We start from the raw sequence: 115,343 nt of genomic DNA on the forward strand, positions 1-115,343 counted from the left end.
TAGTAGGTGTTGATTGTGATGAGGGTACACCCGTTCCCATTCCGAACACGGTAGTTAAGCTCATTTACGCTGAAAATACTTGGCTGGTGACGGCCCGGGAAGATAGGTCGATGCCTACACAAATATGCCGGAATTCTTTATGAATTCCGGTTTTTTGTTTTTCATAAAGGAGTGACAAATTATGTCAGATACACAAACTTATTTTGAAACGCGGACAGAATTGACGCTGGAAGAATACAAACGTTTTGACAAATGGATGCATAAAAATTTGACCGGTATGAATCGGATTTTTACCATTGCCAAGATCATACTGATTGCGTTATGTATTGTGCTTGCCGTATTCAGTTGGAAAAACGGTGATATGATCCGCACGATTGGAGAATTGATTCTTGCAGTGCTTATCTTTCCTGTCTTTTCCTTGGTTCATACCATTTCTGCTCAGCGCACCTATCAGATGATTCACAAGCAGCAAGATGGTGCGGTGCAGATATATCGATTGTACCCAGATCATATGGAGCAGGTGCGAAAGCAGGGAAACACACAGATTGCGTATGACAAATTGTACCGAGTTGCAGAGACAGATACCAATTTTTACCTGATGCTGAGCAAAATGCAAGGCGTCATTCTGGTCAAAACCAATTGCGATGACAAGACGATCGCGTTTTTACATACATTGGTACAGAAATAAAAGAATGGCACGATGTTCTGATTTTCAGAATATCGTGCCGTTTTGCTTTATTTACTCATTTCCTGCGATTTTTTTACGCAGGTATCAATTGCATCTATAACAGCGGACCGCAAGCCGCTGGCCTCCAGAGAAGCGACTGCTTCAATGGTCGTTCCGCCGGGAGAGCAGACGTTGTCTTTGAGTTCGCCTGGGTGCATACCGGTTTCCAATACCATTTTGGCAGAACCGAGGACAGATTGAGCGGCGAACGTATAGGCTTGTTTGCGCGGCATACCGTGCAGAACAGCCGCATCAGCCATGGCTTCGATAAACATGTATACATACGCCGGAGAGGAGCCGCTGACGCCGGTTACAGCATCCATCAATTTTTCCGGAACTTCCTCTGCTTTGCCAAAACTGTTGAGCATGGCCATCACGATGGTTCGATCTTCAGGCGTGATATTGGCATTGAAACAAACGGCAGACATTGCCTCGCCGACAAGTGCTGGGGTATTGGGCATCACACGAACCAACTTTACCGGCTTGCCGAATCGCGTTTCATTGGCAGACAGCGTTTGTCCTGCCGCAATCATGACAACAATGGTTTCCGGTTTTACGACATCGCGGATTTCCGCAATCACCGTCTCATACAAATATGGCTTGACGGAGAGCACCAAAACGTCCGCTTGTGCTGCTGCTTTCGCGTTACCCTGCTGTATGGTGCGGATGCCAAATTCTTCTTTCAGTGCGTCCAGCTTGGGGGCAGAAGGATTGCTTGCGGTGACACAGTCCGGTGCAGCAAGACCAGACGAAAGAATGCCGCCGATCATGGCTTTCGCCATGTTTCCGGCACCGATAAATGCATAATTTGTACTCATATGTGTTCCTCCGTATTTGTTATTGTATGCGCGATATGCTGGCACAAATCCTGTGTTGCATGCGGCTTTGCGATGGTCTCTATGCTCGCCTTTAAGCGATCCATGCGCCCTGGGCATTGAAACAGCAAATGGATGGCGTCAGAAATCTGCCATGTTTTGGTGATGTAAATTGCTGCGCCGTTGGCTTGCAGAAATTCCACATTGCGGTCTTCAACGCCAGGAAGCGGATGAATCATTAACATCGGTAAGCCCTTTGCCAGAGATTCGCTGGTCGTGATTCCGCCCGGTTTGCTGAGCAGACAATCTGCAGCGTCCATGATTTCATCAACATTGTTGACATATTCAAACACTTTGATGGGATTGCGTGTTTGAATCGCACACACTTTTTCAAAAAGCTTTTCATTTTTGCCGCAGATGACAAGAATTTGTACAGGGAACGGCAGTTGTTCAATGGATGCAATGTATTCCGGCACATCGCCAAATCCCATGCCGCCGCTCATAATTAAAATGGTTGGCAGCGTTTCATCCAGATTAAATTTTTTGCGCATTTCTAATTTGTCATGCTTGATTTGAAATTGCTTGCGAATCGGAATGCCAAACGGCAAAACGCGAGAAAAATCTATGCCGCGCCGTGTAAACTGCGGCTGTAGATATTCGCTCGGCGCAACAATGTATTCAAAATATTCGACATCCTCCCAGTAGTTTTGTACGGTGAAATCCGTAATGATGCCGTAGCAGGGACAAGTAATCGCGCCATGTCCCTTGAGCAAATCTACAGCCTGTGCGGCATAAACCATTGTGCATACGATGCAATCCGGTGCGTACTCGTCAATGGCGCGGCGCAGACGGGAGGCAAGAAACGCATCTGCCAGCCGAGATGGCGTGTATTCGTTAAAATCCTTTTCATCCTGCCGCGTGTAGACAGTAGACGCCATGTCATGAAAATGCGACAGCGTTTTCATAGACAAAAAATATCCGCTCGCCGTTGCCTTTTTCAAATGCGGGCTGATATATTCATACATGTCCAAAATCTCACACGAAGCGTCGGGATATAATGCAGTAAAGCAATCGGAGATTGCTCCGGCAACGGCATTGTGTCCGTTGCCAAGCGGTGCTGTAATAATCAGTAATTTCATGGCAGTCTCCCTATACACAAAATCTTCTATCTATAAGTATACGGCAGAGGGAGAGAATTGCAAGCATATGAAACAAAAAAAGAGACGTATCCTACCTTGGTTTGGATACGCCTCTTTGCGCAAAACGATTATAACATAGGCTGCATAGTTTGTGCAACATCGCTGCAGGTCATAAGACCGGACATAATGCAGGCACCTGCCGCGCCTGTTTGCAGGACAGCAGGATAACGCTCGGCGTTGATGCCGCCGATACCAAATACTGGCAAATCAGTCGCCTGACAGACCGCACGCAAGAATGACAAACCGCGCGGCGGAACGCCTGCCTTGCAGTCGGTCGGAAACACGTGCCCTGCCTGCACATACGTCGCCGGAGTATCTGCGAGCTGCGCCGCTTCTTCCGGAGAATGCAGGGAGACACCTACGCGGGAAAAATCATCCAACTCGTTTTTGTGCTGCAGAAGCAGATGAAACGGCAGATGAATGCCATCACAGCCGATGCGCCGTGCCACAGCAATTTGAGAATTCAAATTGAGGGGAACAGCATGCTTTTGACAAATGCGCAGGCAATCACGTGCTAAGGCTTCGTATTCACTCTCTGATAAATCCTTTTCACGAAGCACAATGGCATAGGGATGCTGTGCGGCAATGCGATCCAATCGCTCCAAAAAATCATCCGGACACAGCAGCCGGTGCGTCACACAAATTACCATCAGCCTGCGTAAATGTAGTCAGAGAATACCGGCTGTAAGCCCTCGTCGATGATTGCCTGACGCACGGCATGGACATCTCTGTCGTCAGAGATGATGAACTGCGGATCACCCTTGGAATCCTCATCTTCGATGTGGTCGCCGATACCGGTGGAAACACCGGCGGAAATCTTGGTTGCGGCAATGTTGATGATGCCGTTTCGATAACCGGCGCGTTCACGGGTAGAAATCGTAATGCTGGCAAACGGCATAAACAGACGATATGCACAGATAATTTGCGTCAGCTGTGTCTCGTGAACATCCTTTGGATTGATTTTATCATTGTTGATAATCGGACGCAGACGCGGGCAGGAGAAGGCAATTTCTGCGTGCGGATACTTTTTCTGAATCAGGTATGCGTGCATACCGGTTGCAAATGCATCCTTGCGGAAATCGTCCAGACCGAGCAGTGCGGCAAAACCGACGCCGCGCATGCCGCCCATCAGCGCGCGTTCCTGTGCGTTGACACGATACGGGAAAATGCGCTTGTGGCCGCCCAGATGCAGCGTTTCGTACTTATCCGGATTATATGTCTCTTGGAATACCGTGACGTAATCGACGCCGCATTCGTGCAGATGGCGATACTCGTCCGAGTTGAGCGGATAAATTTCTACGCCGATGACCGTGAAATATTTGCGGGCAATCTTACATGCTTCGCCGATGTATTCAACCGGAGACATGGTGCGGCTCTCGCCGGTCAGAATCAAAATTTCTTTCAGACCGGATGCAGCGATAGCAGCCATTTCCTTGTCGACTTCTTCCATGTTCAGCTTGCCGCGGCGAATCTTGTTGTGGCAGTTAAAGCCGCAGTAAATGCAGTAGTTTTCGCAGTAATTGGCAATGTAGCACGGTGTAAACATCATGATGGAATTGCCAAAATGCTTGCGGGTCTCCTGCTGTGCACGCTTTGCCATCAGTTCGACATATGGCTGAGCTGCCGGAGAGAGCAGTGCGGCAAAATCCTCCGGTGTCAGCACGTCCTTGGACAGGGCGCGGATGACATCGGCAGCGGTATATTTGGTTTCATCATAGCCTTCGCGCGCTTCGAGCACCTGCTCCATGATGTTGCCCGGCACAATTTCCATGCCCGGCTGATATTCCATGTGATTGGTCTCACGGGTGATATATTTTGCGTTGATAACTTCGCTCATGTCTGTTCCTCCTTAGTCTGCCAGAAAACCGGTCAGCGGGGAAGAAGCAGATGCCTTTTCCAGAATGCGGCCCATGCCGGACAGATAAGCGGTGCGGCCTGCCTCAATGGCCTGCTTGAATGCGCCAGCCATTGCCGGAATATCACCTGCCGTTGCAATGGCGGTGTTGGACATGACAGCAGCGCAGCCCATTTCCATTGCCTCACATGCCTGACTCGGCTTGCCGATGCCTGCGTCTACAATAATCGGCAGATCAATCTCGTCTACGAGAATCTGAATGAATTCCTTGGTGACAAGACCCTTGTTGGTGCCAATCGGTGCGCCGAGCGGCATAACAGCAGCGGCTCCGGCATTGACGAGATCACGCGCTGCGTTGAGATCCGGATACATGTACGGCAGAACGACAAAGCCTTCCTTTGCCAAAATTTCGGTTGCCTTGATGGTCTCATAGTTGTCCGGCAGCAGATACTTGGACTCGTGAATACATTCAATTTTAATAAAATTGCCGCAGCCGACTTCGCGAGCCAGACGAGCAATGCGGACAGCTTCTTCTGCATTGCGGGCACCGGAGGTGTTCGGCAGAAGGGTGACGCCTTCCGGAATGTAATCCAGAATGTTGTCAATGCTGCCGAGCGTTGCACGGCGCAGTGCCAGCGTGACAATCTGCGCACCGGCGTATTCTACAGCTGCCTTGATGAGATCCAGAGAGTATTTGCCGGAACCGAGAATAAAGCGGGAAGTAAATTCGTGTCCGCCAAGGGTAAATGTATCAGCCATGATAAAAAGTTCTCCTTTGTTTCAATAAAAAATATAAAAAATCAATGAGCTTACGGTTCTTCGATGCCGAGCAGCAGACGAAGAACCATATTTGCCTCATGTCCGGCGCAGACGGTGACGCGCGGGGACATCAGACCGATGCCGTTTGCGGCGGCAGTTTCGCCATCGCCGCAGACATATAAGCGAGACATGCGCTTGCGGGTGACGATGGTGTTGGACGAGCCGTAGCCCGCCATGCCGGAGCCGGATACAATGCGAATGGTTTCAGACTCGCTGAGCAAGGTGGAAACCAGTTCCGCCTTGCAAACCGGATTGTCAAACGCTTCGCATACCACATCACAGTCTGCAAACAGATCCATCGCGTTTTCCGCAGTGATGCGGACAGTATGTGTTTCTACCGAGATGAACGGATTGATCTGATGAATCAGAGAGGCGGTCGCCTCGGTTTTGTACTGACCAAGATGGGAGACAAAATAATTTTGCCGGTTGAGATTGCTCGGCTCGACAATGTCGAAATCTGCGAGCACGAGCTGACCGACACCGGTACGCGCGAGCATAGCGGCGATATTGGAGCCAAGTCCGCCGAGACCGGCGATGCCGACGCGGGCGCGGCGCACGGTTTCGTGCACTTTTGGCGAATGCCGCGCCGCCATCATGTGTTCCAGTACATCGCGCGGCGGCAGCACGCCTTTTTCAATCAGGGTGATGCTGTCGCCGTCCGCTAAGATACAGTTTTCACTGGTCTGAAATCCATTGCGAATGGTGACGGAGGCGGTCGGCTGCAGCTGGTTTGCTGCGTCCTGCAGACCGATGCCGTCGGGCAATTGTACCGGCTTTCCGTTGCAAATGATGTGAAGCATATCAGCCGCCTCCTACAAAGCATACGATTTCCACTGCGTCTGCGTCGTGCAGTGCAAAGGTGTCGTACTGTGCTTTCGGGACAATGGCGCCGTTTACTTCAACCGCAATACGGGTGAGCGGGTAGCCCTCTTGTTCCAGAAGGGTGCGAACTGTCATACCCTCGGTCGCAGAAACCGTGTTGCCGTTTACTTTCATGGGGTTATTCCTCCTTTTGCTGCAAGATAGACATGAAAAAAGACCATCGACTTTGGAAGTCGTGGTCTTACAGGTGCTGATCTTGTTCAAAACTAGTAAATAACCTCGAAACTCCCTACGTCGGTACTAACCGGACAGGTTCAATGAGTAAGGAGGCAATATCTCCACTCTCAACCGCTTCGCGCGGGTCCCCAGTTCGAACAAAGTCTTCAATTGTCTTTTCGTGAGCATTATACGACAGAGAAACCAACTTGTCAATCATTTTTTTTCACAGCGGTTCACAAAGACATCTGGGCATCGGTTGACGAATATGCGCAAAAATGTTAAACTGAACCTAGGAAAATGGGTATTTTTTGTGGAAAAGGAGAAACTATGACGTACACGATTGAAAATGAAAAATTTTCCGTCAGCATCGACAGCAAGGGCGCCGAGCTGTGCTCGATGCGTTCGAAAAAGACCGGCATAGAATATGTCTGGCAGGCAGACCCGCATGTTTGGGCGCGGCACGCGCCGGTGCTGTTTCCGATTGTCGGCCGTCTCAAAGACAAAACGTATACAGTCGGCGGAAAAGAATATCACATCACCCAGCACGGCTTTGGCAGAGATTTGGAATTTGCCTGCACCGAGCAGACAGATACCACGCTGGCATTTACGCTGATGCCAAATGAATATACCAAACCGATGTATCCATTTGATTTTGCGTTTACCGTTCGGTATGTGCTGGAGGGAAATACGCTGCAAAAACAGCACATCACGGCCAATCATGGCGATACCGAGATGTACTATGAAGTCGGCGGGCACGATGCGTATAACGTTGCGTTGGAACCTGACGAAATCATGGAAGATTATTACCTGGATTTTGGCTCCGGTGATGCGATTTATCCGCTCATCAATGATGAGAGCCTTATGATTACCAAGAACAAGCGCACGGTACCGCTGCAGGACGGCAAGCTGTTTTTGTCCGGCGGGCTGTTTGAGCTGGATGCGCTGATTTTGGATGACTGCGTTCGGCGCGAGGTCAGCATCCGCAGCAAAAAATCAAACCATGTCATTTCTATGAAATTTGATGATTTCCCATATTTGGGCATTTGGAGCAAATATACCGGCTCTGACACAAACTACGTCTGCATCGAGCCGTGGAGCACGCTGCCGGATGCAAATTATCTGGATCATGCGTTGGAAAATAAGGTCGGCGTGCGCAAGCTCGCACCAAAGAGCAGCGAAACGCTGACGTTTGAAACCACGATTGAGGAATAAAAAAGCAGGAACTGCACGGGCAGTTCCTGCTGAACAATCAAAACGGTTTACTTGGCGCGATACATGGCGGACAGGCGGGTGTGCGACAGCACATGGCCGCGCAGACCGTGGATCAGTTCGTTGAGATAGAAGCCTGGCTTCAGATTCAACTTGCAGTCCAGCGCGTAGACGGACAGATCGTACTGATGCTCCTTGTCCGGAGGCGCCATGCCGCCGTAGCGCGACGCTTCTTCGATGGACTCGTCGGATGCCACGCTGTGGAAGCTGGTGCAGCCCTGAATCAAAGAAGGATCGTGCCGGCTGGCGTCTTCCGGCAGCTCGGTGACGGTCAGATCGCACAGTGCCCAGTGAATCCATGTAAAGCCGCATACCGGAATGGCATCCACATCGTCCAGAACGACAGCAAAGCTGACCGTGCCTTCTGGCGCGTCCTCGATTTTGAATGGAATCGAACGCAGCGGCGTGCCCTCTGCGGAAAGCTCCGTGCCGAACTTGCCGAAGCGATCCTCCCAGTAGCCGTTTGCGATACCCGTACTTGTTACTTTCATAGGAAAAGACCTCCTGTTCCTTAGGTTTCACTTTTATTATACCAGCATTCCAGGCTGGCTGTAAACAAATCTTATGGGAATAAGGGAAAAATGCTTGTATTTTCTCTTTCGATTGGGTATAATTGTAGTATTGTATTTCGATGGGAGGTGTAATCCTATGAACTTTTTACTGGATACAGCAATGCCGAGTGCAGGTGCGTATGCATCTGTGCTTCCGATTGTCCTGCTGATTGTCCTGTTCTATTTCCTGCTGATTCGTCCGCAGAAGAAACAGGAGAAGAAGGATAAGGCCATGCGTGACAGCCTGGTAGTCGGCGATCATATCTGCACCATTGGCGGTATCGTCGGTAAGGTCGTAAAGATCGATGAAGATGAGCTGGTACTGGAAACCAGCGGTGGCACTCGTATGCGCTTCAAGAAGTGGGCGATTCGTGCCGTTACCACCGAACAGGAGGAGCAGAAGGCGTAAGTATGCATGATGGATGCTCTCTCCGCGTAGCATAGTGCAAACAGCTGCGCGAGGAGGAACATACATGAAACATACAGAATCGACAGACAACGCGGTTTTCTGGGCGGCACCTGTGCTGCTTGGATTGCTGATGACCTTTGGCGGACTGCTGGCGGGCGCGTGCCTGCTGTCGGCCGGAACCATAGGGCTGCAGATGAAGCCGCTGGCGGTTTGTCTCCCGTTTGCCGCGGGGACGATGCTCACCGCAGGCTGGAGCGCGCGGCGTGCGCCCGCAAACCGGTTTGTGCTGGGAATGCTGACAGGGCTTTCTCTGCTGGGCTGTCTGTTTCTTCTGAGTCTGACGCTGCGTGAGGCGGCGTTTCAGGCAGTGGCAGCCGGAATGATTTCCGGCATTGCCGTCGCAAGCTCGCTGACCGGAGCGATTCTGGGAGCGGCTGCAAAAACGAAAAAACGGCGCAGATAACTGCGCCTAATATTTTAACATGAAAGGAGCAATTGATTATGTCTCACATTAAGACTCTGAACACCTGCACATTTAAGGAGACTGCTGCAAAGGGCGGCTGTGGCGAATGCCAGACCTCCTGCCAGTCTGCATGCAAGACTTCCTGCACCGTTGCAAACCAGAAGTGCGAGCACGAGAAGTAAGTCGGATTTGACAGAATACACAGGCTCGGGACTGACACGCGTCAGTCCCGAAATTTTTTCATAGGAGTTATTTGATTATGATACATCGTTTTTCCATGAAGGGTGTCAATATCCTGATGGATATTAACAGTGGATCGGTTCACGTGGTGGATGATGCGGCATATGCGCTGTCTGCTGTTGTTGCGCCGGGCATGACGGAAACATGTCCGGAGGATATTTTGCGCAGTCTGTCCGACCGATTTACCGAGGAGCAGCTGCAGGAAGCGTATCACGAGCTGTATGAGCTGGAGCAGAGCGGTTATCTGTTTGCGGATGATGATTATATCAACATTGCGGCAGCGATTCCGACCGGTGCACCGATCAAGGCACTGTGTCTGCATGTGTCGCATGACTGCAATCTGCGCTGTAAGTACTGCTTTGCAGAGACCGGCGATTTTGGCATGGGCAAGCGCATGACCATGGATTTTGATGTGGCAAAGAAGGCGATTGACTTTGTCATTGAGAAGTCCCGCGGACGCCGAAATATCGAGGTGGATTTCTTCGGCGGCGAGCCGCTCATGGCTTGGGATACCGTGAAAAAGACGGTGGCATATGCGCGTTCTCTGGAAGAAGAAAAGAACAAGAAATTCCGCTTCACCATCACGACCAACGGCCTGATGCTGGATGACGAAAAGATTGATTATATCAACGAGAACATGGACAACTGCGTGCTGTCTTTGGACGGCAGAAAGTGCATCAACGATGAGATGCGCCCGACCGCAGGCGGCTGCGGCAGCTATGATGTCATTGTTCCAAAGTTCAAGAAGCTGGTTTCTCAGCGCAGCAAGGACAAGGATTATTATGTCCGCGGCACATTTACCAGCAAAAATCTGGACTTTACCAATGACGTGTTGGCCATCGCGGACGAAGGCTTTGACCAGCTGTCGGTTGAGCCGGTAACCAGTGAGCCGGGAACCGGATACGACATCAGCGAGAAGGATCTGCCGCGCATCGGCGAGGAGTACGAAAAGCTGGTTGACATCATGCAGCAGCGCCGCAAGGAAGGCAAAAGCTTCAATTTCTTCCACTTCATGGTAGATCTGCAGCAGGGCCCGTGTGTCATCAAGCGCCTGCGCGGCTGCGGTGCCGGTTATGAGTACGTTGCCGTGACACCGGACGGAGAGATTTATCCGTGCCATCAGTTTGTCGGTCATCCGGAATTCCTGCTCGGCACACTGGACAACGGCAAGTTTGATATGGATATCTCCAATCACTTCTCCGGTCTGAATGTATGTACCAGACCGAAGTGCAAGGACTGCTGGGCAAAGTTCTATTGTTCCGGCGGCTGTGCAGCAGCGAACTTCAACATGAACGGTGACATTGAAACGCCGTATGAAATGGGTTGTGAGTTGCAGAAAAAGCGTTTGGAGTGTGCAATCTACCTCAAAGCCGCACAGATGATGGAAGAATAATCCGTCAACACGACAAAAAAATGAAGGCTTTACAAAAATGCTGTTGAAATTTAACGGAATCGCTTTATAATGATGTTATAAATAATAGATTCTGCTCACAGGGATCTATCTCCAGTTCGCTGTTTTCCCCTTATCTTGCGAATGGAAGAATGAAAAAATGAGGTGATTTTTATGCCGCATAGTATTGGACTTGGTATGATCGGCAGCAGCGAGCTCTCCGATCGCCTTCTGAAAGGAATTTTACGGGATCATGTCGTAGACGGCAGCCGTATTTATATTGCAGAACAGGATGAGCGCCGCCGCAATTATTTCGTCGGCTTGGGCGTAAACTGCATGCCGGATGTCTCGGCATCCATGCTCCGCTCGGAAATTATGATCCTGTCCGGTGAAAAACGGGAGTTTTCGACATTGTTGTCCTCGGTCTGCGGAACGACCCGCGGCCGTATCTTGGTATCGACAATCCCAGGGCGGGACTGTGCCTATATTCAGGACCGCGTGGCAAAGGCAACCAACGTTGTCACAGTGGAGAGCGAAGATACAGAAGATGGAACGCATATCAGCCATCTGACCTATTCTCCGCGCTTTCCGAACCACATGAAGTCTGCGGTAGAGGACATGTTCCGAACCATCGGTGAAGTTGAGACCGAGCAGCTTACATAATAGAAGCATAACATACATAAGCCAAGAATATCTTACTAGCAGGGAACCGGAAAGGGGACGGCTATGAAACGGGATATTCTTGGCTTTTTGCTTGTCCGGCGGCTGCGGCAGTCACCGGCATTTACATTTTTAATTGCAGCGCTGTTGTGCGGGGTGTTCGCGGGCGGGCTTACCGGTATGTATATTCCGCAGGCGAATGGAAGCTATGTGCAGGAGTTGGCAAAGCTCGTAGCAAGCAATGCTGCCGGACGCATGCCGTCTGTCCGCACCGTGTGCGCGGGTGCAGCGGGAACTTTTGGCTGGATTGCAGCGGCGGGAGTTCTCGGCGCCGTTCCGGGACGGGCGCTGTGGATTGCACTGCTCACAGCTGTGCGCGGCTTTTTGCTGTCCTTTGCGGCGGCCGCGGCGCTTGCACAGTCGGGGCTGTGGGGCATATATATTGCGTTTGTTTCCATCGGCGTTTCCGCCGTGTTTTGGCTGCCCGCCATGCTGCTTGTCGGTACAGCGGCATTGGAAATCGGGGCGCAGCAGAGCAGGTATTTCCGCGCATGGAAACAATATGGCGGATTGTGCCTGCTGTGCGCGCTGCTGTTGCTGCTGTCGCTGGCATGGCGGCTTCTGGCGGTTCCGGTTCTACTGGGGCTGTTTTGAATAGAAAAGCTGTGTGTGCGCCAAAACGGTGGCATATGCAGCTTTTGTATTTGTAGCAGGTATACGGCGCAATTGAAACCATACTTTCTGTATGGTATAATAAAAACAAGATACAAGACGAAAATGAAATGCTTGGATATAGAGAAGAAAGGATGGGGAGGACTATGCTGATTTGCCCGCATTGTGGTGCACCGCTGGTGCGAAAGGACAAGACGTTTTGCTGTGAATCGGGGCACAGCTATGATATCGCAAGGGCCGGCTATTGCAATCTCCTGCAAACCAATAAGCCCGGAGATCATACCGGAGACAGCAAAGAGATGGTTGAAGCGCGCCGCCGCTTTTTGGATCAGGGATATTATGAAGGATTGGCAATGGCGATGTGCCAGCAGATGAAAAATCTGACCAAAGACAAAGCAGACATCAATTTTGTTGATGCCGGATGCGGCGAAGGCTATTACACACGGCAGATGGCTGCTGTGCTGCACGAAAACGGAAAGCTCAAGGAGAGCATCGGCGTGGATATTTCCAAATCTGCCACACAGTACGCGGCGAAGCGAGATCTGCACACCCAGTATGTTACCGGCAGTGCGTTTCACATGCCGCTGGCGGATCACTGCGCGGATATCATTTGTTCGCTGTTTGCACCGACACCAGAAGACGAATTTTTGCGCGTGCTCAAGCCGGATGGCGTAGTGGTGTGCGCCGTGCCGGGAGAGGATCATCTATGGGAGCTGAAATGTGCAGTTTATGACAAGCCGTATCAGAACCGCGAGGAAAAATATCAGCTGCGCGGATTCCGCCGCATTGGCAGACAGAAGTTTACGTATCGCGTGCATTTGGAATGTCCGGAGGATATTCAGACCTTGTTTGCGATGACACCGTATTCGCACCGCACGCCAAAAATCGGGCTGGCGCGTCTGCAGGCACTCAAAGAGCTGGATGTCACGCTGTCATTTGTTATTCTGGTGTTCTCCGCAGAAGAAACCGAGTAAATCGCTTTTTTCACAAGGGAAAGTGTGGTATACTATATCGCATGCTTTGTAACAGGGGCTTGAAAAGAGCGAGAGGGGAGGGACACTTCTGTCAACAAATAGAAAGTCTGAATCTGTGCGGAAAAAACAAATCAAGCAAATTTCCGGCGCGATGGTGCGTAGTTATTTTACGGACAGCATTCCGAAGGCGTCGGCGGAGCTGTCGTATTATCTGCTGTTTTCCATCTTTCCGCTGCTGCTGGTTATCAGCACGCTGATGTCGGCAATGAAAATTTCACAGGTGACGATATTAAATATTTTGAGTTTGCTTCCGGGTGATATTCAGCGCGTGATTTCCCCAATTATCACACGGTATATCGGTTCGATGTCGCCATTTACCTTTATCGGTCGGATTTTTGTGTTCACGATTTTAGGCATTTATTTTATGAGCCGCACGATGAGTTCGCTCATGCATACGGTGAATCGGATTTATAAGATACCGAATCGGCGCGGCGGCATCGGTCAGTTGATTTTTGAGGTTTTGACAGCGGCAGGTTTGATTTTTGCGATTGTCTTTACCTTTATTCTGTGGATTTTTGGTCGTTCGATTCGCCTGCTGGTGCTTAAATATCTCAGCATCAGCCTGCCGGAACAGCTGGCATGGCTTTGGGGATGGGGGCGATTTCTCATTGCCATCGGCCTCATGTTCCTGTTTATCTTGATTCTGTGTTATTTGTGCCCGAACTGCATCATGAAGCTCAGAGATGCGTTGCCGGGCGCGTTGTTCACGTTGGTGGCGTGGATTATCTGCACAGTCATTTTTACCTTTTATATCACGAACATCAGTCAGTACGATGCGTTGTATGGTTCGATCAGTGCCATTATGATTTTGATGCTGTGGCTGTATTTGACCGGTATCGTCTTGATTTTGGGTTTTGAACTCAATCTGATTTTGATGAAGTGCAAACACAAAGATTTTGTTTGTAAACAAAAGCCGTGGTACGTCAAAGCCATTGATGGGGAAAACACGCATACACATAAAAAAAGACGTAGAAAAATTAGGAGGAAACGAAGATGAAAGTAGTTGCATTCAACGGCAGTCCGCGCAAAGGCGGCAATACGGAGATTTGTCTGAATCTCATCGGCGAGGAGCTCAGCAAGCAGGGCATTGAGCTGGAGATCATTCAGGTAGGCACGCGTGCGAAGCCGTGTACGGCTTGCTATCAGTGCTTGGAGCGCGGTGACGGTCATTGTATTCAAAACGATGAAGTGAACGGTTGGATTGACAAGATGGTAGAGGCTGACGGTATTATTTTGGCGTCTCCGGTTTATTACGGCGGCATTGCGGGCGGCATGAAATGCTTCCTTGACCGTGCTTTTTTGGCGGCAGGTCCGAAGCTGCATCATAAGGTTGGTGCGGCAGTTGTCACGCTGCGCCGTTCCGGCGGTCTGGAGACCTATCAGCAGCTCAATGCGTATATGAATACGATGGAAATGGTTATGGCAACTTCGGATTATTGGCAGGCAGCACATGGTCTGGAAAAGGGCGAAGTCTGTCAGGACACCGAGGGCGTAGAAGTTATGCGCAAGCTGGGCAGAAATATCGCATGGCTGGTTCAGCTGATTGAGCACGGCAAGGGAACCGTAGACGCGCCGGAGACAGGTGCGCGCACCATGACCAATTTCGTTCGCTGATGCAGAATGCAACAAAAGTTGCGGTGAAAAATTGGGCAATTTGTGGAAATTCTGCCGTGGCGTGCCGGAACCGAGAAATTCATCTTTCAAAAGAACCGGCGGTATGCTATAATAAGGCTATTGGAAAATGGATTTGCGGTGCTGTCACCCGTATGGGCACGCAAAAAATGTAAGATTCTCAGGAGGTTTTCACTATGACCAAGGCAATTCGCGTAAAGAATACCGAAGATATTCAGAAGATCAACAAGATTGTTACCCAGTTCCCGTTTGACGTATGGATTCATGGCAAGTCCGGTATGGTAGACGCCAAGTCCCTGCTGGGTATGTTCCTGCTCAGCCTGAACGAGCCGCTCAAGCTGGTTATCGAGGACGACATTGAGCCGAATCAGGTAAAGAAGCTGTTCCATGAGCTGGAAGACTATCTGGACATCGACGACGACGAATAATTCGCAGCATAACACAAACAGCGGAGTGCCAAGCGCTCCGCTGTTTTTTTATCTTGCTTCCGAATTATGCCGCAGGTCGTGCCGTGCGCGAAGATATGCGATGAGCGCAGGCGTTCTGTGTGCGATGTCATCCTGAGAAACGCCGCGCATGGCAAGAATTTCATCGCGCAGCGATTCCGAACCGGTCACGAGGCAATAGCCGGAACTGGTTTCCGCGCAGATACGCACCGGCATGCGGCGCCAAACTTGTCCGGAACCGGCAGTGCGCTGTTCGTACTGGATGCGCTGCTGCTCATATAAAGTGTGACCCGCACCTTCGTCTCTGATTTCCGCACAGAATAATTGCATGTGCAGCGTGCCGGTTAAACCGAGCGCCTGTTCCAGCCGATCTTCCCAATCGTGCGGAAGATAATCCGCGTCTTCCGGAAAATCCGACTCAATGACAGCGAGCGCAGTTTGTGCATAGTGCGTGCTCTCTCGGGGGAGAACCGTGAGCGGGTATTTGTCTGCAAGCTGCCTGAGCACGGTTTCCAGCGGACAATCACAGGGCTGCAGCGACGGGAGTGCCTGTTCCAGCAGTGCATCGACCAAATCCGCAGTTTCGCTGTCAATGCGCTGTTCCGTCAGCATATCAAAATAATCCATGAAAATCCCTCCTGTTTGCTGTCTTTTAGTATAGCAGAAAAATAAGCGGAGGAAAAGCCGCGTTGACATTCTGGGAGCGGTGTGCTATGATTTTTTAGAATTATAAACAAGTCAGCTGTTTGGGTGAGAAAAACAGCTGTTTGGATACGTTTGGCATCTTGCCAAAGGAGTACGAATGAAACATACGCACAAAAAGGAAGAACGCAGAGGTGCTGTGATCTGCGGTGCATATGGTCGGGGAAATGCCGGTGATGATGCCATCTTGCGTGCCATCATGCAGGAGATGCGGCAGCTGGACGAAACCATGCCCATGCGGGTGATTTCGAGAAATCCGACCGAAACAAGCCGGCGGTTTGGCGTGTCAGCATGTCATACCTTCCATTTTAAAGAAATCTGGCAAGCCGTGGGAAAAGCCGAGCTGTTTGTCAGCGGCGGCGGCAGTCTGATTCAGAATGCGACATCCAGCCGTTCGCTGTATTATTATTTGATGACACTGCTGATGGCAAAGCTGCGCGGCTGTAAAGTTATGATGTACGGCAGCGGCATCGGACCGGTGTACGGCAAATTTCACCGCTGGGCTGCGGGTAAAATTATTGACCGCTGCGTTGATGTGGCAACGCTGCGCGACGAAGATTCACGCAGAGAATTGGGGTATATGGGTGTCAGAAAGCCCAAAATGCTGTGTACGGCAGACCCAACCATCAGCATTCACCAATTGGATCGGGAGCAGGGAAACAAGCTGCTCGAATATTTGGGCATTCCGGCGGACGGAGAATATCTCGGTCTCGGTTTGCGGCAGTGGAAGGGCTTTGATGAGGCAGTAGAAAATATCGCGGAGGCACTGGAATATGCATACAAAGCCTATGGCTTGATTCCGGTGTTCGTGCCGATTGAATATCCCAATGATTGTCAGGCGGCGAAGAAGGTCATTGATAAGCTTAACTGTCCGTATTATCTGATTTCGGAGCAGCTGGAAATCAGTGAAACCGTATCGGTGCTGGCGCACATGAAAGCAATGATCGGTATGCGGCTGCATTCGCTGATTTTTGCCGTGGAAAACGGCGTGCCGAGTGTTGGCGTCTCATATGATATGAAGGTAGATGGATTTTTGAAATCCATCGGATGCGCAGACGCGCTGCTGCACATCGAATCGGTGACGGCACGGCAGCTGCAAAAACAAATAGACCGCTGTATGCAGGCACAGGAACGCAGCAAATGGCAGCAGGCAGCGCAAGTGCTGACCAACGAAGAAAGCAAGAATCTCTATGAAGCACGCAAGCTGCTGCACGGCGCGTGTACACATCAATCCAATCAAGCAAGTGGGGGGCAGAAGACAATGAGACAGCAGAAAAAGCGAATCGCAATTTTCCAGAGCGATCTGCATGTCGGCGGCATACAGAAATCGTTGGTCAACCTGATGAGTCTGGAAGCAATGGACAAGTATGACGTGGATGTCTATCTGTTCGATCGGGATGTATTTTTTGATCTTTCGGACATTCGGCCGCATATTCAAATTCATTACCTCAAGGCGTTTCCGTATTATTTCCGTATCGTTCCGTTTGGCGCGATTATGAAGCTGATGCCGCGGTTCAAATTTGCCACAACCGAACCGTATGACGTGGCGATTGATTTCAGCAATTATCAGCAGGACTGCGCATTCGGCGCACTGACGGTTCCGGCGAAAAAGCGCGTCATGTGGATTCACAACGATATGGAAATCAAGTACCGAGAGGAAAAAAAGTACCGTATTCTGTGGACGTTTTTCCACTCCAAGTTCCATCGCTTTTCAGAATTTGTTGCGGTATCTGACGGCATCATTCAGCCGTTCAAAAACAAAACCGGATTAAAAAATGCAAAAGTGACGGCCATTCCGAATTTGATTGATACGCACGAAATTTTTGAAAAGTGCGATAAGCCGATTGATTTTGACGTTGATCCCAATAAGTTTAATATTGCATCCATGGGTCATCTGTATCATCAGAAGGGCTATGATATTATGCTGGATCAGCTCAAGGAAGTGTGTGAAAAGCGCAAGGATCTCGCCGTGTATATCTTCGGTGACGGCCCGGATCATCAGGCACTTGTCGAGCAGGCGAAGCGCAACGGACTGGAACATGTCGTGCATTTCATGGGCTATCAGTCCAATCCGTACCCGTATCTCAATAAAATGGATGCCTTTTATTTGGAGTCCCGCTATGAGGGACAGGGAATGGTTCTGTGGGAGGCGAAGGCGCTTGGCCTGCCGCTCATCTTCCCGAAGCGATTGGAAAAATACAACATTTCTCTCAAGGGAACCGAGGACATTCAGGATGCTCTGCTGCATATGCAGCGGACGCAAAAGACAAAAGACGACCTGCACGAATACAATGATGAAATCTGCAGACGGCTGATCCATCTGATTGAGTCGGATTGATCCGCACTGTCAAGTCGGTGCGGCGGGGAAAACAGTATAAAAAAATGACGAACTTCCTCGAAAAAGGTTGGTCATTCTAACAAGATTTTTACATAAATCAAACTTCCTATTGAACTTGCAGGGAGTCTGTAATACAATAAAGGTGAGATAGCGATCCCTTTTCCATAATGGGCAGAAAGGAGCCGGTGACATGTTCGCAGCAAGCCTGAACCACAGTGCAAGAGGAGCATCCTGCGCACAGCAGGGTTTTCGTCGCGGACTTTCTGCGTCTGTATGGCTGGGGATCACTGGAGAATAAAGCAATGATTAAACAGGACATCGTATACGCAAAATACGGTGTCCTGTTGTTTTTGTCGAATCTCAGTTTGGATCAGTATCATAAAGGAGCATGATTATGAAAAAAGTATGCATTGTTATGGGTTCTGACAGCGATCTGAAGGTAATGGAGGGCTGCGTCAACAAGCTGGATGCCTTCGGCGTGCCGTATGATGTTCGCATCGTATCCGCACACCGTACACCGGCAGCTGCAGAGGCTCTGTCCAAGAACGCAGCAGCAGACGGCTACGGTGTCATCATCGCGGCAGCCGGCAAGGCAGCGCATCTGGGCGGTGTGCTGGCTGCACAGACAACCCTTCCGGTTATCGGTGTTCCGATCAAGTCCTCGTTCATGGACGGTTTGGACAGCCTGCTCTCCATTGTTCAGATGCCGTCCGGTATTCCGGTTGCCACTGTTGGTGTAAATGGTGCGGAGAACGCCGCAATCCTCGCTGTTCAGATGCTGGCTCTGAGTGAGCCGGAGCTGGCTTCCAAGCTGGACGCATTCAAGGCTGAGATGGCGCAGAAGGTTGAGGCAAAGGACGCGAAGATTCGCGCGCAATTCGCGAAGTAAACAAAAAGCACCGATTGTTTGAGGCAGGAGGGACCGCATGGAAAAACAAGATTTGCTGTACGAGGGAAAATCCAAAAAAGTATATGCGACCAACGATCCGGCGCGTCTCATCGTTGCCTATAAAGATGAAAAAGGTGCGGTCAACAATCATATCTCCAATGCGGTCATGCGGATGCTCGAACGCGAAGGCGTTCCGACGCATCTGGTGCGGCAGATGTCCGAACGGGAAACTGTCGTCCGAAGGGTGCGCATGATTCCGCTGGAGATTATCGTTCGCAATGTCGTTGCCGGCAAGCTGTCTACGTTGATTGGACAGCCGGAGGGCACACGTCTCCGTTCTCCGGTGCTGGAATACCGCTATAAGGCGGCGCTGCTCGGCAATCCGATGATTAACCGATTTCATGTATTTGCGCTGGAGCTGTGCACACCGGAAATGCTGGACGAAATAGACCGGCTGGCGTTCCGCATCAACAAAATCTTAAAGCAGCAGCTGCTTCGGGCGGGAATTCGCCTGATCGACTGCAAGCTGGAATTTGGCTGTCTGCCGGACGGCTCGATTGTGCTGGCGGATGAAATCTCTCCGGATACCAGCCGCTTGTGGGATGCCGAGACTGGCAGAAAGCTGGGAAAAGACCGCTTTCGCCGCGATTTGAGCAATACCATAGATGCCTATCAGGAAATTCTGGATCGGCTGGAACGCATCCATTGCAGTTAATTTACAACAAAGTATCCATCGCTTGGCTTTTGAATGAAGGATTTTATGAAGTATAAAATGAGAAAAGTGGCCTGCACGCCGTTTGACGGACAGGCAAAGCTGCATGAAGAATGCGGCGTGTTTGGCGTTTACGTCAACAAAGAAGATATTGGCAAGATCAGTCCGGCACATGATGCCTACACCGCTCTGTTTGCATTGCAGCACAGAGGACAGGAGGCATGCGGCATCGCTGTCAACAACAACGGTGTTATCAAGTGTCATAAGGACATTGGACTGGTCAACGAAGTGTTCAATCAGAAGATTTTGGACGGCATGCCGGGCACCATTGCGGTAGGACATGTCCGTTACTCCACAACCGGTCATCCGTCGCGCGAAAACGCACAGCCGGTATGTATTACTCACTGCAAGGGCAACCTTGCCATCACGCACAACGGCAACCTCGTCAACGCGGGCAAGCTGCGCAGACAAATCGAGCTGGACGGCGGTATTTTCCGTTCTTCCAGTGATACCGAGGTGCTGGCATACACCATCGTGCGCGAGCGTCTCAAGTGCGGCAGCATTGAGCAGGCAGTGCTTCATGCGATGGGCAAGATTGAGGGCGCGTATTCCCTTGCCATCATGTCTCCGCGCAAGCTGATTGCAGCGCGTGATCCGCACGGATTCCGTCCGCTGTGCATCGGCAAGCTGATGCATTCCTATGTGGTTGCATCGGAGTCCTGTGCGCTGGATGCACTGGGTGCAACCTTTATTCGTGACATTGAGCCGGGCGAGCTGATCGTTATCGAAGATGGCGAGTTGCGCTCGATGAAATGCGATATCAAATGTGATCATACGACCTGTGTCTTTGAATATATCTATTTTGCCCGTCCGGATTCCGTCGTAGACGGCGCGTCCGTTGCCTTTGCCCGTCAGGAAGCTGGTCGGTATCTGGCAGAGGAATATCCGGTGGATGCAGATGTCGTCGTTGGTGTGCCGGACAGCGGCATTCCGGCAGCGATTGGTTATTCCAAGGCGTCAGGTATTCCATATGATGTAGGCCTGATTAAAAACAAATATATCGGCCGAACCTTTATTCAGCCTGGTCAGGACAAGCGCGAGCGCTCTGTTCGCATCAAGCTGAATGCTCTCCGGAACAATCTGGAGGGAAAGCGCGTCATCCTCGTGGATGACTCCATCGTTCGCGGCACGACCTGTGCGCGTCTGGTAAAAATCCTCAAGGATGCCGGCGCAAAGGAAGTGCATATGCGCATCTCGTCTCCTCCGTTCCTGCATCCGTGCTTCTTCGGCACAGACGTACCGGATCGGGAGTACCTGATTGCGTATGGCAGAACGGTAGAGGAAATCCGTGAGCTGATCGGCGTGGACTCTCTGGGTTATCTGTCTCTGGAGGCAACAAACAAAATTGCAGTGGGCGCAACGTGCGGCTTCTGCAACGGATGCTTCAGCGGAGAATATCCGATCGAAGTTCCGGACACCGTTGAAAAGAATATTTTTGAAAGTGGGATTGGTGAAAATGGTTAATAGTCGTTCTGAAAGTTACAAGGCAGCAGGTGTAGATGTTACTGCAGGTTATGAAGCTGTCAAAAAGATGAAGCCGTTTGTCGAAAGCACTTATATTCCTGGCGTACTCGGTTCGATCGGCGGCTTCGGCGGCATGTTTGAACCGCCGGTACAGGGAATGGAGCACCCGATTCTGGTCTCCGGCACCGATGGCGTCGGCACCAAGCTGAAGCTGGCGTTCCTGATGGACAAGCATGACACGGTTGGTATTGACTGTGTCGCTATGTGTGTCAACGACATCGCATGCTGCGGCGCAAAGCCGCTGTTCTTCCTCGACTACATTGCAGTCGGCAAGAACTATCCGGAGCGCATCGCTGAGCTGGTAAAGGGTATCGCAGACGGCTGCCGTCAGGCAGGCTGCGCACTGATCGGCGGCGAGACCGCTGAGATGCCGGGCTTCTATCCGGTAGATGAGTATGACATGGCAGGCTTCTCTGTTGGTTTGATTGACCGCGATAAGATGATCGACGGCACCAAGCTGGCAGCCGGCGACGTTCTCATCGGCGTTGCTTCTTCCGGCGTTCATTCCAACGGTTATTCTCTGGTGCGTAAGACGCTGGGCATCAATGAGAAGTCGGTACAGCGCTACATCTCCGAGTTTGGCAAGACGCTGGGCGAAGAGCTGCTGACTCCGACCAAGATCTATGTCAAGACCATTCAGTCTCTGATCGCATCCGTAGATGTCAAGGCAATGAGCCACATCACCGGCGGCGGTTTCTATGAGAACATTCCGCGTATGCTGCCGGACAACATCAGCGTTTCCATCGAGAAGGCTGCTCTGCCGACCCCGGGCATCTTCAAGATGATTCAGGAAGTTGGCAAGATTCCGGAGCATGACATGTACAACACCTTTAACATGGGCGCAGGTCTGGTTGTCGCTGTTCCGAAGGAGCAGGCAGACAAGGCACTGGAAGCAATCGCTGCAGCAGGCGAGACCGGCTACATCATCGGCGAGTGCAAGACCGGCGCAAAGGAAGTTGAGTTATGGTAAATATCGCTGTTCTGGTCTCCGGCGGCGGAACCAATTTACAGGCGATTCTCGATGCACAGGCACGCGGGGATATTCACAACGGCAGAGTTTCTGTCGTTGTGTCCTCCAATGACAAGGCATACGCGCTGGAGCGCGCCAAGCAGGCGGGCGTTCCCGGCGTGGTGCGCCGCAAGAAGGACTATGCCTCCGGCGCAGAATACTGCCGCGCATTGGCGCAGTTTTTGCAGGAACAGGACATTGGACTGATTGTTCTGGCTGGTTTTATGACCGTGCTGGACGAGGAGTTCTGCAAGAACTTTGAGAACCGCATCATCAATGTACATCCGTCACTCATTCCGTCGTTCTGCGGCGATGGCTTCTATGGACTGCATGTTCATGAGGCGGCGCTCGAGAAGGGCGTAAAGGTAACCGGTGCTACGGTGCACTTTGTCAATGCCATCACAGACGGCGGCCCGATTATCGCACAAAAAGCGGTAGCGGTTGAGCCGGATGACACGCCGGAGATTTTGCAAAAGCGCGTCATGGCGCAGGCAGAGCATATCCTGCTCCCGCGTGCAGTTTCTCTGTTTTGCGAGGGCAAGCTGTCTGTATCCGACAGCGGGATTGTTTCGATTTCTGAATAACACGCAACGGTATAAAGGAAGATTTTATCATGGAAATTTTTGATCTTGGCGCACTGCTGCGCGAAAACAGCTATCCGGGCCGCGGCATCGTTCTGGGCCGCAGCGCAGATGACAAAAACGCAGTGATTGCATATTTTATCATGGGCCGCAGCGAAAACAGCCGCAATCGCATTTTCGCTGAGACCGAGGACGGCATCCGCACAGAGGCGTTTGATCCGTCTAAGATGGTGGACCCGTCCCTGATTATTTATCATCCGGTTCGCGCATTCAACGGCGCAACCATCGTCACAAACGGCGATCAGACCGATACGGTTCGTGACGGTCTGGCAGCAGGCAAGAGCTATATTGAAGCGCTGCGCACCCGTCAGTTTGAGCCGGACGGCCCGAACTACACCCCGCGCATTTCCGGCGTTGTCGAGCCGAACGGCGCTTACGAGCTGTCGATTCTCAAGAGCTTTGACGGCGATCCGGCTTGCAACAAGCGCTTTTTCTTTGAATACGATGCACCGCGTGCAGGTCTGGGTCATTTCATCCATACCTACAAGACCGATGGCAATCCGCTGCCGTCCTTTGAGGGCGAGCCGGAGACCGTTCGCATCGAAGGCGATCTGAACACCTTTGCCGATATGGTATGGGATAACCTGAACGAAGAAAACAAGGTTTCCCTGTACGTGAGCTTTATTGATCTGGAGACCGGCAAGGCTTCCAGCATCATCCGCAATAAGCACTGCTGAGAGGAGTTTCCAATGACTGAGCTTGAATTGAAATATGGCTGCAACCCAAACCAGAAGCCATCCCGCATTTACATGGAGGAAGGCGAACTGCCGATCAAGGTACTCAACGGCAGACCGGGTTACATCAACTTTATGGACGCATTCAACAGCTGGCAGCTGGTACGTGAGCTGAAGGCTGCAACGGGCATGGCTTCTGCTGCTTCCTTTAAGCACGTTAGCCCGGCAGGCGCTGCCATCGGCAATCCGCTGTCCGACGTCGAGAAGCAGATTTACTTCACCGACACGCTGCCGGATGAGGAGCTGTCTCCGATTGCCTGCGCATATATCCGTGCACGCGGCGCAGACCGCCTGTGCTCGTACGGCGACTGGGTTGCTCTGTCCGATGAGTGCGATGCCCAGACCGCTACATACCTGAAGTATGAGGTATCCGACGGCATCATTGCACCGTCTTACTCTGACGAAGCACTGGAGATTCTCAAGACCAAGCGCAAGGGCGGCTACACTGTCATCCAGATCGATCCGACCTATGAGCCGGCTCCGATTGAGCGCCGCAACATCTTCGGCATTACGTTTGAGCAGGGTCACAACAACCTGAAGATTGATGAGAACATGCTCACCAATATCGTAACCGAGAACAAGGAGCTGCCGAAGCAGGCAAAGCTGGACATGATTGTCTCTCTGATTACGCTGAAGTACACCCAGTCCAACTCGGTTTGCTATGTCAAGAACGGTCAGACCATCGGTGTCGGCGCTGGTCAGCAGAGCCGTATTCACTGCACCCGTCTGGCAGGCAATAAGGCAGACAACTGGATGCTGCGTCAGCATCCGAAGGTTCTGGGTCTCCAGTTCGTAGACGGCATCCGCCGTCCGGATCGCGACAATGCCATTGATGTCTTTATTTCGGATGAGTACGAGGATGTATTGGCAGATGGCGTATGGCAGACCAAGTTTAAGGTCAAGCCGGAGCCGCTGACCCGCGAGGAAAAGAAGGCTTGGATTGCAACGCAGTCCGGTGTGACGGTTGGTTCCGATGCATTCTTCCCGTTCGGAGACAACGTAGAGCGCGCAAAGAAGTCCGGTGTGGCATACATCGCACAGCCGGGCGGCTCGATTCGTGATGACCATGTAATTGATACCTGTAACAAGTACGGTATCGTGATGTCGTTTACCGGCATTCGTCTGTTCCATCACTAAGAAGCAAAAGATAATAAAAGTCAGGTGCGTCGTTGGGCGTGCCTGACTTTTGGCAGTTATAGAAGGAGGATTTCCAATATGAAAGTACTGGTAATCGGCAGCGGCGGACGTGAGCATGCTGTCTGCATGACACTGGCAAAGAGCCCGAAGGTAGACACCATCTGGTGCGCACCGGGCAACGGCGGCATTGCAGATGTTGCCACGTGCGTAGACATCAAGGCAACCGATATTGATGGCGTTGTTGCGTTTTCCAAGGAAAACAAGCCGGATCTCGTTGTTGTCACACCGGATGATCCGCTCGCACTGGGCATGGTAGATGCACTGGAAGCTGTCGGCATCCGTGCATTTGGCCCGCATAAGAATGCGGCAGTTATCGAAGGCTCGAAGTCCTTTGCCAAGGATTTGATGCAGAAGTACAACATTCCGACCGCAGGCTATGCTGTATTTGAAAACAGCGCGGACGCGATTGCATATATCAAGGAAAACGGTGCGCCGATTGTCATCAAGGCGGACGGTCTGGCTCTGGGCAAGGGCGTTACGGTTGCCATGACAGAGGAAGAAGCCATCGCAGCTGTACATGATGCGATTGATGACGGCAAGTTTGGCGGCGCCGGCGCGCGCGTTGTCATTGAGGAATTCCTGACCGGTCCGGAGGTTTCGGTTTTGGCATTTGTAGACGGCAAGAACCTGTCTACCATGCCGTCTGCGCAGGATCACAAGCGTGCGTATGACCATGACGAAGGCCCGAACACCGGCGGCATGGGTGCGTTCTCTCCGTCCCGCTTCTATACCGAGGACATTGCGCAGACCTGCATGGAGACGATTTTCCGCCCGACTGTCGACGCCATGGCAGCAGAAGGCCGTCCGTTCAGCGGCGTGCTGTATTTTGGTCTGATGCTGACGCCGAAGGGACCGAAGGTTATCGAGTACAATGCCCGCTTCGGTGATCCGGAGACACAGGCTGTTCTGTCCCGTCTGGACAGCGATCTGTTTGATATTATGAACGCAGTGATTGACGGCAAGCTGGATGAAATGGATATCAAGTGGGCAGATAATGCTGCTTGCTGCGTCGTTATGGCTTCCGGCGGCTATCCGCTTGCTTATGAAAAGGGCAAGGAAATTCATGGTCTCGATGCCGTGACAGAATCCGTTGTCTTCCATGCCGGCACCGCCAAGAAGGACGGCAAGATTGTGACCAACGGAGGCCGTGTGCTCGGCGTCACAGCAACCGCTCCGACGCTGGATGAGGCCATTCAGAAGGCATATGCTGATGTCAAGAAGATTTCGTTTGACAAGGCACATTATCGTCTGGATATTGGCATCAAAAAAGGCTAAGAGGTAGAGACAGATGGAAGATTTGAAGAAGAAAATTCTCTCCTGCATGGCGGATGTCATCAAACAGAATGGATTCCGCACGGAATTCTTCGAGGCTGAAAACGGCCAGCAGCCGATGACCCGTGTGGAGCTGAGCCGTTTGGGCAAGGTCAAGCAGGACGTGATTGTGGATATGTGGTTCCCGCCGGCAAAAATGGCGCGGGAAGAAACTGCACTGTTCCAGATGCATGCGACCATGCTGCAGGTGGATTCGGACGCCGTTTCCCGCAATCTGCCGGAGCTCAAGCGTGCGCTGTTTATCATCAACAATTTCTGCACGATTGGCCAGTTTGGCCTGTTTGAGCAGGATGGTGTGGTGTATATGCGCCATAACATCGTGGTAAACATGAAGGACGATCCGGAGCGCATTATCACGGACATTTGTGATTACTTCTCGCTGATGCTCAGCAGCATCCAGCGCTTTGTCGATGCGATTGCACAGATTGCTGTCGGTGCGGTCAACATTGAAGTGGCAAAGGAAATGGATTTGATTCCGAATATTTAATCGGAAACTATCGTATCTTAAGAGCGTGGCTTTGTGCCGCGCTCTTTTTTCATCCATTTGGACAAACTTGGCTCCAATCGGACAAATCTGTGAGATGGTATTGACAGATACCCATAGCGGGTATACAATCAAGGTACCCCTAGGGGGTATATAAGCTCTGTGAGGTAAGACAAATGGAAAACAAAAATTGCTGCTATAAAAAAACAAAACAGCGTTCCGAGGAAGAATACAAAAGCCTCATTCATCGGCTCAACCGCATCGAAGGACAGATTCGCGGCATCCGCGGTATGGTGGAGCGAAGCGCCTATTGTCCGGATATTTTGATACAGTCCGCGGCGGTTACAGCGGCGATGAATGCGTTCAATCGGGAACTGCTGTCCAATCACATCCGAACCTGTGTCGTCAAAGATATTCAGGCGGGAAATGAAGAAGTGATTGACGAGCTGGTAACGACTTTGCAGAAGCTCATGAAATAAAGGAGGTTTATGTTTATGGGAACAATCATTATTGTTGCGATTCTGGTTGTTGTCGCTGTTGTTGCGGCGCGCTCCGGTATGAAGCACATGAAGGGCGAAGGCGGCTGCTGCGGCGGTGGCGGGGATGCTGTTCCGGAACAGCATAAGACGCTGGAGGGCGCAAAAATCGGTGAAAAAACCGTATATATTGAGGGCATGATGTGCGACAACTGCCGCAAGCATGTGGAAAAGCAGCTGGATAAAATCGACGGCGCAGTCGCGCATGCGGATTGGAAAAAGGGCATTGCCATCGTGTCATATGACCGTGCAGTGAGCGATGATGCGATTCGGCAAGCGCTCGCGTGGACGGACTACAAGGTCACAAGCATTGAGGAGAACAAATAACATGAAACAGTATACAGTGACCGGCATGAGTTGCGCCGCATGCAGTGCGCGCGTGGAAAAGGCTGTGTCTCAGGTTTCCGGCGTGACCAGCTGTTCTGTCAGCCTGCTGACCAATTCCATGGGTGTAGAGGGCACGGCATCACCGCAGGAGATTATTCGAGCGGTGACGGATGCGGGTTATGGTGCTTCACTCAAGGGCGCACAGAGCGGGACATCGCAAGCGTCTATGGATATGGATGCGCTGGCAGACCGCGACACGCCGGTACTCAAGCGCCGGTTGATTGCATCGGTTGGATTTTTGCTCGTGCTGATGTATTTTTCCATGGGACATATGATGTGGGGCTGGCCGCTGCCCAAGTGGTTTGAAGGCAATCATGTGGCGATGGGCTTGGTGCAATTGCTGTTGGCAGGCATTGTCATGGTCATCAACCAGAAATTCTTTGTCAGCGGCTTCAAAGGGCTGATTCATCGGGCGCCGAACATGGACACGCTGGTAGCGCTCGGCTCGATGGCATCGTTTGTGTGGAGCGTGTACGCGCTGTTCATGATGACCCATGCGGTTGTCCAGAGAGACGATGCTGCGGTCATGACGTATATGAACGAGTTTTATTTTGAGTCTGCGGCGATGATTCTGACGCTGATTACCGTGGGAAAGATGCTGGAGGCGCGTTCTAAGGGCAAAACCACCAATGCGCTCAAGGGACTGATGAAGCTCGCACCGAAAACAGCTGTCATCATGAAAGACGGCAAAGAAGTAGAGGTTTCCATTGAGCAGGTTCAAAAAGGCGATATTTTTGTCGTGCGTCCGGGAGAGACCATTCCGGTTGACGGCGTGGTGCTGTCCGGCAGCAGTGCAGTCAATGAAGCTGCACTGACCGGTGAGAGCATTCCGGTAGATAAGATCGAAGGCGATTTGGTGTCGGCAGCGACGCTCAATCAGTCCGGCTATTTGCAATGTGAGGCATTGCGTGTTGGCGAGGATACGACGCTGTCGCAAATCATTCAGATGGTCAGTGACGCGGCGGCGACAAAGGCACCGATTGCAAAAATTGCGGATAAAGTGTCCGGTGTGTTTGTTCCGACGGTTATCACGATTGCCGTGATGACCTGCATTGTCTGGCTGCTTGTCGGACAGACCTTCGGTTTTGCATTGGCGCGCGGCATTTCGGTTTTGGTTATCAGTTGTCCGTGTGCGCTGGGCTTGGCAACGCCGGTTGCCATCATGGTCGGCAACGGCAAGGGTGCAAAAAACGGCATTCTGTTTAAGACCGCTGTTTCGCTCGAAGAAACCGGAAAGGTTGCCGTTGTTGCGCTGGATAAAACCGGTACCATTACATCCGGACAGCCCAAAGTTACCGATTTGGTTCCGGCAGACGGGTACTCCGAACGCGATGTTATGACGCTGGCATATGCTCTGGAAAAAAAGAGCGAACATCCGCTGGCACGTGCGATTGTAGAACGGGCGCAGCACGATGCGGTATCTGCACCGGATGTGCAGGAATTTCAAGCACTGCCGGGACATGGACTGTCTGCCGCATTGGATGGAGTTCCCCTGCACGGCGGCAGCGGAACATTTATGCAGACTATTTGTGAGATTCCGGCATCTCTGCAAAAACAGGCGCAGCAGCTCGCAGAGCAGGGAAAAACGCCGCTGTTTTTCAGCAGGGGCAATCAGCTGGTCGGCATTGTCGCAGTCGCAGATGTCATCAAACCGGACAGCGCACAGGCGGTGCGTGAGCTGCGCAATATGGGAATGCATGTCGTCATGCTGACCGGTGACAACGCACGCACAGCCAAAGCGATTGGCGCGCAGGCAGGTGTGGATGAAGTTGTTGCCGATGTGCTGCCGGACGGAAAAGAAGCTGTGATTCGACAGCTGCGCAGCCGCGGCAAGGTGGCAATGGTGGGTGACGGCATCAACGATGCACCGGCGCTTGCGCGTGCGGATATTGGCATTGCGATTGGTGCGGGCGCAGATGTTGCCGTGGATGCGGCGGATGTTGTGCTTATGAACAGCAGATTGCTTGATGTATCAGCAGCCATTCGCCTGAGCCGCGCAACGCTGCGCAATATTCACGAAAATCTGTTCTGGGCATTTGCGTATAATGTGTGCGGCATCCCGCTGGCGGCGGGCGTGTTTATCTCGCTGCTGGGCTGGGAGCTCAATCCAATGTTCGGCGCGGCGGCAATGAGCTTGTCCAGTTTTTGTGTCGTATCCAATGCATTGCGGCTCAATTGGTTAGATATCCGCAATGCTGCGAAAGATAAAAAAATCAAACATACAAGAAAGGAACAAAAGACAATGACCAAGACATTGAAAATTGAGGGCATGATGTGCCCGCACTGTGAGGCAACCGTCAAAAAGGCACTGGAGGCCATTGACGGCGTGACCGAAGCAACCGCAGACCACAACACGGATACCGCAGTGGTTACATTGAGCAAGGACGTTTCCAACGATGTTCTGCGCAAGGCGGTAGAGGATAAGGATTATCCGGTCAAAGACATTCAGTAACAGCAAAAAAACAAACGACAGCAGGTGTTCATCACTTGCTGTCGTTTGTTATCTCTGTATATCCGACAATTTCTCCGGACTGAACTTCAATGACCTCCGCAAATTCGCGGCCGTCGCGTGTGTGATAATTGGGTCGCCCGTCATCATAAATGACACAGCCGTTTTCCAGCTCCAGCGCCCGCAAATCTCCGTTAAAAACGCCCTCCAATATTGATTTTTCGGACAATGGACGCAATCCTGTGCGGGCATCTGCGATTTTATATTTTGCCATGCAAAACACCTCCTGTCAGATATCTTAGTATAGCATTGAAGCGGTGCGCTGTCCAGAAAAAAGGCGCACGGACATGCGATACAGCATAAGATGGAATGAGGGAACACAGGGTTCCCGTTTGACCGGCAAGGAGGGGTAAGAGATGGCACAGTTTACCAATCAGGCAACGTTATCATACAATGGCTCAGTGGTCAATTCCAATGTTGCGGTCGGTGAGATTTTGGAGGCATTGTCCGCACAGAAAACGGCGGTGCGGGAGACATATGTGGCGGGAGATACCATCACGTATGTCATCAGTCTGCGCAATGCCGGTGCGGCTGCGTGGACGGGACTCACGGTTTCGGACGATCTGGGGGCATATGCATTCGGCACGCCGGCGGAAACCGTATATCCGTTAGAGTATATCGCGCCTTCCATTCAATATTACAGCAACGGCATTTTACAGGCGAAACCGACAGTCACCGCCGGACCGCCGCTGGTGATTTCCGGCATTTCGGTTCCGGCGGGCGGAGATGCCGTTCTCATCTATGAGACAAAAACCACACCGTATGCGCCGCCGGGCGTGGAAGCATCCATTACCAACACGGCGACGATTACCGGCGACACCATCACACCGGTGACGGCACAGGAAACCGTTGCTGCACAGGTGACACCGATTCTTTCGATTGCCAAGGCTGTGGCACCGGTACCGGTTGCAGAGAATGGACGATTGACGTATACGTTTGACATTCAGAACACGGGAAATGCGCCGGTTACGGCAGCGGACGCAGCGATTATTTCCGATGTATTTGCTCCGATTCTCAGAGATTTGACGGTGACATATAACGGTGCGGCTTGGGCACAGGGCACTGATTACACCTATGATGCGGCGGGAAATTTTGCAACGGTGGCAGGAAAACTGCTCGTCCCTGCGGCAGCGTACACGCAGGATGCACAGACCGGCGCGTGGATTGTCACGCCGAGCACCAGTACACTGACCGTGTCCGGAACCATCGCATAGACAAAAAAAGAAAGCTGTCTCATCGACAGCTTTCGGTACATATACGATTATACAGCAAACAGTGCACACAGACTCAGCATGACCGGCATCGTGACCGCAGAGAGCAGGGTGGAAAAAGCAATCAGACGGCTGGAATAGCGGTAGTTGGTGCCGTACAGCTGGGCAAACATGGAGGATGCCACGGCGCACGGTGTCGCAATGCTGATAATCAAGACATTGGCAATATCGCTGTTCACCCGCAATATCCACATCAATGCGATGGTGATGAGCGGAATGACCAAAAGACGGAGCAGGCAGACCAAATACACCGAGCGGTCTTTAATGATGTCGAGCAGATTGCTTTGTGCGAGATAGACGCCGAGAACAATCATGGCAAGCGGCGTATTCAAGTTGCCCAAAAAAGTAATCGGTTCATCCAAAACGGCAGGGAGATTTGTCGATGTCAGGAAAATTGCCAATCCGATGAAAAAGCCAATGGTTCCGGGATTCAACAGGATTTTTTGCCAGCTCAGACGAACTTTGCCGCGATTGCCCGCGCGCGTCAGCAGCCAGACGCCAAACGTCCAAATGACGATGTTGGTGGCAACGATATTGATGGAACCGATAAATACGCCGTCATCTCCGTATAACGCCTGCAATAAGGGCAATGCCATAAAACCATTGTTGGAGAAAATGACGCACATGCGTTTGTCGGCGTAATCTGCGGTATCTTTGTGAAAGACAAGCGCAGCAATGCCGATGCTGATGCCGAGCAGCACCAGAGAAAGCACAAACGAAATGATGAGTTTGCCGAGCATGGCTCGATCAAAGGCACGGCAAAAAGAATGGATGATAATGGCGGGAGCAGCGAAATTGATGAGAAGCGCAGACATCTGTCCGGAGCCGGTATCTGTCACGAGCTTATATTTGTAACAGACTGCACCGACACCGATGAGCAGAAACATGACGGCAATCTGCGTGTATAATGCGGAAATATCCATATGTATAGAAAACCTTTCTGTGAAACGATTGATTCTATGATACCACTGGGCAGAATCCTTGTCAAAGTATTTGACAGACAGTGACAGACAGCGATATACTAAGACTTGTTCTATGTTTTCATCATCAAATAGAAAAGGAAATTGATATATGTTTGAAGAAATTTTGCAAAACGTGCGACTGAAAAAGCCGCTGACACACTGCATCACCAATTACATTACCACCAATGACTGTGCCAATATTGTGCTGGCATGCGGCGCGTCTCCGACGATGGCGGAGGCTGAGCAGGAGGCAGCAGAAATTGCGTCTCAGGCGGATGGCTTAGATATCAATATCGGAAATTTAAACAGTCACACCGTTCTCGCCATGCATCGCGCCATTGCGGCGGCCAACCAAGCGGAGATTCCGGTTGTTCTCGATCCGGTCGGCGCAGGCGCCTCGACGTACCGCATGGAAACGCTGCGCGACTTTTTTGCGCAGTATCGGTTTTCCGTCGTGCGCGGCAACGTGTCGGAGCTGCTTGCCGTCGGCGGTGCAGCGTCTAACACCAAAGGCGTTGATGCCGGCGCGGCAGATGCGGTGACAGAGGAAAACCTGCAGGAACGTGTAGAATTTTTCAAGCAGCTCAGTGCCAAGCTCGGTGCAGTTGTGTCTGTGAGCGGCGCCATTGACATCATTGCATCGCCGGAGCGGGCGTACATTTGCCGCAATGGTCATCCGATGATGTCTTGTGTCACGGGAACCGGCTGCATGCTGTCCGCGCTGACAGCGGCGTATTGCGGCGGCAATCCGGACAACATTCTCGAGGCGGCAGCGGCGGCAACCGCCGCGATGGGCGTCGCCGGAGACATTGCGTATCAAAAAACAAAGGAGCAGGGATTGGGAACCGGCTCGTTCCGCGTCTATCTGATGGATGCCATCAGCTTGATGGATGCAGAGACATTACAGGGAGGAATGAACGTTGAAATTCGATAACAGAAAACAGGCAGTCAAAGATGCCATGCTGCTGTATGCAGTGACAGATCGCGCATGGGTCGGCGCGCGCACCTTGTATGAACAGGTGGAGGAGTGCCTGAAGGGCGGCGCAACCATCGTGCAGATTCGTGAAAAGGGTCTGAATCATGAAGATTTTGTCGCAGAAGCAAAGGAAATTGTCAAGCTGTGTCACAGATACGGCGTAATGTGCATCATCAACGATGACGTGCAGGCGTGTTTGGAGAGCGGCGCAGACGGCGTTCATGTCGGTCAGGACGATATGGAGGCGGGAGATGTGCGTGCTTTGCTCGGCGAAGATAAGATCATCGGTGTTTCCGCTCACAATGTCGAAGAAGCGCTGCTCGCGCAAAAGCGCGGTGCCGATTATCTTGGTGTCGGTGCGGTTCATGCGACGGGCACCAAGTCCGAAGCAAAGCCGCTGACTTGGCAGGACATCAAGGACATTTGCGACAGCGTGACCATTCCGATTACAGCCATTGGCGGCGTCAAGCTGGATAATATGCTGGAGCTGCGCGGCACCGGTGTAGATGGCGTTGCCATTGTCTCGGGCATCTTTGCAGCGCCGAACATTGAACAGGCAACGGCACAGCTGCTTGCGCAGGCGCGAAAGCTGGTGGAAGCGTGAAACTGACCGGCGCAATTTTTGATTTGGACGGCACGCTGCTCGACTCCATGCCGTATTGGGCGTCGGTCGGCACGCGGTATCTGGAACAACAGCACATTGCCGTGCCGGATGTAGAGCAGTTGGCGCTGCGCATCAAAACGATGACTTTGCCGGAGGCGGCGGACTATTTTCGCAGCGACTATGGCGTGCAGCAATCGCAAGAGGAGATTTGTACACGCATCAATCACATGATTGAGGACGATTATCGCCTGCGTGCGCCGCTCAAAGAGGGAACGCGGGATATGCTGGAGCAGATGAAGCAGCGCGGCGTACACATGTGCGTGGCGAGCGCGACGGATCACGCCTTGGTCGAGGCGGCTTTGCGCCGCGTCGGTGTGTTGGATTACTTTTCGTTTATCCTGACCTGCGGCGATTTGCAAACGAGCAAAAATTTGCCGTATATCTTTGACACCTGCACTCAGAGGCTGGGCACGGATAAGCGCACGACGGCGGTGTTTGAGGACAGCCTGCATTGTGTCGTGACGGCATCCGGTGCGGGTTATCCGGTTGTCGGTGTGTACGACGATTCGGCAAAGACGGAAACAGAGGAAATTTGTCGGCTCAGCCGTTGTTTCGTGTATAGCTGGAAGGAACTGGATATTGCTCATTTGGAGCAGAGTCTGTGACCGGCTCTGACACCACAACATGTAGTGGTGTCAGAGCGAGCGGATAATAAAATTGAAATTTTTTTTCTCGCTGAATTTCAAACGTTTTGCAAGAAATGAACGGATGTGGAAAACTGGGTATCCGAGCGAAAATAAAGTTGTGAGATTCCCGGATCTCTCAGTGATTCTGCGCTTAACCATTGGGAATTCTGCGGGGCGGCATGGGAAATTCTGTGGAAAACTATTTCTCATGCCGCCGCTGCAATGCAGGAGAAAAGCAAAAAATAGGAATGATTCCTGCATATTCCTGCCCACCACAAGAGCCGTGCAGGCTATTGACATCTGCCGGTTGCCGTATTACAATATGAGACAGTTCCAGTTGAATGGAACACAAGATATAGTGTGCAAAAGAACAGCTGCGTGTATATTTTGTGTTTTTTTCGGCGAAACAATATGAAGAAATCAGAGGTACGGCGGCGATGATAAAGCAGATTGAAAAAAGAGATGGCAGATGTGTGTTCTTTGATGTGACGAAGATTGCGAATGCCATCTATAAAGCTGCGGAGACATCCGGAGGACACGACTACCAGATGTCGATGCGTCTGGCGCTGGATGCAGCGGATTATATCGAGGCACACAGCCCGACAGAGACGCCGACCGTAGAGTATGTACAGGATGCGGTGGAAAAAATCCTGATTGAGCAGGGACACGCCAAAACGGCGAAGGCGTATATTTTGTATCGCAAGGAGCGCTCGCGGCAGCGTGAGATGAACACCGGACTCATGAAAATCTATGAGGATTTGACATTCCAGTCCGCAGTGGAAAATGATATCAAGCGCGAAAACGCCAACATTGACGGCGATACCGCGATGGGAACCATGCTGAAATACGGCTCAGAGGGCGCAAAGCGCTTCAATGAGATGTTTCTGCTGGAACCGCGGATTGCAAAGGCGCATCGTGAGGGTGACATTCACATCCATGACTTTGATTTTTACACGCTGACGACGACCTGCACGCAGATTGATTTGCTCAAACTGTTTCAGGGCGGATTTTCGACCGGACACGGTTTCCTGCGCGAGCCAAACGACATTCGCAGTTATTCGGCGCTCGCGTGCATTGCCATTCAGTCCAACCAGAATGACCAGCACGGCGGTCAGAGCGTACCGAACTTTGATTACAGCATGGCGCCGGGTGTCAAAAAGACATATTGGCACAACTATCGCGACAATCTTGCCAAGGCACTCGAGGCATTTGACATTGAGGCGGACGGTTTAGAACCGGCAAAGGCATTGATTGCTTCGTGCGGCAAAAAGCCGGTACTGGCAGACGACAACGGCGTGACACAGGCCATTCGCGCACAACTGCTTGCGCGCGGTGTTGCACCGCAGACGGCGGATCGTGTGCTGGCGTTCGCTGTAAAGTATGCGCGCAAAGAGACCGAGCGCGGCACGTATCAGGCAATGGAAGCACTGGTGCACAATCTCAATACCATGCATTCGCGTGCCGGTGCGCAGATTCCGTTTTCCTCGCTCAATTACGGCACGGATACCTCACCGGAAGGCCGCTTGGTTATGAAAAGTCTGTTGCTGGCAACCGAAGCGGGATTGGGAAATGGCGAGACCTCCATTTTCCCCATTCATATCTTTAAAGTCAAAGAGGGCGTCAATTACAATCCGGGTGACCCGAACTATGATTTGTTCAAGCTGGCTATGCGCGTTTCTGCCAAGCGGCTGTTCCCGAATTTCTCGTTTATCGACGCACCGTTTAATGTCAAGTATTACAAGCCGGGACATCCGGAGACCGAGGCGGCGTATATGGGCTGCCGTACCCGTGTGATTGGCAATGTCTATGACCCGTCCCGCGAGATTGTAAATGGCCGCGGAAACCTGAGCTTTACGTCCATCAACCTGCCGCGTCTTGCCATCAAGGCAAAGGGAAACGCCGATGTGTTTTTCCGTTCGCTGGATGACATGCTGGATCTTGTTGTCGAGCAGCTGCTGGCGCGCTTTCAGATTCAGGCGGATAAGCGCGTGCGCAACTATCCGTTCCTGATGGGACAGGGCATCTGGATGGATTCCGATAAGCTGGGTCCGGACGATAAAGTGGGAGAAGTGCTCAAGCATGGCACCCTGACCGTCGGATTTATCGGTCTGGCAGAGTGCCTCAAGGCGCTGATGGGTGTACACCACGGAGAATCGGAACAGGCACAGCGCATGGGTCTGACCATTGTTTCCCGCATGCGGGAGCGCATGGACGAAGAAAGCCGCAAGACCGGACTCAATTTCTCGGTCATTGCGACACCGGCAGAGGGACTTTCCGGACGGTTTGTTCGTTTGGATAAAAAACGCTACGGTGTGATTCCGGGCGTGACCGATCGGGATTACTACACCAACTCGTTCCATGTGCCTGTATATTATCCGATCAGTGCCTTCAAGAAAATTCGTCTGGAAGCACCGTATCATGAACTGACCAACGGCGGACATATCAGCTATGTGGAGCTGGACGGTGATCCGACACAAAATCTGGAAGCATTTGAGGCGGTTGTTCGCTATATGAAGGAGTGCGGCATTGGATACGGCTCGATTAACCATCCGGTAGACCGCGATCCGATTTGCGGATATACCGGCATTATCAATGATGTGTGCCCGCGCTGCGGTCGCCGCGAGGGAGAAGCGGTCAGCATTGAAAAGCTGCGTCAGCTCGGCGTATACAAAAACTATAACAGTGATACCATTGGCTATCACGGCGACAGCAACGAGGAAAAAGATCGCAGACCCAACCCGCTGCATGAGATATAAGGAGGACACGAACATGAATGAACTGAACCATGTAACATACAATGAAAACGGTGAAGCAATGGTAGGAGAAGGCGTGGGCTTTGAGCGCATTCGCCGCATCACCGGTTATCTGGTTGGTACGCTCGACCGCTTCAACAACGCCAAGCGTGCAGAAGAACATGACCGTGTCAAGCACGACACCTGCCGCGCGGCATCCGACCGAAAGAGTGCATGAACAAAATGAAGGATGAACTTCTTCGCGTTGCCGGAGTCATTGACGAGTCAATCGTGGATGGCCCCGGCATCCGCTTTGTTATCTTTACGCAGGGATGTCCGCATCACTGTGCCGGATGTCATAATCCGCAGACGCATGATTTCGACGGCGGAGAACAGGTGCCGATATCCCGCTTGTTGGAAGATATTTTGGAAAACCCGCTGATTTCCGGCGTGACACTGTCAGGCGGCGAACCGTTTTGCCAGCCAAAGCCGCTTGCAGAGCTGGCGCAAGAGCTCAAGCGCCATGGCAAGCATGTGATGGCATACACCGGCTATACTTGGGAGCAGCTGCGCGGCAAGCAGGATGCAGACATAGAACGCCTGCTGGCACAGTGTGATGTGCTGGTGGACGGAAAATTTATCGAGTCGCAGAAAGATATGCTGCTGCGCTTTCGCGGAAGCCGCAATCAACGCCTGATTGATGTGCAGAAGTCCTTGCAGGCCGAACAGGTGGTATTGGCTGGTGTGTAAAAAAAACACGGAAAAGTTGAAAAATATTGTGCAGTTTGTCGATAACCTATTGACAAATTCTAGGTGTCTATTATAATGAATATATAAAGTACAATTTCCAGACAACAAACCGGATATGCGCTGTATGCAATAAGGGGAAAGATTGTGTACAGTATCCGGCGCGGTGTATCTAGCGTCCGCTTTGCGTCATGTGGATATTCAGATCCGACATTTTCGCATAACGGGCTGGGTAGGAAATCATGTGAGACGGTACTTTGTTGTAAAAGAAAAGCCTGTTCCGATGGAGAGCGGAACGGGCTTTTCGTTTGCTTGTTTTTCTATGCTTATCTGCGGTTGGAGTTTCTCCAGATCTTGAGCTTTTCCGCTTCCTTGATGAGCTCCTCGCGGAACTGCGGATGTGCAACAGAGATAATTGCCTCTGCGCGCTCCCACGTGGACAGACCCTTCAGGCAAACCTTACCGTACTCGGTAACAAGGTAATGCGTGTTGGTACGGGTGTCTGTAACCGTAGAACCCGGATGCAGCGTCGGCAGAATACGGCTCTTCAGCTCGCCGCTGTGCGTGGTAAAGGTGGAAGAGCAGCAGATAAAGCTCTTGCCGCCGTTGGACAGATAGGCGCCGAGCACGAAGTCCAGCTGACCGCCTGCGCCGCTGATGTGCTTGGTACCGGCGGACTCTGCGTTAATTTGACCGGTCAGGTCGAGGTCAACCGCGTTGTTGATAGAGATAAAGTTGTCAATCTGGGAAATGACGCGTGCATCGTTGGTGTAGCCAACCGGTGCGCTCATCAGAGCCGGATTGTCATCCATGTAGTCATACATCTTCTGGGTGCCGGCGCCAAAAGCGAATACCTGACGGCCCTTGTCGATGTTCTTCTTTGCACAGGACAGCTTGCCGGCAGCAGCCATGTCTACAAAGCCGTCTACATACATCTCGGTGTGCACGCCCAGATCCTTCAGATCCGACTGTGCAATCAGAGAACCTACGGCGTTCGGCATGCCGCCAATGCCCAGCTGCAGGCAAGCGCCGTTCGGGATTTCCTCTACAATCAGCTTGGCTACGGTCTCATCGATTTCGGACGGCGCGCCGCCGCTACCCATCTGACGAATCGGCGGGTTGTTGCCCTCAACGATCATGTCTACATCGGTGATGTGAACGCCTTCTTCAAAGCCGCCCAGACAGCGCGGCATGTTCTTGTTGACTTCTACGATGACCTTTTTGCCGGTTTCGCAAACGGCAGCCAGATGAGAAGCGTTCGGACCAAAGTTGAAATAGCCGTGCTTGTCCATCGGTGCGACCTGAATCATAACAACATCCGGCGGGCAAATGCTCTCTCGATACCAACGCGGCAGCTCGGAATAGCGCAGCGGGGCATAGAACGCGATGCCGTCGTTAATCATGTGGCGCTCAATGCCGCTCATGTGCCAAGAGTTCCAAGAGAAATGCTTGTTTGCGTCCGGAACCTGTGCGATGGCAAGCGGCTCCATCAGGACGCCGCCGCGGATGTTGACGTCTACCAGCTCGTTTGCACGAGCGGCCAGTGCCTTGTCCAGTTCAACCGGCGTGCCAGTGCACCAGCCGTAGTCTACCCAGTCGCCGCTCTTGACGACCTTTGCTGCCTCTGCGGCAGTTGTCAGTTTACTGTTATATAGTGCCTGATAATCCATGTAACAAAATCCTCCGTTTGTCAATGATACTCAGAATGGAACAAAAAATTGTTCAAAACATACAAAAACCACTCATATCTAACCTATTGTATCAGCATCCGCTGTATTCGTCAAGAACTTAACAAAAAAATGCAAACAATCCCCTTGTAATTGCACATGGGGTGGAGTAGGATGGAACACGGACATTTTAATAAAAAGAGGTTGAATCATGAAACAAAAAAATCTCATCGGCTTGACACTGCCGGCGCTGCTTTGCACTCTGCTGTGGGGCAGTGCTTTTCCCGCGGTCAAGTCGGGCTATGCGCTGTTTGGCATCGGGGACGAAGCGGCGTGCAAATTGTTTTTTGCCGGCTGGCGGTTCATGCTGGCGGGCGTTGCGGTGCTTGTGATTTCGGTTATCACGAGCCGCAAGCTGGTTGTTCCGACAAGAGCGCAGTGGCCGGGCATTTTGCTGCTGGGTCTTGTGCAGACGACCGTGCAGTATGTATTTTTCTATATCGGATTGTCGCACACAACCGGCGTCAAGGGCTCGGTTATTTCTGCGATGGCGACGTTTTTCGCCGTGGGCATCTCGCACTGTCTGTTTGCCGATGACCGGCTCAATATGCCGAAGGCAATGGGATGCGTGCTCGGATTTGCCGGCGTGCTGATTATCACGCTGAGTTCGCTGGACGGCTTGAGCGGCGGGGTGTCGCTGACCGGAGAAGGCTTTATGTTCCTCGCCGCGGCGGCGTCCGGCAGCGGCGCAGTCATCAGCAAATTTGCCGCAAAGGGACAATCTCCGATGGTCGTCACGGGCTGGCAGCTGACGATTGGCGGTGCCGTGCTGCTGCTGGCAGGAATTGTCGGCGGCGGACATTTTCAGACGGTTTCTCCGCAGGCATTTTGCCTGCTCGGCTATTTGATTTTTCTCTCTGCCGCGGCATTTACCGTTTGGACGTGGCTGCTCAAGCGCTATCCGGTAGGCAAGGTCTCCGTGTATAATTTTCTGGTGCCGGTGTTTGGTTCGCTGATGTCCGGTGTCGTGCTCGGTGAAACCGTGTTTACGGTTCGAAATATGCTGTCTCTGCTGCTAGTATGCGCCGGAATTGTACTTGTTAACCGCAAAAAAGAACAAAAACAAGGATAAAAAATCCGGAAATCTCTCGGTCGGGAGATTTCCGGATTTTGGCTTATTGGCAGCCGAACTTGTGAGCATAGGCGCGATATTCCTCCGCCGTCATGGCAGGATGAAAATCAGACAGCAAGGCTTGGGCTTGGGCGGCATGGTCGCACAGCAGATGATACAGCGTCAGTGCGGCGAGCTTGGCCGGATACAGATAGGCCTTTTCCTTGTCTGTGATGCGGAAATCCGCCCCGTGCAGCGTGCCGGAAAATCCGCCGTATGTAAAGTTGACAATTGGCATTCGATGCGACAAGTCGCCGACATCGGTGGAGGCAGCGTTGTGTACAGATGGATTTACCGGCTCATAGGTCGCGGGCAGCAGCTTCGCGGCATCTGTCAGTGCCTGACATGGCTGCGCCGGTATGGTCGGCAGATAGCCCATGTCATCTTGTATGGAAATCTCTGCGCCAAACGCATACGCGGCACCGCGATATGCGCGGTTGATTTGTTCATTGACCGTCTGCAAGGCGTCCCACGTTTTTGCGCGCACCTGCAAATCGACAGTGACCTCGTGCGGCACGACATTGATGGCACAGTCTCCCATGCGAACAATTTCTCCGATGCGAATACAGTCTTGGTCGCGGAAGGTGCTGCGCAGCATGCCAATGGCGCTGCGGGCAAGCGTCACGACGTCCAGCGCATTGATGCCGTTTTCCGGCGCAATGGCTGTGTGAGAGGCTCTGCCCTTGATGTGAATGAGCTTGGACAAAAATCCGCTGGTCGAGTTGCAGCCGAGCAGAAAATCCGACTGACAGGGAACCATGTGTGCATGCGTTGTGATAGCGGCGTCGATGTCATCAAACGCGCCGCGCAGCAGCAGCTCCGGCTTTCCGCCGCAGCATGTGGCGATGCCGGAGCTTCGCAGCTGCTCCAAACGGTTCATCGGCACGTGTTCCTCACATGGTACGGCGAAAAATACGGCGCGGCCGGTGAGAGCAGCGGCAACTTCCGGCTGACTGAGTGCCAAGGCAGCACCGGCAAGCGCGGTCAGCTGCATGTGATGCCCGCAGGCGTGCGACATGCCGGTTTTGGGTACGGCGAGCGGATGTTCCGGACTGCGGATGCCGTCCAATTCGCCGATCAGGCAGACGGAGGGAGCGGCGCTGCCGAGCGATGCCTTGACGCCGGTGTTGGCAAGTCCGGTTTGCACGTCCATCCCGCACGATTGCAGCCAATCCGCGACTTTTCCGGCGGTGCGGTGCTCGGTATAGCCAAGCTCCGCGTGGGAATATATATCTTCGGCAAAAGCAATGAGCTGCTGCGCGTGTGCGTCAATGCAGCCGCAAATGCGTTGTTCTGTTTCGTTCATAAAAAATCCTCGCATCTCAATGAAAAAAGTAGGTAAATTCAGTATACCGCAGGACAAAACCAGTTGCAAGGCAAAGAAGAAGGCGTATAATAGGCGTATACTATAGATATGCTGTACAGACAGGAGAAAACAAATGAAGTATTGTTATGAATGCGGTGTGCCGCTGACAGAAAAATATTTGGAACGCGAGGGAATGGTACAGTATTGCCCGCAGTGCAAGCAGTTCCGATTCCCGATTTTTAATACAGCAGTGAGCATGGAGGTGCTCAGTCCGGACAAAACACAGGTGCTGCTCATTCAGCAGTACGGCAAGCAGCGCAATATTTTGGTTGCCGGATATGTCAACCGCGGAGAAGCGGCGGAGAAAACCGTTGCGCGGGAAGTGAAAGAGGAAGTCGGTTTGGACGTATGCGACATTCACTTTAACACCAGCCAGTTTTTTGAGCCGAGCAACACCTTGATGCTGAACTTTTCCTGTGTTGCAACGACACAAGACCTCAGCCACATGACGGATGAAGTGGACAAAGCAAAATGGTTTTCCTTCGCGGACGCGCGGGAAGCCATTGCGCCCAACAGCTTGGCGCAAAAATTCTTGCTGACATTTTTGGAAAAACATGCTGTTAACCAAAACTGTTGACAAGGTTGACAATGCCGTGTATACTATCCTTGTTCGACAAAATAAATGTTAGGTGGTACGACATGGAACAGAAACAAAGTAAGACAAATGTACGAGAAATGGCTCTGATCGCGCTGATGGCGGCAGTTACCTGCATTTTAGGCCCGCTGTCGGTTCCGATTGGCGTCGTTCCGATCTCGCTGACCAATTTTGCCATTTATCTGGCGATTTATGTACTGGGCTGCCGGCGCGGCACGATTAGCTATATTGTGTATCTGCTGCTCGGCTTGGTTGGTCTGCCGGTCTTTTCCGGCTTCAGCAGCGGCGTTGGCAAGCTGTTTGGACCGACCGGAGGATACCTGATCGGCTTTATCTTTATGGCACTGATTTGCGGATTTGCGATTGACCGTTTTGAGGCAAAGCTGATTCCGAGCATGATCGGCATGATTCTTGGCACCATCGTGTGCTATCTGTTTGGCACGGGCTGGCTGGCTTATCAGGCCGGCATGACGTTTTATCAGGCGTTGGCAGCAGGTGTTCTGCCGTTCATCGTCGGTGATCTGGTTAAGATGGTAATTTGCGCGGTGGTTGGCCCGCAGATTCGCCGCAGACTGGAACAGGCGGGACTCGTTCACTGAGCAAGCAACCGATTTTTGATAGATTTTGGCACAGAAAAAGACGGGCTGCATGATGCAGTCCGTCTTTTTTTGGTATTGATATTAAAGAACTTAGTCCTCGGCGCGGCCGAACTCGGACAGCTGGAGACCTTCGTTTTTGTCCAGTGCCCAGTTGAGATTCCACATGCTGGTAAACAGCAGCAGATAGCGTCCGCGGTAGTCCTGCACAATCTTGGAGTCCGAAGTGATTTTCAGCTCGTCCGGCTGGAAATCCTCGTTTTCAATCCAGCGCAGGTGCTGATACGGCAGGTTTTCCATGATGATGTCCACGCGGTATTCGTTTTTGAGGCGATACTCCAAAACTTCCAGCTGGAGGACGCCGACAACGCCGACAATGACTTCCTCCATACCGGTGTGCGGCTCTTGGAAAATCTGAATGGCACCTTCCTGTGCAATCTGTTCCATGCCCTTGATGAACTGCTTGCGCTTCATGGTGTCTTTCTGGCGAATACGGCAGAATACTTCCGGCGCAAACGTCGGAATGCCGGAATACTTACAGTCAAAGCCCGGCGTGCATACGGTGTCACCGATGGAGAAAATGCCGGGATCAAATACACCGATGATGTCACCGGCATAGGCCTCGTCGATAATCGCGCGATCCTGCGCCATGATTTGCTGCGGCTGTGCCAGCTGCATTTTCTTGCCGGCCTGTACATGATAGACGTCCATGCCCTTTTCGAATTTGCCGGAGCAAATGCGCATGAATGCCACGCGGTCGCGGTGCGCCTTGTTCATGTTTGCCTGAATTTTGAATACGAAAGCGGAAAAATGCTCGTCAAACGGATCAATGATTTCGCCCTTGGACATGCGCGCGGTCGGCGGCGGAGTCATCTCCAAGAAGTACTGCAAAAACGGCTCAACGCCGAAGTTGGTCAGTGCGGAACCGAAGAATACCGGCGACAGCGTGCCGGCGTGTACGCGGTCCATGTCAAATTCCTCACCGGCGCCGCCGAGCAGCTCAATGTCATCCTGCAGGGTCTCCCAAAGACGCTCGCCGACCATCGGCTCCAGCTTCGGATCGTCCGGCTGGTAAATGGTAACCTTGGCTTCCTTGGTGCCGGAGACGGAAGCGGCCTCAAACGCCATGATATGGTTTTTCTGACGGTCATAGACGCCCTTGAATTCCTTGCCGCAGCCGATTGGCCAGTTGACGGCATAGGTGTCAATGCCCAGCTCCTTTTCCAGCTCGTCGAGCAGGTCATACGGGTCGCGGGACTCCAAGTCCATCTTGTTGATAAAAGTGAAAATCGGGATACCGCGCATGGAGCAGACCTTGAACAGCTTGCGGGTCTGTGCCTCGACGCCCTTGGATGCGTCGATAACCATGATTGCGGAGTCCGCAGCCATCAGGGTGCGGTAGGTGTCCTCAGAGAAGTCCTGATGACCCGGGGTATCCAGAATGTTGATGCAGTGTCCGCCGTATTCAAACTGAAGTACAGAGGACGTGACCGAGATGCCGCGCTGCTTCTCAATTTCCATCCAGTCGGAAACGGCGTGACGCGTATTCTTCTTGCCCTTTACGGTACCGGCGAGCTGAATTGCTCCGCCGTACAGCAGGAATTTCTCTGTAATGGTCGTTTTGCCGGCATCCGGATGCGAAATAATCGCAAACGTGCGGCGCTTTGTGATTTCTGACTTTAAATCTGACAAAAGAAAAAACCTCCGATCAGCCATTGTTCGTATAAAAAAAGCGCCGGACAATATGCAGGCGCATACAAATATATATTATCATAGATCCGAATGGGAAACAATGATTTGTTTGGAGAAAAAAAGACAAAAAAGCGGCGCGTCGATTGGTAGGAATTCGACGCGCCATACAGTAAAGAGAGAGATATATGAAAGCACAGAATGGGAAAACTGTGCGGTGGCAGGCTATCAACCTGAAGCTCTTGGATTGGAAACCTGTGTGTTTCCCGCTCCCTTGAGCTTGACTATAGTATATCACAAAAAGACAGAAAAACAATGGACAGGATACATAAAATACACAAAATGAAACTGGCTTTTGTGTATCAAGTTAAACAATTGTCTTTATGCCGCGGACAATTTGTCCGTTGTGTATTCGTCAAATGTCCGTTGTTTTTTGCAGAAAGCTGTGATAAGATAAGGAAAATCGCGGAAAAAGGAGATTTGTATGAATATTCAGATATTTGGCAAGAGCAAATGCTTTGATACAAAAAAAGCCGAGCGCTATTTTAAGGAACGTCGCATCAAGTACCAAATGGTAGATCTCGTGCGTTACGGCATGAGCAAGGGCGAGTTTACCTCCGTGTGCCGCGCAGTCGGTCTCGAAGCAATGATTGACCCGAAGGCAAAGGATCCCGATGCTGCGATGCTGCCATATCTTGCTTCCGATGAAGCCAAGATGGAAAAGCTGCTGGATAATCCAAAGCTGCTCCAGACACCGATTGTGCGCAATGGCAAGCAGGCAACGGTTGGATTCTGTCCGGATGTGTGGAAAACATGGGAATGAGCGAGAGAGTGCCGTCCTTTGTGACGGAATCATGCGATGTGTGGACGGCGCTGCAGCGGGAAACGCGTCCGATTTGTCTGTACGGCATGGGAGACGGCGCAGAAAAAATTCTGCGCGTATGTGAGCAGAGAAGCATTCCGATTGCGGGCATTTTTGCCTCGGATGAATTTGTGCGCGGACACAGCTTTGCGGGCTTTGTCGTAAAAAAGCGCGCGGATCTCGAACAGGAACTGGGAGATTTTGTCGCTGTGATTGCGTTTGCATCGAGCAGACCGGAGGTATTGGCACTGTTTGATGATTTGGACAGCACGCACACGACGTATGCGCCGGATGTTCCGGTCGCAGAGGGGCAGCTGTTTGATTGGGCATTTGCGCAGAAACACTGCGAGGAGCTGGAGCAGGCGTATGCGCTGCTGGCGGATGACCGCTCCCGCGAGGTGTTTGCGGCAACAGTCAATTTTAAGCTGAGCGGCAAGCTGCATTGGCTGCGCGACTACACGGACAGCCGCGAGAGCGCGTTTGAAACCTACCTCAAGCCGACACAGCAGGAGCATTTTGTCGATCTCGGGGCGTATAATGGCGATACCATTCGCGAACTGCTGTCCTTTACCGACGGGAACTATGCCTCGATCACCGCGCTGGAACCGGACAGAAAGACCTTCAAAAAGCTGAAAAAATACGTGGAACAGGCACAGCTGGACAACATAAATCTCGTCAACGCGGGCGCGTGGATCGAGCCGGGAGAGCTGCTGTTCGGCGGCAAGGCAGGACGCAATTCCGCGCTGACGCCGGTGATGAATGAGGTGTCGCATGACAAGCACACGGTGATGATTCCGGTGGAATCGGTCGACCATGTGCTGAACGGCGCGCCGTGCACGCTGCTCAAACTGGATGTTGAGGGCGCGGAGCGCATGGCGCTGGAGGGAGCGCGGCACACCATTGAGAAATACCAGCCGCGTATTTCGCTGTCTGCCTATCACAGAAGTGAAGATTTGTACGAGCTGCCGCTGCTGCTGCGTGACATGTGTGCAGATGTCCGCCTTGGGATGCGGCATCATCCGTATGTTCCGGCGTGGGAAACAAATTTCTATGTAACTTTTGGTTAAAACCTATGGAAATCCTGTTTGATTTGCTGTATACTAACAACAGGAAACAACGTCCGCGAGGACGGGAGATTCTGTGAATGAAAAGGAGACGATTCCAATGGCAAGTTGTTTTTATTGTGATCCGGATAATGAGAACCGCAAGGCAATTATGTTCCGCGTCGGCAAGATGAGAGAGGGCGTTTTGTATCTGTTCAAGGATCAGGCACACAAGGGCCGCTGCGTTGTCGCTGTTGACGAGCATTTGTCCGAGCTGTCCGACCTGACACCGGAGCAGCGTCATGCATTTATGGATGATGTCGCAGACGTAGCCGGCGCAGTAAAGAAGCTGTGGGGCTGCACCAAGATCAACTTGGGCGCATTCGGCGATAAGCTGCCGCACCTTCATTTTCATATCGTGCCGAAGTATGAGGGCGGTTTTGAATTCGGCGGCGGATTTGAAATCACCAACCCGAATCCGGTACATCTGACTGATGCTGAATATGCTGAAATGATGGCACAGCTGAAGGCAGAACTGAACATCGTAAAGGACTAATTAAGTTTAGTTTAACCTTATCAAAGGAAAGGGCGTGGTGTCGTGACACTTCGCCTTTTCTTTTTTCCTGTGACCAGTTTGTAAAATCCGCGCAGTTGCTTGAAATTTATGGGGTTTCCAGCTATACTATATTCTAATATTGAATGATGATAGGAGTATCGTATGTCAAGTTTTTTGCACAGTTCGCTGATTCAAATTTTGGTCAGCATTCCGGCGCTGCTGCTTTGTCTCAGCGTACACGAGGCTTGCCACGGATTTGCGGCGTATGCGCTGGGCGATCCGACAGCCAAACAGGAAGGACGTCTGACCTTTGACCCGCTGCGGCATCTCGACCCGATTGGCACACTTTGCATGCTGTTTTTCCACGTTGGCTGGGCGAAGCCGGTGCCGATTAACCCGAGCTATTTCAAAAATCGCCGCGTCGGCATCGCGCTGGTGTCGCTGGCGGGACCGGCATCTAATTTTGTGCTGGCGCTGCTCGCTTTGTTTTTGTATTATCCGCTGCGCCTGACCAGCTCGCCGATTTTGACGGCGATTGCACTCATGCTGTACATGACGGCGGTTATGAGCATCGGTCTGGGCGTGTTTAATCTGATTCCGGTGCCGCCGCTGGACGGCTCAAAAATTCTGCTGGCGTTTCTGCCGGCAAAATATGAGTACAAGTTCGCGCAGTATGAGCAGTACATCCAGTTTATTTTGCTGATTTTGCTGTTTGTCGGCGTGCTGGACAGACCGATTAACTTCTTTATCAATGTGGTGTATCATGTCCTCAGCTCGATTGTTTTGTTGGTGTTTTAAATGACAGAAAAGATTACCTTTCACCTGTCCGCCTTTGACGGACCGCTGGATTTGCTTTTGCATTTGATTGCGAAGAACAAAGTCAATATTTACGACATTCCGATTTCGCTGATTTTGGAGCAGTACATGGAAATTCTGCGCGAGGCGCAGGAAGCGGATATGGAAGTTGCAGGAGATTTCATCGCCATGGCGGCGCAGCTCATGCTCATCAAATCGCGCATGCTGCTGCCGAAGGAAAAGAACGAAGAGGACGAGGAAGAGGACCCGCGCGCGATGCTCGTCGAACAGCTGCTGGAATACCAGCGCATTCGCGAAGTACAGCCGTACTTTAAGCGGCACAGTGATGTGGGACGCGATATTCTGACGCGCCCGCCCGAGCCAATCGAACGCAAAAAGACGTTTGAGGGAACTCTGCCGCCGGAAAAGCTGTCGGATGCCGCGCGGCGCATGCTGACGCGCATCGGCAAAAAAATGCCGCCGCCGGTCAGCGCCTTTTCCGGTATTGTCGGACATGAAACGGTTCCGGTACATACGCGCATTACGGCGATTTTGTTGCGCTTCCGCAAGAAAAAGAAGCTGCATTTTCAGGGCTTGTTTCACGGACTGCACAGCCGGTCGGAGGTAGTCGCGACGTTTCTCGCCGTGCTGGAGCTGTCCAAGACGCACCGCATTCACATTGAGGGAGAGGACGAGAACCCGACGCTGACGCTATTTACAGGAGAAGAACGGGAGGAACGCATTTCATGAATGAATTGTCCTGCCTGCTGGAGGGCATTTTATTTGCATCGGGAGAACCGGTCTATGAAGAAAAACTCAGGCAGGTGCTCGGCATTGACGCCGAACAGCTGCATCGGCTGGCACAGGAGCTGGCGGACAGCTATGACGCGGAAAAGCGCGGATTTCAGATTATCCGGCTGCAAGACAGCTATCAGATGGTCTCCCGCGCGGAATACGCCGATACCATTCGCCGCGCCTTGGAGGTGCGGCGCACACCGTCACTGTCTGCGGCAGCGCTCGAGGTATTGTCCATTGTTGCGTATCGTCAGCCGGTTACGCGCGCGTATATCGAGCAGCTGCGCGGCGTCGACAGCTCCAATACCGTGTTGAATTTATTGGACAAAGGCTTGCTGGAAGGCTGCGGCCGTCTGGATGTGCCGGGCAGACCGATGATTTACCGCACGACACCGGCATTTTTGCGTGCCTTTTCCATTTCGTCTCTCGACGAGCTGCCGGATTTGCCGGAGCTGCGGGAGCTGGAGGAAAAACGCGAGTCTGAACAGGAGGAAGCTGGATCATGATGGTACTCCGCATACTTGGCATCGTGCTGTGCGTTGTCCTGCTCGTGTTCGTGGTGCTCACGGCCTTCACGCTGTTTGCACCGGCACGGATCGAGATCAAACGGGACATGCCGGACGGACAGATCAAGGTGCGGTTGGGATTCGGCCCGATAAAAAAAGTATTCCGGCTTGGCGGCAAACGGAAGAAAACGAAAAAGCCGACCAAGAAACAAAAAAAGAAAGAAAAACGCGAAGAGCACAAGCAGGAAACCACCGCGCCGCGCTTTGATTTGAAGCGATTGCCGATCGATCGCGCGCTGGAATTGCTTGTAGAGCTGATTTATGACTTGGCGGGTGCTGTCGTGTGGGAAAAACTGCATGTGACGGTCATTCTGCACACATCAGATGCAGCGCGCACGGGCAGACTGCTCGGCGCATGCTCCGCGGTTGTCGGCAATTTGTATCCGTATTTGGCACGCACGCATGTGCTCAAGGACACAAAAATTGTCATAGATGCAGATTTTGACGCACAAAAGACTGTGTGGGGATTGGACATTTCCGTGATGACGCGGCTGTGCTGGTATCCGCGCATTTTGTGGCGGCGGCGCAAGGAGCTGTGGGCATTGTGGAAGGCAATCCGCCTGACGAAACAGGAACGAGAAGCTTGGAGCCAAAAACAAATGGCTTCTCAGCAACATCCAGCATAAAGAAAGAGGGAATTTCAAATGGCAGAACATGGTGTAAATGGCCTGATGGCTGAGACAATGGAAAAGATCCGCTCGATGGTCGATGTCAACACGATCATTGGCGATCCAATCGTCACACATGATGGAACCACACTGATTCCGATTTCCAAGGTTACCTTTGGCTTTGGTTCCGGCGGTACCGATTTCAAGTCCCGCAACAGCGGTGACAATGCGCCGCTGTGCTTTGGCGGCGGCGGTGGTGCCGGCGTCAGCATTCAGCCGGTTGCGTTCCTCATCGTCAGCGAGGGCAACGCGCGCATTCTTCCGGTCAATATGCCGGCGGACAGCAGCACGGATCGCCTGATTGAACTGATTCCGGATGCCATTAACGGCGTACAGAGCTTGTTTGGCAAGCGCGGCAAGAAGGAAGAGGCGGTCACAGAAACCGAAGTCGCTCCGACAGAAGAATAAACAAACAGAAAGAGGGGCCAAATGCTCCTCTTTTTGTTCAGACATAAACACACACAGGACGCCGTAAAATGACTATCTGAGGGGGAATGTGTGTGAGAACAAAGTTTTTGGTTTGTCTGCTGCTGGCTGTGTGTCTCGGTATGGGTCGAGCAAACGCGTATTCTGCACAGGCGTATGCCGTGCTGGATGCAGATACTGGTGTTTTGCTGGATGGTGCCAATGAAACACAGCAGCTGCCCATGGCGAGCACGACAAAAATTATGACGGGCTTGCTGGCGGCGGAATCCGGAGCATTACAGAAAATTGTCACGGTTTCCGGTGTCAGTGCGGGCGTAGAAGGGTCATCCATGTACTTGAAACAGGGCGAACAGCTGTCACTGCAAGACGTTTTGTATGGTTTGATGCTGTGTTCCGGCAACGATGCCGCGGCGTGCATTGCGGAAAATCTCGGCGGACAAACGGCATTTGTGCGCCGCATGAACAAACGAGCACAGCAATTAGGACTTCGCAATACGCATTTTGACAATCCCAGCGGGTTGGATGGAAAAACGCATCACACGACGGCACAGGAGCTGGCACAGCTGACGGCGGCAGCGCTGAAAAATCCTGTTTTTGCACAGATTGTTGCGACGCAGAGTTACACGTCCGGTACACGAACCATGGTCAATCACAATAAATTGCTGCGCATGTATCCCGATGCGATCGGCGTCAAAACCGGCTATACTAGGACGGCGGGGCGCTGTTTGGTCAGTGCGGCAAAGCGAAACGGCAGAACGGTTGTGGCTGTGACGCTGCATGACGGCGATGATTGGAACGACCACATGCACATGCTGGATGCGGCATTTTCGTCTCTGCGCGAAAAGCGGGTTGGGCAGGCGGGAGATACCGCTGCGCCGATTTCCGTGCAGAGCGGAACAAAACAGAAGATACAGGCGGTGTATCAAGAGGATTTGACGACACAGCTGTTTGACAGAGAACAGGCGGAAATTCAGATTTCCCATGCGGATTTTTTGTATGCGCCTGTACAGCAGGGCGATATTTGCGGCAGCGCAAAGCTGCTGTGCAATGGCGCCGTTCTGGACGAAACCGCGCTGATTTGCGCGCAGTCCGTCGCGCTGGATCCCGCACAGGAAGATACCGGTTTATTGGAAAAATTTCGGCATTGGTGGGATGCCGTGAGAAAGAGGGAGGCAGTATATGAAAATTACCGTGGTTTACGGGCAGAATCATAAGGGTTCGACGTATCACATTGCACGGATGCTGGCGGAAAAATTGGACGGAGACATTTCGGAAATTTTTTTGCCGCGGGATTTTGGAGAATTTTGTGTGGGCTGCGCCAAGTGCATTTTGCACGATGCAAAAGATTGTCCGCATGCGGAAAGCCTGCAGCCCATCACACAAAAATTGGATGAAGCGGATGTTATTATTCTGGCAAGTCCGGTGTATGTCTACCATGTGACCGGCTCGATGAAAGCACTTTTGGATCATTATGGCTGGCGCTGGATGGTACATAGACCGGAAGGCTCCATGTTCCGCAAGCAGGCGGTTTGCATTGCGACGGCGGCGGGTGCGGGCATGAAGTCGACCTGTAAAGACATGGCGGATAGTCTGTGGTACTGGGGTGTCGGCAGGGTGTATCAATATGGCACGGCGATTTATGCGATCAATTATCAGCACATGAGTGACAAGAAAAAACGAGAGATTGAGAACAAAACAACAGCACTGGCGCGAAAAATCAAAGCACGGCACGGAAAGATACAGCCGTCACTGAAAACCAAGGCATTTTTTACCATGATGCACATTGTGCGCGGCAGGAAGGACAGCCAAGACGCCGATGCGGCGTATTGGAAACAGCAGGGATGGACGGGAAGCAGCCGTCCGTGGAAGGATTAACATATGCAGGAACGACTACAAAAAATTTTATCCGGCGCGGGCGTCTGTTCGCGCCGGGCAGCGGAAAAGCTGATTGCAAGCGGTGCCGTCACCGTCAATGGAGAACAGGCACAGGTGGGAGACCGCGCAGATTTGGATACCGATACTATTTGTGTCAACGGCAGACGCATCGGTGGACATGAGAGCTATCACACGATTGTGCTGTACAAACCGGCGGGGATTGTCACAACGATGTCGGATGAAAAAAATCGAAAGACCGTGGCACAGCTCGTCAAAAACTGTCCGGTGCGCGTCCTGCCGGTCGGCAGACTGGATCAGTACTCCGAGGGAATGTTGCTCATGACCAATGACGGCGCACTGCTCGCTGCGCTGACGCATCCGCGCAATCACGTGGACAAAACCTATGCCGTGACGGTGCGCGGCGATGCATCCCGCATTCAGGATCTGTCTAAGCCGATGGTCATTGACGGCTATCGCATTCGGCCGGCACAGGTAAAGACAAAAAAGATGGGTACAGACGGTGTGCACGAGCTGCACATCACAATTCATGAAGGACGAAACCGGCAGATTCGCAAAATGTGCGCGCAGTGCGGGTTCAAGGTGCTGCGCTTATGCCGCATTGCCATGGGGCCGCTGCAATTGGAGAATTCTCTGCGTCCGGGGCACTGGCGGGAGCTGACAGCGGAAGAAATGCAGGCGCTGCACCGTGCAAGCGGCTTGGAAAAAACAGACAAATGATGGCATTCCGGCACAAATTTTGCAATTTGCATGAGAAACACTTGCATTTTTGTTCATCAACAGATACAATAAAACTACAGAAATTGTGAAACCCGTATGTGTATAAGAGGCAGAAACTATGAATGATTTGATGAACAAAATACAGAACAATCTGTCCACGTTTTCCAAGGGACAGCGTTTGATTGCGAAGTATATCATTGAACACTATGATAAAGCGGCATTTTTGACCGCAAGCAAACTCGGCTCGACGGTCGGCGTCAGCGAATCCACGGTGGTGCGTTTTGCCACGGAGCTGGGCTATGCAGGTTATCCTCAGCTGCAAAAGGCGCTGCAGGAGATGATTCGAAACAAGCTGACGGCCGTACAGCGTATGGAAGTGACCAGCGACAGAATGGGCGATCAGGATATTCTGCGCTCCGTGCTGTCCTCGGACATCGACAAAATCCGCATGACGCTGGATGAAATTGACCGCAATTCCTTCCAGAGCGCCGTAGAAGCGATTTTGCACGCCAAGAATATTTATATTCTCGGCGTCCGTTCCTCGGCGTCCCTGTCGGGATTTATCGGCTTCTATTTCAATCTGATGTTCGACAACGTCAAGCTGATTCACACGAACAGCGTGAGCGAAATCTTTGAGCAGATTTTGCGCGTCGGCGAGGGTGATGTGGTGTTTGGCGTCAGCTTCCCGCGCTATTCCAAGCGCACGCTCAAGGCGCTGGAGTATTCGAAAAAGTCCGGCGCGACGGTCATCGCGCTGACAGACAGCCAGCTGTCTCCGCTGAGCCAGACGGCAGATTATACGCTGCTCGCAAAGAGCGACATGGCTTCGTTTGTCGATTCGCTGGTCGCACCGCTCAGCGTCGTCAACGCGCTGATTGTCGCCATCGGCATGCGCAAGCAGCAGGAAATCAGCGAGACCTTTAATCATCTGGAATCCATTTGGGACGAATATGAGGTATATGAGAAACTCGACAATGAATAATTCTATAACAGTCGCAGTGATTGGAGCCGGCGCAGCCGGTCTGATGGCTGCCGGAACAGCAGCACAGCAGGGCGCCCGCGTGCTGCTGTTTGAGCGCAATGAAAAAGTGGGACGCAAGCTGGCGATTACAGGCAAGGGGCGCTGCAACGTCACCAACAACTGTGACATGCAGGAATTTTTGACGCATGTGCCGCAAAATCCGCGCTTTTTGTACAGTGCATTGGGTGCGTTTTCCATACAGGACACCATGAAGTTCTTTGAGGAACTGGGCGTACCGCTCAAAACCGAGCGCGGCAACCGCGTGTTTCCGCAGTCGGACAAGGCGCGGGATATTGTAGACGCGTTGTTTTTCTGGGTCAAGCGCTGCGGCGTGACGATTGTACAGGAGCGTGTGACCGGCATCCAGACCGATGAAACCGGTGTTGTCGGTGTCAAGACCGAGGGCAAGCTGCACCGCGCGGACCGCGTGATTGTGGCAACCGGCGGCAAATCGTATCCGCTGACCGGCTCGACCGGTGACGGCTATGCCTGGGCACAGGAGCTTGGACACAAGGTGACACCGCTGCGCGCTTCGCTGGTTCCGCTGGTCTGTCCGGGAAAAACCTGCCCGCGTTTGCAGGGACTGCCGCTCAAAAATGTCACGCTGACAATTTTTGAGAACAATAAAAAGCTGTATGAGGGCTTTGGCGAGATGCTGTTTACACATTTCGGCATTTCCGGCCCGCTGGTGCTCAGCGCATCTTCTCATATGCGCAAGTGGGACAAGGCAACGTATCGGGCAGAGATTGACTTGAAGCCGGCGTTGGACGAAGCTGTGTTGGACAAGCGCATCCTATCGGACTTTTCGCAGGAATTGAACACGGATTTCCGCAACTCGCTCGGCGGGCTGCTGCCGCGCAAGCTGATTCCGATTGTCGTTGAGCGTACAGAGATTGACCCGCACCAAAAGGTCAATGCGATTACCAAAAAACAGCGGCAGAAGCTCGTGCAGGAACTCAAGCATTTTGCGCTGGATATTACACAGCCGGGACCGATTGAGGACGCGATTATCACATCCGGCGGCGTATCAGTCAAAGATATTGTACCTAAGACGATGGAGTCCAAAAAGGTGCCGAATCTGTACTTTGCCGGAGAAATTATGGACGTGGACGCGTACACCGGCGGATTTAATTTGCAGATTGCGTGGTCGACCGGCTATCTGGCAGGATTGCATGCCGGAAGTGACCGCGCGTGAATAAAAGTGAGGAAAGATATATGAAAACCATTGCAGTTGCAATTGACGGCCCGTCCGGCGCAGGAAAAAGCACGATTGCTCGTGCGGCTGCCGGACATTTGGGCTTTGTGTATGTGGACACGGGCGCGATGTACCGCACGATTGGTCTGGCGGTATGCCGCGCAGGCATCGCGCTGGGACAGACCGAGCGCATCCAGTCGGTGCTGGACAGCGGAATTCAGGTGAGCCTGAAGTATGAACAGGGCGTGCAGCATGTACTGCTCGATGGTGAGGATGTCTCTGCGTCCATTCGCACACCGGAGATGTCCAAGTATGCATCGTTTGTGTCTGCGGTTCCGGCAGTGCGTGCTTTTTTGCTGCAGACGCAGCGGGAGATGGCGAAAACGCACAATGTCATCATGGACGGACGCGACATCGGCACCGTCATTTTGCCGGATGCAGAGGTCAAGATTTTCTTGACCGCATCGGCGCAGGCGCGTTCCAAGCGCCGGTTTATTGAGCTGCGGGAAAAGGGCGAAGATGTCACATTGGAAGAGGTGCTCGCAGACATGAAGCAGCGCGATCACGACGATGAGACCCGCGCCGCCGCACCGCTCAAGCAAGCGGAAGATGCGATTCTCGTAGACACGAGCGAACTGACACTGGAGCAGTCGATTGCGGCGGTAGAAGCTGTGATTCGTCCGGCGCTGGAGGGCTGAGCATGAAATACAACCGTACCTTTCAGGCGTTGGCGATTCCGATTGTCAATGTATACGACCATCTGAAATATAATTATCACGTCATTGGACGCGAAAAGGTGCCGGACGGCGGCTGTGTGCTGGTGGCAAACCACACGCAGTGGGCGGATCCGGTGCTTGTCGGCACGGCGCTCGGCAATCAGTATCCGCTTGTGGCGATGGCGAAAAAAGAGCTGTTTCAAATCAAGCTGCTCGGGCCGCTCATCTCGGCGCTCGGCGCATTTCCGGTTGACCGCGGTACAGCGGACATCGGAGCGATTAAAACCTCGCTCAAAGCAGTCAAAGAGGGAAAGAAGCTGCTGATTTTTCCGGAAGGCGGCACCAAGCACAAAGCAGGCGATGAGGCGAAGGTTGGCGCGGCGATGATTGCCGCACGCACCGGTGCGCCGATTGTGCCGATTTATATATCGGAAAATAAGAAATTTCGCTCAAAGGTTTATGTGGTTTTCGGCGATGCGTATATACCGGAAAAAACCAAGTCCAAAGACGGCTATCGCGCGATTGCGGACGATATGATGCGCCGCATTTACGCGCTGAAGGAGACGATATAACATGGTAACAGTCGCAAAAACAGCGGGCTTTTGCTTTGGCGTGCAACGGGCGGTGGACATGGCGGAGAAAGCCTGTCAGGAGTACGGCTGCATTTGGGCGCTGGGCGATATTATTCACAATGCGCACGAGGTCGGACGTCTGGAAAAACTGGGCGTGCACAAGGCGGAAGATGTCGCGGATATTCCGGACGGTGTGCCGGTGCTCATTCGCGCGCATGGCGTGCCGGAGCGCGTCGTGCAGCAGCTGGAACAGAAAGGCTGCCGCATTGTCGATGCCACGTGTCCGTTCGTCGGAAAGATTCACCGGATTGTGCGCGAGGAGAGCGAGCAGGGACGCCGAATCATCATCATCGGCTCCCGTAATCATCCGGAAGTCGTTGGCATTCAGGGCTGGTGCGGCACATCCGAGGTGTACGAAACGCCGGAGGAACTGCGTGCAGCACTGGAGAAAATCGGCAAAAATGGAGAAAATTTACAGAAAATTCCAGTCAGTGTGGTTGCGCAGACCACCATCAACAGGGAAATCTTTGATATTTGCGGTAAAATTATAAAAAAACAGTGTACAAACGCAAAAATATTTGGTACAATATGTAATGCAACGGACGAGCGCCAAGCGGAAGCTCGTCTACTGGCTGGCAAATCGGACATTATGATTGTGATTGGCGACCGAAAAAGCTCTAACACAAAGCGTCTGTATGAAATTAGCACGTCACTGTGTGATCATGTGCTATACATCGAAGATGCCACTGGGCTTACGGGAAATGAGATCCAGGGTATGGAGCAACCATTTATCGGGATTACAGCAGGCGCGTCCACGCCAGCCTGGATAATTAAGGAGGTCAGAAACATTATGAGCGAAGAGACAAGAATTGAAACCGGCAGCGAAGATTTTGCTGCTATGCTGGAGGAATCCTTCAAGACTTTAAATACAGGAGATAAGGTAACCGGTACTGTTCTGAAGATCACCCCGAACGAAGTTCACGTAGATCTGGGCGTAAAGCACGCTGCTTACATCCCGACCCATGAGCTGTCCGACGATCCGTCCTTCAACGCTGAGGAGAGCATCCACGTAGGCGACGACATCGAAGCTGTTGTTGTTCGCGTAAACGACGCAGAGGGCACCATTGTACTGTCCAAGAAGCGCGTAGACCAGATGAAGGGCTGGGAGTCCATCGAGGACGCAAAGGAAAATAAGACCATCATCGAGGGCAAGGTTAACGAAGAGAACAAGGGCGGCGTTGTTGCTAACGCATTTGGCATCCGCGTATTCATCCCGGCTTCTCAGACCGGTATCCCGAAGGGCCAGCCGCTGAGCCAGCTGGTAGGTCAGACTGCACGTTTCCGCATCACCGAGATCAACCGTCAGCGCAAGCGCGTGGTTGGTTCCATCCGTGCGGTACAGCAGGAAGAGCGTCGCGCTGCTGCTGAGAAGGTTTGGAGCGAGATCGAAGTTGGCAACGAGTACACCGGTACCGTGAAGTCCCTGACTTCTTACGGCGCATTCGTAGACATCGGCGGCGTTGATGGCATGATCCACATCTCCGAGCTGTCTTGGGGCCGCATCAAGCATCCGTCCGAGGTTGTAAACGTTGGCGATACCGTAAACGTTTACGTAATCGGTCTGGATCGTGAGAACAAGAAGATTTCCCTGGGCTACAAGCGTCCGGAAGACAATCCGTGGAACGTATTCACCGCAAACTACGAAGTTGGCGACACCGCTACCGTTCGCATCCTGAAGTTCATGCCGTTCGGTGCATTTGCTCAGATCATCCCGGGCGTTGACGGCCTGATCCACATTTCTCAGATTGCAAACCGCCGCATCGAGAAGCCGGAAGACGTTCTGTCCAAGGATGAAGAAGTAGAAGCTAAGATCATTGACATTGATCCGGAGAAGCAGAAGGTTTCCCTGTCTATCCGCGCTCTGCTGAACGACGACGAATAATTTTATTATTTGAATCAATGGGGAGCATCCGCGTTTGCGGGTGCTCTTCTTTTTTTGTGTCACGGCAAATCGCAGGCGCATATCCTGCTCTCACAAAGAGAGGGGGCGGCGCAATGCGCAGACATAGAAAGGGCAAGATCCTGCTGTGCGTGACACTCACAGGGCTGCTTTTGATTCCGGCCATGGCTGCCGCTGTCCTGCGTCCCAAATTGGCTGTATACGCAGAGAATTATGTACAGTATCAGGCAACGAGCAAGATGGAACACGCTGTGGCGAGCTGTGCCGATCAGATGGAAGAAATCGGAACACTGCATCGGGATGAAACCGGCGCGGTGACCGCGCTCACGACAAATTCAGCCGCCGTCAATCGCATTCGAACCCAGCTTGTACAGCGTGTGTACGATGAAATTGGCACGCTGGAGCATGCGCGGACATCGGTGGCGCTGGGGACGCTTGTGGATCCGCAGCTGCTCACAGGCTTCGGGCCGCAGATTCCGTTTGGCGTGGTGTCGCTGGGCTGCGTGACAGCACAGGTGGAGTCGCAGTTTTCCAGCGCCGGCATCAATCAGACTTTGTATGAGGTCTCTGTGACGATCTGTGCGGATTTCTCGCTGCAATTGCTCGGCACGGCGAAAAGCATGACGGTGCGGGCAAACTATCCGCTGGAAGAGAGCATTCTTGTCGGAGATGTGCCAATGATTTCCGCAAATTCAAAATAACCTCTTTTTCTGCACGGATATTTTTGCTATAATAGATATGATTGTTTAGGAAGGGATGGATGGCAGTGAATATCGCACAGCAGGCAGCGGCTTTGCGCGAAGCCCTGCGTTATCACAATAAAAAATATTATGATGAGGATGCGCCGGAAATTTCAGACTTTGCATATGACCGTATGCTGCGTGCGCTGGAGACGCTGGAGGCGGAATATCCGGAGGTGGATGAGCCGGACTCTCCGACCCATCGCGTGGGCGGCAGCGTCTCAGACAAATTTACCGCAGTGACGCACCCGTGGCCGCTGGAAAGCTTGCAGGATGTGTTCTCGTTTGATGAACTGCAGGAGTTTTATACCCGCGCCCGTGCGCCGGAATACGTGGTGGAGTACAAAATTGACGGCCTGTCCGTTTCACTGGAATACGAAAATGGCATCTTTGTGCGCGGCGCGACGCGCGGTGACGGCATCACAGGTGAGGATGTCACGGACAATTTGCGCACGATTGCGGACATTCCCAAAGTCCTGCACGGTGCGCCAGAAACATTGGTTGTGCGCGGCGAGGTGTATATGCGCCGCTCGGTGTTTGACGCCATCAATGCTCAGCGTGAGCTGGAGGGCAAACCGCTGCTTGCCAATCCGCGCAATGCGGCAGCCGGCTCGCTGCGGCAGCTGGACAGCAATGTGACCAAAGAGAGAAAGCTGTCCATTTTCTGCTTTAACATTCAGAATAGTGATGATTTGCCGCTGAAATCGCATGTGCAGGCGCTGGATTATTTGAAACAGCTCGGGTTTCCGGTTTCTCCGCGCTATCCGGTGTATACGGATCCGAAAGATATTAAACACGAAATTCAGCACATGGGTGACACGCGCGGCGAATTGGATTTTGATATTGACGGTGCGGTTGTCAAGGTCAATGACTTTGCCCTGCGCCGTGCACTCGGCTCAACGGCAAAATATCCGCGCTGGGCGTCCGCGTATAAGTATCCGCCGGAAGTCAGAGAAACGATTTTGCGCGATATTATTATCACTGTCGGCAGAACCGGCGTGCTGACGCCAAATGCCGTGCTGGATCCGGTACAGCTGGCGGGCACAACTGTCAGCCGCGCGACCTTGCACAACCGCGATTTTATTCGGGAGAAAGATATCCGTATTGGCGATACCGTTCGCGTGCGCAAAGCAGGCGAGATTATACCGGAAATTCTCGGTTATGTGCCGGAAAAGCGGCCGGAAAACACCGTGCCGTATGAAATGCCAAAGGTCTGTCCGGTGTGCGGCGCACCGGTCTTTGAGGACGAAGATGAAGCGGCGATTCGCTGCACCGGCGCAGAATGTCCGGCACAGCTGCTGCGCAATCTCATGCATTTTGTGTCGCGCGATGCGATGGACATTGACGGCTGCGGACAGGCTGTTTTGCAGTCGTTGATTGATGCCGGACTCGTGCATTCCGCCGCAGATTTATATACGCTGAGAGAAGAACAAATCGAGCCGCTGGAACGCATGGGAAAAAAATCCGCGGAGAATCTCATTGCGGCGATTGAGAAATCCAAAAGCAATGATTTGTCTCGGCTGTTGTTTGCGCTTGGCATTCGTCATATCGGACAAAAAGCGGCGAAAACGCTGTCTGCGACATTTGGCTCGCTGGATGCGGTGCTTGGTGCGACAGAGCAGCAATTGACCGATATTCGAGACATCGGCGGCGCAATTGTACAGTCGATAGAGGAATGGCGCGGACAGGAACAGTCCAAGCATCTCGTGGAACGGTTGCGGGAAGCAGGCGTCAATTTCCAAGGCGAACAGCTCGTCAAGAGCGACAAGCTGGCGGGAAAAACGATTGTACTGACCGGCACATTGACGCTGTTTACGCGCAAGCAGGCGACCGAACGCATCGAACAGCTGGGCGGCCGCGCATCTGGCTCGGTCTCCAAGAAGACAACGTTTGTCGTCGCGGGCGAGAACGCGGGCAGCAAGCTGAAAAAAGCGAATGAACTTGGCATTCCGGTGCTCACCGAGCAGGAATTTCAAGATTTGATACAGGAGGACAAAGAATAATGGCTATTACGAGAGAAAATGTCGAATATATCGCCAATCTGGCGCGTCTTGACCCAAAGGGCAAGGGCTTTGACAAAATCGCTGAGGATATGCAGGAAATCGTTGCCATGGTAGACCAGCTGCAGGAGCTGGATCTGGGCGACATCACCGATTGCATTGATACCGAGCGCAAGAACGCCATGCGCGAGGATGAAGTCGTTCCGTCTTACGACAAGGAAGAAATCCTTGCGAATGCACCGAGCGTGGCATGCGGCGGCGTCAGCGTACCGCGTGTCGTAGAATAAGGGAGGCAATACCATGGAATTGTATCAGAAGACAGCAGCCGAGCTCTCGGCAATGCTGAAAAATAAAGAAGTCAGCTCGGTAGAGCTGACCAAGGCTGCGTTTGCAAGAACTGCCGCTGTAGAGGACAAAGTCGGCGCATACATCACGCTGACCGAGGAGCACGCACTGGAGACGGCAGCAGCGATTGACGCCAAGCGCGCCGCAGGCGAGGAGCTGGCTCCGCTGGCAGGTGTGCCGGTGTCCGTAAAGGATAACATCTGCACCAAGGGCATTCGCACCACCTGTGCTTCCCGTATGCTGGAAAACTTCCAGCCGCCATACAATGCAACGGTGATGAACCGCCTGCACGATGCCGGTCTGGTCATGACGGGCAAGACCAATCTGGACGAGTTTGCAATGGGCTCTTCCTGTGAGAATTCTGCGCTGCAAAAGACGCACAATCCGCACAATCTGGAGCGTGTAACCGGCGGCTCTTCCGGCGGCGCAGCAGCTTCTGTCGCAGCCGGTGAAGTTTCCATCGCACTGGGTTCTGATACCGGCGGCTCCATCCGTCAGCCGGCATCCTTCTGCGGCGTTGTTGGTCTCAAGCCGACTTACGGCACGGTTTCCCGTTACGGTCTGGTTGCATTTGCATCTTCTTTGGATCAGATCGGCCCGTTCGCCCGCAGCGTAGAGGACGCCGCACTGCTGACAGACGTGCTGCGCGGCTATGACAAGATGGATTCCACCAGCTATCCGCGCGAATATGACAGCCTGCACGCCGGCATGAATGCGGACATCAAGGGCATGAAGATTGGTCTGCCGAAGGAATATTTTGGTGAAGGCATCTCGGAAGAGGTCAGCAAGGCGGTTCTGGCTGCCGCAGAGACCTATAAGCAGCTGGGCGCAGAAGTCGTAGAGATTTCTCTGCCGCTGTCCAAGTATGCCCTGCCGATTTATTACATTCTGTCCTCCGCAGAGGCTTCGTCCAATCTGGCACGATTTGACGGTGTCAAGTACGGCTATCGCGCAGAAAAGTTTGACGGCATCATTGATCTGTACGTCAAGTCGAGAAGTGAAGCATTTGGTCAGGAAGTACAGCGCCGCATCATGCTGGGCACTTACGTGCTGTCCTCCGGCTACTATGATGCGTACTACAAGAAGGCACGTGCCGCACAGCGCGCCATCCGTGCCGACTACAACAAGGCATTCGAGCAGGTAGACGTCATTATGACGCCGGTAGCACCGACCACCGCATACAAGATTGGAGAAAAGACCTCTGATCCGCTGCAGATGTACATGGGCGATATTTGCACGGTTTCCGTCAACATCGCAGGTCTTCCGGCAATGGTACAGCCGTGTGGCTTCGATGCGAACAAGCTGCCGATTGGCATGCAGCTGATTGGTCCGCGCTTTGGCGAGCAGAAGCTCATCAATGCCGGTCTTGCCTATGAGAAGGCGTCCGGTCTGTCCAACATCGTGGCACTGTAAGGGAGGAATCGTATCATGAATTATGAAGCAGTCATCGGTTTGGAAGTCCATGCCGAGCTTTCTACAAAGACCAAGATTTTCTGTGGATGCAGCACGGCATTCGGCGCAGAGATTAACACCCATGTTTGCCCGGTTTGCACGGGTCAGCCGGGTGCTCTGCCGGTTCTGAACAAGCAGGTCGTGCATTATGCGGCAAAGATGGGTCTGGCTACCCATTGTACGGTAAACCAGCTGTGCAAGTCTGACCGCAAGAACTATTTCTATCCGGATCTGCCGAAGGCATACCAGATTTCGCAGTTCGATGTGCCGATTTGCGAAAACGGCTATGTTGATTTTGAAGTAAACGGCGAGCCGAAGCGCGTTCGCTTTGAGCGCATTCACTTTGAGGAAGACGCAGGCAAGCTACTGCACGATGAGGGCGAGGGCACGGTTGTTGACTTCAATCGCTGCGGCGTACCGCTGATCGAGATGGTAACGCGTCCGGACATTCATTCCGCAGCAGAGGCAAAGGCATTCTTGGAGACCGTCAAGACGACCCTGTCTTATCTGCAAATTTGCGACTGCCGCATGGAGGAAGGCTCGATTCGTTGTGATGTCAACGTGTCGATTCGTCCGGAAGGCTCCGAGACGCTGGGCACTCGTGTCGAGATGAAGAACATCAACTCGTTCTCTGCGGCAGAGCGTGCCATTGAGTATGAAGTAAATCGCCAGATTGACGTTGTGTCTGAGGGCGGCACGATTACGCAGGAGACCCGCCGTTGGGACGATTCCCGAGGAAAGAACATGGTCATGCGTTCCAAGGAGGATGCGCAGGATTATCGCTATTTCCCGGATCCGGATCTGGTAGCCGTAGAAATCAGCGATGAATGGCTGGAGCAGATTCGCTCGGAGATTCCGGAGCTGCCGCAGTCTCGCTACAACCGCTACATGGAAGAAATCGGCTTGCAGCCGAAGGAAGCGCGCATTCTGGCGGATTCCTTTGACAAGGCGTGCCTGCTGGATGAGGGCGTGAACATGCAGCGTGTCGATGCCAAGAACATCGCAAACTGGATTCTGTCTGACATCTCCAAGTATCTGAACGACAAGAATCTGGAGCTGAAGGACACCAAGCTGACCGCGCAGAAGCTGGTTGACATGATTGAGCTGATTGAGAAGAACACCATTTCCGGCAACGCCGGCAAGAAGGTTCTGGTTCAGCTGTTTGAGACCGATGATTCGGTTGACACCATCGTTGACAAGCTGGGTCTGAAGCAGGTATCCGATGAGGGTGCAATTCAGAAGCTGGTTGACGAGGTTCTCGCTGCCAATCCGAAGTCTGTTGCAGACTATAAGAAGGGCAAGAAGAACGCCATTGGCTTCCTTGTTGGTCAGTGCATGAAGGCCTCCAAGGGCAAGGGCAATCCGAAGATGATTAACCAGCTGCTCAGCAAGACGCTGGACAGCATGGAATAAGAAAACTTTCGCGGATAGAAAGCAGACGCAGCATATGCGTCTGCTTTTTTGAAATCGCTTGTTTCTGCCTTTTCGGTGCAGACTGAGGAGATGTAACGGAAAGATGAGCAATGTGCAATCACGATTTTGATAAAAAATTTCTGAAACATTAACTGTTTTTTGTTTATATTGACGAAAACGGGTTTGTTGTGGTAAACTGAGCGCAAAAGGAGGGATGTACATGAAGAAATCCCATATTGCCGCGTGTCTGGCAGCTGCTGTGCTGGCAGGAAGCCTGATGGCAGGCTGCGGAGACACCCAGACGACACAACCGAAATCGTCCGCAGGCTCTGCGGAGCAGGGCGCCAGCGGAAGCCTTGTTCCGGCACTCTCACAGGACGAACTGATTGCACAGTCCAGCCTGATAATCAAAGGCACGGTTTCGGAGGTCTCCGACACATTCCAAGTGAAACCGGAAACCGGCGGCGATGCGAGCAGCTATGTTGACAACACGGTTCGCATGGAACAGACGCTCCGCGGGCAGACAGATGCCGATACGGTGACTGTGCGCGTGCAGGACGATGACCAAGCGAGCACAGAGGATGCCAAGCTGGAACAGGGTAAGGAATACCTGCTGTTCCTGACAGCGTCCGGCGAAGATAACACGTATCGCGTCACCGGTGCTATGCAGGGCGCGTATGAAGTCCAAGCGGACGGTACCTGTGTTGCTTGGGACGGCACCAAGTGGACACTGCAAGACGCACAGAAGGCAATCGAACAGGCAAAGTAACACATAAATCTTGAGGACGCTCCGATAGGTCGGGGCGTTCTTCTTTGCTTTTTCCGCAGAATTTCCTGTTTACTTTCACACGTTAACATGTTACAATATAGCTGTTAGTGAGGGAGGCGAAATGGATGAACAACAAACTCAGGGGAAAATCCATGGATAGTCTGTTTCAGGCAATCCTGCATCTGAACACGCTGGAGGAGTGCAGCAACTTTTTTGAGGATCTCTGCACCATCAGCGAACTGCGTGCCATGGAACAGCGCTTTCAGGTCGCTGCTATGCTGGATGAGGGACGCATTTACAGTGATATCGCAAAGGAGACCGGTGCGTCTACGGCAACCATCAGCCGCGTCAACAAGTGCTTGACGTATGGTTCGGACGGCTACCGCACGGCACTGGATCGCATGAAGCAAGCAAAGGGAAACGATACAGATGAGTGAATATTCAGAGTACGGACTGCTCTCGGAATACTATGACCGCTTCACCGATGACGTGCCATACGAACGGTGGGCGGATTTTTTTGAGCGGATTTTTGAACAAAAGCACGTCAAGCCGTCTGTGATTTTGGATTTGGCGTGTGGTACCGGCTCGCTGACCAGCATCTTGGCACAGCGCGGCTATGATATGATTGGTGTCGATCAGTCGGAAGATATGCTGATGATTGCACAGGAAAACTGCATGGATGCCAATCCGGACAAGCCGGTTTTGCTTCTGCATCAGCCGATGCAGGAATTGGAGCTGTACGGCGGGATAGATGCCTGCGTGTGCTGCTTGGATTCCGTCAATTATGTAGAAGATCCGGATATGCTGCGCGAGGCAATGAAGCGCGTCTATACATATCTCAAGCCGGGCGGACTGTTTTTATTTGACGTCAACACCCGCAGCAAGTTGGAGCGCATTGACGGACAGAGCTTTGTCCGCGAGGATGAGGATGTGTTCTGCGTCTGGCAGTGCATGCTGGAAGAAAATCTGTGCCAGTATCACTTTGACATCTTTGAGCTCAACGAGGATGGCGCATGGAACCGCTATGAAGAACACCACATCGAGCGCGTGTACGACAATGCGGAGCTGACGGATATGTTACAGCAGGCGGGCTTTACAGACATCGAACTGCGCGGTGAGCTGTCGGACGAGCCGCCGAAGGAGAAGGAAGAACGCATTTTCTTCTTGGCAAGAAAACCGGAATAAATCATGAGGAGACGATAAAATATGAGTGATAGATTGATTCGTGCGATTTGCCGCAATGCGGAGATCAAGTTTACCGCGGTGTGCACAACGGAAACCGTTGAGCGCGCGCGCCAGATTCACAAAACGCTGCCGCTGGCAACCGCTGCGCTGGGCAGAACGCTGTCTGCGGCTTCTATGATGGGCAGAGAGCTGAAGGACAAGAACGGCTCTGTGACCATTCAGATCAAGGGCAACGGCCCGCTTGGCGCCATTACCACCATCGGCGACTGTGACGGCTGTGTGCGCGGCTATTTGCAGAATCCTGCTGCGGAGCTGCCGCTGCTGCCGAACGGCCATCTGGACGTTGGCTCCGGTGTCGGCCGCGGCTATCTGATGGTTATCAAGGACATTGGTGTCGGTGAGCCGTTTACCGGCACGACAGCTCTGCACAACGGCGAAATTGCCGAGGACATCACCAAGTATTTCGCGGAGAGCGAACAGGTGCCGTCTGCGGTTGCACTGGGCGTTTTGGTGGACACCGACCAGCATGTCAAGCAGGCGGGCGGCTATATCGTCCAGCTCATGCCGGGCGCGACAGACGAGGACATCACCCGTCTGGAGAACAACATTGCCAAAGCTGGCGCAATGACCGCGATGCTGGAGAGCGGCATGTCGTTGGAGGACATTGCCCATGCCGTGCTGGACGGCTTTGAGGTCGAGTTTTTGGAAGAAGCACCGGTTACCTATCGCTGCGGCTGCAATCACGCCAAGGTCACCCGCGCGCTCATCAGCTTGGGCAAGGACGAGCTGACGCGCCTGCGTGATGAGGAGGAAGGCATTGAAGTAACTTGTCAGTTCTGCGACAAGGTCTATAAGATGACCCGCGACGACATTGCTGTGATGCTGGAGGCTGCGACGGCGAAAGAGGAGAATAACGGCTGATAACCGCGAAAAACAGCACGTTTTGACAGAGAAAAAAGAATTTTGAAAAAAATCAAAAAAACTTTGAAAAAAGTGTTGACAAAACCGCATCCAGTGAGTATACTATAATAGTCGCTGGACGGTACGGAAGTTTAGCTCAGCTGGGAGAGCATCTGCCTTACAAGCAGAGGGTCACAGGTTCGAGCCCTGTAACTTCCACCACCTGGCCCGGTAGTTCAGTTGGTTAGAACGCCAGCCTGTCACGCTGGAGGTCGTCGGTTCGAGCCCGATCCGGGTCGCCAGTAAACTTTAACTCGTTTCCATCGTCTTCGGACGGTGGAACGAAAAAAGTTTTCTGAAATGGAAAAAAGTTCTTGACAAACAGGGGCTTAGATGATATAATAAATATCGTCGTCTGACAGAAAAGACAACTTGCCTCTGTAGCTCAGTCGGTAGAGCAGGGGACTGAAAATCCCCGTGTCGGTGGTTCGATTCCGCCCGGAGGCACCAACAATATGCGGATGTAGCTCATCTGGTAGAGCGCCACCTTGCCAAGGTGGAGGTAGCGAGTTCGAGCCTCGTCATCCGCTCCATACGGTGCCATAGCCAAGCGGTAAGGCAGTGGACTGCAACTCCTTGATCCCCAGTTCGATTCTGGGTGGCACCTCCAAACAGTAACGGATAACCAAAAAGGTTGTCCGTTATTTTTTTGCCATGATATGCAGAGAAGAAAGAGAGATACAATCACATATAGAAACAAATCCCATGTCCAAGCCATTGCAGCTCAGACATGGGATTTGTTCGTTTTTAGTCCCAATTTCTCCGACCATAGCGGGTGGTCATCTGGCAGATTTCTTTTTGAAGCTTTTTGGTCAGCTGGGTCTTTTTCAGCCGCCAGCGCCAGTTTTTGCCCAATGTAGAAGGCTTGTTGATGCGAGCGGAATTATCCAGTCCCAGCCAATCCTGCATGGGGATGATGCAGGTTGCCGCTGCGCTCCGCAAGACCAGCGCGATCATACTTTTATAGAGCTGATCTTCTGGGGTGGCGTAGTCATACAGATAGTCCCGTACCATGGTGCGTTCGGCAGAGGTGATGGTCTGGTACCACGATACCAGTGTCTCGTTGTCATGTGTGCCGGTATATGCGACGCTGTTCACAGGGTAATTGTGGGGCAGGTAGTCGCTGGCACTGCCGGTGTCGCGGGAATCAAAGGCAAATTCCAGAACTTTAATGCCGGCAAAGCCGCTGTCACGCACCAGCTGACGCACGGAATCACTCATGTAGCCGAGATCCTCCGCGATGATATTCCGCTTGCCAAGTGCATGCTCTACGGCATGGAACAGCTCCATGCCGGGGCCTTTCTCCCAGTGACCGGCCGCAGCGGTATCACTGCCATAGGGGACAGAAAAATACTCGTCAAAACCGCGGAAGTGGTCGATGCGTACCACATCATACAGCTCAAAGCAGTACCACAGGCGGGTGATCCACCACTGATAACCGGTGTCGCGGTGCACTTCCCAGCGGTAGAGCGGATTGCCCCAGAGCTGACCAGTGGCGGAAAATCCATCTGGCGGGACGCCGGCTACCGCTGTGGGAACGTTCTTTTCGTCCAGCTGGAACAAGTCGGGATTTGCCCATGCATCCGCGGAATCCAGCGCCACATAGATGGGAATATCGCCGATAATCTGAATGCCCTTGCTGTTGGCATATGCTTTTAATTTGCGCCATTGCTCATCAAACTTGAATTGGATGTACTTGTAATATTCCACATCAAAGTATAGTTCCTGATGATAATAGTCGAGGGCATTTTGCCAGCGCAGGCGGATATCCTCCGCCCATTCCGTCCACGGCTTGCCGCCAAATCGGTCTTTGACCGCCATGAACAGGGCAAAATCATCCAGCCACCACTTGTTTTTCTCGCAGAAGGCGATGAAGTCTTCGTTTTGACTGATGTTGCTGCGGGAATAAGCCAGCCGCAGCAAACGGCCTCGTTCTGTGTACAGACGATGGTAATTAATGTCGTCTGCTTTGCGGCCAAAGTTTGTTTTTTTGCACTCGGCGGCGGTCAGCACGCCTTCTTCCACCAGTGCGTCCAAGCTGATAAAATACGGATTGCCCGCAAAAGCGGAAAAGCTCTGATACGGACTGTCGCCGTAGCTGGTCGTACCCAGCGGCAAAATCTGCCAGTAGGTCTGTCCGGCCTCTTTCAGCCAGTCCACAAAGTTATATGCTTCTTGTGAAAAACAACCGATGCCGTAGGGGGACGGCAAACTGCTGACGGGCAATAAAATACCTGCACTTCTCTGCATTTTTCTTTACCTTCCTTTACAACTCAATGAGAATGCCCGCGTGATCGGACACCTGCGGTTCTTGTGCTCCGTTGAACACAACCCGACTGCTTTTGACCGGCAGTGCTTGAAAGCACCAAATCTGGTCGATACGCTTTTTAGCTGCGGCATTCGGAGCATCTCTCCAGCCATCAATGGCCTGCGTGACCGTATAGCCGTCATCCCGCTTTTGCGCCAGACAGTAGGTATCCTGCCAGCCGTCGCGGACAATCAAATCGTAACCTTCTCCGCGTACTGCCGCTTCGCTGTTGAAGTCACCGAGCAAAAACGCCTGTTTTTTGGAACCCGCTGCCTGTGACAGGTTTTCCCACTGGGCGCGGAACGGATCTTCTTCGTCCTTCCACCAGCCTAGGTGGACCGTGTAATACCAAACATCTTGTGTACAGATGCCCAGCGCACGGCGGGTTTTCCAATAGGTATAGTCGTTGGATTTGCTCAGCAGCAGATTTTCAGCGGCGGTGATGGGGGCACGGCTGAACACAGCCATGCCCTCATCGTATTTGTCATAACCGATTTTTGCCGGAACCCAGCTCCAATGATACTGTACGCCGCGCTCTTCCAGCATCCGCGCCACCGCAGCGGCGTGGTTATCTGCCTTCAGCGGCACCTGATTGCAGGGACAGGGGAAATAACCTGTCGGTATGTTCTCAAGCTGTGGCGCAGAAACCGTCTGGTTTACTTCCTGCAAGGCGAACACATCCGGCTGTTCGTTTGCGATAACGTTTACAAAAATTTCCCGCTTGGCTTCATAATCCGGCTCAATGAGGCTGTGGGTATTTAATGTCAGCAGTTTCATGGCTTTTTACAGAATATCGTTGATGTCGGATTTCAGCACGTCTGCCTTAGGACCATACACGGCCTGAATGCCGTCGCCCTTGACCATCAGGCTCAGAGCGCCCTCGCCCTTCCATGCAGCGAGATCCGCAACCTTGGATGGGTCTTTTACGGTGACGCGCAGACGGGTCATGCAGGCATCTACCAGCACGATGTTCTCGCGGCCGCCCAGCAGAGCAATGATGCGCTCAGCCTGACTATTGCCGGAGTTCTTGTCGGAATTTTTGTTGGAATCGGTGTTTGCAGCAGAATCGTCCGCGTTGTCATCGGTGTAATTGCCCAGACGGCCCGGTGTTGCCAGCTTGAGCTTGCCAATCATGAAGTAAGCCACAAAGTAGCCGATTGCAAAGAATGCAGCAACACAAATCACAAAATTGATAATATCACCGAACAGACCTGCCTGCAGAGACATCGGGATACGAGTGATAAATTCCAAATTACCGAAGGAGTGCAGGCGCAGGTGGATGACACCAGCCATAGCGAAAGCACAGCCCTGCAGCAGTGCGTACACGATGTACAGCGGCAGTGCGCAGAACATGAACATGAATTCCAGTGGCTCGGTAACGCCGGTGAGGAATACAGCCAGTGCGGTGGAGATGAACATGGACTTATACTTTGCACGCTTGTCGGCATCTACACGGCGGTACATTGCCAGTGCGATACCCAGCAGCAGACCGGTAGCACCGATCATCTGGCCAACCTTGAAGCGGGCAGGAGTAACAGTTGTGAGCAGATTGGTGTAAGCGGTCATGTCGCCGGCCTTCTTGAAGTTGATGAGGTCGTTGACCCATGCCAGCCACAGCGGGTCCTGACCAAATACCTGAGAGCCTGCGTTCACGCCGGTGGCAATTGTATATGTGCCGCCGAAAGAGGTGTAGTTCATTGGGATGGTCAGCATGTGATGCAGGCCGAACGGCAGCAGCAGACGTTCCAACGTACCATAGATGAACGGAGCCAGAATCGGAGACGTGTCAGAAGAATTGGCAATCCAGATACCGAAATTATTGATGCCGGTCTGAACAACAGGCCAGAACAGGGAAAGTACAATGGAGATGATCACGGAATAAGCGATGACCACCATAGGAACAAAGCGCTTGCCGTTGAAGAAGGACAGTGCGTCTGGCAGCTTGCGGAAGTTGTAGTATTTATTGTAAGCTACACCGCCGACAAAACCTGAGATGATGCCAACGAACACGCCCATGTTTAGAGCTGGAGCACCCAGTATAGAGGTGAAATAGCCGCTGACGGCGATTTCTTGTCCGAACAGGGTGTGGGTCATGGCATTGGGGTCTGCCAGCATCGCGCTGGTGACACCGAAAATATTGCCGGTAATCACATTGATGAGTGCAAATGCCAGCACAGCTGCAAATGCGCCGCCGGCGCGCTCCTTTGCCCAGCTGCCGCCGATGGCAACTGCAAACAGGATGTGCAGATTGTTGATAACTGCCCAGCCAATGTTTTCCATGGTGGTACCGATGGTCATGACCGCTGCCATGTCGGCACCGCACATCTGTACCAGCTTACCCAAGCTGATCATGAGACCGGCAGCAGGCATAACGGCGATGACCGTCATGAGCACTTTGCCCAGTTTTTGCAGAAGATCGAAATTGATGAATCCCTTTTTCTTGGACTTCTTTGCATTGGCTTCTTCGCCGGCAGGAGCTGCTTTCGATGCCTCAACAGCCTGTTCTTTTTCTGTAAGGGTTATCATCTGCGTCTTGCCTGCCTTTGCGGTACCTTTTGCACAGTGCAGCTGCATATCATCTGCACCGCCAGTCAAAACGATGGAAGTGATGGTTTTCAGGCCGCGGCTGCGAATCAAGTCGAGATCCACTTTTGCCACGGGCTGACCCTGTTTGACTGGATCTCCCGCTTTGACGAGAATCTCAAAACCCTCGCCATTCAGGCTGACCGTTTCCAAACCTACATGAACCAGAACCTCCAGTCCGCTGTCTGCCGCAAAGCCAATGGCGTGCTTGGTTTCCGCAATCATTGCCACGGTGCCATCCACAGGGCTGCAAAACAGACCGTCAGACGGCTCGATGGCGATACCTTCACCCAGAACGCCGCTGGCAAAAGTTTCATCCGGAACTTCGCTCAGCGGAACAAGTTTTCCGTTGAAGGGTGCCGCCACGACAGTCGAAAATGTCGTCGTTGTCATAATTTTCCTCCTTGAATCCTCTCTTTGCATTGTTTCGTGCAATCGTTGCACTACGTTTGCGTTTCCTTGTGCAACAATAATAATTCAATTTTACAATTTTTACAAGGTGTTTCCGACATAAAAATAATTTTTCTATGTTTTATACAACTAAATGCGCGATTCTTTGTGGAAATCGTCAAGGGGACGCGAAAATGATGTTGCATGAATTATGCAAATCCTTTCGCAAACATTGACATTGCGTGCAGACATCTTTACAATAGGGGTAATCAATCAGGGAGGAACAGATTATGGCAGTTACCATCAAAGATGTCGCGGCAGCGGCTGGCGTTTCGCCTTCCACAGTCTCGCGCACCTGCAAGGACAGCCCTTCCATCAGTCGGGAAACCAAGGAACGGGTGCGCCGCGTCATGGCACAGCTGGGCTATCAGCCGAACCTTGAAACCGAACCGGTGGAGGCGTTTTCCAAGACCATCGGTATTATTTTGCCGTCTTCTCAGCGGGACGTCTACGAAAATGCGTTCCATTTGGAGATTATCCGCGGCATCGGACAGTTTTGCAACCAGCGGCAGTATGTGAATACGGTCATCACCGGTCAAGACGATGCCGAAGTGCTGGATACCATTCAAAGCATGGTGGCCAATGCACAGGTGGATGGATTCATCCTGCTTTACTCCAAAAAAGACTGCCCCGTGGCGGCTTATCTGCGCAGGGAGGGCTTGCTGCATGTCATCGTGGGCAAGGCGGCGCAGTCGGCAAACCAGACCATTTATATCGACAACGACAACGTGCTTGCCGGAGAGGAAGCCGCGGATTACCTTTATGAAATGGGGCACCGCCGCATTGCATATTTCGGAGTCAGCAATGCCATGATTTTCTCTGCGGAGCGCAAACGCGGCTGCCAGATGTCTCTGCTCAAGCACGGGATCACGCTGCGTGAAGAGGACTGCGTGGAAATCGACGCGCTGAACGATGCGGATGAAAGCGCGCTGCGAACGCTTCTCACCGCGCCGGATCATCCCACTGCCGTGTTGGTCAGCGATGACATTCTGGCCGTGGTGCTGGAACAGTTGTGCGGCAAGCTGGGTCTGCGCATCCCCCAAGACATTTCCATTGTGTCCTTTAATAATTCGCTGTTTTCGCGCATTACCAGCCCGCAGCTGACCACCGTGGACGTGAATCCTTATCAGCTGGGCATGGAAGCCGCCAGCCAGACCATCAACCATATTGAAAATCCAAATCTTCTGGCAACCAAGATCATCGTACCGCATCGGCTCATCCTGCGGGAAAGCTGCTGCCCGCCGCCGGAAATCTGAAAAAAAGCAAAGCGGCCGTTCGCTCTCTTACATGGAGATGCGAGACGGTCGCTTTTGATTTATTTTTTTCGGTATTCGCGCGGGGTCATGCCAAAATGTGCCTTAAATGACCGATTAAAATAGGAGAGATTTTCAAATCCGCACTGGGAAGCAATGGTTAACACGGGTTCGTCTGTGGTGTGCAGCGCTTCGGCAGCGGCGTTTAGACGGTACTCTTTCAGGAACGAAATAAAGCTCTGACCGGTCATTTGCCGGAACCACCGCATAAAGTGGCTGGCACTGAACGAGCAGACGGCAGCGGCATCAGCAACATGAAGCTGTTCGGCATACTGTGCGGAAAGCCATTGCAGAACGGTTTTCAGCCGGCGGGTGTCGGCGGTTTCTGTTGGGAGCTGCTGTTTTCCCTGTGCAAGAAGCAGCGCCAGAAAACGCAGCAGTGCTCCTTTGATGATAAGCTCATAGCCGGAGATCTTGGAACGGTTGGCATCTTCTATTTCCCGCAGGCAGGCGGCGGCTTGCGAATAGCACAAATCGTTGGCGGTCAGACGGGCAGGCAGAGACAATCGCCCGCTTTGGATCGGGAGCAGGTATTTCTCGGCGCAAATATCCTCTGCGCCGCCCAAAAGCTCCAGCTCAAAGATAATATTTTCGTATTCCATGCTCCGGCTCTCTGCCTGCCGCAGCGCATGCAGCGTCCCCGGAGCAAAGATGAAAATATCCTCCTGACAGGCTGGATAGGTCACAGCACCCACCTGTATCAGCCCAGTGCCGCGCTTGACAAAGACAAGCTCCATGCTTTCGTGCCAGTGAAGTGCCACTTGCGGGAAGTCCCCCGGAATGGTGCAGGGATACAGATTGAACGGGAACCGTACAGCGCCATGCTGTTTGGTTTCCTGCAAAGAAGTCTGATTTCGCATCGTCTCACCTCCTGATGATAGGATTGTACCATAGTTTGCGCTGTTAAGGCAAGATTTTGCCGGTTCTCGATGGTATATTTTGAAACATAGATGTCAAACCTGTTTTCCATACCGAAGGAGGATTTGTTTATGAACTTTACTGAAACGTTACAGAATCTCACGGGAAAGCCGCTGGCGCACTGCACAAATCAGGAGCTGTATTTGGCGCTGCTGGAACTTGTCCGGCGCAAGAGCGCCGACCGCGTGCAGCCTGTCACCGGCCGCAAGCTGTACTATATCAGCGCTGAATTTCTGATCGGCAAGCTGCTGTCTAATAATCTCATCAATCTGGGGCTGTACGATGAAGCGCGGGATGCACTGGCAGCTGCCGGAAAGTGTCTTTCGGACATCGAAGAGGTAGAGCCGGAACCTTCTCTCGGCAACGGCGGTTTGGGTCGTCTGGCTGCCTGCTTTTTGGATTCGCTGGCAACGCTGGGACTGCCAGGTGACGGCGTGGGACTGCGATACCACTTTGGCCTGTTCCACCAGTCTTTTGAGGACGGTGTGCAGAACGAAAAGCCGGATCCTTGGCTCACCGAGCACAGCTGGGCAGAAAAGACCGACATCACCTATCCAGTGCAGCTGGCAGGCAAGGAGTACACGGCGCGGCTGTACAAGCTGGCTGTCACCGGCTATGAAGGCCGCACCAACACGCTGAATCTGTTTGACTTGGATACCATCGACGAGAGCATCGTCCATGACGGCATTGCGTTTGACAAGACCGCCATTGACAAAAATCTGACCCTGTTCCTGTATCCGGATGATTCGGATGAAGCGGGCCACCGTCTGCGGGTATACCAGCAGTATCTGATGGTTTCCGCCGGTGCGCAGCTGATTTTGGCGGAGTGCGCTGCCCGCGGCTGCAAGTATCATGATCTGGCAGACTATGCTGCCATCCAGATCAACGACACCCACCCAAGCATGGTCATTCCGGAGCTTATCCGTTTGCTGGGTGAACGCGGGGTTGCATTTGAAGAAGCTGTGGAGATTGTCACAAAGACCTGCGCATATACCAACCACACCATTCTGGCCGAAGCACTGGAAAAGTGGCCTCGTGCGTATTTGGATGCCGTTGTGCCGCAGCTGATGCCTATTATTGAAAAGCTGGACGCGCTGGCTCGAACCCGCACCGAGGACGAAAGCCTTGCCATCATTGACAGGGAGAATCGGGTGCATATGGCGCATATGGATATTCACTTTACCCATTCCACCAACGGTGTGGCGGCACTGCACACCGAGATTTTGAAAAACTCCGAGCTGCACGGCTTCTATGCGCTGTATCCGGAAAAGTTCAACAACAAGACCAACGGCATCACGTTCCGCCGCTGGCTGCTGGCGTGCGACCCGCGCCTGACAACCGAGCTGGAAAAGCGCATCGGCTCCGGTTTCCGCAAGGACGCAGCCGAGCTGGAAAAGCTGCTGGCTTTTGCCGATGATGAGACCGTGCTGAACGAGCTGACCGCCGTGAAGAAAGCCAATAAGGAAGCGCTGGCGGATTGGCTGCTGCATACCCAGAAGGTGAGCGTCAACACCAATGCGGTGTTCGATATCCAGTCCAAGCGCCTGCACGAGTATAAGCGTCAGCAGCTCAATCTGTTGTATCTCATCCATCAATACCATGAGATCAAGGCAGGACATCTGCCTGCTGTTCCGCTGGTGAGCATCTTCGGTGCCAAGGCGGCACCGGCTTATACGATTGCAAAGGATATCATCCATGCCCTGCTGACCCTGTCTAAGGTAATCGCCGCAGATCCGGAGGTGTCTAAGTGGCTGCAGGTGGTATGTATAGAGAATTACAACGTCACCGCCGCCGAGAAGCTCATCCCTGCCTGTGACCTGTCGGAACAGATCAGCCTTGCGTCCAAGGAAGCTTCCGGTACTGGCAACATGAAGTTCATGCTGAACGGCGCACTGACACTGGGCACGATGGACGGCGCCAATGTGGAAATCAGCCAGCAGGTGGGTGAAGAAAATATTTATATCTTTGGTCAGACCTCCGATCAGGTCATCCATCGCTATGCGGTTGGCGATTACAACCCCGCACAGTGGGTAGAGGGCGATGCCAACATCCGCCGCGCCATCGGATTCCTCACTGGTCCGGAAATGATGGCTGCTGGACGAGCTGAAAATCTGACTCGCCTGCACGATGAACTGATTCGCAAAGATTGGTTCCAGACGCTGCCGGACTTCAATGCATACGTCGTGCGCAAGGGACAGGCGCTCAGCGATTACGCCTGCGATCCACTGGGCTGGCGGCGCAAATGTCTGGTGAACATTGCCAAAGCGGGAATGTTCTCCTCCGACCGCACCATTGCCGAGTACAATCGCGACATCTGGCATCTGGGAGAGTAATTGATATATCTGTATGTTTGATAAGAGCTGCTGCACAATCTTTTGTGCAGCAGTTTTCTTATATGGATGGTACGTCATAAAAGAGAAAATCGACTTTATCGAGCGGTTGTGATATAATAATGCCATTGCGGCGAAGGGAGGAGCCAAGTTGAGCTTATCAGAAACAAAACAGAAAAAATGTATTTGCGCCGGTCTGTTGGCGCATGTTGATGCGGGAAAGACGACTCTTTCCGAAGCCATGCTGTATGTCAGCGGCAACTTGAAAAAATTAGGGCGTGTCGATCATCAGGACGCCTTTTTGGATACTTATCATTTGGAACGAGAGCGCGGCATTACGATTTTCTCCAAACAGGCGATTTTAGAGCGGGAGCACATGCGGCTTATGCTTCTGGATACGCCGGGACATGTGGATTTCTCCACAGAGATGGAGCGAACGCTGCAGGTGCTGGACTATGCGATTTTGGTCATCAGCGGCAGCGCGGGCGTGCAGGGACACACGGAAACGTTGTGGAAGCTGCTGGAGCAGTATCGCATCCCGACATTTGTGTTTATCAATAAAATGGATTTGGATACCGCAGACTATGACACTGTGCTGGCACAGCTCAAAAGCCGGTTGAGTGACAGCTGCGTTGATTTTTCGTTTGACCGAGATGCCGCCCAGCGCGATGAAGAAGCAGCTATGTGTGATGAATCGCTGATGGAAGCGTTTTTGGAAGAAGGCGTACTGACACAGGAACAATTGCGCCATGCTGTTGTGCATCGGCAGATATTTCCTTGTTTTTTCGGCTCTGCGCTCAAGTTGGAAGGCGTGGAAGAATTTTTGGATGGCATCCAAGCATACACCGTCGATCCGGTGTATCCGAAGGAATTTGGCGCGAAAGTATATAAGATTTCCCGCGACCCGCAGGGCAATCGCCTGACATGGATGAAAATTACGGGCGGCGGCCTGAAGGTCAAAACCGTGCTGACCAATGCAGGGCTTTCTGTACAGGAAGAGGATGTCTGGGAAGATAAAGTAGATCAGATTCGTCTGTATTCCGGTGAAAAATATCAGATGACGGACAGCGTACCGGCGGGCAGCGTGTGCGCCGTGACGGGACTGAAACGCACCCAGCCCGGCGATGCGCTGGGATTAGAACCGGTTTCTATCGAGCCGGTTTTGTCACCGGTGCTGACGTATCAGCTGATTTTGCCGGAGGGCACAGACGTCCCGTCTACACTGCGCAGTATCAAACAGCTGGAAGAAGAAGACCCGCAGCTGCATATTATATGGAATGAACGCCTGCAGGAGATTCATATTCAGCTCATGGGTGAAATTCAGCTGGAAATTCTCAAGAGCATGATAGCGGAACGCTTTGGACTTGATGTCTCGTTTGGAGAAGGTCATGTTGTATACAAAGAGACGATTACAGAACCTGTCGAGGGTGTGGGACATTTTGAACCGCTGCGCCATTATGCAGAGGTGCATTTGCTGCTGGAACCGTTGGAGCGCGGCGCAGGCTTGGAATTTGATACGGTTTGCAGTGAGGACAAGCTGGATCGCAATTGGCAGCGTCTGATTTTGACGCATCTGGCAGAGCGCGAACATTTGGGCGTGCTGACCGGTTCACCAATTACCGATATGCGGATAACACTGTTGTCCGGCAAGGCGCATGCCAAGCACACAGAGGGCGGTGATTTCCGGCAGGCAACCTACCGTGCCATTCGGCAGGGCTTGATGAAGGCGCAGTCCATGCTGCTGGAACCGTGGTATGCCTTTCGGCTAGAGGTGCCGCAGGAATTTATCGGACGCGCCATGACGGACATTCCGGCGCGCGGCGGCACGTTTGATCCGCCGGAGACGGACGGAACGTATTCTGTTTTGACGGGCACGGCGCCGGTTTCTTCCATGCGGGATTATCCGATGGAGGTCGTTGCCTATACGCGCGGAACAGGACGCCTTTCGCTGACGGTGGACGGCTATCGTCCTTGCCACGAGGCGGAACAGGTGATTGAACAAGCGGGATATCAGCCGGAAGCGGACTTGGAACACACGCCGGATTCGGTCTTTTGCTCGCACGGAGCAGGCTATCCGGTCAAGTGGAATGAAGTCGAACAGCATATGCATTTGCCGCTGACCTATCAGCCAGCGGGAGAGAAAAAACAAGAAGAACAGGTGATTTCTCGCCCGGTGAAGGCGGCTTACAGCAGCTCGGCACAATTGGACAAAGAACTCAAGAAGATTTTTGAACGGACATACGGCACCATACAGCCCAGAGCGTTCCGGTCACAAAAAGCCATGCGGTATGACCAGCCGCGCGAGGTTTTGCGTCAGTTGGAACCGGCGCGCGATTATCTGCTGGTCGATGGCTATAACATTATTTTCTCATGGGATGATTTGAACGAAATCGCTAGGGACAATATGGATGCGGCGCGGCAGGTGCTGATGGATATGCTGTGCAATTATCAGGCATACCGCCGCTGTGAATTGATTCTGGTGTTCGATGCGTACCGCGTGCCGGGAAGAGCCGGCATGATTGACAGCTATCACAACATCCATGTGGTGTACACCAAAGAGGCAGAGACCGCAGATATGTTCATTGAGAAGGTCTCCTACGAAATCAGCGGCCGCCGCAATGTGCGCGTGGCAACGTCCGACGGCATTGAGCAGATTATTATTTTCTCGCACGGTGCACAGCGCGTTTCTGCGCGGGCATTCCGAGAGGAAGTGGATCAGGTAAATCGGCAGATTGCCGATGCCATTCAGCGGCAAAATCAGCGATAACCAGACGAAAACAAGGAAGAAGGAGACTTCTTCCTTGTTTTTGAAAAAAACATAAAATTTTTGTTGACAAATTGGAAAAGACCATGTATAATAAATATCGTTCTCAAGAGAACAGCAAACCAGCTCGGAAGTTTAGCTCAGCTGGGAGAGCATCTGCCTTACAAGCAGAGGGTCACAGGTTCGAGCCCTGTAACTTCCACCATGAAAAGCACTCCAAACGGAGTGCTTTTTTGTTTGTCAAAAACTCCATGACAAAAGAGTACGCAGTAAAACAGCCAAGTTCTCTTGAATGGGTATTCTTTCATTGGAGAGTATGGTATACTCAGCTCAACAAATCAGAATTTAGAGGATTAAATTATGTGGAATGAATTAGGCATAAGCGGAGGAACCGCAATTGTTATTTTGATTGCGCTGTATTTCGTTATCAAATGGGCAGTGAAAAATGGCATCAAAGAAGCCTATAGTGCTATCACTGGAAAGAAAACCGATGAAGATATCCAAAACGAAAAAGAGTTAAAAGAACTTGGATTAGATTCAGAAGATCATTAACTTCCAGTTTGTCGCACGCGTTCCAAGCAAGGTTTGGGGCGGGCACGCCTCAACAAGAGCGCTTTGGAAACTCGCAAGAGTTGAAGAAGTAAGGAAACATTAGAAATATGAATCGCAAAGAATTAGAACAATATATACAAGAAACATATGTAGCTCAAATCGATTATCCTTGGGTGAAATATCCTAGTCACGAAGTATTTCGCCATGAAAACAATAAAAAATGGTTTGCTCTGGCGATGGATATTCCTAAGAGTAAATTGAGTATTTCGGGCAATGATACCATGTCTGTGGTAAATGTTAAATGCGATAAGATTTTAGTTCCTTCTCTGTGGGAGCGAGATGGGATTTTTCCGGCGTATCACATGAGTAAAGAGCATTGGATTACCATCGCACTGGATGGCAGTGTACCGAATGATACCATAAAAATGCTGCTCGACATGAGCTTTGAAGCGACAAAAAATAAGAGAAAATGATGTACAGATTGTTTTTCTAGAGCTTGTACCAGAAATATGCAACAGCCAGTTGCTTGCTGCGAAACCGGCCGCCGGTTATACTATAGGTATAAGGAGGTGCTTTCTATGGACACCAAAGAGGTACTCTATCAACTTCGCATCAAAAACGGCTTGTCGCAGGATGCACTGGCGGAAAAAGTATTTGTGACAAGACAGGCTGTTTCGGCGTGATTGCCGGCATGGATTTTCTGCTTGTGTGCACGTATGAAAAGGATGGAGTAAATCCGGAATTGGTGTTGTATAAGAAGCGATAAGAAACAGAACAAATGCAAAAAGCACGCGTTCCCGCGTGCTTTTTTGTGCAATCTTTTGATTTTGCACGTGAGATTGGAAAAGTTTGATACGGGTACTTTTTTTTTCGCTTAGAATCGTCTATAATAAAGATACTTTCATGCATAAAAGTATTTTTTGACATACAGGTTCAGGAGGCATTCCGACTATGAAAATTTTAAAGCAGGCAGAGAAAAAGACCTATCAGAGAGATGCTGCCTTGACACATACCGTCATGGACATTATTGAAAATGTGCAGACCAACGGTGACAAGGCGCTGATTGAATACGCGGCAAAATTTGACCACATGGATATTGACACCGTGCGCATTTCTCCGGAGCAGGTCAAGGCTGCCTACGAGCAGGTTGATGAGGAAACCATCGAGACCATTCGATTTGCGGCGGGACAGATTCGCTTCTTTGCAGAAAAGCAGCGTGAGTGCCTGAAGGATCTGAACATTCCGAGCCGCGTAGAGGGCGTAGAAATCGGTCATCGCATGATTCCGGTAGATCGTTGCGGCTGTTATGTACCGGCTGGCCGTCATCCGCTGCCGAGCTCCGCGCTGATGGGCATTGTGACTGCAAAGGCAGCCGGTGTGCAGGAGGTTTGCGCCTGCTCTCCGGCATACGCTGGTTATGGCACGATTCATCCGGCTGTTCTGGTTGCGATGGATATTGCCGGTGCGGATGAAATTTATTGCATGGGCGGCGCACAGGCAGTCGCAGCCTTTGCTTACGGCACGCAGAGCATCAAGAAGGTGGATTTGATTGTCGGCCCGGGCAACAAGTTTGTCACGGAGGCAAAGCGTCAAGTGCTGGGCGATGTCGGCATTGACAGTCTGGCAGGCCCGAGTGAAGTACTGATTGTCGCTGATCACACCGCAGATCCGGAATTTTTGGCGATTGACTTGCTGGCACAGGCAGAGCATGACCCGAACTCCAAGGCGATTCTCGTCTGCACCGATCGGGCAACCATTGACGAGACCATGAAGAAAATGGATCGTTTGATTACCACCCTGAACACAGAAGATGTATGCCGCCAGTCTTGGAAGGACAACGGTGCGATATATCTGGCGGATTCCATGCAGGAAGCCATTGATTTGGCAAATGAGATTGCACCGGAGCATTTAGAGATTGAGACCGACAACGAGCGCGAAGTTGCGCAGCAAATGCGCCATTACGGCTCTCTGTTTGTCGGACATTATGCGCCGGTCGCATTCGGTGACTTTGTGTCCGGCCCGAACCACACCCTGCCGACGATGGGAACCGCGCGCTATTCCAACGGCGTGTGGGTCGGCACGTTCATCAAGACGCCGTTCCATCAGTTTGTCAACAAGCAGGGCTGCCTGAATCTGGCACAGCCGACGATGAACTTTGCAAATATCGAAGGTCTTCCGGCACACCGCGATTCGGTTCGCCTGCGCGTGGAGAGAATGAAATAAAAACTGCACGAGCACAAAACGGGGGCACACACGGTGTGTCCTCTTTTTTGTGCCCACTTTTGAAAAACTTTGCATTAATTTGCGCAAACGCACCGATTGAAAGAAAAAGATGTCTATGCTTTTGTGCAACTTTTTTCAAATGATTTTATGAAAATTGTTAAAAATATGACTATAACTGCGTGAAAAAGTTCAGATTTCCAAAGTCGGTCAAAAAAGTGCACAAAATTGAATGACAATGATTGAAATTGAATGTTGAAAATGTTATAATTGATGTCACAGAGAGGGAATTGACATGATCGCTGAAACCAGACACCAGATGATTTTGGATATTTTACATAAACAACGATCCGCCAGTGTGCAGGAGCTGGCCGAACAGCTGCACATCAGTGAATCGACCATTCGGCGTGATCTGATTGTTTTGGATCGTCAGGGAAAGCTGACGAAGGTATATGGCGGAGCCATGGCAATGCACATGGAGCCAGCATACGACCCGTATGAGCCGGATATGGACACAAAAGAGGTTCTGTTTGTAGAAGAAAAGAAGCGCATGGGGCAATACGCCGCATCGCTGATCCGAGCAGATGATTTTGTGTATATTGATGCCGGAACCAGTACCATCCATTTGGTCAATGCCATTGACGGAGATGCAAAAAAAGCGGTGTACGTCACAAACGGACTGCTGCACACGCGCATTTTGGCGCGAAAAGGATGCATTGTGTATGTTCCGGCGGGACGCGTCAAGCCGCGCACCGAAGCCATCGTAGGCGCGGCTGTTCTCAACAGTCTGCGTCGCTACAATTTTACCAAAGCATTTATGGGAGCCAACGGCATTTCCATTGAGCGCGGATTTATGACACCGACCATCGAGGAAGCCGAGCTGAAGGCGGCGGCGATTCAGTCGTCACTGGAAAGCTGGTTTCTTGCAGATGAAAGCAAGTTTAATAAGATCTGTGCCGCGGGTATCTGTGACTTGGGACAGGCAAACATCATTACAAACCGCCTGCCGGATGTCAGATATGCGGAAAAAACATTGGTGAAGGAGATTGACAGAGAATGATTTATACTGTAACCTTTAATCCAGCCATTGATTATGTGGTTCACTTACAGGGAGAGCTCAAACAGGAAGGCATTAACAGAAACACAGCGGAAGAATATCAGTTCGGCGGAAAAGGAATCAATGTTTCCAATGTGCTGCGCACGCTGGGTGTGGAATCTGAAGCGTTGGGCTTTGTCGCTGGATTTACCGGCGAAGGGCTGGAAAAAGGATTACAGGCGAGCGGTCTGCACACGGATTTCATTCATGTGGCAGAAGGCATGACCCGCATCAATGTAAAAATCAAAGCGGAACAGGAAGCGGAAATCAACGGCATCGGTCCTAACATTACGCAGGAGGATATGAAGCAGCTGTATCAAAAGCTGGATCAGATTCAGGCGGGCGATACCTTGGTGCTGTCCGGTTCGATTCCATCGTGTCTTGCCAGTGACACCTATGAGAAAATTATGGCGCATCTGGCGGACAAGGACATTCGCATTGTCGTGGATGCGACGCGCGATTTGCTCGTCAATGTGCTCAAGTACCATCCGTTCCTCATCAAGCCGAACAATCATGAGCTGGGCGAAATCTTCAACACGATTCTCAAGACAGATGAAGAAATTGCCAACTGCGCGAGAAAGCTGCAGGAAATGGGCGGCAGAAATATTCTGGTCTCTATGGCAGGAGACGGCGCGCTGCTGTTGGATGAGAACGGAGAAGTGCATCGCATCGGCTGCCCGAAGGGCAGTGTACAGAACAGCGTTGGCGCCGGTGATTCCATGGTAGCGGGCTTCTTGGCTGGCTATCTCACCAAGCAGGATTACAGCTACGCGCTGAAGCTCGGCACAGCTGCCGGCAGTGCTACTGCTTTCTCGATTGGTCTGGCGGAAAAACAGGATATTGATCAGCTGTTAGAGACGCTGTGAGAGAAAAGAAATAAGAGAAAGAGGGATGCATATGAAGCTGATTGAATTGTTCAGCTGCGATGCAACGGCGCTCAACGTCAAAGCAAAAGACAAAGATGCCGTCATCAATAAGCTGGTAGATCTTCAGTTCACGCATGGAAATATCACGGATAAAGAAGCATATAAAAAGGCAATTTATGCGCGTGAAGCCGAATTCTCTACATATGTAGGCGAAGGAATCGCAGTTCCGCACGCCAAGACAGATGTTGTTACAGCGCCGAGTCTGGCGGTTGTCCGATTGGCAGAACCCATTCAGTACAACGAAGATGATGATGACAAGAGCAGTCTGTTTTTCATGATTGCAGCGCCAATGAACGGCAATCTGCACGTGGATATGCTGGCGCGCATGATGAGCCTGCTGGCAAATGAAGAGTTTGTAGCAAAGCTGAATGCGGCGAAAACACCGCAGGAGTTCCTTGATTTGATTGCAAAGGAAGAGGAACAGAATTTCGGCAATGAAAGCTTTACCGAGGAAGAAGTTCCGCAGGCGGGATACCGCATTTTGTGTGTAACCGCATGCCCGACCGGCATTGCGCACACATACATGGCAGCGGAGAACCTGCAAAAAGCAGGCGCTGCGATGGGCATTCCGACCAAGGTAGAAACCAATGGTTCCGGCGGCGTGAAAAATGCGCTGACCGCAGAGGAAATTGCAAAATGTGACGGCATTATTATCGCGGCAGATAAAAATGTAGAAATGGCTCGGTTTGACGGCAAACCGGTAGTTATCACCCGCGTTGCCGACGGCATCCATAAGCCGGAAGAGCTGATTAACAAGATCGTGAACGGCGAAGCGCCGATTTATCACGCGACGGGCGGCGCACCGGCTGCTGCTCCAAACGAATCCGCAGGCAGTGCGATTTACAAGCACTTGATGAACGGCGTGTCGCATATGCTTCCGTTCGTTGTCGGCGGCGGTATTATGATCGCGCTGGCGTTCCTGCTCGATGATTATTCCATTGATCCTTCCAATTTCGGCATGAACACGCCGCTGGCTGCATTTTTCAAAACAGTCGGCAATGCGGCATTCGGATTTATGCTTCCGATTTTGGCTGGCTTCATCGCCATGTCCATTGCGGACAGACCGGGCTTGGCAGTTGGTTTTGCGGGCGGCGTGCTCGCGATGAACGGCACCTCGTTTACCGGCCTGATGAACGGAGATATTACAGGCGTATCCGGCGGTTTCTTGGCAGCATTGCTTGCGGGCTTTGCAGCGGGATATCTGGTACGATTCTTGGAAAAGATAACGGAGAAGATGCCAAAGGCAATGGATGGTATCCGTCCGATGCTGATTTATCCGCTTGGCGGCATTCTTCTGATTGGCATTTTGATGTGTGCGATTAACCCGCTGATGGGTGCCATCAACACCGGCATTTCTTGGGTTTTGAATTCGATGGGCGGTTCTTCCAAAATCCTGCTCGGCTGTGTCCTCGGCGGCATGATGAGTGTGGACATGGGCGGACCGATCAACAAGGCGGCATATGTATTTGGTACGGCCGCGCTGTCCATGGGACAGTTTGACGTTATGGCAGCGGTTATGATCGGCGGCATGGTTCCTCCGATTGCTATCGCCCTGTCCTGCACGTTCTTCCCGAAGAAGTGGACGACAGAAGAGCGCAACAATGGCTTGGTAAACTATGTCATGGGTCTGTGCTTTATCTCAGAAGGCGCCATCCCGTATGCGGCAGCAGATCCGGGACGAGTGCTCCCGTCCTGCATCGTTGGCTCTGCCATCGCAGGCGGCCTGTCTATGGCATTTGGCTGCACCCTGCAGGCACCGCACGGCGGCATCTTTGTATTCCCGACTGTGGGACATCCACTGATGTATGTGGTCGCTCTGCTCATTGGCTCGATTGTCGGCGCCGTGATTCTGTCGGCACTGAAAAAAACAAAGGCTGAATAAGCAAAAAACGCTTTTTATTATGTAAATACTTGGAAAGGAGATTTTTATTATGCTGCGTTTTGAGTACACCGTAACGGATCCGGAGGGCTTCCACGCACGTCCGGCAGGCATGTTTGTCAAGGAGGCAAAGAAGTACGACTGCGTTACAACCGTTGAAAAGAACGGCAAGAAGGCAGATGCACGCAAGATGTTCGGCCTGATGGGTCTTGGCATCAAGGGCGGCGACACCATCGCAATCAGCGTAGAAGGTGCGCAGGAAGAAGAAGCTGCCGCTGGCCTGAAGGCATTTATGGAAGCAAACCTGTAAAAGTCAACAAATTATTTCGTCAACTCTATTTTATTTATCTATTCCCAAAGGTGTCACGCCTTGCGCGTGCACCATCGAAAGCAACGGTTTTCTTGGTTTGCAGGATGTCGACAAAAACAACTTTTGCTGGAACAACACAAAAACAAAACACAAATAGGTTATTTATCTTGTAAAATCGAGATCAAACTGTTTCGCCGCGCAAATGCACATATGTGTGTATTTGCGCGGCTTTTCTTATATTTTGCAGAAATGTGCGGTAAAATATAATTGTAACAAGAAAACAATTGTGGTAAAATAAAACCAGAAAAAAAGAGATGGGAGGGCGGATGATGGAATATCGGTTATTGGCAACTGATTTGGATGGAACATTGCTCAATGCGAAAAAAGAAATTTCCTCTGAGAATGTTGTGGCGATCAATCGTGCGCTGGATATGGGGAAACAAGTGATTTTTTCCACCGGACGCGCCTTGGGAGAAGTAAAACAGTTTTTTCCGCTGTTTCCGCAAATGCGATATGTGCTGTGCGAGAGCGGCGGCCTGCTGTACGATTGGCAGGAACAGTGTGTTATCAGCAGACAAGTGCTCGCCCCTGACATTACGCGGGCTGTTTTGCGCTATGCACAGCCGCGCGACATCATGATTCAGATTATGACGAACGGCGAATCCGTCATCAGCGAAAACAGCATTGCCGTCTTGGAGCATTATCGCAATGAATATTTGCGGGAGCATTTTTTGCACCATGTGCGTTTGGTAGAGGATGTCGCTGCGTACTGCAAGGAGCATGCGTATTTGGCGGAAAAAATCTGCCTGTATCATCCGGACACAACCGCGCGGGTGCAGTCGCTGAAGCAGCTGGAACAGCTGGAAGTTACCGCGGCGTTTTCCGAGCGCACATCGCTGGAGCTGACGCCCATCGGTGTGGACAAGGGCAAGGGTCTGTGCAAGCTGTGTCAGGAATTACATATCCCGCTGGAGCAGGTTATCGCCATTGGTGATGCGCCGAATGATCTGGCGGTTTTGCAGACGGCGGGACTGGCGATTGCCGTGGACAACGCCTCGGAAGAAATCAAGCAGGTGTGCCATGCGGTTGTCGCGGACAACGAACATAACGGTGTAAAAGAGGCCATTGAAAATTGGCTGTGTAAAACGAGAAATAAACCGCTGCTGGCATATCAGCCGGTATGAGCATCGTCGGATAAAAGCGCCTGCATATCCTCCGGAATCGGGGCAGTGAATACCATAGGCTGCTTGGTGATTGGATGGAGAAAGGACAGCTTGTACGAGTGCAGCGCCTGCCGTGCAATGCGGCTGTAGTCGGGATGATATAAAAAATCTCCGGGCAGCGGATGGCCGATGTGCTTCATGTGCACGCGGATTTGATGGGTGCGTCCGGTTTCCAGCCGGACGGCGGCAAGAGAAAATCCGTTGCAGACAGCCAATCGCTCGAAATGCGTGACGGCAGGCTCGCCGCGCACGTCATCTACGATGCGTTCGATGGTGCTGTCGTGCGCGCGCGCAATCGGCGCACGAATGCAGCCCGCCTCCGGCAGGGTACCGGTGCAGATGGCGCGGTATTCGCGGTGAATTTCCCGATTGCGCATTTGTTCCGCCAAAATACAGGCGGACAACTCATGCAGAGAAAACAACACAAGACCTGAGGTATCCCGATCCAGTCTGCCGACGGAACGGGCGGTAAACGATTCGCCGCGCTGCCGATAGTAATAGGCGAGGGCGTTGGATAGTGTGTCATCGTAGTGCCCGTGAGACGGATGGACAGGCATGCCGGCGGGCTTGTTGAGAACAATGAGGTCGCTGTCCTCATAGACAATAGAAAACGGCAAATCGACGGGAACGAGATTTTCGTTTGGTTCGATGTGCGGAATGGCTGCACGCAGGATTTGACCTGCGTGCAGTTTTTGGTTGGAACGAATGGAAATGCCGTCCAGCAGCAGTCCGTTTTCTTGATATTTGGTTTGAATGAGCAGATGCCGCGAGAAGCCCTGCGCGCGCAGAAACCGGTCTGCGGTGCATCCGTCAAATTCCGGCGGGATCTGATATTGTATGTTATTTCGAATCATGCTTGCCAGTGTATCATATCTGAAACGGTTTTGCAATGCGCTTGTCGATTGACGAAGCATGTAAAAGTGGCGTATAATAAACACGGGAAACAATGACGAGGAGGAAAACGTTGTGAAGGATATGCTGATACAGCTGTGCAGCGCAGACGGTGTGACCGGATTTGAAGGACATGCTGCACAGAAGGCGGCAGAGCTGCTGGCTCCGTACTGCGACCGCGTAGCATTTGACGCGTGCGGCAGCGTGTTGGGCTGGAAGAGCTGCGGCAAGCCAAATGCAAAAACGGTCCTGCTCGATGCGCATCTCGATCAGATTGGTTTTATGGTTACAGATGTGCTCGAAGGCGGATTCCTGCGCTTTACGCAGGTGGGCGGTATTGACCCGCGCATGCTGCTCGGCGCTGAGGTGACCATTTTGACAGAGACACCGCGATACGGCGTAATTTCCTGTACGCCGCCGCATCTGCTGGCGGCAGGGGAACAGAACAAAGCGGTGCCAATGCATGAGATGCTGATTGATACGGGCTTGCTGGATGCAAAATCTGTGATTCCGATTGGAACACCGATTGTATTTGCACAGCCGCCGTATGAACTGACGGACGGACAGATTACCGGCAAGTGCTTGGATGACCGCGCGGGCTTTGTCTCGATTGTACAAGCGATGAAGCAGCTGCAGGATGTCGATTTGCATGTTGATGTTGTTGTGTGCGGTTCGGTGCATGAGGAGACCGATTCGCTCGGTGCGCTGGCGGCATCCTTCCGCGTGGCGCCGGATTACGGCATTGCGGTGGACGTCAGCCATGCCAAAACACCGGACAGCGGTTCGGATGACGCGTTTGCGTTTGGCGGTGGTGTGCTCGTCGGCATGGGGCCGAATCTGCATCGCGGTCTGACCAATCGCATGATAAAAACAGCGCGTGCGGAGGAAATTCCCTATCAGATTGAAGTCATGGAGGGCAATACCGGCACCAATGCATGGGATATGCAGGTGGTGCGCAGCGGCATTGCGATGGGATTGCTGTCCATTCCGCTCAAATATATGCACACGCCGATTGAGACCATCAAGCTGTGTGATGTACAGGCAGTCAGCGATTTGATGGCGGCATTTTTGAAGGAATTTGATGGGGAGGTGACGCGCGTATGATCGAGCTGTTAGAAAAGCTGTGCGCCCTGCCCGGTCCGTCCGGCTGTGAGGACGCCGTGCACGATTTTATTTTGGAGCAGGCAAAGCTGTATGCCGATGAGATTCGAGAGGATCATCTCGGCAATCTGATGATTTTCCGGAAGGGAAAGCAGCACATAGACAAGACCGTCATGCTGTCCGCCCACATGGACGAGGTCGGCGTGATTTGTAAGGGATACACCGATGACGGCTGTGTGAAATTCGGCTTTGTCGGCGGCGTAGATCCGCGTGTGGTCATCGGCAGACGCATTTTATTTGGCGATGTGCGCGGCGTTGTCGGCATCAAGGCGGTTCATCTGACAACGCGCGAGGAGCGCAAGACCATGCCGAAAACCAGCAGTCTGTACATCGACATCGGTGCATCAGACAAAAAAGAAGCACAGAAAAAAGTGCCGCTCGGCACATACGGTGTGTTTGATTCTGCATGCGTTCGCTTCGGTGACGGATTGCTCAAGGCAAAAGCGATTGATGACCGTGTGGGCTGTGCCGTTATGCTGACGATTTTGCAGGAACAGCCGGCAGTCGACACGTGGTTTGTATTTGGCGTGCAGGAAGAAGTTGGTTTGCGCGGCGCCCGTTGTGCGGCATTTGCGCTGAATCCGGATGTTTGTCTGGTACTGGAAGGCACAACGGCGGCGGATTTGGCAGAAGTAGACGGTGCCAAGCAGGTGTGCGGTCTGCGCAAGGGCGTTGTCATTCCGTTTATGGATCGCTCGACAATCTATCATCAGAAGATGTTTGAAACCCTGCGCAAGCTGGCGGAGGAGCATGCGATTCCGTGGCAGACCAAGCACCGCGTGGCGGGCGGCACAGATGCTGGACGCATTCACCTGACAAGAACCGGCGTTTTGACAGCCGGACTGGCTGTGCCGGTTCGCTATATTCATTCGCCGTCCAGTGTGGCGGCTCTGGAGGATATGCAGAGCATGCTGGCGCTGGCCCGACATTTTCTGACGTATTTGGGAGATGAAGAATCATGAGTTTTGATATTTATGAAGCATTTTGCAATTTGTCTGCGGCATTCGGCCCGTCCGGCAGAGAAACAGACACGATACAGGCAATCCGTGAAGTGACTGCGGACAATGTGCAGAATATTGGCGATTGGAATCATCACATTGACACGATGAACAATCTGATCTATCATCGCAAGGGCAGCGGCAAGAAGATTTTGCTCGCAGCGCATATGGACTCCATCGGCATTGTGGTGACGCATATAGATGACAAGGGATTTGCGCGCTTTGCACAGGTCGGCGGATTTATGCTCGGCGATTTGATAGACAGACGCGTTCGTTTCCAAAACGGAACGCGCGGCGTGATTTCGTTTGAAGAAAAGACCGAATTTTCCAAGCTGGGATTTGACAATCTGTTTTTGGACATTGGAGCGGCAAACAAGGAAGAAGCGGAAAAGCTGATACAGGTCGGTGATTTTGCCGTATATGATGAACAGCCGCACAAGCAGGGCGATGTTGTTTGTGCGCCGTATCTGGACAACCGCATTGGCTGTGTGACGCTGATTGGCGTCATGGCGCAGCTGGCAGAATTGCCGTGTGACAGCGATGTATATGTGGCATTTACTGCACAGGAAGAAGTTGGCTTGCGCGGTGCACAGACTGTGGCATTTGCGATTCAGCCGGAGTATGCCATTGCAGTCGATGTGACGGACACCGGAGACTTGCCGGAACGTAAATATCCGATGGCAGTCAAGATGGGAGAAGGTCCGGCGGTTAAGATTATGGATCACTCGGTCATCTGTGACCAGCAGGTAAAGCAGACGCTGTATCGTGTCGCGCAGGAAAACGACATTCCGGTACAGCGGGAAATTATGGAATTTGGCGGCACGGACACCGGTGCGATTCAGCGAACCGCCGGCGGCGTCAAGGTCGGTGCAGTCAGCATTCCGACGCGGTATATCCATTCTGCTGCAGAAATGGTAAATCTGCGTGATGTCGAGCAGGCAATCCGGCTCATCGCGCACGCTGTCAGCGATGGCATGGACAAAACGTAAATTAGATACAGAGACAGAAAAATCCAGTCCCAAACGGGACTGGATTTTTTCGTGTAGTTAACTTTCTGTGTTCTCAGAAAGTGCTTCCGGCTGTTCCGGTCGGTTGAGAATTTCCATGAATTCCTCGCCGGTAATCGTCTCCTTTTCGTACAGAAAACGTGACAGCTCGTCCAGCTTTTGGCGGTTTTCAGACAGAATCTTACGCGCCTTTTCGTGCTGTGTTCGAATCAGCTCGATAACCTTTCTGTCGATTTCGTTTTGTGTATCGGCGGAGCAGGCGAGAGATGTGTCGCCGCCGAGATACTGGTTGTTGACGGTTTCCATTGCCACCATGCCGAACGAATCGCTCATGCCGTACCGCGTAATCATGGCGCGGGCGAGCTTGGTTGCCTGCTCAATGTCGTTGGAGGCACCGGTCGTGATTTCATGGAAAACGACTTCCTCTGCGGCACGTCCGCCGGTGAAAGTGGCAATCTTGTTTTCGATTTCCTCTTTGGACATCAGATATTTGTCGTTTTGCTCCACCTGCATGGTGTAGCCCAAGGCGCCGGAGGTACGCGGAATAATGGTAATTTTTTGTACCGGTGCGGAGTGCGTTTGCATCGCAGCAACCAAGGCATGGCCGATTTCATGATAGGCAACAACCTGCTTTTCGTGATCGGACAGCACGGTGTTTTTCTTCTGATAACCGGCAATGACAACTTCGATGCTTTCCTCCAAATCCGCTTCCGTGACAACAGAACGATTGTCGCGGACAGCGCGGAGCGCCGCTTCGTTGATGATGTTTGCCAGCTCTGCACCGGATGCACCGGCTGCCATGCGGGCGATGGTGTGATAGTTGACATCGTCAGCGGTTTTGATTTTCTTGGCATGTACCTTGAGAATCGCCTCTCGTCCGGCGAGATCCGGCAGCTCTACCGGAACGCGGCGGTCAAAACGACCCGGCCGCGTGAGCGCCGGATCCAGTGACTCCGGACGGTTTGTTGCTGCCAGAATGATGACGCCGTTGTTTCCCTCAAAGCCGTCCATTTCGGTGAGCAGCTGGTTGAGCGTCTGTTCGCGTTCGTCATTGCCGCCGATTTGTCCGTCGCGCTTTTTGCCGATGGCGTCAATCTCGTCGATAAAGACAATGCACGGCGCTTTTTCCTTTGCCTGCTTGAACAAGTCGCGAACTTTGGAGGCGCCCATGCCGACAAACATCTCTACAAATTCCGAACCGGACATCGAGAAGAACGGCACACCGGATTCGCCTGCGACAGCTTTTGCCAGCATGGTTTTGCCGGTTCCCGGAGGGCCGACAAGCAAAATGCCCTTTGGCATAGAAGCGCCGATGGCGGTATATTTGTTCGGATTGTGCAGATAATCTACGATTTCCTGTAGGTTTTCCTTTGCTTCGTCCTCGCCTGCGACATTGTCAAAATGAATGCCCTCTGTGGATTGGACGTAAATCTTGGCATTGCTCTTACCCATGCCGAACATCATGGAATTTTTGCCGCCTGCCTGATCCATGAGTTTTTTGCCCATGTACTGCCCGAGGCCGACAAAGATAATCAGCGGCAGAACAAAGGTCAGCAGGAAGCTGAGAATCGGGGAAGTGGTCTGCTGGATTTCCTGCTCAAATTTTGCGCCGGAATCGTACAGACGCTGTACCAACTGCGGGTCATCCATTTTACCGGTCTTGTATGTGGTCTCGTTGGATTTGTCGGTAAAAATAATTTCGCTGTTGTCAATTTCGACTTCTCCGATGTTTTTGTCAGCAATCATGCTCAAAAACGTGCCGTAATCGACATCCTTGACTTGATGCTGCATGAGCATCGGCCCTGCGATCAGGTTCAGCAGAATCACGACCAACAAAATGACTCCGTAGTAAAAGATCAGAGGCTTTTTGGGGTTTTTGACTTCTTTCATGGCATAATCTCCTCGTGTTTATTCGTGCGCGATGTACTCTGCAGCGGCTTCGCCAGCTGTTATGCCGGAGCACCATGCCCAGTGTAAATTGTATCCGCCGCAATCGCCTGCAATGTCCAAAACTTCACCGGCGAGAAACAGACCCGGCTGCTTGACGGAACGGAATCGGTTGTCGATTTCGTTCAAAAATACGCCGCCGCCGGTAACCTGCGCGTGATCCCATGTCTGTACGCCGGTAATCGGAAAGTCCCAGCCCTTGAGCAGAGACACCAATGCGTCGATATCCTGCCGTTTCAGAGAAGAAGATGGTCTGTCAATTGGCGTCAAATGCAGCGTTTCCAGCGCGGCGAACAGCAGCTTTTTGTTGATGAGTCCGAGCAGATTGTCCTCGATCTTGTCGGTGGGATACTGCTTGACGCGCTGCTGCAAAATGCTGCGCAGTTCGTTGTGCTGCCAGTCCGGAAATAAATCCAGACGAACGGTATATGCCTGTTCCTGTATGGGTTTGTTCATCCAGCACGACAGCTGCAGGGCGGGAATGCCGGAGAGACCGTAATCGGTCAGCTGTACTTCGCCCAATTCTTCTGTCAGCTTCTGTTTGCCGTCAAACAGCGTGGCGCGGCAAATGACGCGGATGCCCTTGAGTTGCTTGAGCATGCTTGTCTGCTGTCCGCAGCGCAGCGGAACCAGACAGGGGTACAGCCGCGCATAGCGATGACCCATTTGCAGCGCAAGCGGATAGCTGGTGCCGTTGGTGCCCTGCTTGGGCGCGGCGCGTCCGCCGGCTGCTAAAATCACAGCATCGGCACAGAAGGTTTTACCGGATTCGGTTTGCGCCGTGAACACCTTCTTGTCGACAGACAGCGAGCGAACCGTACAGTTTTGCTGGATTTGTATGTGGTATCGCCGCAGTGCCAGACGGAGCACATCGAGCACCATGGAAGCCTGTCGGCTGTATGGATAGATGCGCCCGCGATCTTCTTCCGTACAGTACAATCCCAGCTCGCGGAAAAATGTCAGCGGACGTTCTGCCGGCATGTCTGCGAGCAGCTCGTTCAGGCGGGCGGTATTCTGCGTGTGATAATGTCCCGGCGCAATCTGCGCGTTGGTCAAATTGCATCTGCCGTTTCCGGTGGCAAGAATTTTTTTGCCGATGCGATCCAGACCGTCCAAAATGGTGATTTGGGCGGAAGAATTGGCTTGTGCGGCAGAAATAGCGGCAGCCATACCGGATGCGCCGCTGCCGATAATAAGGATGCGATTCATAAACGAACCTCCTTTTCTATCATGATACATTTTAATACCTGTATTATAGCATGAATCTCCAAAAAGAGTTTGAATAAACATGAAATTTTTGTTACATTTTGTGTTTCGCAGTGATATCTTGTAGATTTTCTGACCAAAAAGAGGTAAAATAACAAGAGATAGCAGACATACATCTTTTTATAGGAAAGGTAAAACAAGGAAAGTCGTATGAAAGCAAGCGAACGATTGTTGAAATATGCCGTGATTTACACGGGAAGCGATGAAGACCATGCGGAGCAAACGCCGTCAACACCGGAACAGATGACGCTGGCGCAGGTGCTGGCGAAGGACATGCGGGACATTGGACTGACGGACGTTTCGGTTGACGCGCATGCCTATGTGTATGGATTTCTGCCTGCCACGGCGGGCAGAGAACAGTGTCCGCCGATTGGATTCATTGCGCATATAGATATTGTCAATGAATTTGGCACCTCGGAGATTCATCCGCAAATCGTAAAAGAATACGATGGCGGAGAAATCGCGTTGGGAACCAGCGGCCGCACGCTGGACACGGTACAGTTTCCCGATTTAAAACAGGCGATTGGAAAGACCGTCATCACGACTGATGGAACAACGGTGCTCGGCGCAGATGATAAGGCGGGCGTAGCGGAAATTCTGACCATGTGCGAACGACTGGTACAGGACAATCTTCCGCACGGAAAAATCTGTGTGTGTTTTACACCGGATGAAGAAATTGGGCACGGCGCCGCCCTGCTCGATTTGGAAAAATTCGGTGCCAGCTACGCCTATACGGTGGACGGCGGTGCACCCAATGAAGTGGAGTGGGAAACCTTTTACGCTGCAGCTGCCGATTGGAGCATTGCCGGTGTCTCCGTGCATCCGGGCGATGCGAAAGACAAAATGGTCAATGCCGCGCTGGTGGCAATGGAAATTAACGGTATGCTGCCGCCGGATGAAATTCCGGCAAAGACCCAAGGCCGCGAGGGATTTTTTCATCTGTGCGATATGTCCGGCGATGTCTCTGCGGCAAAGCTGTCTTATATCATCCGCGACCATGATGCGGAGAAATTTTCACAGCGCAAGCAAACTATGCGCGAAATCGAGCGCAAAATCAACGAAACATACGGAGCAGGTACAGCGGCGCTGACACTGCGCGAGCAGTACCGCAACATGGCGGAGATTTTGCAGCATCATCCGGACGCTGTAGAACAGGCAAAACGGGCGATTCGCGCTGTGGGACTGACGCCGGTATCCAATCCGGTGCGCGGCGGCACGGATGGCGCGCAGCTGTCCTTTCGCGGTTTGCCGTGCCCCAATCTTGGAACCGGAGCATATGCCCTGCATGGACCGTATGAACACGCGATTGCGGAACAAATGGATGTTATGACAGAAATTTTACTGCATATCGCGCAAGCATAAGCTGGTGTGGGAGGAAAAAACTATGGATAAGGAAAGCAAACGAAATAAGAAAGAAGAAAAAAGGGAAGAAAAGCATAGGCTGAGCTGTTATACCAATCGAGAATTGTCGTGGCTGCAGTTCAATGTTCGCGTGTTGCGCGAAGCGGAAAACGAGCATGTGCCGCTGGCTGAGCGACTGTCGTTTGTGTCGATCTATCAATCGAACTTGGACGAATTTTTTATGGTGCGCGTCGGTACCCTGATGGATCAGATGCACGCGGGAGAAAAAATTCGAGACAACAAGACCAATATGACCAGCAAGCAGCAGGTGGAGGCGATTTTGGAGCGCACACGCGAGCTTGAGGCACTCAAAACCAAGATTTATGAACAGCTGATGGGCGAGCTGGAGCCGCAGAACGTGCATCTCATCAACTTTAATCGTCTGTCTAAGAAAGAAATAGCGATGCTCGAGACGTATTTCGACCAGAACATCGCGCCGTTTCTCATGCCGATGCTGATCGGCAAACAGCAGCCGTTCCCGTTCCTCAACAACAAGGAGCTGTATGCGCTGATGCTGCTCACGACCAAGAGCGGAAAATCCAAGCTCGGTCTTGTGCCGTGCACCAACAGCGCATTTAAGCGCCTGATTGAGATTCCGTCCCGTCCGGGTACGTTTATGCTGTGTGAAGACCTGATTTTACAGTTTGCGTCCAAGCTGTTCCCGACTTATTCCGTCAAGGAAAAATCCATTTTGCGCGTGACGCGCAACGCGGACATTGACGGCATCGAGGTATATGATGAGGACTTGGACTACCGCGGCGTGATGGAACAGCTCATCAAACAGCGCACCCGCTTGAGTCCGGTGCGCGTGGAATTGAGTCATGACATCAACAAAAAAACCTGCAAGGAACTCGCCAAACATCTCGGCATCAACATGAAGCATGTCATTCGTGTGGATACTCCGCTGGATTTGTCCTTTGTATTCCAGCTGCAGCATTATCTGCGCGATCGGTCGGAGCTGTTTTACGAAAAGCGCAGTCCGTGCGATTCTCCGGCGCTGAACATGAAGGAAAGCGTGCTGGATCAGATTGGCAAGAAAGATGTGCTGCTGTCGTATCCGTATGAGAGCATGAAGCCGTTTTTGCGCATGCTGCATGAGGCGGCGGAGGACGAGTCGGTTATCAGCATTCGCATGACGCTGTACCGCGTGGCAGACCAGAGCAAAATCATTGATGCGCTGGTTGAAGCGGCGGAAAATGGCAGAGAAGTCATTGTTATGGTGGAACTGCGTGCACGGTTTGATGAAGCCAATAACATCGAGATGTCGCGCAGATTGGAGGAAGCAGGCTGCCATATTATTTATGGCCTTGGCAAATACAAGGTACATTGCAAGCTGTGCCAGATTGTGCGCAAGAGGGAGGACGACTTCCAGTACATTACGCAGATCGGCACGGGCAATTATAACGAAAAAACCGCGCGGCTGTACACGGATCTGTCGCTGCTGACAGCAAACCGCGATATTGGCACGGATGTCGATAAAGTCTTTCGTTCGCTGCTGATGGGCGAAACCGTTTCGCACATCGAACATTTGATGGTGGCGCCGCACTGCCTGCAAAATAAGGTGCTCGCCCTGATAGAGGATGAGATTGAAAAGGCAAAGCATGGCCGTCCGTCGTACATCGGCGTAAAATTGAATTCCCTGACGGATAAGGACATCATTGAAAAGCTGATTGACGCCTCGGAAGCGGGCGTCAAGATTGAATTGATTATCCGCGGCATTTGCTGTCTGGTGCCGGCTGTGCCGGAGCTGACCGAGAACATCACGGTGATCAGTGTTGTCGGCAGATTTTTGGAGCACTCACGCATTTACCGCTTCGGCGTGGGAGAGGAAGAAAAGGTATACATTTCATCTGCGGACTTTATGACCCGCAATACGCTGCGGCGTGTAGAAGTTGCCGTGCCGATTTATGATTTGGCAATCAAAAAACAGATTTGCCACATCTTTGATACGGTTTTGGCGGACGACGCCAAGGGAAAGATGCAGACCAGAAATCGAGAATACATTGACCGGATGCTCGGCGAGAAAAAGCTGGATGCGCAGGAAGTATTGTATGAGGAAGCGTATCGGGCGATCAATCGCGAAGAACCGGAAAAAGAGGAGGAAACCGAATGATTCCACAGGATCCAGTGATTTTACTCAGCTATGTCAACACCAAACTGCGTGACCAGTACAGCTCTTTGGAGCAGATGTGTCACGATATGGGTGTTAATCAGCGGGAAATCGAACAGAAATTGGCAGGAATGGATTACGCGTATGATTCTGCGCGCAATCAGTTCGTGTAACATAAAAACAACTCTATATACAGCAGAGTGCCGGCACGATGAAACGTGCCGGCGCTTTTTTTGCAGGAAAATTAACGGGAATAAAACAATTCAATCTTGACAAAACTATCCTATCTGATATACTAAACGTGATTAGCGTAGGCTAATTATAAATATCGGGAAAAACCGGTATTTGTGTTCCAGTAAAAAGATAACAATACCACATATGCCAGAGAGACATGGCGAAAGGAGACAACGTATGAGTTGCTTGACGATTGAGACAGTAATCGGACGCGAAATTATGGATTCCCGCGGCAATCCGACCGTGGAGGCAGAGGTTGTTCTAGCGGGCGGCGCGATTGGCAGAGGTGCGGCGCCGAGCGGTGCATCGACCGGCGAATTTGAAGCGCTGGAGCTGCGCGACGGAGATGCGAATAGATATTTGGGCAAAGGTGTGACGAAAGCGGTTGCCAATATCAACGGCCCGATTCGGGACGCTTTGGCGGGCATGGACGCTTCGGATATCTATGCCGTGGATGCAGCTATGATACAGGCAGACGGCACCAAGGACAAGTCCAATTTGGGTGCGAATGCCATTCTGGCGGTGTCGATTGCCGCTGCGCGCGCGGCTTCGATTGCGCTGGATATTCCGCTGTACCGGTTCCTTGGCGGTATCTCCGGCAATCGCCTGCCAGTGCCGATGATGAACATTCTCAATGGTGGTGCGCACGCAGCCAATACCGTGGACGTGCAAGAATTTATGATTATGCCGGTTGGTGCACCGAGTTTTCGAGAGGCGCTGCGCATGTGCGCAGAGGTATTCCATGCGCTGGCGGCTCTGCTCAAGGCGGAGGGACTTGCAACTTCTGTCGGCGATGAGGGCGGATTTGCGCCGGATTTGGCGAGCGACGAGCAAGCCATCCAGTATATTCTCAAGGCAGTAGAAAAGGCCGGCTATGTGCCGGGCAAGGATTTCATGCTGGCAATGGACGCCGCTTCTTCCGAGTGGAAGGGCGAAAAGAAGGGAGAATATGTGTTGCCGAAGGCAGGAACCAAGTTCACATCGGAGCAATTGATTGCGCATTGGAAGCAGCTGGTAGAAAAGTACCCGATTATCTCCATCGAAGATGCGCTGGATGAAGAGGATTGGGACGGCTGGAAGCTGCTGACGCAGGAGCTGGGTGATACTGTGCAGCTGGTTGGCGATGACCTGTTTGTGACCAACACCGAGCGGCTGAAAAAGGGCATTGACAACGGCTGCGGAAATTCCATTCTCATCAAGCTCAACCAGATTGGCTCGGTATCCGAGACGCTGGAGGCCATTAAGATGGCGCATAAGGCGGGCTATACCGCGATTTCTTCTCATCGTTCCGGTGAAACCGAGGATACGACCATTGCGGATCTGGCGGTTGCGCTCAATACCTGCCAGATTAAGACGGGCGCGCCGAGCCGCACCGAGCGCGTGGCAAAGTACAACCAGCTGCTTCGCATTGAGGAAGAACTGGGCGCCAGCGCTGTGTATCCGGGCATGGGGGCGTTCAACGTCAAGAGATAATTGTCAGCACAGGATGACTTTTGTGGCATAATGGAGATAAGCTGCTCCGCCGCTTCATCCGGCGGCGGAGCAAAGCTTGACAAAAAGATTAGTTAAAGCTAATGAACAAAATGCACAGCGCGGCGGCGCTGCGGGAAAATGTTTGAAAAAGGGTATTGACTTTTCTCGCGGACATCGGTATGATAACAGTGTTCATACAACTGACGGAAGTGGAATCACCACATGGAGTATGAATCGCTGTTTTGCCGACCGTCTGGGCATTGTTTACGCTTGGAAGGGCGGATTTTTTATGCAAAAAATTCGCATTTTCCGTATTCAAAAACACATATCTGACTGAAAAAAGGAGAAACGACCATGGTTGATTTCGAACAGTGGGAAGGTTTTGAAGGACGTATCTGGAAGGAAGAAGTAAACGTAAGAGACTTCATCCAGAAAAACTACCAGCCGTATGACGGCGATGAGGCTTTTTTGGCAGACGCTACCGAGGCGACCGATAAGCTGTGGGGCGCGCTGCAGAAGCTGCAGAAGCAGGAGCGCGCAAAGGACGGCGTGCTCGACATGGAGACAGAGATTGTTTCCAGCCTGACGGCGTATGGACCGGGATACATTGATGAAAACTTGAAGGATCTCGAGCAGATCGTCGGTCTGCAGACGGATAAGCCGCTCAAGCGCGCGTTTATGCCGTACGGCGGCATCAAGATGGCAGAACAGGCGTGCACGACCTATGGCTATCAGCCGTCCGAAAAGCTGCATGAGATTTTTACCAAGTATTGCCGCACGCACAATCAGGCGGTATTTGAAGCATATACACCGGAAATGAAAAAGGCGCGTCACACACATATTGTGACCGGCCTGCCGGATACATACGGACGCGGCCGCATCGTCGGTGACTATCGCCGCGTGGCGCTGTACGGCATTGATTTCCTGATTGAACAGAAGGAATTGGACAAGTCCAACGTGGGCGACGGTGTGATGACCGATGATGTCATTCGCCTGCGCGAGGAAGTTGCTCGCCAGATCAACGCGCTCAAGGGCATGAAGGAAATGGCGAAGATTTACGGCTATGATATTTCCAAGCCGGCAAAGAACGCCAAGGAAGCGTGCCAGTGGCTGTATTTTGGCTACCTCGCTGCCATCAAGACACAGAACGGCGCTGCCATGAGTGTCGGCCGCATCTCGACCTTCTTGGACATTTACATCCAGCGCGATCTGGACGCAGGCATCCTGACAGAGACCGAGGCACAGGAACTGATTGACCATCTGACCATGAAGTTCCGCATGGTTAAGTTTGCGCGCATTCCGTCGTATAATCAGCTGTTCTCCGGCGATCCGGTTTGGGCAACGCTGGAAGTGGCAGGCATCGGCATGGACGGTCGTTCGATGGTAACCAAGAACGACTTCCGTTTCCTGCATACACTGGAAAACATGGGTCCGGCTCCGGAGCCGAATCTTACAGTTCTGTATTCGTCCGCTCTGCCGGAGACCTTTAAGAAGTACGCATCCAAGATTTCGATTGCTACCAGCTCGGTACAGTATGAGAATGATGATGTCATGAAGCCGGTTTGGGGCGATGACTACTCGATCTGCTGCTGTGTATCCGCAACGCAGACGGGCAAGGAAATGCAGTTCTTTGGCGCCCGCGCCAACCTCGGCAAGTGCTTGCTGTATGCGCTCAATGGCGGTGTAGATGAAAAGTTCTTTGAGCAGGTCGGTCCGGCATACGCTCCGGTCACCAGCGAATATCTGGACTATGACGATGTCATGAAGAAGTTCGTTCCGATGCTGGATTGGCTGGCAGGCCTGTACGTCAACATCCTGAACCTGATTCAGTACATGCATGACAAGTATTATTATGAAGAAGCAGAGATGGCGCTGATTGATACCGATGTTCGCCGTACGTTCGCAACCGGTATTGCAGGCTTCTCGCATGTCATTGACTCGCTGAGTGCGATCAAGTACGCAAAGGTGAAGGCACTTCGTGACGAGCACGGTCTGATTACAGACTTTGAAATCGAAGGCGACTTCCCGAAGTACGGCAATGACGATGACCGCGCCGATGACATTGGTATTTGGCTGCTCAAGACCTTCCTCGAGATGGTCAAGCGCCGTCATACCTACCGCAATTCTGAGGCAACGACTTCGATTCTGACCATCACATCCAATCTGGTTTACGGCAAGTTCACCGGTGCTATGCCGGACGGTCGCAAGGCTTGGACGCCGTTCGCGCCGGGCGCAAACCCGTCTTATGGTGCAGAACAGAACGGCCTGCTGGCGTCTCTGAACTCGGTGGCAAAGCTGCCGTATCATTGGGCACTGGATGGCATCTCCAACACCCAGACCATCAATCCGGATGCACTGGGACATGAGCCGCAGGAACGCATCGGCAATCTGGTGCAGGTTATGGATGGCTATTTTGATCAGGGTGCACACCACCTGAACGTCAATGTATTCGGCACAGAAAAGCTGATTGACGCGATGGAGCATCCGGAAAAGGAAGAGTACGCCAACTTTACGATTCGTGTATCCGGCTATGCCGTTAAGTTCATCGACTTGACGCGGGAGCAGCAGCTGGATGTTATTGCAAGAACCTGCCATAAGGTGATGTAATCCATACGATTGACAACAAATAGAAATGATGTATGCTGGTTTCTGCGGGAGGGAGCGCGCCTCCCTCCCGTGGGAGTCAGCATTTTTTGCAGAAAGGAGACAAATCATGAGCCAGACAGGCTATGTGCATTCTTTGGAGACCTTCGGTCTTGTGGATGGTCCAGGTGTTCGGTTTATTGTTTTTTTGCAGGGATGTCAGCTGCGCTGCCGATACTGCCATAATCCGGAAACATGGCAGTGCGGTGTCGGGCAGCCGTGGACGGCGGACAAGCTGTTTCAGCGCGCGTATCGCTATCACAATTATTGGAAAAACAACGGCGGCATTACCGTCAGCGGCGGAGAACCGCTGCTGCAAATGGAATTTGTGACGGAATTTTTCCAAAAGGCAAAGAAAAAAGGCGTCCACACAGCATTGGACACTGCGGGACAGCCATTTTCTATGGAACCAGAGTTTTTACAGAAATTCGATGCACTCATGGAAGTCACGGATCTCGTGATTTTGGATCTCAAAGAAATTGAGGACGATAAGCACCGCGCATTGACCGGCAAAACCAATCAGAACATTTTACAGATGGCAACCTATCTGTCCGACCACGGAAAGCCGATGTGGATTCGTCATGTGCTTGTTCCGGGACTAACAGACGATCCGGAAGGCTTGAAAAAGACCGGCGCATTTATCGCCGGTCTGCGCACGGTAGAACGCGTAGAGATACTGCCGTATCACACACTGGGTCTGTTCAAGTGGGAAAAGCTCGGCATTCCGTACACGTTGGAGGGCGTGCGCCCGCCGTCTGAACAAGAAAAGAAGCAGGCGGAAGAGCTGCTCGGCATTAAATAAGTTATCGGTGCAGAAAAATGCTGTATAGCCTGAGCAGCACGCGCCGCAGGGGAAGCAACGTCAGCCAAGGTCCGGCGAAAAATTTCCACCAGAAATTGGATGCGTTAATCCATATGCCCTTGCGCTGCACTTGCACAACAACCGCGAATATTTGCTCCGGTGCAATCGGACCCTCTAGCAGCTGCTGTGCATCGCCGACGAGATAGCAGCCCTCCGGCCCAACGCGTGCAATGCGGTGCATGACATATTGTCCGGTTTCGCGCTGATAAAATACCATATCTCCGCGCCGAAACGGTCTGTCCGGTGCGCGAAAGTAAATGCTGTCGCGCGTGTCAACGAGAAACGGCGCCATGCTGTTTCCGGCAATGCGCACGCTGACGGTTTGACCGGATGCGACGAGCTCGCGCAGCGCGGAAACATAGGTATATGTGTCTAACTGTTTCATCATAGATACCACTCAAAAGAATAGGCCGCGCCTGCGCTCCGGCAGGCTGCCGTGATGTGGAATGTCCCGATCGTATATCATGCGGTCGGGATTTTCAAATAATAGACGGAGCATTTCGCGTTCGCCGTAGGTTTCCAACAGATACTCGATGATGTCGCGCATATGTGTCGTGCGCATCACGGGGCTGTGGGCATCACTGGCAATGCAGGTGGCAAGCCGGTACCGCAGCAGATAATCTGCTGCAATCTGTGCATGTTTGCCGAATTTACCCAAAATGCTGCCCTTGTTGAGCTGCGTAAAACAGCCGAGCTGCAGCCAGTGATAAATCAGCGACGGATAGTCCTGCACGCAGAAATACCGCTCCGGATGGGCGATGACCGGAATCGCACCGACAGATAACATGCCGTCGAGAATATCACCGATAAATTCCGGTGCTTCATCGAAGGCGAATTCCACGAGATAATAGCGGGAGCGGTTGAGACTGAGCAGCGCCCCCGCCTGTATTTTTTCGCACAAATCCTCAGAGGCAAAAATCTCCATGCCGAGATGCAGGGTCAGCGGGATTCCTTCTTCCTGCAGCGCCTGTTGAAGCCGTGAAAATACATGCTTCAAGTGAACAAGATCAAAGTTTTCAAATCGGCCGAGCTGGTTGCTATGCGGGGTGGCAATAATGGTGTCCACGCCGCTTTCCAGCGCAAGTTCTGCCATTTCCAGCGAATCAGAAAGCGTTTGTGAGCCGTCATCCAATCCCGGAAGAATGTGGGTGTGTATGTCAATCATAGAAAGTCCTTTCTAAACGCACTAACCATATCATAGCATAAAAACGCCGAGAGAAAAAGAAAAATGTGACGGTTTACCGCAATATCTGACGGAATACCGGTTGACCCTGCTTTTTTGCAATGCTACAATAAAGCATATCGAAACGAGGGGATGAGAGCAATGCAGTATTCCGGATTCAATAAAATTTTGCGTTCGGTTTTTGTACAGACACTGCTGAATAAATTGGATGACGGCACGTTTTCGGATTTTTTTGAGGATTGGAAATGGATTTTTTCCTACAGCCGAAAATATACAAAGGTTATTATCTGTTATACCATCATCGGTATCATCAGCTCCACGCTGGGATTGGTTTCCTCGGTTGCGAGCAAGTATATGATTGACATTATCACGGGGTATCAGTTTGAAAAGCTGTGGCTGGTCGCGGTCATTATGGTGTCAAGCATGGTTGTGAGCCTGCTGTTTACGAGCTTGGTCAATCGGTATTCGACAAAGCTGTCTATTTATGTCAACAACGATATGCAGGCGGATATTTTTGACCGGATTATTGACGCGGATTGGCTGAGCATCTCACAGTTTGAAAATGGCGATATTCTCAATCGGTTTAATAATGACGTCAATACCGTCGCGAGCAACGCCGTGAGCTGGCTGCCCAATTTGATTATTTATGTATACAGCATCGCTGCAACGCTCGCCGTGATTTTGTATTACGATGCGACCATGGCGCTGATTGCGCTGCTGTCTGCGCCGATTTTGCTGTTGTCCGGCAGATATTTGATGCGGAAAAACAGCGAATACCGCCGGAAGGTGCTGGAGGTCAACAGCAAGTTGATGAACTATGAGGTGGAGACTTTTTACAACTTTGACACCATCAAATCGTTCGGCGTGATGGAACACTACAGCAAGGGGCTGCGAGGCTGGCAGGAGCGATTCAAACAGACCAATTTGGCATATAATTTGTTTACCATCAAGACGAACATCGGCATGTCAGTGCTGTCGGCAGGCGTGTCCTTTCTCGCGTTTGGATATTGCCTGTTTCGGCTGTGGACGGGAGATATTTTGTATGGAACCATGACTCTGTTTTTGGAGCAGCGCTCTAAGCTGTCCAATCAGTTTTCCAATCTGGTGCGCATTATTCCGGGTATGTTAAACAGCGCCGTGTCTGCGCGGCGCATTCGGGAGCTGGTGGAACTGCCGCGCGAAGTACATATGCCGGAACAGTCGGAACGAATGCGGCAGGCCGCACAGCACGGATTTACCGTGCAGCTGGAGCATGTGAATTTTGCCTATATCCAAGAGCACCGTGTCCTGACCGATTCCAACTTTATTGCTTCTCCGGGAGAAATTGTGGCGCTGGTTGGACCGAGCGGAGAGGGAAAGACGACCATGCTGCGCATGATTCTGGGACTGCTGCATCCGAACCAAGGCACGGCTCAGCTGGTCACGCAGGACGGAGAGACCGTGCCGATTCATGCAGACACCCGACGATATTTTTCATACGTGCCGCAGGGAAATACACTGATGTCCGGCACCATCGCGGACAATCTGCGTGTGGTCAAGGAAGATGCAACCGAGGAAGAAATCAAGCAGGCGCTTGAGACTGCGTGCGCATGGGAGTTTGTACAAAAGATGCCGGACGGCATCCACAGCCTGCTCGGCACACGTGGCAGAGGCGTGTCAGAGGGACAGGCACAGCGCATCAGCATTGCGCGTGCAGTGCTGCGAGATGCGCCGATTTTGCTGCTGGATGAGGCAACCAGCGCATTGGATGTCGCAACCGAACGACAGGTGCTGCGCAATATCATGCATCGGCATCCGAATAAGACCTGCATCGTGACCACGCATCGCCCCAGCGTGCTGAACCTGTGTCAGCGCATTTATCGTGTCATTGACACCAAGGTGACACAGCTGGATGAGCAGGCGTCCAATCAAATGGTGCAAGATTTTTAATTTTTACCTGACAAAGAAAACCTGCCGCAGAATTTTCTGGGCAGGTTTTTTGTCAGGTATCGAATATGAAATTGGATAGACATTCGGTATTTTCTTCGTCATATTCGATTTCACGAGAATATGCTTTGCAAATACAGATTTGATCCCAGTGGGACAGCGTTCCGTGCGTCATCCAATGAAAAATATCCAGTACTTGAATGACCGCGGTGCTGATGAGCGCAAACTGTACCTTTTCGCGCACGGCGTCATCATCGCGTGCGTTCATAAAATGGCGATACACAAAATACAGCAGTAATTGGTCATATTCATAGCACTTTTTCTGATAAAATTGCAAAAAAGCCGGACGGGCATGCAGCAGGTCGGAAAGCTGTATTTTGATACAAAGCAGATGGTCTTTCCAATCCGGTCGATTGATTTCCATTTGCAGCAATTGGTCAAAAATCTGCGTCAGGCAGGCTTCGTTCCAAAAAGCCTTTGACCAGCAAAATAAATCTTCCTCTGTCTCGTCTGCCGGAAAGCCGAATACAACGGCGTCATATTGATCCTGCATGGCGCGGGCGGCGCGGTATATCGCATCTGTTTTTTCGTCAAATGAGACGGATGCTTCCGGCTTGATGAGATGAAAGAGCTGTTCGCGCATAGAAAATAGTGTCTGTTCGATGCCGTGCTCTGTTTTTTCGTCTGTATCGGATGTATCCGGCTCTTGAAGAATCTCCCATTGGGGATAGCCGGTTTCCTGCAAAATCAAATGCGCAGCAGCCTCACAGCACAGACCAAGTCCATCCTCTCTGCCGCCGGAGAACCAGCCAAAGTAGCGTGGATGATCCGTACAAATCTGCACCATGTGCTGTTCGCCCAAATGCTTGTAGACTTCGCAGAGATTACAGGCATCGAGCAGCGGACAGCGGTTTTGCTTGTCCATGAAAAAATGCGCGGTTCCGGTCTGCGGTGCGGGAGCGGAAATGCTCGCGCGGAGTTTTTCACCAAAAGAGCCGGAAACCGTTTGGTAATAGGCGAGCGTGTCCGCATCGACCTCGATTTCCCAGCCGATACAGCAGTTGTCCGTGCAGGCTGAGCCAATACAGCGGAAATTTTTATAGTAAGAAGGGCGGCGAATATAGCCCATGTCCATCACCTCGTGCAATTGAATGGTTTTATTATAGCAGATACCGAGAAAAGAAGAAAATTTTTTTCACAGCGCTTTTCTTTTGGCATCATATTCGGTATAATGCGAGTGGGACAAAAAATTCCCGAGACACGACAAGGAGGATATATTTATGATTAAGATTACGGCAAGACAGGTCATCAAGAAAGAATGCATTGCGAAATATCGCGAGCTGACCCGCGAGCTGGTTGCAAAGTCTCAGGCAGAAGAGGGCAACATCTCGTACACATCCAACCAGAGCATCTCGGATGAGCGCGTTCACTGCTTCATCGAATACTGGAAGGATCAGGCAGCGATTGATACGCACAATGCGACCGAGCATTTTCAGCGCATCATTCCGCAGCTGGGCGAGATGTTTGACGAGCCGGAAATTGTCGATCTGTACACTGAGGTAGAATTCTAAGACGCCGCAGATTTTGATGAAAGGCACTGTTCCAATGGAACGGTGTCTTTTCTTTTGTGAACATTTGAAATAAATTCCATGATTTACGAGAAAAATGCACAAAAAATTCAGTAAAAAATTGTGACAAATAGAGTTTTATTTTAAGTTTTGTAAAATTTATTGAATTTTATTTTACAAAGTGTTAAGATGTTTTAACAAATCTATCACAGAATATTCACAAAGAGAGAAAACCTGTGGCAGAAAAACAGCTGTGTGCAGCAGAAAGGAGGATTTTGCACGCAAGAGAACGGATTTCTTTAGAGAGGAGAGAAAGACGAATGAGTAAAGTATTCAAACGAATGCAGGCGATGTTCCTGGCGGTCATCATGATCGTAGGCGTTCTTCCAACGGTTTCTCAGGCGGATGATGTCGGCGCCAAGTTCAAAAACGGCCCGTACCTGCTTGCACCAAAAGAACACAGTATGGTCGTCGTATGGGAAAGCACAGAAAATGTGCCCTCGACCATCGCATATGGCACGGACAAGGAGGCTCTGTGCGATCCAATCTCGGTAAACGTGAACGAAGATGCACCGGATTTTCAGGGAAAAAAGATGAATCTGTTCCATTACAAGCTGGACAATCTGGAGGCTGGCACGCGGTATTACTACGAGGTCAAGCTGGAAAATGGCGAGACCTGCTCTGCGAGCTTCCGGACGCTGAGCAGCGATCCGAGCCAGATTCGCATGATTACCCTGTCTGACTCGCACATTTTTGCGACCAGAAACGAGCTGGATGCGGCGGTCAAGGAGTTTGATCCGGATGTTATGCTGCACTGTGGTGACATGGTAGAAGGCACCGGTGCACAGGCAGAGCAGTTCAGCTTCTGGTTCCAGGGCAAGGCGGACAATGATTTTATCCACAGCTATCCGATTGTGTATTCCAGCGGCAACCATGATCAGGGCGGCGTATACTTTAACACGTATGTATACTCGATTCAGGATCAGGAATACGGCGGAACCGTAGAGGGCGACAGTTCGTTCAACTACGGCGGCATTCACATCATCACGATGAACAGCAACCCGTGGGGTCTGTTCCAGATGAACTCGGAAGCTACCGGCGCACAGGCTGACGAAGCAACGCTCAAGACCATTGAAAACGCCATGAATTGGCTCAAGGCAGATCTGAAAACCGACGCCGCAACCAAGGCGGATTTCCGCATGATTATGATGCACCATCCGGTATCCGATGCATACACCAAGCGGTATATTCCGGACGTCATCGAGCCGGGCAAGGTTGATCTGATGCTTTCCGGTCATACGCACAGCTATGCACGTGCCGTATCTTCCAATCCGGAAGTCGGCGCCGGCACCATTTATCTGACGCATCAGGACGCAAGAACTTATAACAAGAAGGGTGATTTCTTCTATATCACGCGCGATAAGGGTTCTGACGTTCTGAAGGTTGAAAACTACGGCGCAACCGGTGAAGGCGCAGAGAGCAAGCTCGCCAATACCACGCTGGTTGCAAAGGAAAAGCAGCAGCTGAAATGGTCGGATATTTCCATTGAGCCGACAGAAGTTCTGTACAACGGTGAAGTGACAGTCAAGGCAACCGTGACCAACGTGGGCAAGGGACTGGCAGCAGCTGTCATTCCGGTTGACGACAATGGCAAAACACGCTATCTGTATCAGTTTGAGGACGGCATTGTCACGCTGGATCCGGGCAAATCAGCAACTTTGAGCGGAACACTCCGCATGGAATCGCTTGGCAAGCATACGCTGAAGCTGGCTGACAAGACCGCGGATGTCAATGTCACCTATCGCGAGCCGACGGCGGATTATGCCAATGTTCGCATCAAGCAGGGCGATAAGGATGTCAGCGATCCGACCAGCAACGTGCTGCACATCAAGGCAGATGTCAACAACATTGGCAACGATGCAGGTACATTTAACGCAGAATTTAAGGTAAACGGCGAGACCAAGGACAGCAAGCAGTATTCTCTGCAGTCCGGTGAATCCAAGGTGGCAGAGTTCTCGTATACGTTTGACAAAGCAGGCGATTACGAAGTAACCATCGGCAATGCAAAGCCGCAGACCATCACCGTAGAAGGCTCCATTCAGGGTATGCCGGTTGTCAAGGACAAGTCGGGCAACGGCAACAATGCGTATGTTCATGGCCAGCCGGAATACGGCACGGATGACAACGGCAAGCAGACATTGGTTCTGGACGGCAAGCGCGATTATCTGGAAATTCCGGATAGCGGCAGTTATACGCCGAAGGATTCCATGACCGGTATGGTATGGGCAAACCTGCCGAGCGCAGGCACCACCAAGGGCGGCGTTTCTGAGCTGACCGAGCAGTATGTTGATTTGGACGGCAAGGGTGCCATTCCGGATCACAACCCGCTGATGGTCAAGGGCATTGGCCTTGGCTGGGGCACGCCGTACATGTTCCGCATGGCAATTCGTGAAACCGGTAAGGTGACATACGGTGTATGCCTGCAGGACGACAACGGTGAATTCAGCTGGAACGACGGCAGCGACGAAAACTTTGGCATCAAGAAGGACACTTGGGTACAGTACACCAGTGCATTTGATTTCGAGACCGGCGGCGATTCTTATGAGAATGAGCTGCATTCTGCACACGTAGATAAGCCGGCATTCACCGCGCCGATTAAGACGTGGGACGGCGAGCCGATGTACATCGGTCTGGGCTTCAAGAATACCCTGCAGACCAAGCGCAACCGCGGCATGTATCACACCATGCTTCCGGGTGCTGTTTCTCAGGTACGATTCTACACCTCCAAGCTGTCGGAAGATGAAGTGACAGCTGTTCGCAACGATCCGACCGCAGGCGGCGCATCCGCTGACAACATGAAGATCTGGCTGGACTTCGAGAGCAGCAATATTGACACCGCAGGTACGCATACGACAGAATGGGTAGAAATCACCGATGCACCGACCAAGCTGGCTTACAATGCAGCGTTTGCAGGCAAGGCTTCGATTACCGCAACCGTACAGACTTCCGATGACGGCAAGACCGTCAAGGAAGAAAAGAAGGTAGAGCTGGCAAACGGCAGCAGCGCTGCAGATCTGACCGGTATGGCAAAGGCAAAGTATGCCCGCATCATCACCAAGTTTGTATCGGATTTGAACGCAACCGAATCCAGCGTACCGGTTCTCAACGAGTACGCACTGACTGCAGGCGAGACCAAGACTTGGAACACGCTGGTTGATTGGCAGAAGGGCACGTTTGAAGGCGCAGCAGGCCATCAGGACAGCACGGTTTACAAGAACTACGCAAAGGATTATGACGACTACGGCACCGTAGGCGAAGGTCAGGAAGACGAGACCAAGTTTACGGATATTGAGAATCATTGGGCAGAGGATTACATCAAGCGCGCAGAAAAGCTGCATCTGTTTGACGGAACCTCTCCGACGACCTTCTCTCCGGATGTTGCCATGACACGCGGCATGTTTGTCAAGGTGCTGGGCAGCCTGGCAAAGATTGACACCGCAGCATACGCAGGCAAGAGCAAGTTTGCCGACGTCAAGGAAGAGGATTACTTCTGTGCATATGTCAATTGGGCACAGAAAAACGGCATTGTAGCCGGAACCTCTCCGACAACGTTCTCTCCGAATGAAAATATTACGAGAGAACAGACCGCTGTTATGCTGTCCAATTACATGGACTATGCAAAGATCAATCTGCCGGAGTCCGAAGTCTCTGCGTTTGCAGATAACGACCAGATTTCCGCTTATGCAGGCAAGGCAGTGCATAGAATGCACGCAACCGGCCTGATGGTAGGCAGAGGCGATAACATGTTCGTTCCGCAGGGCGAATCCACGAGAGCCGAAATGGCGACCATTCTCGTGCAGTTCTGCGATAAGATCGGATAACATCGCACATTTTCACAGAACGCAGGCACCTTCCCGCTTGGGAGGGTGCCTGTATTCGCGTTGACACGGCTTGGATTCCGTGCTATACTTAGAAAACTAATTGGTTAGAAGGGATTCTATGATCAAGAACGAACATATTTCAAGATATATCGGCATTCTTGCCAATCGTCTGCGCCGTGAAATTGACGCACTGGCGTCGTGCGGAGAGTACAGCGGTGCAGAGGGAAAAATTCTGCATTTTATTTTGGCGCATACGGACAGCGAAATCTTCCAAAAGGATTTGGAGGAGGAATTTGGTATGCGTCCGTCATCGGCGAGTGCGTTGATTAAAAAAATGGAGCAGAATGGACTGATTACCCGCGAGCCGGTTCCGTATGACGGCAGATTCAAACGGATTGTGCCAAGCGAAAAAGCGCTGCAAAATAAAGAAAACGTTCTGCACGGGGTGCAGGCGCTGGAGTCGCGTCTGCTCGACGGCATTTCCAAAGAACAGCAGGAACAATGGCTGGCGATTACCAAAAAAATGATTCAAAACCTGTGATTGCATGCGAGCGCAGGTTTTTATTCGGGATATTACTTAGCTAACTAAGTGAAATGCGTATATACTTTTTTCGGCTCGTCGGCATCATGGCAATTGTCTTTCTCGCGCGCGATTGGGGAGGAATGCCGAGAGAAATCAAATAACAATCAGACAAGACAAATCCCGAAGCCATCCGGTCGGACAGCTTCGGGATTTTGTATTGTATATCGATATTAAGAGAGAGAGAACAAAATTTATTTTCCGGATGCTTTCAGACGTGCCATCGCACGCGCCAGTGCTGCCTTGGAGTGATAATACTCCTGAATGCTCTGCTGCTGGCGCAGACGCTCTTCTGCACGCTGCTTTGCACGTTCTGCACGTGCGCGGTCAATTTCATCCGGACGTTCTGCAGTAGATACCAGCATGATGGCATAATCCGGCATGATCTCTGCAAAGCCCTGTGTGACAACGATTTCTTTCCATGCGCCGTCCACACAGTACCGTACATTGCCCGGCTCCAGCGCCGTGACAATCGGCTCATGTCCCGGCTGTACGCCGTACTGACCGTCCAGTGCGGGCAGGACAATGCCTTCCACATTTCCTGTGAAAAACTGCTTTTCCGGGGTGATGATTTCCAGATAGAGCGTCTTAGCCATTAAACTGCCCCCTGTGCGCGTGCCTTTTCACGGACTTCATCGACGGTGCCGACCATAGAGAAGGCAGACTCCGGATATTCGTCCAGTTCGCCGCCGAGCAGAGCCTCAAAGCCATTGAGTGTGGCATCCAGCGGCACATAGCGTCCTTCCAGACCGGTAAAGGTTTCTGCAACGAAGAACGGCTGAGAGAAGTACTGCTGCATACGGCGTGCGCGGTCAACCGTCTTGCGGTCATCTGCGCTCAGTTCTTCCATACCGAGGATGGCAATGATGTCCTGCAGCTCGCGATAGCGCTGCAGCAGTTCCTGTGCGCCGCGGGCAACCTTGTAATGGCGCTCACCGACAACGTCCGGCTCCAGAATACGGGAAGTGGACTCCAGCGGATCGACAGCCGGATAAATGCCCTGTTCTACAATCTTACGAGACAGAACCGTGGTGGCATCCAGATGTGCAAATGTGGTAGCCGGAGCAGGGTCGGTCAGGTCATCGGCAGGGACATAGACAGCCTGTACCGATGTGATCGCACCGTCACGCGTCGAGGTAATACGCTCCTGCAGCGCGCCGACCTCATCCGCCAGCGTCGGCTGATAGCCAACGGCGGAAGGCATACGGCCCATCAGGGCGGACACCTCAGAACCTGCCTGTACATAACGGAAGATGTTGTCTACGAACAGCAGCACGTTCTGCTTCTGGCGGTCACGGAAGTACTCTGCCATGGTCAGTCCGGTCAGCGCAACGCGCATACGTGCTCCAG

General features: G+C 52.1%; 110 protein-coding genes, 6 tRNA genes, 1 rRNA gene, 1 pseudogene and 2 riboswitches (1 of these 120 running past the window's edge). Of the genes and pseudogenes, 92 read left to right on the forward strand and 26 right to left on the reverse strand.

Annotated features, from left to right (window positions below; translation table 11 throughout):
* Positions 1–2: 2 nt before the first annotated feature.
* Both rrf and KQI75_RS10545 read left to right on the forward strand, forming a co-directional pair.
* Positions 3–119: ribosomal RNA gene (gene rrf, locus KQI75_RS10540) — 5S ribosomal RNA — on the forward strand.
* Positions 120–181: 62 nt separating this feature from the next.
* Entirely contained in the window at positions 182–688 is a 507-nt protein-coding gene (locus KQI75_RS10545; RefSeq protein ID WP_216470766.1) for a YcxB family protein, read from the forward strand.
* 47 nt (positions 689–735) lie between these two features.
* On the opposite strand, the gene proC is transcribed toward KQI75_RS10545, so the two are convergent.
* The 7 genes from proC to thiS all read right to left on the reverse strand — a co-directional run bounded on the left by proC (position 736) and on the right by thiS (position 6,411).
* Positions 736–1,545: a pyrroline-5-carboxylate reductase gene (gene proC / locus KQI75_RS10550; protein WP_216470767.1), complete on the reverse strand. Its 810-nt coding sequence runs from the start codon at positions 1,543–1,545 to the stop codon at positions 736–738.
* Complete coding sequence (locus tag KQI75_RS10555; protein WP_216470768.1) at positions 1,542–2,681, reverse strand: MGDG synthase family glycosyltransferase; 1,140 nt, start codon at positions 2,679–2,681, stop codon at positions 1,542–1,544. The genes proC and KQI75_RS10555 overlap by 4 nt, the downstream gene beginning before the upstream one ends.
* Positions 2,682–2,809: 128 nt before the next feature.
* Positions 2,810–3,379 carry a thiamine phosphate synthase gene (locus tag KQI75_RS10560; protein ID WP_330655565.1) on the reverse strand — a complete coding sequence of 190 codons (570 nt, stop codon included), beginning with the start codon at positions 3,377–3,379 and terminating at the stop codon, positions 2,810–2,812.
* Between the two features lie 11 nt (positions 3,380–3,390).
* The gene (gene thiH / locus KQI75_RS10565; protein ID WP_216470770.1) at positions 3,391–4,578 is read right to left on the reverse strand and encodes a 2-iminoacetate synthase ThiH; all 1,188 of its coding nucleotides are present in this window, start codon (positions 4,576–4,578) and stop codon (positions 3,391–3,393) included.
* Positions 4,579–4,590: 12 nt separating this feature from the next.
* Complete coding sequence (locus tag KQI75_RS10570; RefSeq protein ID WP_216470771.1) at positions 4,591–5,355, reverse strand: thiazole synthase; 765 nt, start codon at positions 5,353–5,355, stop codon at positions 4,591–4,593.
* A 50-nt stretch (positions 5,356–5,405) separates the two neighbouring features.
* Positions 5,406–6,215, reverse strand: a complete 810-nt coding sequence (thiF, locus tag KQI75_RS10575; protein ID WP_216470772.1) for a sulfur carrier protein ThiS adenylyltransferase ThiF — start codon at positions 6,213–6,215, stop codon at positions 5,406–5,408.
* 1 nt (position 6,216) lies between these two features.
* Entirely contained in the window at positions 6,217–6,411 is a 195-nt protein-coding gene (thiS, locus tag KQI75_RS10580; protein ID WP_216470773.1) for a sulfur carrier protein ThiS, read from the reverse strand.
* A 94-nt stretch (positions 6,412–6,505) separates the two neighbouring features.
* Positions 6,506–6,615: riboswitch (TPP riboswitch) on the reverse strand.
* A 168-nt stretch (positions 6,616–6,783) separates the two neighbouring features.
* Between thiS and KQI75_RS10585 the strand changes: the two genes are divergently transcribed.
* Positions 6,784–7,668: an aldose 1-epimerase family protein gene (locus KQI75_RS10585; RefSeq protein WP_216470774.1), complete on the forward strand. Its 885-nt coding sequence runs from the start codon at positions 6,784–6,786 to the stop codon at positions 7,666–7,668.
* A gap of 47 nt (positions 7,669–7,715) precedes the next feature.
* Here KQI75_RS10585 and KQI75_RS10590 read toward each other — a convergent pair whose 3' ends face one another.
* Positions 7,716–8,216, reverse strand: coding sequence for a YbhB/YbcL family Raf kinase inhibitor-like protein (locus tag KQI75_RS10590; RefSeq protein ID WP_216470775.1), 501 nt, complete (start codon positions 8,214–8,216; stop codon positions 7,716–7,718).
* 157 nt (positions 8,217–8,373) lie between these two features.
* Here KQI75_RS10590 and yajC point away from each other — a divergent pair, with 157 nt between their 5' ends.
* From yajC to KQI75_RS10640, 10 genes are all read left to right on the forward strand, one after another.
* Positions 8,374–8,685, forward strand: coding sequence for a preprotein translocase subunit YajC (gene yajC, locus KQI75_RS10595; protein WP_246566616.1), 312 nt, complete (start codon positions 8,374–8,376; stop codon positions 8,683–8,685).
* A gap of 64 nt (positions 8,686–8,749) precedes the next feature.
* Entirely contained in the window at positions 8,750–9,148 is a 399-nt protein-coding gene (locus tag KQI75_RS10600; protein ID WP_216470776.1) for a hypothetical protein, read from the forward strand.
* A 38-nt stretch (positions 9,149–9,186) separates the two neighbouring features.
* A complete protein-coding gene (gene scfA / locus KQI75_RS10605) occupies positions 9,187–9,330 on the forward strand; it encodes a six-cysteine ranthipeptide SCIFF (RefSeq protein ID WP_216470777.1) in 144 nt (47 codons plus the stop codon).
* Positions 9,331–9,407: 77 nt separating this feature from the next.
* Positions 9,408–10,781: a thioether cross-link-forming SCIFF peptide maturase gene (gene scfB, locus KQI75_RS10610; protein WP_216470778.1), complete on the forward strand. Its 1,374-nt coding sequence runs from the start codon at positions 9,408–9,410 to the stop codon at positions 10,779–10,781.
* Positions 10,782–10,952: 171 nt separating this feature from the next.
* Positions 10,953–11,441, forward strand: coding sequence for a hypothetical protein (locus KQI75_RS10615; protein WP_216470779.1), 489 nt, complete (start codon positions 10,953–10,955; stop codon positions 11,439–11,441).
* Positions 11,442–11,504: 63 nt separating this feature from the next.
* Entirely contained in the window at positions 11,505–12,092 is a 588-nt protein-coding gene (locus KQI75_RS10620; RefSeq protein ID WP_216470780.1) for a hypothetical protein, read from the forward strand.
* A 164-nt stretch (positions 12,093–12,256) separates the two neighbouring features.
* Positions 12,257–13,084: a putative RNA methyltransferase gene (locus KQI75_RS10625; protein WP_216470781.1), complete on the forward strand. Its 828-nt coding sequence runs from the start codon at positions 12,257–12,259 to the stop codon at positions 13,082–13,084.
* A gap of 115 nt (positions 13,085–13,199) precedes the next feature.
* Positions 13,200–14,141 (forward strand): YihY/virulence factor BrkB family protein, encoded by a 942-nt coding sequence (locus KQI75_RS10630; protein WP_216470782.1) that lies wholly within the window; start codon positions 13,200–13,202, stop codon positions 14,139–14,141.
* Positions 14,138–14,758 (forward strand): flavodoxin family protein, encoded by a 621-nt coding sequence (locus KQI75_RS10635; protein WP_216470783.1) that lies wholly within the window; start codon positions 14,138–14,140, stop codon positions 14,756–14,758. Before KQI75_RS10630 ends, KQI75_RS10635 begins: the two co-directional genes overlap by 4 nt.
* Positions 14,759–14,952: 194 nt before the next feature.
* A complete protein-coding gene (locus KQI75_RS10640) occupies positions 14,953–15,204 on the forward strand; it encodes an HPr family phosphocarrier protein (protein ID WP_216470784.1) in 252 nt (83 codons plus the stop codon).
* Positions 15,205–15,252: 48 nt separating this feature from the next.
* On the opposite strand, the gene KQI75_RS10645 is transcribed toward KQI75_RS10640, so the two are convergent.
* The gene (locus tag KQI75_RS10645) at positions 15,253–15,849 is read right to left on the reverse strand and encodes a hypothetical protein (RefSeq protein WP_216470785.1); all 597 of its coding nucleotides are present in this window, start codon (positions 15,847–15,849) and stop codon (positions 15,253–15,255) included.
* A 175-nt stretch (positions 15,850–16,024) separates the two neighbouring features.
* Between KQI75_RS10645 and csaB the strand changes: the two genes are divergently transcribed.
* The 13 genes from csaB to KQI75_RS10710 all read left to right on the forward strand — a co-directional run bounded on the left by csaB (position 16,025) and on the right by KQI75_RS10710 (position 30,219).
* On the forward strand, positions 16,025–18,262 hold the full coding sequence (gene csaB / locus KQI75_RS10650) for a polysaccharide pyruvyl transferase CsaB (protein WP_216470786.1): 2,238 nt from the start codon (positions 16,025–16,027) through the stop codon (positions 18,260–18,262).
* Positions 18,263–18,656: 394 nt separating this feature from the next.
* Positions 18,657–19,151, forward strand: a complete 495-nt coding sequence (gene purE / locus KQI75_RS10655; protein WP_216470787.1) for a 5-(carboxyamino)imidazole ribonucleotide mutase — start codon at positions 18,657–18,659, stop codon at positions 19,149–19,151.
* 37 nt (positions 19,152–19,188) lie between these two features.
* On the forward strand, positions 19,189–19,866 hold the full coding sequence (locus KQI75_RS10660) for a phosphoribosylaminoimidazolesuccinocarboxamide synthase (protein WP_216470788.1): 678 nt from the start codon (positions 19,189–19,191) through the stop codon (positions 19,864–19,866).
* A gap of 45 nt (positions 19,867–19,911) precedes the next feature.
* Complete coding sequence (gene purF / locus KQI75_RS10665) at positions 19,912–21,387, forward strand: amidophosphoribosyltransferase (RefSeq protein WP_216470789.1); 1,476 nt, start codon at positions 19,912–19,914, stop codon at positions 21,385–21,387.
* Positions 21,380–22,417, forward strand: coding sequence for a phosphoribosylformylglycinamidine cyclo-ligase (gene purM / locus KQI75_RS10670; protein ID WP_216470790.1), 1,038 nt, complete (start codon positions 21,380–21,382; stop codon positions 22,415–22,417). Before purF ends, purM begins: the two co-directional genes overlap by 8 nt.
* Positions 22,411–23,040 carry a phosphoribosylglycinamide formyltransferase gene (gene purN / locus KQI75_RS10675; protein WP_216470791.1) on the forward strand — a complete coding sequence of 210 codons (630 nt, stop codon included), beginning with the start codon at positions 22,411–22,413 and terminating at the stop codon, positions 23,038–23,040. The genes purM and purN overlap by 7 nt, the downstream gene beginning before the upstream one ends.
* Before the next feature lie 29 nt (positions 23,041–23,069).
* Positions 23,070–23,774, forward strand: a complete 705-nt coding sequence (locus tag KQI75_RS10680; RefSeq protein ID WP_216470792.1) for an IMP cyclohydrolase — start codon at positions 23,070–23,072, stop codon at positions 23,772–23,774.
* Between the two features lie 12 nt (positions 23,775–23,786).
* A complete protein-coding gene (locus tag KQI75_RS10685; RefSeq protein WP_216470793.1) occupies positions 23,787–24,968 on the forward strand; it encodes a phosphoribosylaminoimidazolecarboxamide formyltransferase in 1,182 nt (393 codons plus the stop codon).
* A gap of 78 nt (positions 24,969–25,046) precedes the next feature.
* On the forward strand, positions 25,047–26,303 hold the full coding sequence (gene purD, locus KQI75_RS10690) for a phosphoribosylamine--glycine ligase (RefSeq protein ID WP_216470794.1): 1,257 nt from the start codon (positions 25,047–25,049) through the stop codon (positions 26,301–26,303).
* A gap of 13 nt (positions 26,304–26,316) precedes the next feature.
* On the forward strand, positions 26,317–26,847 hold the full coding sequence (locus KQI75_RS10695) for a hypothetical protein (RefSeq protein ID WP_216470795.1): 531 nt from the start codon (positions 26,317–26,319) through the stop codon (positions 26,845–26,847).
* Between the two features lie 173 nt (positions 26,848–27,020).
* On the forward strand, positions 27,021–27,323 hold the full coding sequence (locus KQI75_RS10700; RefSeq protein ID WP_216470796.1) for a metal-sensing transcriptional repressor: 303 nt from the start codon (positions 27,021–27,023) through the stop codon (positions 27,321–27,323).
* Positions 27,324–27,338: 15 nt separating this feature from the next.
* The gene (locus KQI75_RS10705; protein ID WP_216470797.1) at positions 27,339–27,707 is read left to right on the forward strand and encodes a heavy-metal-associated domain-containing protein; all 369 of its coding nucleotides are present in this window, start codon (positions 27,339–27,341) and stop codon (positions 27,705–27,707) included.
* A gap of 1 nt (position 27,708) precedes the next feature.
* Positions 27,709–30,219, forward strand: a complete 2,511-nt coding sequence (locus KQI75_RS10710) for a heavy metal translocating P-type ATPase (RefSeq protein WP_216470798.1) — start codon at positions 27,709–27,711, stop codon at positions 30,217–30,219.
* A gap of 31 nt (positions 30,220–30,250) precedes the next feature.
* On the opposite strand, the gene KQI75_RS10715 is transcribed toward KQI75_RS10710, so the two are convergent.
* Positions 30,251–30,490: a hypothetical protein gene (locus KQI75_RS10715; protein WP_216470799.1), complete on the reverse strand. Its 240-nt coding sequence runs from the start codon at positions 30,488–30,490 to the stop codon at positions 30,251–30,253.
* Between the two features lie 142 nt (positions 30,491–30,632).
* Here KQI75_RS10715 and KQI75_RS10720 point away from each other — a divergent pair, with 142 nt between their 5' ends.
* Positions 30,633–31,490 (forward strand): DUF11 domain-containing protein, encoded by an 858-nt coding sequence (locus KQI75_RS10720; protein ID WP_216470800.1) that lies wholly within the window; start codon positions 30,633–30,635, stop codon positions 31,488–31,490.
* 47 nt (positions 31,491–31,537) lie between these two features.
* Here the strand turns inward: KQI75_RS10720 and KQI75_RS10725 are convergent, their stop codons facing one another.
* A complete protein-coding gene (locus KQI75_RS10725) occupies positions 31,538–32,470 on the reverse strand; it encodes an AEC family transporter (protein WP_216470801.1) in 933 nt (310 codons plus the stop codon).
* Between the two features lie 148 nt (positions 32,471–32,618).
* On the opposite strand from KQI75_RS10725, the gene thiM reads away from it, so the two are divergent.
* From thiM to nrdG, 6 genes and pseudogenes are all read left to right on the forward strand, one after another.
* Positions 32,619–33,443 (forward strand): hydroxyethylthiazole kinase, encoded by an 825-nt coding sequence (gene thiM / locus KQI75_RS10730; protein ID WP_216470802.1) that lies wholly within the window; start codon positions 32,619–32,621, stop codon positions 33,441–33,443.
* Complete coding sequence (gene thiE / locus KQI75_RS10735) at positions 33,430–34,089, forward strand: thiamine phosphate synthase (RefSeq protein ID WP_330655568.1); 660 nt, start codon at positions 33,430–33,432, stop codon at positions 34,087–34,089. Before thiM ends, thiE begins: the two co-directional genes overlap by 14 nt.
* The gene (locus tag KQI75_RS10740) at positions 34,086–34,754 is read left to right on the forward strand and encodes an HAD family hydrolase (RefSeq protein ID WP_216470803.1); all 669 of its coding nucleotides are present in this window, start codon (positions 34,086–34,088) and stop codon (positions 34,752–34,754) included. The genes thiE and KQI75_RS10740 overlap by 4 nt, the downstream gene beginning before the upstream one ends.
* A 458-nt stretch (positions 34,755–35,212) precedes the next feature.
* The gene (locus tag KQI75_RS10745) at positions 35,213–37,531 is read left to right on the forward strand and encodes an anaerobic ribonucleoside triphosphate reductase (RefSeq protein ID WP_216470804.1); all 2,319 of its coding nucleotides are present in this window, start codon (positions 35,213–35,215) and stop codon (positions 37,529–37,531) included.
* Between the two features lie 73 nt (positions 37,532–37,604).
* Positions 37,605–37,745 (forward strand): annotated as a pseudogene (nrdD, locus tag KQI75_RS10750) (anaerobic ribonucleoside-triphosphate reductase); the annotation flags it as partial.
* A gap of 5 nt (positions 37,746–37,750) precedes the next feature.
* Entirely contained in the window at positions 37,751–38,257 is a 507-nt protein-coding gene (nrdG, locus tag KQI75_RS10755) for an anaerobic ribonucleoside-triphosphate reductase activating protein (RefSeq protein ID WP_216470806.1), read from the forward strand.
* Between the two features lie 323 nt (positions 38,258–38,580).
* Here the strand turns inward: nrdG and KQI75_RS10760 are convergent, their stop codons facing one another.
* Positions 38,581–39,924: a butyryl-CoA:acetate CoA-transferase gene (locus KQI75_RS10760; protein WP_216470807.1), complete on the reverse strand. Its 1,344-nt coding sequence runs from the start codon at positions 39,922–39,924 to the stop codon at positions 38,581–38,583.
* Between the two features lie 208 nt (positions 39,925–40,132).
* Between KQI75_RS10760 and KQI75_RS10765 the strand changes: the two genes are divergently transcribed.
* Positions 40,133–41,053 carry a DMT family transporter gene (locus KQI75_RS10765; RefSeq protein ID WP_216470808.1) on the forward strand — a complete coding sequence of 307 codons (921 nt, stop codon included), beginning with the start codon at positions 40,133–40,135 and terminating at the stop codon, positions 41,051–41,053.
* A 43-nt stretch (positions 41,054–41,096) separates the two neighbouring features.
* Here the strand turns inward: KQI75_RS10765 and KQI75_RS10770 are convergent, their stop codons facing one another.
* Positions 41,097–42,398, reverse strand: a complete 1,302-nt coding sequence (locus tag KQI75_RS10770; protein WP_216470809.1) for an amidohydrolase — start codon at positions 42,396–42,398, stop codon at positions 41,097–41,099.
* A gap of 133 nt (positions 42,399–42,531) precedes the next feature.
* On the opposite strand from KQI75_RS10770, the gene KQI75_RS10775 reads away from it, so the two are divergent.
* Together KQI75_RS10775 and KQI75_RS10780 are read left to right on the forward strand one after the other, a co-directional pair.
* Positions 42,532–43,035 (forward strand): NAD(+) diphosphatase, encoded by a 504-nt coding sequence (locus KQI75_RS10775; protein ID WP_216470810.1) that lies wholly within the window; start codon positions 42,532–42,534, stop codon positions 43,033–43,035.
* 62 nt (positions 43,036–43,097) lie between these two features.
* Entirely contained in the window at positions 43,098–43,652 is a 555-nt protein-coding gene (locus tag KQI75_RS10780; RefSeq protein WP_216470811.1) for a biotin transporter BioY, read from the forward strand.
* A 90-nt stretch (positions 43,653–43,742) separates the two neighbouring features.
* On the opposite strand, the gene KQI75_RS10785 is transcribed toward KQI75_RS10780, so the two are convergent.
* Positions 43,743–45,341: a peptide chain release factor 3 gene (locus KQI75_RS10785; RefSeq protein WP_216470812.1), complete on the reverse strand. Its 1,599-nt coding sequence runs from the start codon at positions 45,339–45,341 to the stop codon at positions 43,743–43,745.
* A 481-nt stretch (positions 45,342–45,822) separates the two neighbouring features.
* Here KQI75_RS10785 and KQI75_RS10790 point away from each other — a divergent pair, with 481 nt between their 5' ends.
* The 30 genes from KQI75_RS10790 (at position 45,823) to KQI75_RS10935 (ending at position 68,600) form a co-directional block, all read left to right on the forward strand.
* Positions 45,823–46,161, forward strand: a complete 339-nt coding sequence (locus tag KQI75_RS10790; protein ID WP_216470813.1) for an arsenate reductase family protein — start codon at positions 45,823–45,825, stop codon at positions 46,159–46,161.
* Entirely contained in the window at positions 46,158–47,267 is a 1,110-nt protein-coding gene (locus KQI75_RS10795) for an FkbM family methyltransferase (protein WP_216470814.1), read from the forward strand. The genes KQI75_RS10790 and KQI75_RS10795 overlap by 4 nt, the downstream gene beginning before the upstream one ends.
* A 97-nt stretch (positions 47,268–47,364) precedes the next feature.
* Positions 47,365–47,799: an HIT family protein gene (locus KQI75_RS10800; protein WP_216470815.1), complete on the forward strand. Its 435-nt coding sequence runs from the start codon at positions 47,365–47,367 to the stop codon at positions 47,797–47,799.
* A gap of 162 nt (positions 47,800–47,961) precedes the next feature.
* Positions 47,962–48,597 (forward strand): site-2 protease family protein, encoded by a 636-nt coding sequence (locus KQI75_RS10805; protein WP_216470816.1) that lies wholly within the window; start codon positions 47,962–47,964, stop codon positions 48,595–48,597.
* Positions 48,598–49,344 carry a segregation and condensation protein A gene (locus KQI75_RS10810; protein ID WP_216470817.1) on the forward strand — a complete coding sequence of 249 codons (747 nt, stop codon included), beginning with the start codon at positions 48,598–48,600 and terminating at the stop codon, positions 49,342–49,344.
* Entirely contained in the window at positions 49,341–49,895 is a 555-nt protein-coding gene (gene scpB, locus KQI75_RS10815) for an SMC-Scp complex subunit ScpB (protein ID WP_216470818.1), read from the forward strand. Before KQI75_RS10810 ends, scpB begins: the two co-directional genes overlap by 4 nt.
* Positions 49,892–50,581, forward strand: a complete 690-nt coding sequence (locus KQI75_RS10820; RefSeq protein ID WP_216470819.1) for a DUF2953 domain-containing protein — start codon at positions 49,892–49,894, stop codon at positions 50,579–50,581. The genes scpB and KQI75_RS10820 overlap by 4 nt, the downstream gene beginning before the upstream one ends.
* A gap of 18 nt (positions 50,582–50,599) precedes the next feature.
* Positions 50,600–51,031: a GerW family sporulation protein gene (ytfJ, locus tag KQI75_RS10825; RefSeq protein ID WP_216470820.1), complete on the forward strand. Its 432-nt coding sequence runs from the start codon at positions 50,600–50,602 to the stop codon at positions 51,029–51,031.
* A 92-nt stretch (positions 51,032–51,123) separates the two neighbouring features.
* Positions 51,124–52,263 (forward strand): D-alanyl-D-alanine carboxypeptidase family protein, encoded by a 1,140-nt coding sequence (locus KQI75_RS10830; RefSeq protein ID WP_216470821.1) that lies wholly within the window; start codon positions 51,124–51,126, stop codon positions 52,261–52,263.
* Positions 52,229–52,924, forward strand: a complete 696-nt coding sequence (locus KQI75_RS10835) for a flavodoxin family protein (RefSeq protein ID WP_216470822.1) — start codon at positions 52,229–52,231, stop codon at positions 52,922–52,924. Before KQI75_RS10830 ends, KQI75_RS10835 begins: the two co-directional genes overlap by 35 nt.
* Before the next feature lie 3 nt (positions 52,925–52,927).
* A complete protein-coding gene (locus KQI75_RS10840; protein WP_216470823.1) occupies positions 52,928–53,662 on the forward strand; it encodes a pseudouridine synthase in 735 nt (244 codons plus the stop codon).
* A gap of 118 nt (positions 53,663–53,780) precedes the next feature.
* Entirely contained in the window at positions 53,781–54,644 is an 864-nt protein-coding gene (locus tag KQI75_RS10845) for a MurR/RpiR family transcriptional regulator (RefSeq protein ID WP_216470824.1), read from the forward strand.
* A complete protein-coding gene (locus tag KQI75_RS10850) occupies positions 54,637–55,878 on the forward strand; it encodes a BaiN/RdsA family NAD(P)/FAD-dependent oxidoreductase (protein ID WP_216470825.1) in 1,242 nt (413 codons plus the stop codon). The genes KQI75_RS10845 and KQI75_RS10850 overlap by 8 nt, the downstream gene beginning before the upstream one ends.
* A gap of 20 nt (positions 55,879–55,898) precedes the next feature.
* Positions 55,899–56,576 (forward strand): (d)CMP kinase, encoded by a 678-nt coding sequence (gene cmk, locus KQI75_RS10855; protein WP_216470826.1) that lies wholly within the window; start codon positions 55,899–55,901, stop codon positions 56,574–56,576.
* A 2-nt stretch (positions 56,577–56,578) separates the two neighbouring features.
* Positions 56,579–57,166, forward strand: a complete 588-nt coding sequence (locus KQI75_RS10860; RefSeq protein ID WP_216470827.1) for a lysophospholipid acyltransferase family protein — start codon at positions 56,579–56,581, stop codon at positions 57,164–57,166.
* Between the two features lies 1 nt (position 57,167).
* A complete protein-coding gene (locus tag KQI75_RS10865; RefSeq protein ID WP_216470828.1) occupies positions 57,168–59,108 on the forward strand; it encodes a bifunctional 4-hydroxy-3-methylbut-2-enyl diphosphate reductase/30S ribosomal protein S1 in 1,941 nt (646 codons plus the stop codon).
* Between the two features lie 113 nt (positions 59,109–59,221).
* On the forward strand, positions 59,222–59,827 hold the full coding sequence (locus tag KQI75_RS10870) for a sporulation protein YunB (RefSeq protein WP_216470829.1): 606 nt from the start codon (positions 59,222–59,224) through the stop codon (positions 59,825–59,827).
* 65 nt (positions 59,828–59,892) lie between these two features.
* Positions 59,893–61,869: an NAD-dependent DNA ligase LigA gene (gene ligA / locus KQI75_RS10875; protein ID WP_216470952.1), complete on the forward strand. Its 1,977-nt coding sequence runs from the start codon at positions 59,893–59,895 to the stop codon at positions 61,867–61,869.
* Positions 61,869–62,153, forward strand: coding sequence for an Asp-tRNA(Asn)/Glu-tRNA(Gln) amidotransferase subunit GatC (gene gatC / locus KQI75_RS10880; protein WP_216470830.1), 285 nt, complete (start codon positions 61,869–61,871; stop codon positions 62,151–62,153). Before ligA ends, gatC begins: the two co-directional genes overlap by 1 nt.
* Positions 62,154–62,166: 13 nt before the next feature.
* A complete protein-coding gene (gatA, locus tag KQI75_RS10885; protein WP_216470831.1) occupies positions 62,167–63,624 on the forward strand; it encodes an Asp-tRNA(Asn)/Glu-tRNA(Gln) amidotransferase subunit GatA in 1,458 nt (485 codons plus the stop codon).
* 15 nt (positions 63,625–63,639) lie between these two features.
* Positions 63,640–65,076: an Asp-tRNA(Asn)/Glu-tRNA(Gln) amidotransferase subunit GatB gene (gatB, locus tag KQI75_RS10890; protein WP_216470832.1), complete on the forward strand. Its 1,437-nt coding sequence runs from the start codon at positions 63,640–63,642 to the stop codon at positions 65,074–65,076.
* A gap of 220 nt (positions 65,077–65,296) precedes the next feature.
* Positions 65,297–65,845 carry a hypothetical protein gene (locus KQI75_RS10895; RefSeq protein WP_216470833.1) on the forward strand — a complete coding sequence of 183 codons (549 nt, stop codon included), beginning with the start codon at positions 65,297–65,299 and terminating at the stop codon, positions 65,843–65,845.
* Positions 65,846–65,970: 125 nt separating this feature from the next.
* On the forward strand, positions 65,971–66,282 hold the full coding sequence (locus tag KQI75_RS10900; protein ID WP_216470834.1) for a YerC/YecD family TrpR-related protein: 312 nt from the start codon (positions 65,971–65,973) through the stop codon (positions 66,280–66,282).
* A complete protein-coding gene (locus KQI75_RS10905; protein ID WP_216470835.1) occupies positions 66,275–67,030 on the forward strand; it encodes a class I SAM-dependent DNA methyltransferase in 756 nt (251 codons plus the stop codon). The genes KQI75_RS10900 and KQI75_RS10905 overlap by 8 nt, the downstream gene beginning before the upstream one ends.
* Before the next feature lie 21 nt (positions 67,031–67,051).
* A complete protein-coding gene (gene hslO / locus KQI75_RS10910) occupies positions 67,052–67,951 on the forward strand; it encodes an Hsp33 family molecular chaperone HslO (protein WP_216470836.1) in 900 nt (299 codons plus the stop codon).
* Between the two features lie 125 nt (positions 67,952–68,076).
* Positions 68,077–68,152 (forward strand) — tRNA-Val (locus KQI75_RS10915).
* A 3-nt stretch (positions 68,153–68,155) separates the two neighbouring features.
* Positions 68,156–68,232: transfer RNA gene (locus KQI75_RS10920), tRNA-Asp, on the forward strand.
* Positions 68,233–68,364: 132 nt separating this feature from the next.
* Positions 68,365–68,440, forward strand: a tRNA-Phe gene (locus KQI75_RS10925).
* A 7-nt stretch (positions 68,441–68,447) separates the two neighbouring features.
* A tRNA-Gly gene (locus KQI75_RS10930) sits at positions 68,448–68,523 on the forward strand.
* Between the two features lie 3 nt (positions 68,524–68,526).
* Positions 68,527–68,600: transfer RNA gene (locus KQI75_RS10935), tRNA-Cys, on the forward strand.
* Between the two features lie 137 nt (positions 68,601–68,737).
* On the opposite strand, the gene malQ is transcribed toward KQI75_RS10935, so the two are convergent.
* Genes malQ through KQI75_RS10950 form a run of 3 tightly spaced genes read right to left on the reverse strand, consistent with a single transcriptional unit; the run spans position 68,738 to position 73,274 of the window.
* Positions 68,738–70,240: a 4-alpha-glucanotransferase gene (malQ, locus tag KQI75_RS10940; protein ID WP_216470837.1), complete on the reverse strand. Its 1,503-nt coding sequence runs from the start codon at positions 70,238–70,240 to the stop codon at positions 68,738–68,740.
* Positions 70,241–70,256: 16 nt separating this feature from the next.
* Positions 70,257–71,075, reverse strand: coding sequence for an endonuclease/exonuclease/phosphatase family protein (locus KQI75_RS10945; RefSeq protein WP_216470838.1), 819 nt, complete (start codon positions 71,073–71,075; stop codon positions 70,257–70,259).
* 6 nt (positions 71,076–71,081) lie between these two features.
* On the reverse strand, positions 71,082–73,274 hold the full coding sequence (locus KQI75_RS10950) for a PTS transporter subunit IIBC (protein WP_216470839.1): 2,193 nt from the start codon (positions 73,272–73,274) through the stop codon (positions 71,082–71,084).
* Between the two features lie 287 nt (positions 73,275–73,561).
* On the opposite strand from KQI75_RS10950, the gene KQI75_RS10955 reads away from it, so the two are divergent.
* The gene (locus KQI75_RS10955; RefSeq protein ID WP_216470840.1) at positions 73,562–74,587 is read left to right on the forward strand and encodes a LacI family DNA-binding transcriptional regulator; all 1,026 of its coding nucleotides are present in this window, start codon (positions 73,562–73,564) and stop codon (positions 74,585–74,587) included.
* A gap of 59 nt (positions 74,588–74,646) precedes the next feature.
* Here KQI75_RS10955 and KQI75_RS10960 read toward each other — a convergent pair whose 3' ends face one another.
* A complete protein-coding gene (locus KQI75_RS10960; protein WP_216470841.1) occupies positions 74,647–75,504 on the reverse strand; it encodes an AraC family transcriptional regulator in 858 nt (285 codons plus the stop codon).
* Between the two features lie 129 nt (positions 75,505–75,633).
* Here KQI75_RS10960 and KQI75_RS10965 point away from each other — a divergent pair, with 129 nt between their 5' ends.
* The 12 genes from KQI75_RS10965 to KQI75_RS11020 all read left to right on the forward strand — a co-directional run bounded on the left by KQI75_RS10965 (position 75,634) and on the right by KQI75_RS11020 (position 88,823).
* Positions 75,634–77,895: a glycogen/starch/alpha-glucan phosphorylase gene (locus tag KQI75_RS10965; protein ID WP_216470842.1), complete on the forward strand. Its 2,262-nt coding sequence runs from the start codon at positions 75,634–75,636 to the stop codon at positions 77,893–77,895.
* Positions 77,896–78,043: 148 nt separating this feature from the next.
* The gene (locus tag KQI75_RS10970; protein ID WP_246566620.1) at positions 78,044–80,659 is read left to right on the forward strand and encodes a translation factor GTPase family protein; all 2,616 of its coding nucleotides are present in this window, start codon (positions 78,044–78,046) and stop codon (positions 80,657–80,659) included.
* 126 nt (positions 80,660–80,785) lie between these two features.
* Positions 80,786–80,861, forward strand: a tRNA-Val gene (locus tag KQI75_RS10975).
* Positions 80,862–81,016: 155 nt separating this feature from the next.
* Positions 81,017–81,208 (forward strand): DUF6019 family protein, encoded by a 192-nt coding sequence (locus KQI75_RS10980; protein ID WP_216470843.1) that lies wholly within the window; start codon positions 81,017–81,019, stop codon positions 81,206–81,208.
* 107 nt (positions 81,209–81,315) lie between these two features.
* On the forward strand, positions 81,316–81,681 hold the full coding sequence (locus tag KQI75_RS10985) for an MmcQ/YjbR family DNA-binding protein (RefSeq protein WP_216470844.1): 366 nt from the start codon (positions 81,316–81,318) through the stop codon (positions 81,679–81,681).
* A gap of 105 nt (positions 81,682–81,786) precedes the next feature.
* A complete protein-coding gene (locus tag KQI75_RS10990) occupies positions 81,787–81,891 on the forward strand; it encodes a helix-turn-helix domain-containing protein (RefSeq protein WP_246566621.1) in 105 nt (34 codons plus the stop codon).
* Between the two features lie 268 nt (positions 81,892–82,159).
* Positions 82,160–83,431 carry a histidinol dehydrogenase gene (gene hisD / locus KQI75_RS10995; RefSeq protein ID WP_216470845.1) on the forward strand — a complete coding sequence of 424 codons (1,272 nt, stop codon included), beginning with the start codon at positions 82,160–82,162 and terminating at the stop codon, positions 83,429–83,431.
* 292 nt (positions 83,432–83,723) lie between these two features.
* Positions 83,724–84,488, forward strand: a complete 765-nt coding sequence (locus tag KQI75_RS11000) for a DeoR/GlpR family DNA-binding transcription regulator (protein WP_216470846.1) — start codon at positions 83,724–83,726, stop codon at positions 84,486–84,488.
* Entirely contained in the window at positions 84,485–85,390 is a 906-nt protein-coding gene (gene pfkB, locus KQI75_RS11005) for a 1-phosphofructokinase (protein ID WP_216470847.1), read from the forward strand. Before KQI75_RS11000 ends, pfkB begins: the two co-directional genes overlap by 4 nt.
* A gap of 31 nt (positions 85,391–85,421) precedes the next feature.
* Positions 85,422–87,332: a PTS fructose transporter subunit IIABC gene (locus KQI75_RS11010; RefSeq protein WP_216470848.1), complete on the forward strand. Its 1,911-nt coding sequence runs from the start codon at positions 85,422–85,424 to the stop codon at positions 87,330–87,332.
* A 49-nt stretch (positions 87,333–87,381) separates the two neighbouring features.
* The gene (locus KQI75_RS11015) at positions 87,382–87,639 is read left to right on the forward strand and encodes an HPr family phosphocarrier protein (protein WP_216470849.1); all 258 of its coding nucleotides are present in this window, start codon (positions 87,382–87,384) and stop codon (positions 87,637–87,639) included.
* Between the two features lie 329 nt (positions 87,640–87,968).
* Positions 87,969–88,823 carry an HAD family hydrolase gene (locus KQI75_RS11020; RefSeq protein ID WP_216470850.1) on the forward strand — a complete coding sequence of 285 codons (855 nt, stop codon included), beginning with the start codon at positions 87,969–87,971 and terminating at the stop codon, positions 88,821–88,823.
* Here the strand turns inward: KQI75_RS11020 and KQI75_RS11025 are convergent.
* Positions 88,811–89,716, reverse strand: a complete 906-nt coding sequence (locus tag KQI75_RS11025; protein ID WP_216470851.1) for an RluA family pseudouridine synthase — start codon at positions 89,714–89,716, stop codon at positions 88,811–88,813. The genes KQI75_RS11020 and KQI75_RS11025 overlap by 13 nt on opposite strands.
* A 121-nt stretch (positions 89,717–89,837) precedes the next feature.
* Here KQI75_RS11025 and KQI75_RS11030 point away from each other — a divergent pair, with 121 nt between their 5' ends.
* Genes KQI75_RS11030 through KQI75_RS11040 form a run of 3 tightly spaced genes read left to right on the forward strand, consistent with a single transcriptional unit; the run spans position 89,838 to position 92,901 of the window.
* Positions 89,838–90,857, forward strand: coding sequence for a M42 family metallopeptidase (locus KQI75_RS11030; protein WP_246566643.1), 1,020 nt, complete (start codon positions 89,838–89,840; stop codon positions 90,855–90,857).
* On the forward strand, positions 90,854–91,876 hold the full coding sequence (locus KQI75_RS11035; RefSeq protein ID WP_216470853.1) for a M42 family metallopeptidase: 1,023 nt from the start codon (positions 90,854–90,856) through the stop codon (positions 91,874–91,876). The genes KQI75_RS11030 and KQI75_RS11035 overlap by 4 nt, the downstream gene beginning before the upstream one ends.
* The gene (locus tag KQI75_RS11040) at positions 91,873–92,901 is read left to right on the forward strand and encodes a M42 family metallopeptidase (RefSeq protein WP_216470854.1); all 1,029 of its coding nucleotides are present in this window, start codon (positions 91,873–91,875) and stop codon (positions 92,899–92,901) included. Before KQI75_RS11035 ends, KQI75_RS11040 begins: the two co-directional genes overlap by 4 nt.
* A 57-nt stretch (positions 92,902–92,958) precedes the next feature.
* Here the strand turns inward: KQI75_RS11040 and ftsH are convergent, their stop codons facing one another.
* Together ftsH and KQI75_RS11050 are read right to left on the reverse strand one after the other, a co-directional pair.
* A complete protein-coding gene (ftsH, locus tag KQI75_RS11045) occupies positions 92,959–94,809 on the reverse strand; it encodes an ATP-dependent zinc metalloprotease FtsH (protein WP_216470855.1) in 1,851 nt (616 codons plus the stop codon).
* A gap of 18 nt (positions 94,810–94,827) precedes the next feature.
* Entirely contained in the window at positions 94,828–96,075 is a 1,248-nt protein-coding gene (locus KQI75_RS11050) for a BaiN/RdsA family NAD(P)/FAD-dependent oxidoreductase (protein ID WP_216470856.1), read from the reverse strand.
* A gap of 207 nt (positions 96,076–96,282) precedes the next feature.
* Here KQI75_RS11050 and pepT point away from each other — a divergent pair, with 207 nt between their 5' ends.
* The 6 genes from pepT (at position 96,283) to pflA (ending at position 104,795) form a co-directional block, all read left to right on the forward strand.
* Complete coding sequence (pepT, locus tag KQI75_RS11055; RefSeq protein WP_216470857.1) at positions 96,283–97,494, forward strand: peptidase T; 1,212 nt, start codon at positions 96,283–96,285, stop codon at positions 97,492–97,494.
* A gap of 22 nt (positions 97,495–97,516) precedes the next feature.
* Positions 97,517–99,646 carry a polyphosphate kinase 1 gene (gene ppk1 / locus KQI75_RS11060; RefSeq protein WP_216470858.1) on the forward strand — a complete coding sequence of 710 codons (2,130 nt, stop codon included), beginning with the start codon at positions 97,517–97,519 and terminating at the stop codon, positions 99,644–99,646.
* On the forward strand, positions 99,643–99,816 hold the full coding sequence (locus tag KQI75_RS11065; protein ID WP_216470859.1) for a DUF4250 domain-containing protein: 174 nt from the start codon (positions 99,643–99,645) through the stop codon (positions 99,814–99,816). The genes ppk1 and KQI75_RS11065 overlap by 4 nt, the downstream gene beginning before the upstream one ends.
* Before the next feature lie 238 nt (positions 99,817–100,054).
* The gene (eno, locus tag KQI75_RS11070) at positions 100,055–101,350 is read left to right on the forward strand and encodes a phosphopyruvate hydratase (protein WP_216470860.1); all 1,296 of its coding nucleotides are present in this window, start codon (positions 100,055–100,057) and stop codon (positions 101,348–101,350) included.
* 186 nt (positions 101,351–101,536) lie between these two features.
* A riboswitch (ZMP/ZTP riboswitch) is annotated at positions 101,537–101,616 on the forward strand.
* Positions 101,617–101,704: 88 nt separating this feature from the next.
* Entirely contained in the window at positions 101,705–103,957 is a 2,253-nt protein-coding gene (pflB, locus tag KQI75_RS11080; protein WP_216470862.1) for a formate C-acetyltransferase, read from the forward strand.
* 106 nt (positions 103,958–104,063) lie between these two features.
* Positions 104,064–104,795 (forward strand): pyruvate formate-lyase-activating protein, encoded by a 732-nt coding sequence (gene pflA, locus KQI75_RS11085; protein WP_216470863.1) that lies wholly within the window; start codon positions 104,064–104,066, stop codon positions 104,793–104,795.
* A 1-nt stretch (position 104,796) separates the two neighbouring features.
* On the opposite strand, the gene KQI75_RS11090 is transcribed toward pflA, so the two are convergent.
* Together KQI75_RS11090 and KQI75_RS11095 are read right to left on the reverse strand one after the other, a co-directional pair.
* Positions 104,797–105,243 (reverse strand): S24/S26 family peptidase, encoded by a 447-nt coding sequence (locus tag KQI75_RS11090; RefSeq protein ID WP_216470864.1) that lies wholly within the window; start codon positions 105,241–105,243, stop codon positions 104,797–104,799.
* A gap of 9 nt (positions 105,244–105,252) precedes the next feature.
* Complete coding sequence (locus KQI75_RS11095) at positions 105,253–106,020, reverse strand: tyrosine-protein phosphatase (protein ID WP_216470865.1); 768 nt, start codon at positions 106,018–106,020, stop codon at positions 105,253–105,255.
* A gap of 159 nt (positions 106,021–106,179) precedes the next feature.
* Here KQI75_RS11095 and KQI75_RS11100 point away from each other — a divergent pair, with 159 nt between their 5' ends.
* Positions 106,180–107,967 carry an ABC transporter ATP-binding protein gene (locus KQI75_RS11100; protein ID WP_216470866.1) on the forward strand — a complete coding sequence of 596 codons (1,788 nt, stop codon included), beginning with the start codon at positions 106,180–106,182 and terminating at the stop codon, positions 107,965–107,967.
* A gap of 52 nt (positions 107,968–108,019) precedes the next feature.
* Here the strand turns inward: KQI75_RS11100 and fliB are convergent, their stop codons facing one another.
* On the reverse strand, positions 108,020–109,093 hold the full coding sequence (gene fliB, locus KQI75_RS11105; protein WP_216470867.1) for a flagellin lysine-N-methylase: 1,074 nt from the start codon (positions 109,091–109,093) through the stop codon (positions 108,020–108,022).
* Positions 109,094–109,244: 151 nt separating this feature from the next.
* Between fliB and KQI75_RS11110 the strand changes: the two genes are divergently transcribed.
* The 3 genes from KQI75_RS11110 (at position 109,245) to KQI75_RS11120 (ending at position 113,954) form a co-directional block, all read left to right on the forward strand.
* Complete coding sequence (locus tag KQI75_RS11110; RefSeq protein ID WP_216470868.1) at positions 109,245–109,535, forward strand: putative quinol monooxygenase; 291 nt, start codon at positions 109,245–109,247, stop codon at positions 109,533–109,535.
* A gap of 317 nt (positions 109,536–109,852) precedes the next feature.
* Positions 109,853–113,413 carry an S-layer homology domain-containing protein gene (locus KQI75_RS11115; RefSeq protein WP_216470869.1) on the forward strand — a complete coding sequence of 1,187 codons (3,561 nt, stop codon included), beginning with the start codon at positions 109,853–109,855 and terminating at the stop codon, positions 113,411–113,413.
* A 118-nt stretch (positions 113,414–113,531) separates the two neighbouring features.
* Positions 113,532–113,954, forward strand: a complete 423-nt coding sequence (locus KQI75_RS11120; protein ID WP_216470870.1) for a MarR family winged helix-turn-helix transcriptional regulator — start codon at positions 113,532–113,534, stop codon at positions 113,952–113,954.
* A gap of 233 nt (positions 113,955–114,187) precedes the next feature.
* On the opposite strand, the gene KQI75_RS11125 is transcribed toward KQI75_RS11120, so the two are convergent.
* Both KQI75_RS11125 and atpD read right to left on the reverse strand, forming a co-directional pair.
* On the reverse strand, positions 114,188–114,589 hold the full coding sequence (locus KQI75_RS11125) for a F0F1 ATP synthase subunit epsilon (protein WP_216470871.1): 402 nt from the start codon (positions 114,587–114,589) through the stop codon (positions 114,188–114,190).
* Positions 114,589–115,343 carry the 3' portion of a F0F1 ATP synthase subunit beta gene (gene atpD, locus KQI75_RS11130; RefSeq protein ID WP_216470872.1) on the reverse strand. 643 nt of this gene lie beyond the right edge of the window, so the window shows 755 of its 1,398 coding nt (coding positions 644–1,398); its start codon lies beyond the right edge, outside the window — the gene reads right to left on this strand; it ends in the stop codon at positions 114,589–114,591. Before atpD ends, KQI75_RS11125 begins: the two co-directional genes overlap by 1 nt.

Source organism: Butyricicoccus intestinisimiae (assembly GCF_018918345.1).
Classification (GTDB): domain Bacteria; phylum Bacillota; class Clostridia; order Oscillospirales; family Butyricicoccaceae; genus Butyricicoccus_A; species Butyricicoccus_A intestinisimiae.

Coding starts and splice junctions, on each gene's coding strand:
- KQI75_RS10545 (WP_216470766.1), top strand. CDS start 182: ATGTCAGATACACAAACTTATTTTGAAACGCGGACAGAATTGACGCTG.
- proC (WP_216470767.1), bottom strand. CDS start 1,545: ATGAGTACAAATTATGCATTTATCGGTGCCGGAAACATGGCGAAAGCC.
- KQI75_RS10555 (WP_216470768.1), bottom strand. CDS start 2,681: ATGAAATTACTGATTATTACAGCACCGCTTGGCAACGGACACAATGCC.
- thiH (WP_216470770.1), bottom strand. CDS start 4,578: ATGAGCGAAGTTATCAACGCAAAATATATCACCCGTGAGACCAATCAC.
- KQI75_RS10570 (WP_216470771.1), bottom strand. CDS start 5,355: ATGGCTGATACATTTACCCTTGGCGGACACGAATTTACTTCCCGCTTT.
- thiF (WP_216470772.1), bottom strand. CDS start 6,215: ATGCTTCACATCATTTGCAACGGAAAGCCGGTACAATTGCCCGACGGC.
- thiS (WP_216470773.1), bottom strand. CDS start 6,411: ATGAAAGTAAACGGCAACACGGTTTCTGCGACCGAGGGTATGACAGTT.
- KQI75_RS10585 (WP_216470774.1), top strand. CDS start 6,784: ATGACGTACACGATTGAAAATGAAAAATTTTCCGTCAGCATCGACAGC.
- KQI75_RS10590 (WP_216470775.1), bottom strand. CDS start 8,216: ATGAAAGTAACAAGTACGGGTATCGCAAACGGCTACTGGGAGGATCGC.
- yajC (WP_246566616.1), top strand. CDS start 8,374: ATGAACTTTTTACTGGATACAGCAATGCCGAGTGCAGGTGCGTATGCA.
- KQI75_RS10600 (WP_216470776.1), top strand. CDS start 8,750: ATGAAACATACAGAATCGACAGACAACGCGGTTTTCTGGGCGGCACCT.
- scfA (WP_216470777.1), top strand. CDS start 9,187: ATGTCTCACATTAAGACTCTGAACACCTGCACATTTAAGGAGACTGCT.
- scfB (WP_216470778.1), top strand. CDS start 9,408: ATGATACATCGTTTTTCCATGAAGGGTGTCAATATCCTGATGGATATT.
- KQI75_RS10615 (WP_216470779.1), top strand. CDS start 10,953: ATGCCGCATAGTATTGGACTTGGTATGATCGGCAGCAGCGAGCTCTCC.
- KQI75_RS10620 (WP_216470780.1), top strand. CDS start 11,505: ATGAAACGGGATATTCTTGGCTTTTTGCTTGTCCGGCGGCTGCGGCAG.
- KQI75_RS10625 (WP_216470781.1), top strand. CDS start 12,257: ATGCTGATTTGCCCGCATTGTGGTGCACCGCTGGTGCGAAAGGACAAG.
- KQI75_RS10635 (WP_216470783.1), top strand. CDS start 14,138: ATGAAAGTAGTTGCATTCAACGGCAGTCCGCGCAAAGGCGGCAATACG.
- KQI75_RS10640 (WP_216470784.1), top strand. CDS start 14,953: ATGACCAAGGCAATTCGCGTAAAGAATACCGAAGATATTCAGAAGATC.
- KQI75_RS10645 (WP_216470785.1), bottom strand. CDS start 15,849: ATGGATTATTTTGATATGCTGACGGAACAGCGCATTGACAGCGAAACT.
- csaB (WP_216470786.1), top strand. CDS start 16,025: ATGAAACATACGCACAAAAAGGAAGAACGCAGAGGTGCTGTGATCTGC.
- purE (WP_216470787.1), top strand. CDS start 18,657: ATGAAAAAAGTATGCATTGTTATGGGTTCTGACAGCGATCTGAAGGTA.
- KQI75_RS10660 (WP_216470788.1), top strand. CDS start 19,189: ATGGAAAAACAAGATTTGCTGTACGAGGGAAAATCCAAAAAAGTATAT.
- purF (WP_216470789.1), top strand. CDS start 19,912: ATGAAGTATAAAATGAGAAAAGTGGCCTGCACGCCGTTTGACGGACAG.
- purM (WP_216470790.1), top strand. CDS start 21,380: ATGGTTAATAGTCGTTCTGAAAGTTACAAGGCAGCAGGTGTAGATGTT.
- purN (WP_216470791.1), top strand. CDS start 22,411: ATGGTAAATATCGCTGTTCTGGTCTCCGGCGGCGGAACCAATTTACAG.
- KQI75_RS10680 (WP_216470792.1), top strand. CDS start 23,070: ATGGAAATTTTTGATCTTGGCGCACTGCTGCGCGAAAACAGCTATCCG.
- KQI75_RS10685 (WP_216470793.1), top strand. CDS start 23,787: ATGACTGAGCTTGAATTGAAATATGGCTGCAACCCAAACCAGAAGCCA.
- purD (WP_216470794.1), top strand. CDS start 25,047: ATGAAAGTACTGGTAATCGGCAGCGGCGGACGTGAGCATGCTGTCTGC.
- KQI75_RS10695 (WP_216470795.1), top strand. CDS start 26,317: ATGGAAGATTTGAAGAAGAAAATTCTCTCCTGCATGGCGGATGTCATC.
- KQI75_RS10700 (WP_216470796.1), top strand. CDS start 27,021: ATGGAAAACAAAAATTGCTGCTATAAAAAAACAAAACAGCGTTCCGAG.
- KQI75_RS10705 (WP_216470797.1), top strand. CDS start 27,339: ATGGGAACAATCATTATTGTTGCGATTCTGGTTGTTGTCGCTGTTGTT.
- KQI75_RS10710 (WP_216470798.1), top strand. CDS start 27,709: ATGAAACAGTATACAGTGACCGGCATGAGTTGCGCCGCATGCAGTGCG.
- KQI75_RS10715 (WP_216470799.1), bottom strand. CDS start 30,490: ATGGCAAAATATAAAATCGCAGATGCCCGCACAGGATTGCGTCCATTG.
- KQI75_RS10720 (WP_216470800.1), top strand. CDS start 30,633: ATGGCACAGTTTACCAATCAGGCAACGTTATCATACAATGGCTCAGTG.
- KQI75_RS10725 (WP_216470801.1), bottom strand. CDS start 32,470: ATGGATATTTCCGCATTATACACGCAGATTGCCGTCATGTTTCTGCTC.
- thiM (WP_216470802.1), top strand. CDS start 32,619: ATGTTTGAAGAAATTTTGCAAAACGTGCGACTGAAAAAGCCGCTGACA.
- KQI75_RS10745 (WP_216470804.1), top strand. CDS start 35,213: ATGATAAAGCAGATTGAAAAAAGAGATGGCAGATGTGTGTTCTTTGAT.
- nrdG (WP_216470806.1), top strand. CDS start 37,751: ATGAAGGATGAACTTCTTCGCGTTGCCGGAGTCATTGACGAGTCAATC.
- KQI75_RS10760 (WP_216470807.1), bottom strand. CDS start 39,924: ATGGATTATCAGGCACTATATAACAGTAAACTGACAACTGCCGCAGAG.
- KQI75_RS10765 (WP_216470808.1), top strand. CDS start 40,133: ATGAAACAAAAAAATCTCATCGGCTTGACACTGCCGGCGCTGCTTTGC.
- KQI75_RS10770 (WP_216470809.1), bottom strand. CDS start 42,398: ATGAACGAAACAGAACAACGCATTTGCGGCTGCATTGACGCACACGCG.
- KQI75_RS10775 (WP_216470810.1), top strand. CDS start 42,532: ATGAAGTATTGTTATGAATGCGGTGTGCCGCTGACAGAAAAATATTTG.
- KQI75_RS10780 (WP_216470811.1), top strand. CDS start 43,098: ATGGAACAGAAACAAAGTAAGACAAATGTACGAGAAATGGCTCTGATC.
- KQI75_RS10790 (WP_216470813.1), top strand. CDS start 45,823: ATGAATATTCAGATATTTGGCAAGAGCAAATGCTTTGATACAAAAAAA.
- KQI75_RS10795 (WP_216470814.1), top strand. CDS start 46,158: ATGAGCGAGAGAGTGCCGTCCTTTGTGACGGAATCATGCGATGTGTGG.
- KQI75_RS10800 (WP_216470815.1), top strand. CDS start 47,365: ATGGCAAGTTGTTTTTATTGTGATCCGGATAATGAGAACCGCAAGGCA.
- KQI75_RS10805 (WP_216470816.1), top strand. CDS start 47,962: ATGTCAAGTTTTTTGCACAGTTCGCTGATTCAAATTTTGGTCAGCATT.
- KQI75_RS10810 (WP_216470817.1), top strand. CDS start 48,598: ATGACAGAAAAGATTACCTTTCACCTGTCCGCCTTTGACGGACCGCTG.
- scpB (WP_216470818.1), top strand. CDS start 49,341: ATGAATGAATTGTCCTGCCTGCTGGAGGGCATTTTATTTGCATCGGGA.
- KQI75_RS10820 (WP_216470819.1), top strand. CDS start 49,892: ATGATGGTACTCCGCATACTTGGCATCGTGCTGTGCGTTGTCCTGCTC.
- ytfJ (WP_216470820.1), top strand. CDS start 50,600: ATGGCAGAACATGGTGTAAATGGCCTGATGGCTGAGACAATGGAAAAG.
- KQI75_RS10835 (WP_216470822.1), top strand. CDS start 52,229: ATGAAAATTACCGTGGTTTACGGGCAGAATCATAAGGGTTCGACGTAT.
- KQI75_RS10840 (WP_216470823.1), top strand. CDS start 52,928: ATGCAGGAACGACTACAAAAAATTTTATCCGGCGCGGGCGTCTGTTCG.
- KQI75_RS10845 (WP_216470824.1), top strand. CDS start 53,781: ATGAATGATTTGATGAACAAAATACAGAACAATCTGTCCACGTTTTCC.
- KQI75_RS10850 (WP_216470825.1), top strand. CDS start 54,637: ATGAATAATTCTATAACAGTCGCAGTGATTGGAGCCGGCGCAGCCGGT.
- cmk (WP_216470826.1), top strand. CDS start 55,899: ATGAAAACCATTGCAGTTGCAATTGACGGCCCGTCCGGCGCAGGAAAA.
- KQI75_RS10860 (WP_216470827.1), top strand. CDS start 56,579: ATGAAATACAACCGTACCTTTCAGGCGTTGGCGATTCCGATTGTCAAT.
- KQI75_RS10865 (WP_216470828.1), top strand. CDS start 57,168: ATGGTAACAGTCGCAAAAACAGCGGGCTTTTGCTTTGGCGTGCAACGG.
- KQI75_RS10870 (WP_216470829.1), top strand. CDS start 59,222: ATGCGCAGACATAGAAAGGGCAAGATCCTGCTGTGCGTGACACTCACA.
- gatC (WP_216470830.1), top strand. CDS start 61,869: ATGGCTATTACGAGAGAAAATGTCGAATATATCGCCAATCTGGCGCGT.
- gatA (WP_216470831.1), top strand. CDS start 62,167: ATGGAATTGTATCAGAAGACAGCAGCCGAGCTCTCGGCAATGCTGAAA.
- gatB (WP_216470832.1), top strand. CDS start 63,640: ATGAATTATGAAGCAGTCATCGGTTTGGAAGTCCATGCCGAGCTTTCT.
- KQI75_RS10895 (WP_216470833.1), top strand. CDS start 65,297: ATGAAGAAATCCCATATTGCCGCGTGTCTGGCAGCTGCTGTGCTGGCA.
- KQI75_RS10900 (WP_216470834.1), top strand. CDS start 65,971: ATGAACAACAAACTCAGGGGAAAATCCATGGATAGTCTGTTTCAGGCA.
- KQI75_RS10905 (WP_216470835.1), top strand. CDS start 66,275: ATGAGTGAATATTCAGAGTACGGACTGCTCTCGGAATACTATGACCGC.
- hslO (WP_216470836.1), top strand. CDS start 67,052: ATGAGTGATAGATTGATTCGTGCGATTTGCCGCAATGCGGAGATCAAG.
- malQ (WP_216470837.1), bottom strand. CDS start 70,240: ATGCAGAGAAGTGCAGGTATTTTATTGCCCGTCAGCAGTTTGCCGTCC.
- KQI75_RS10945 (WP_216470838.1), bottom strand. CDS start 71,075: ATGAAACTGCTGACATTAAATACCCACAGCCTCATTGAGCCGGATTAT.
- KQI75_RS10950 (WP_216470839.1), bottom strand. CDS start 73,274: ATGACAACGACGACATTTTCGACTGTCGTGGCGGCACCCTTCAACGGA.
- KQI75_RS10955 (WP_216470840.1), top strand. CDS start 73,562: ATGGCAGTTACCATCAAAGATGTCGCGGCAGCGGCTGGCGTTTCGCCT.
- KQI75_RS10960 (WP_216470841.1), bottom strand. CDS start 75,504: ATGCGAAATCAGACTTCTTTGCAGGAAACCAAACAGCATGGCGCTGTA.
- KQI75_RS10965 (WP_216470842.1), top strand. CDS start 75,634: ATGAACTTTACTGAAACGTTACAGAATCTCACGGGAAAGCCGCTGGCG.
- KQI75_RS10980 (WP_216470843.1), top strand. CDS start 81,017: ATGTGGAATGAATTAGGCATAAGCGGAGGAACCGCAATTGTTATTTTG.
- KQI75_RS10985 (WP_216470844.1), top strand. CDS start 81,316: ATGAATCGCAAAGAATTAGAACAATATATACAAGAAACATATGTAGCT.
- KQI75_RS10990 (WP_246566621.1), top strand. CDS start 81,787: ATGGACACCAAAGAGGTACTCTATCAACTTCGCATCAAAAACGGCTTG.
- hisD (WP_216470845.1), top strand. CDS start 82,160: ATGAAAATTTTAAAGCAGGCAGAGAAAAAGACCTATCAGAGAGATGCT.
- KQI75_RS11000 (WP_216470846.1), top strand. CDS start 83,724: ATGATCGCTGAAACCAGACACCAGATGATTTTGGATATTTTACATAAA.
- pfkB (WP_216470847.1), top strand. CDS start 84,485: ATGATTTATACTGTAACCTTTAATCCAGCCATTGATTATGTGGTTCAC.
- KQI75_RS11010 (WP_216470848.1), top strand. CDS start 85,422: ATGAAGCTGATTGAATTGTTCAGCTGCGATGCAACGGCGCTCAACGTC.
- KQI75_RS11015 (WP_216470849.1), top strand. CDS start 87,382: ATGCTGCGTTTTGAGTACACCGTAACGGATCCGGAGGGCTTCCACGCA.
- KQI75_RS11020 (WP_216470850.1), top strand. CDS start 87,969: ATGGAATATCGGTTATTGGCAACTGATTTGGATGGAACATTGCTCAAT.
- KQI75_RS11025 (WP_216470851.1), bottom strand. CDS start 89,716: ATGATTCGAAATAACATACAATATCAGATCCCGCCGGAATTTGACGGA.
- KQI75_RS11030 (WP_246566643.1), top strand. CDS start 89,838: ATGCTGATACAGCTGTGCAGCGCAGACGGTGTGACCGGATTTGAAGGA.
- KQI75_RS11035 (WP_216470853.1), top strand. CDS start 90,854: ATGATCGAGCTGTTAGAAAAGCTGTGCGCCCTGCCCGGTCCGTCCGGC.
- KQI75_RS11040 (WP_216470854.1), top strand. CDS start 91,873: ATGAGTTTTGATATTTATGAAGCATTTTGCAATTTGTCTGCGGCATTC.
- ftsH (WP_216470855.1), bottom strand. CDS start 94,809: ATGAAAGAAGTCAAAAACCCCAAAAAGCCTCTGATCTTTTACTACGGA.
- KQI75_RS11050 (WP_216470856.1), bottom strand. CDS start 96,075: ATGAATCGCATCCTTATTATCGGCAGCGGCGCATCCGGTATGGCTGCC.
- pepT (WP_216470857.1), top strand. CDS start 96,283: ATGAAAGCAAGCGAACGATTGTTGAAATATGCCGTGATTTACACGGGA.
- ppk1 (WP_216470858.1), top strand. CDS start 97,517: ATGGATAAGGAAAGCAAACGAAATAAGAAAGAAGAAAAAAGGGAAGAA.
- KQI75_RS11065 (WP_216470859.1), top strand. CDS start 99,643: ATGATTCCACAGGATCCAGTGATTTTACTCAGCTATGTCAACACCAAA.
- eno (WP_216470860.1), top strand. CDS start 100,055: ATGAGTTGCTTGACGATTGAGACAGTAATCGGACGCGAAATTATGGAT.
- pflB (WP_216470862.1), top strand. CDS start 101,705: ATGGTTGATTTCGAACAGTGGGAAGGTTTTGAAGGACGTATCTGGAAG.
- pflA (WP_216470863.1), top strand. CDS start 104,064: ATGAGCCAGACAGGCTATGTGCATTCTTTGGAGACCTTCGGTCTTGTG.
- KQI75_RS11090 (WP_216470864.1), bottom strand. CDS start 105,243: ATGATGAAACAGTTAGACACATATACCTATGTTTCCGCGCTGCGCGAG.
- KQI75_RS11095 (WP_216470865.1), bottom strand. CDS start 106,020: ATGATTGACATACACACCCACATTCTTCCGGGATTGGATGACGGCTCA.
- KQI75_RS11100 (WP_216470866.1), top strand. CDS start 106,180: ATGCAGTATTCCGGATTCAATAAAATTTTGCGTTCGGTTTTTGTACAG.
- fliB (WP_216470867.1), bottom strand. CDS start 109,093: ATGGGCTATATTCGCCGCCCTTCTTACTATAAAAATTTCCGCTGTATT.
- KQI75_RS11110 (WP_216470868.1), top strand. CDS start 109,245: ATGATTAAGATTACGGCAAGACAGGTCATCAAGAAAGAATGCATTGCG.
- KQI75_RS11115 (WP_216470869.1), top strand. CDS start 109,853: ATGAGTAAAGTATTCAAACGAATGCAGGCGATGTTCCTGGCGGTCATC.
- KQI75_RS11120 (WP_216470870.1), top strand. CDS start 113,532: ATGATCAAGAACGAACATATTTCAAGATATATCGGCATTCTTGCCAAT.
- KQI75_RS11125 (WP_216470871.1), bottom strand. CDS start 114,589: ATGGCTAAGACGCTCTATCTGGAAATCATCACCCCGGAAAAGCAGTTT.